Origin of the sequence: Limimonas halophila (assembly GCF_900100655.1) — a bacterium.
Taxonomy (GTDB): domain Bacteria; phylum Pseudomonadota; class Alphaproteobacteria; order Kiloniellales; family Rhodovibrionaceae; genus Limimonas; species Limimonas halophila.
Genome location: NZ_FNCE01000001.1, coordinates 503,356 through 617,277, shown reverse-complemented (window position 1 = coordinate 617,277; position 113,922 = coordinate 503,356). Strand labels below are relative to the sequence as shown.

Genomic DNA, 113,922 nt, shown 5'->3' with positions numbered 1-113,922 from the left:
CTCTACGATCTCTTCCTGGACAGCGACCGGCAGTATTCCTGCGCCTATTTCACGCACCCCGACAACACCCTGGAACAGGCGCAGCACGACAAGAAGCGCCACATCGCGGCGAAGCTGCGGCTCGACCGGCCGGGTCTCTCGGTGCTCGACATCGGCTCCGGCTGGGGCGGTCTGGGCCTTTACCTGGCAAACACGGCGGATGCGCAGGTCACGGGGCTCACGCTGTCGGATGAGCAGATCAAGCTCTCGCGCGAGCGCGCGCGCAAGGCGGGCCTGGACGGCAGGGTCGATTTCAAGCTGGAGGACTACCGCAACCTCTCGGGGCGCTTCGACCGCATCGTCTCGGTGGGGATGTTCGAGCACGTGGGCACGGCCCACTACCCCGAGTTCTTCCGCACGGTGCGCGACCGCTTGGCCGACGACGGGGTGGCCCTGCTGCATTCCATCGGGCGCATGGACCCGCCGGGCGGCACCAACCCGTGGCTGCGCAAATACATCTTCCCCGGCGGCTACACCCCGGCGCTGTCGGAGGTGCTGGCCGTCGTCGAGCGCACCGGCCTGTGGGTGACGGATATCGAGATCCTGCGCCTGCACTACGCGGAGACGCTGCGCGCTTGGCGCGAGCGCTTCATGGCGAACCGGGACCGCGTCAAGGACCTCTACGACGAACGGTTCTGCCGCATGTGGGAGTTCTATCTCGCCGGCTGCGAGGTGTCCTTCCGCCACATGGGCCAGATGGTGTTCCAGATGCAGCTTGCCCGGCGGCAGGACGCCGTGCCGCTGACGCGTGACTACATCACCGACTGGGAGCGCGCCCAGGCCGCCCCGCAGGAGGCCGTGGCCGCGGAATGACCGCGGGCGGCTCCTTGAACGCGTCGAGTTGTCCCCGTTGTCCACATTTTCCACAGGATGGGTAGGCGGCCGCTGTCTGCTAGGATCGGGGGCCGTCCGGAAAGCAGGAAGGTGTCATGGCGAGCGCGGCGCTGGATCAATCGCAGACGGCCGAGCGCACCCCGCCCGTTAACTATGAGGCCGAGCAAGCCCTGCTCGCCGCCATCCTGGCCAACAACCAGGCCTACGAGCGCGTCGCCGACTTCCTGCGCGCCGATCACTTCGCCGACGCCGTGCACGGGCGCATCTACGCCGCCTGCGCCAAGCTGATCGACCGCGGCCAGATCGCCAACGCGGTGACGCTCAAGAACGTCTTCGAGCGCGACAACGCCCTGCAGGACGTGGGCGGCAGCCAGTACCTCACCGACCTGCAGAACGCGCACGTCACCGCGATCAACGCGGAACACTACGGCCGCACGATCCACGACCTGCATCTGCGCCGGCAGCTGATCGCGCTCGGCGAGGACATCGTCAACGAGGCCTTCGACTACAACCTGGACAGCCGCGCCACCGAGCAAATCGAGGCGACGGAGCAAAAGCTCTTCCAGCTCGCCGAGACGGGGCAGAGCGAGGGCGACTTCAAGGCCTTCTCCACGGCCCTGACCCAGGCCGTGACCCAGGCGGAGTCGGCCCACCGGCGGCAAGGTCAGATCGCCGGCGTCACCACCGGGCTGGAGGATCTCGATCAGCTTCTGGGCGGGCTGCACAACACCGACCTGATCGTGCTCGCCGGCCGGCCCGGGATGGGCAAGACGGCGCTGGCCACGAACATCAGCTTCAACGCCGCGCGCCGGCGGGTGGACCGCGGCGAGAACGAGGGCGCGGTGGTCGGCTTCTTCTCCCTGGAAATGGCGGCGGAACAGCTCGCCACGCGCATCCTCTCCGAGCAGAGCGGCATCGATTCCGAGAACATCCGGCGCGGCAAGATCTCGTCGGAGGACTTCGAATCCGTCGTCCAGGCCAGCCACGAGCTGAGCACCCTGCCCTTCTACATCGACGACACCCCGGCGATCTCCGTGGGCCAGGTGCGCCAGCGCGCCCGGCGGCTGAAGCGCCAGCACAACCTGGGGATGATCGTCGTCGACTACCTCCAGCTCATGCAGCCCACGGCGGGCAGCAAGCCCGAAAGCCGCGTGCAGGAGATCTCGGAGATCACGCGCGGGCTGAAGGTGATCGCCAAGGAGCTTGACGTGCCCGTGCTGGCGCTGTCGCAGCTCTCCCGCGCGGTGGAGCAACGCGAGGACAAGCGCCCGCAGTTGGCCGATCTGCGCGAATCCGGAACGATCGAACAGGATGCCGACGTGGTGATGTTCGTCTACCGCGAGGAGTACTACCTGGCCAAGCAGGAACCCGCTCAACGCGCCGACGAGTCGGACGAGAAGCTGCAGGAACGCATCGACAAGTGGAAACAGAAGATGGAGCGCGCCTACGGCGTCGCCGAGGCCATCGTCGCCAAGCAGCGCCACGGCCCCACAGGGCAGGTGAAGCTGGCCTTCGACGGCGGCACGACGCGCTTCGGCAACCTTGCCGCCGAGGATCAGTTCCCCGATGAGGGCTGAGGCCGGTCCCCTGGCCGCGCGCGCCGGCGGCATCCTGCACATCGATCTCGACGCCATCGCGGCCAACTACCGGCGTCTCGCGCGGGAAGCGGGCGCGGCGGCGTGTGGCGCCGCCATCAAGGCCGACGCCTACGGACTCGGCATGGACCGCGTCGCGCCCGTGCTGGCGCGGGAAGGCGCCGATCCCTTCTTCGTCGCCACGATCGACGAGGGGCTGGCGCTGCGCCACGTGCTCACCGAAGCCGGCTTCCCGCATGCCGGCATCCAGGTGCTCAACGGCCTGCCGCCGGACACTGGGGAGACGCTGCTGGCGCACGGGCTGACACCTGTGCTCAACAGCCTCGCGGACATCGACGCGTGGCGCGCCCGCGCCCGCGAACGGGACGAAAAGCTGCCCGCCGCGCTGCACGTGGACACGGGCATGAGCCGCCTGGGCCTGCCCGACGACGAGACGGCGCGCCTGATCCGCGAGCCGGAGCGGCTCAAGGGTATCGGCCTGACGGCGGTGATGAGCCACCTCGCCTGCGCCGACGAACCGGACCACGCGGAAAACAGCGCTCAGCTGGCGCGCTTCCGCACGGCCGCGCAGCGCCTGCCGGCCGGGCCGCGCTCGCTGGCCAATTCCTCGGGGGTCTTCCTGGGCCGCGCCTACCACTTCGATCTGGTGCGCCCGGGCGCGGCGCTCTACGGGATCAACCCAACGCCGGGCCGGCCGTCGCCGGTCCGCCCGGTGGTGCGCCTGCGCGGCCGCGTGCTTCAGGTACGCCAGATTGACCGGTACCGGGGGGTCGGCTACGGTTCGACCTACCGCGCCAGCCGCCCGACCCGGGTGGCGACGGTGGGCGTCGGCTACGGGGACGGCTATCCCATCGCCGTGTCCAACCGGGGCGTGGCCGTCGCCGCGGGTCGGCGCGTGCCGGTGGCCGGACGCGTCTCGATGGACTCGCTCACCCTGGACATCACCGATATCCCGCACGACAGCCTCGCGCCGGGCGATTTCGTGGACCTGCTGGACGACACGCACGACGTCGACGCGCTCGCCGCGGAAGCGGGCACGATCGGCTACGAGATCCTCACCGGGCTCGGCGCGCGCCTGCACCGCAGCTACCACGGCGGAGACGGCTGACCGCGCATGGCGTTCCTGCAACTGATCGGCCGCACCCTCCTGAGTTTCCTGGCGGCGACCGGGCGGCTGGCGATGTTCGCGCTGACGGCGCTGTCGCACTGCGTGCGACCGCCGTTCTACTTTCGCAATCTGGGCGCGCAGCTCGTGGAGATCGGGTACTACTCCCTGCCCGTGGTGGGGCTGACGGCGATCTTCACCGGCATGGTGCTGGCGCTGCAGAGCTACACCGGCTTCGCGCGCTTCAACGCGGAAAGCACCATTCCCCAGGTGGTGGTGGTCTCGATCACGCGCGAACTGGGGCCGGTGCTCGCCGGGCTCATGGTGGCGGGCCGCGTCAGCTCGGCCAACGCGGCGGAAGTGGGCACGATGCGTGTGACCGAGCAGATCGACGCGCTGATTACGCTGGCGACCGATCCCTTTAAGTACTTGATCGCGCCGCGCATCGTGGCCGGCATCATCGCGCTGCCGGTGTTGGTGCTGGTGGCCGACACGATCGGGATCTTCGGCGGCTACCTGGTGGGGATCTACAAGCTGGACTTCACGGCCGCGACCTACCTCAACAACACCATTTCCTTCATGCAGCCGATGGACGTGGTGTCGGGTCTGGTGAAAGCGGCCGTGTTCGGCTTCCTCATCACGCTGATGGGCTGTTACCACGGCTACCATTCCAGCGGCGGCGCGCAGGGCGTGGGCGCGGCCACGACGAACGCGGTCGTTTCCGCCTCCATCCTGATCCTGTCGTCCAACTACCTGATCACGGAGCTGTTCTTCGCACGATGAGCGCCGCCCCCAAGATCCGCTGCCGCGATCTCCACAAGGCGTTCGGCGCAAACCAGGTGCTGCGCGGCCTCGACCTGGACGTCATGCCCGGCGAGTCCGTGGTGGTCATCGGCGGTTCGGGCACCGGCAAGTCCGTGCTGCTGAAGTGCATCCTCAACATCATCCGCCCGGACAGCGGCAGCATTCAGCTGGACGGCCAGGAGGCGACGAAGGTGCGCGGGCGCGAGCGCGATGCCATGCTGCGGCGCTTCGGCATGCTGTTCCAGAACGCCGCGCTGTTCGACTCCCTGCCCGTGTGGAAAAATGTTGCTTTCGCGCTGATCGAAAGCGAGCGCATGGACCGCGACGCCGCGCGCGAGGCGGCGGAGGAAAAGCTCGCCGCGGTGGGCCTGCGCAACGAAGTGGCCGACCTCTACCCGGCGGAGCTCTCGGGCGGCATGAAGAAGCGCGTGGGCCTGGCGCGCGCCATCGCCACCGCGCCCGAGATCATCTTCTTCGACGAGCCCACGACCGGCCTGGACCCGATCATGGGCGACGTCATCAACGAGCTGATCCTGGGCTGCGTGCGCGAGCAGAACGTCACCACGCTCTCCATCACCCACGACATCGCCAGCGCCCGCAAGATCGGGCACCGCATCGCCATGCTGCACCAGGGCGAGATCATCTGGACCGGCTCCGTGGCGGAGATGGACGCCACCGACAACCCCTACGTCCAGCAGTTCATCCACGGCCGCGCCGAAGGCCCCATCCAGATGCCGGTGCGACGGCTGTAACGCCCCGGGAGCACCGTTTGGCAAAGGCGAAGAGCCAATACGTCTGCCAGGAGTGCGGCACGGTCCACCCCAAGTGGCTGGGCCGGTGCGAGGGCTGCGGCGCGTGGAACACCCTCGTCGAGGAGGCCGTGAGCGAGCCCGCGCGCGGCGGCAAGCGCAAGAGCGGACGCGGCGTCACCTTCACCGGCCTCAAGGGCACGGGCGAGCAGCCGCCCCGCCGCGTTTCCGGGCTCGCCGAGTTCGACCGCACCTGCGGCGGCGGGCTCGTGCCCGGCTCCTCGGTGCTGATCGGCGGCGATCCCGGCATCGGCAAGTCCACCCTGGCGCTTCAGGTGGCGGCGCGGCTGGCCGCGCGCGAGGGCATCTCCTGCGCCTACGTCTCCGGCGAGGAAGCCACGGATCAGGTGCGCCTGCGCGCGCAGCGCCTGGATCTGGCCGACGCGCCCGTGGCGCTGGCCGCGGCGACCAACGTCGAGGACATCCTGCCGGCACTGGAGGCCCCGGACGCACCCGAGGTGCTTGTCGTGGACTCCATCCAGACGATGCACACGGCTGAGCTGGATTCCGCCCCCGGCACGGTCAGCCAGGTGCGCGCCAGCGCCCAGTACCTGATCCGGGCCGCCAAGGCCTACGGCATCGCGGTCGTGCTGGTGGGCCACGTCACCAAGGAGGGCACACTCGCCGGCCCCAAGGTGCTGGAGCACATGGTCGACGCCGTGCTCACCTTCGAGGGCGAGCGCGGGCACCAGTTCCGCATCCTGCGCGCCATCAAGAACCGCTACGGCGCCACCGACGAGATCGGGGTGTTCGAGATGACCGAGGCGGGCCTCGCCGAGGTCGCCAACCCCTCCGCCCTCTTCCTGGCCGAGCGCCGGGGGCGCGTGGCCGGCTCGGCCGTGTTCGCCGGCATGGAGGGCACCCGCCCGGTGCTGGTGGAGATTCAGGCGCTGGTTGCGTCCTCCGCCCTGGCGACACCGCGGCGCGCGGTGGTCGGCTGGGACCCGAACCGCTTGTCCATGATCCTGGCGGTGCTGGAAGCGCGCTGCGGGGTTTTGCTCGCGGGTCAGGACGTCTATCTCAATGTTGCCGGCGGGCTGCGCGTCGCGGAACCGGCGGCCGACCTGGCCGTGGCGGCGGCCCTGCTCTCGGCGGCCAGCGACGAGCCGGTGGCCGAGGACGCGGTGCTCTTCGGCGAGATCGGGCTGTCCGGCGAGGTGCGCCCCGTGGGTCAGGCGGAACAACGCTTGAAGGAAGCCGCCAAGCTGGGCTTTGCTTCGGCCTGGATGCCGCCGCGCCGCGGCAGCCGCGCGCCCGCGCCACCGGCGGGAATCGCGGCGGACGAACTGGGGCACCTGGACGATCTGGTCGGCCGCTTCTCGGACCTGCCCACACGCCGGCGCCGGCGCGACAGCGACGGAGACGGGGACCACCCGGCACACGAGCCATGAGCGATCTTCCCATCAACGCGGTCGACGTCGTCGTGCTGGCGGTGCTGCTGGTGTCCGCGGTGCTGGCGTTCCTGCGCGGCTTCGTGCATGAAGTGCTGGGCATCGGCGCCTGGGTGGGCGCGGCGCTGGCGACGCTGTACGGCTTCCCGCACGCGCAGCCCTACGCCCGCGACCTGATCGCCATCGACCTCGTGGCCGACATCGTGGCCGGCGTGGCGATCTTCCTGGTCGTGCTCATCGTGCTGGCGGTGATTTCGCGCATGCTGGGCGCGCGGGTGCAGCAGTCGTCGCTGGGCGCGCTGGACCGCTCGCTCGGGCTGGCGTTCGGGCTGGTGCGCGGCGCCGTGATCCTGGCCGCCGCGTGGCTGGTGATGGAATGGGCGGTGCCCGACCCGGCCGACCGGCCGAGCTGGGTGCAGGACGCCGAAAGCCGCAAGCTCGTGGAATTTGGCGCGCACACCATGGCCGGCCTGCTGCCGCCTTCGTGGACCGCGAGCGGCGCCGCGGCGGTGGACTCCGCGCGCGACACTGCCGACCGGGCGCGCCAGGCCAAGGACGCCTACGACGCCCTGGCGCAGCCCGACGTCAAGCCCGACACCTCGGGCGAGACGGGCGGCCAGGGCTATAAGGACGAGACGCGCGAGCAGCTCGAAAGCATCATCCAGCAACAGACCGGCACCGGCGGGAGTGAGCAGCAATGACGGCGGACACCACGGCCGACACGCTGCGCGAAAAGTGCGGCGTGTTCGGTATTTACGGCCACCCCGACGCGGCCAAGCACACCGCGCTGGGCCTGCACGCGCTTCAGCACCGGGGCCAGGAAGCGGCCGGGCTGGTCACTTACAACGGCCGGCAGTTCAGCGCCCATCGCGACACCGGCCACGTCGGCGACATCTTCGACAAGCCCGACCTCATGGAACGCCTGACCGGCCACATCGCCGTCGGCCACAACCGCTATTCCACCAGCGGCGCCACGGCGATGCGCAACATCCAACCCTTGTTCGCGGAGCTGGCGTTCGGCGGCTTCGCGCTCAGCCACAACGGCAACCTGACCAACTTCGAAAAGCTGCGGCGCGAGCTGGTGCAGCGCGGGGCGCTCTTCCAGTCCACGACGGACACCGAGGTGCTCATCCACCTCATGGCCGCCGCGCCCGCCGAGGTCGAGGGCGCCGTGGACCGCATGACGTATGCGCTTCAGCACATCGAGGGCGCCTACGCCTTCGTCGCCATGACGGACAGTCAGCTCATCGGCGTGCGCGATCCCTTCGGCGTGCGGCCGCTGGTGCTGGGCCGCGTCGGCGACTCCTACGTCCTCGCCTCGGAAACCTGCGCGCTCGACATCATCGACGCCGAGGTCATCCGCGACATCGAGCCGGGCGAGATGGTGGTGATCGACACCGAGGGGCTCCGCTCGCTGCGGCCCTTCCCGCCGCGCAATCGCCAGCGCTTCTGCATCTTCGAGTACATCTACTTCGCCCGCCCCGATTCCGTGGTCGAGGGCTCCAGCGTTTACGAAGCGCGCCGCCGAATCGGCCAGGAGCTGGCGCGGGAGAGCCACTCGCCCTCGGACGTCGTCATTCCGGTGCCGGACTCCGGCGTGCCCGCCGCCATCGGTTACGCCGACGAAGCGCAGATCCCCTTCGAGTTCGGCATCATCCGCAACCACTACGTCGGCCGCACCTTCATTGAGCCCACGCAGTCGATCCGCAACCTGGGCGTGAAGCTGAAGCACAACGCCAACCGCGCCATGATTGAGGGCAAGCGCGTCGTGCTCGTGGACGATTCCATCGTGCGCGGCACCACCTCGGCCAAGATCGTGAAGATGGTGCGCGACGCCGGGGCGAAAGAGGTGCACATGCGCATCGCCGCGCCGCCAACCCGGCATTCCTGCTACTACGGCATCGACACGCCCAACGCCGGCGAGCTGCTGGCCTCGCGCTACACCGTGCCGGACATGGCGAGCGTGATCGGCTGCGACAGCCTGGCCTTCATCTCCTTCGACGGCATGTACCGCGCCATGGGCCATGCCGGGCGCAACCCCGACCAGCCGCAGTTCTGCGACGCCTGCTTCACGGGCGATTATCCCATCCCGTTGGTGGACCAGGAAGAGGACACCCCGGACACGGACCTCTTCTCCGTCATCTCCGAAGAGGCCTGACGCCGCGGCACACGCCCACCCATTCCGGCAAGCGCCCGACCCACGCGGTCGGGCGCTTGTTTCCGGCGACATATTTTGATAGTTGTCCAACTCTCGAAATATCTTGGGTGTTGGAGCCATGGAAACACAGGACGCCGTCCCCGCCCTCGCCGCGCTGGCGCAATCCACGCGGCTGAACGCTTTCCGCGCCCTGGTGCAGGCCGGGCCGGACGGCATGGCGCAAGGCGAGCTGGCGCGGTGCCTGGACGTGCAGCCGGCAACGCTGTCGTTCCACCTGCAGCAGCTGGAACAGGCCGGGCTGGTGCACGGCCGCCGGCAGAGCCGGCACATCTACTACGCGGCGGATTACGAGGGCATGCGCCGCCTGCTCGCCTTCCTCACCGAGGACTGCTGCGGCGGGCGGCCCGAGATCTGCGGCGATCTGGCGAACCACGCGGCCGAATGCGCGGCCGATGACGGAGACGGGAGCTCATGACGGACCGCCCCTACCGCGTGCTCTTCCTGTGCACGCACAACTCGGCCCGCTCGGTGATGGCCGAGGCGATCCTCAACGCCATCGGGCCGCCGAGCTTCAAAGGGTACAGCGCCGGCAGCCACCCGCGCGGCAGCATCAACCGGTACGTGCTCGATCTGCTGGAGCGCAGCGGGCATCCGACCGGCAAGCTCGCCAGCAAATCCTGGGACGCGTTCACGGGGAGGGATGCGCCGGCGCTGGATTTCGTCTTCACGCTCTGCGACCAGGCCGCGGGTGAGATCTGTCCGGTGTTTCCGGGCCATCCGCTCACGGCGCACTGGCCTTTCCCCGATCCCTCGAAGGCCGATGGCACCGAGGCGGAGATCCGCGCCTTCGTCAGCGACGTCTACCGCCAGATCCACACCCGGCTGAGCCTCTTCACCAGCCTGCCCCTCGTCTCGCTGGACCGCATGAGCCTGCAGCGGCGTGTGCGTGAGCTGGGCAGCGCCGAGGGCTCGGGCGAGACGGCCTGACCGCCCTCGCACACGTCCCCACCGCACCCGACACCGAAGGAAGACCCCGATGGCGAACGGGCGTCCCCGCATGGCGTTTTTCGACCGCTACCTGACCGTCTGGATCCTGGCCGCGATGGTGCTCGGCGTCGGCCTCGGCGCCAGCGTCGACGGCCTGCCCGGGCTGCTGGAAAGCCTCAGCATCGGCTCCACGAACATTCCCATCGCCATCGGGCTGATCCTGATGATGTACCCGCCCCTGGCGAAGGTGAAGTACGAGGAGCTGCCGACCGTCTTCCGCGACTGGCGCGTGCTCACGCTCTCGCTGGTGCAGAACTGGGTGATCGGCCCGGTGCTGATGTTCGCGCTGGCCGTGACCTTCCTGCCCGATCATCCCGGCTACATGACGGGCCTGATCGTGATCGGCCTGGCGCGCTGTATCGCCATGGTGGTGGTGTGGAACCATCTGGCCGGCGGCTCGCGCGAGTACGTGGCCGGGCTCGTGGCCTTCAACAGCCTGTTCCAGCTCGCCTTCTTCAGCGCCTACGCGTGGTTCTTCCTGGCCGTGCTGCCGCCGCTGGTGGGCCTGGAGGGCCGCATCGTCGACGTCAGCTTCTGGACCGTGGCGCAGGCCGTGGCCATCTATCTGGGCATCCCCTTCCTGGCCGGCGTGCTGTCGTGGGGCGTGCTCCGCCGCGGCCTGGGCGAGGACTGGTACACGACGCGCTTCGCGCCGAAGATCTCCTGGCTGACCCCAGCGGCGCTGCTGTTCACGATCGTGGCGATGTTCGCGCTCAAGGGCGACGCCGTGGTCGAGCTGCCGTTCGACGTGCTGCGCATCGCCGCCCCACTGGCGATCTACTTCGTCGTCATGTTCGTCATCAGCTTCGCCATGGGCAAGCTGATCGAGGCGGACTACCCGCGCACGACCTCGATCGCCTTCACGGCCGCCAGCAACAACTTCGAGCTCGCCATCGCGGTGGCCATCGCCGCCTTCGGGCTGGCCTCGGACGTCGCCTTCGCCACCGTCATCGGCCCGCTGATCGAGGTGCCCGTGCTCATCGCCCTGGTGAACGTGGCGATTTGGCTCGGCCGGCGCTGGTTCCAGGGCGGCGGCGCGGCGTCCGGCACGAACCCAGCGGCGGGCAGCGGATAAGGCGTTTGCCGCGGAATCCCTGCGGGCCCATCGTGAAGCCAAGACAACCACACAACACACGCGAAGTTTTCGGCATCTCTGGCTTGCAGGGTGCGACAGAACCGCCCAATACGCGATTGATACACAACCAAATCGGCTCCGTATTCCCGTACTCGCGGTCGGGGTGATCCAACCGACGTGGGACACGCGATTTGCTGAATGCCCCGGCCGCTTCTACACTCTCGGTATGAGGGTGTGGCAGCGCCTCGCGGTCACCGGCTCCGGCCGGCCCTGAGCCACGGGGCGCCCAGGGGGAGCCGCGATGCCCCTCTCCGCGCGCGAACAGGCTGGCCGCCGTCGCTGGCGCTTCGGCATCGTCCCGAAGATCCTGGCCCTTGTGCTCGTGCCCATCGTCATCCTGGCCGCGCTCAACGCCTACACGCTCTGGTCCGCCTCCACCCGGCTGGACGCGGCCCTGACGGACGTGGCCGAGCGCCAGCGCGTGACCACGCGGCTCGACGCCGCGGTTGCCCGCGTGAAGGACGACATCATCGGGCTTCAGCAGACGCTGGCCGCGCTCATTGCGGTCCACCAGCGCAGCCTCCTTCAGGGCGACCCGAGCCTGACGGAACGAACCCGCGCCCGCCGGGCGGAACTCACGCGCGCGCTCGACCGCTACACCGCGAACGTGACCACGCTGGCGCGGCGGATCGAAGATGCCGGGCTCATGCAGGCGGCCGCCACGCCCCCGGCCATGCAGGACGAGGCGGCGCGGCGGCTGGGCTATCTGCAGCGCTCGCGGACGACGCTGGCGCAGCTGCTGTCCCTGTTCCAAGCGGCCAACACGCGCACGCTCACCGCGTTGGAGCGCAACCGCATGAAGCGGGCGTCCAACAACTTCATCTTTGAGGAACGCACCCGCCTGAAGGCGGTGCGCGATCGGTTGAGCCGCAGCGCCGACATGGCGGTGAAGCTCGGCGAACAGCTGCGCGCGATCCAGGCCAAGCGCACCCACGTCGCGCAGACGGCGGCGCGCGAGCGCACCGAGCACGCCACCGCGGTGCTCGCCGGAATGTTGGCGGTGGCCATCGGGCTCGTGATGGTCCTGGCGGCGGTGGCCGCGACCTACGGCTTCGCGCGCCCGCTCAAACGCATGGTTGGCGTCATGCTGGCCTTTGCGAACGGGCGAACCGACCGCCCCATCCCGTCGGCGAGCAACGACGAGATCGGGGACATGGCCCGTGCGCTCGCGGTTTTTCGCGAGCGCACCCGCGAAGCCGCCGAGATGCGGGCGGCCCTGCACGACGCCAAGGAGAAAGCGGAAGCCGCCAACAAGGCGAAGACGCGCTTCCTCTCCACGATGAGCCACGAGTTGCGCACGCCGCTGAACGCCGTCATCGGCTTCGCCGACGTCATCCGCAGCCGCATGTTCGGGGACGTGGGCGATACCTACGCCGGCTATGCGGACCACATCTACCACAGCGGCCGGCACTTGCTGGATCTGGTCAACGATCTGCTCGACCTGTCCCGTCTTGAGGCCGGCCGCTACGAGCTTTCCCCGGAATGGATCGATGTCACCGGGATCGCGCAGACGTGTCTCGGCATGCTGGAGCCGCGCGCAGCCGCCAAGGACGTCCGGCTGCACACGGAATTGCCCGACAGCCTGCCCATTCGCGGCGACGAACGCGCCGTGCGGCAGGTGTTGCTCAATCTCCTGACCAATGCGGTGAAGTTCACCCCGGCCGGCGGGAGCGTCACGATTGCCGCCCGGGCGGACGGCGACGACCGGCTGCGGCTGGCCGTGACGGACACCGGGGCCGGGATCGCAGCGGCGGACATTGAGCGGGTGCTCCAACCGCTCCACCAAAGCGACGCCCGCACCTCGCGCGATCAGGAGGAAGGCTCGGGCCTGGGACTTGCCATCAGCCGCGAACTGGTGGAACTTCACGGAGGCGCGCTGCATCTGGACAGCACGCCCGGCCACGGCACCACGGCAACGGTCGAGCTGCCCGTCGACTGCACGCCTCAAGCCGAAACGGCGGCCGAGGTGCCCGTTCCGGCCACGGGCTGAACCGCGCGCCCGGTCCACACGATGCCGACGGTGACGCACCGTGCTCAGCCGGCTGATCCATGCACTGACGGCCCTCGCGGGCGGCGCTGCCGGCGCGCAGGTGCCGGCGCTGTACGCGCGCTACACGCACGAGGTCGGCGCGCGCATCCGGCAAGCCAGTGAGGGACTGGACGCCATCACGGGCTACGCCGAGCGTCAGGGGATCGCCGTGCACGAAGCCCTGAACCGGCTCCGCGCCAAGGGCGGCGTGGCGGAAGCGGCGTACAGGGACCTGCACGAGACGTACACCACGCTCGAACGCTTGGAGCCGGCGTACACCGCCCTGACGAACGCCGGGCCGCTGGTCCGGCCGGTCGTGTTTGTCCGGCATTTCGACCCCACCATCGCGGAGGCCGCGCTCGCGGATTTCTCCCCGGCTCTGCCGCTGTCCGCCACGGGGGCGGCGTATGCGGCTGTCGGCGCCGTTGCGGTGTTGCTGGCGACGCGTGGCGGCCACATGCTGTGCACCCGCGCGGCCCGGGGGCTCCGCCGCGCGCGCACGAAGATCACCAGCACGCACGGAACGGATCACGCATGACGGACACGCACGCGAACGGACGCCTCGCCGGCCGGCTGGCCGTGATCACCGGCGCCTCGCGCGGCATCGGCGCCGCCGTGGCGGAGCGCTTCGCACAGGAAGGCGCGCACCTCGTCCTGATCGCGCGCACCCAGGGCGGGCTGGAGGAGATGGACGACCGCGTCCAGGCCGCCGGCGCACCGCCCGCGACCCTCGTGCCGCTCGACCTGACGGACTTCGACGCCCTGGACCGGCTGGGCGCCAGCCTCTACGAGCGCCACGGCAAGCTGGACATCCTGGTGGGCAACGCCGGCACGCTGGGCCAGCTCGGTCCGCTCAGTCACGTGCCGCCGGACGTCTGGCAGGCGTGCATGGACGTGAACGTGACCGCCAACTACCGCCTGATCCGCAGCCTGGAGCCGCTGCTGCGCCAGTCGGACGCGGGGCGCGCCATCTTCGTCACCAGCGGCGCGGCCCGCTCGGCCTTTCCCTTCTTCGGCCCCTACGCGGCCTCCAAGGCGGCGCTGGAGCGCGTGGTGCAGATCTGGGCGCAGGAGATGCGCAAGACGCCCATTCGCGCCAACCTGCTCGATCCCGGTGTGGTCCGCACGCGCATGCGCGCCTTCGCCTTCCCGGAGGAAGACCCGGAGCAGCACCCGGAGCCCATGGCCGTGGCGGAAACCTTTGTGAAGCTGGCGGACCCCGCGTGCCAGCGCCACGGCGAGATCGTGCACGCGCTGTAACCCCGCGCTCAGGCGTAGGGGTTCTTGGGCCGCTTGTAGATGAAGCGGATGGGTGTGCCCGGCAGATCGAAGTCGTGGCGCAGTTCGTTTTCCAAGTAGCGGGTGTAAGACCCAGGCACCTCTGTGGGCTGCGAGCAGAACAGTGTGAAGGTCGGCGGGCGCGCCTTCGGCTGCGTGATGTACTTGAAGCGGATGCGCTTGCCGTAGCGCCCGCGCGGCGGCGGGTGCGACGCCGTCACCTCGCTCAGCCACTGGTTCAGGTCCGGCGTCGCGACCTTCGTCGTCCAAATTTTGTAGGCGCGCAGCACCGCGTCCAACAGCGTCTCGACGTTGCGCCCCGTCAGACCGGAGAGGGAGACGACGGGCACCCCGCGCACCTGCGGCAGCGAGGTCTTGAGGCGATCGCGCACGGCGCGGAGCGCGGCGTCGGCATCGGCGACCGCGTCGATCTTGTTGACCACGACGACGAGCGCCCGGCCCTCCTCGATCACGCTCTGCGCGATGTGCAGGTCCTGGCGGTCCAGCCCCTCTGTGGCGTCGGCGACCAACGCCACGACGTGGGCGAAGTTGATGGCGTGGAGCGCGTCCTGAACGGCGAGCTGTTCCAGCTTGTCCTGCACCCGCGCGCGCCGGCGCTGCCCGGCCGTGTCGACCAGGCGCATGGGCTGGCCCTTGTGGTGCCAGTCCACGCGGATGGCATCGCGCGTGAGCCCGGCTTCCGGCCCGGTGAGCAGGCGGTCCTCCCCGAGCAGCCGGTTGATCAGCGTGGACTTGCCAACGTTGGGCCGTCCGACGACCGCGAGCTGGACGACATCCTGCCCCGCTTCCTCGGAGTCCGCCTCCACATCTTCGGCGTCGTGCGCTTCGCGCCAGGCTTCATGGATCGCGTGGAGGCGGTCGTACAGCTCGTCTATGCCGTGGCCGTGCTCGCCGGAAAAGGCGACCGGCTCGCCGAGACCCAGCTCGTAAGCCTCGTAGAACCCGGCCTCCCCGGCCGAGCCCTCGCACTTGTTCGTCAGCACGATCACCGGCCGGTCGCTCTTGCGCAACTCGTCGGCGAAGAGTTCGTCCGACGGCGTGATGCCGGCCCTGGCGTCGAGCATGAAGAGGACGACGTCCGCTTCCTCGACGGCGCGCTGGCTCTGCTCGCGCATGCGCGAGGCCAGGCTGGCGTGGTCGGCTTCCTCCAGGCCGGCGGTATCGACGAGACGGAAGGTGAGATCGAAGAGCTTGCCGTCCGCCTCCCGCCGGTCGCGGGTCACACCGGGGGTGTCGTCCACGAGCGCCAGCCGCTTGCCGGCCAGGCGGTTGAACAGCGTCGATTTGCCCACATTCGGCCGCCCGACGACGGCCACGGTAAACGTCATGGTGTCTGCTTCGGCCTGCGCGCGGCGTTATTGCAGGGCGATGAGCTGCGCGTCGCGCGTGATGATGTAGAGCGTGTTCCGCGCCACCACCGGCGGGACGGCGGGCTTCCCGGCCAACTCGGTCGTGCCATCGAGGTCGCCACTCGCCGGATCGAGCGCCAGGAGCGTCTCGTTGCTGCCCGCCATGAGCAGCTGCCCGCGCGCGAGCACCGGACCGTACCAGATGATGCGGCCTTCCTGGTCGTCCGGGTCGGTGTAGCGGGGGATCTTCGTCAGCCAGCGCATCTTGCCCGAATCCCGGAACAGCGCGGCAACGCGGGCGCGCGGCGAGAGCACGTAGACGGCGTTGCCCGCCACCCAGGGCATGTTGATGCTGCCGATGTCGCGGGACCAGGCACGGTCGCCGCGGCGCAGGTTGATCGCCACGGTGCGGTTGGCGTTGCTGCTGGCATACACGCGGTCCTCGCCGATCACCGGCATGCCGCGGATGTCCGCCATGTCGGCCACGGGGTCAGTGGTTCCCGCGAGGCTCGCCAGGGTGTCGCTCCACAGGCTCCGGCCGTTGCTGGTCAGCAGCGCGAAGAGCTGGCCCGAGGAATAGCCGACGATGCTGGTGGAATCCCGCGCGGCCGGGCTGGCGGAGCCCACGAACCCGGCGCGTTCCTGAATGCCCTGGTGCGACCACTGCTGCGTGCCGTCGCCCGCCGCGAGCGCGATCGTGCGATTGGCTTCGGTGTTCACCAGCACCGCGTCACGGTGAATCGTGGGCGCGGCGTGGATGGGGGCGCCCACACCCTGCTGCCAGACGGTTTCGCCGTTTTCGGCGTCCAGGGCCGTCACGCGCCCGTCGCCCGTCGTGACATAGAGCCGCCCCTGCGCGTAGGCGACACCGCCGCCGAAGTAGCTGCCGCTCGCTTCGCCGTCATCCCGCGTCAGCTTGCGCCGCCAGACGCGCTCGCCGGAGCCGGCGGCATAGGCGGAAACCGTGGCCCGGGCGTCGAGCGCGAACACCCGCCCGGCGGCAACCACGGGCTGGCCGAGGATGCGCCGGTCGTAACCGTTGCCCGTGCCCAGATCCGCCGTCCAGGCCGGCTCCAGGCCGCTTGATAGCTCCAAGTGGCCCATGCGGTGATCGGGCCGGCCGCCCGGCTGCGGCCACGCGCTGTTGGCGCGCGCACCGGGAACCTCGATCTCGCGGTCGGCGATGGCCGGGTCCGGGGTCGCCGCGCCGTCCTCGGTAAGCACCGGAACGCGCTCACCCGGCAGGCGCGATTCGTCTTCGCCCCCGCCGAAAATGCCGTCCGTAATCCCGCAGCCGCCAAGCATGACTGCGGCCAGCGCGAGGCCGCCCCAACGGCTCCACATCACAATCGTTGCCCCGTCATTCCTTGAGAAGGGCGAGCATGTGCTCGGCGCGCCGGCGCTGAGCCGGGGGCACGTTGGCGCCCTCGGTGATGCGCGTGTAGTGCTCGACGGCCTGCTCCCGCTCGCCGCGCTTCGCCGCGAGCAGCCCCTGCGCTTCCAGCGCCGTCGGGCGGAAGCCGCTGTCGCCGCCGGCGATGGCACTGAGGCGCTGGGTCAGCAGTTCCGGCACATCCGCGCCGGCGTCCAGGGCGTGCATGACGGCCTGGATGGTGGCCAACCGCTGATAGGACGCGGCAACGCCGTCCGCTTCCGCGATGCGCTGCCAGGTTTTCAGCGCCGCGCCGCTGTTGCCGAGCTGCACCTGGGCATCGGCCAGCCGGAAGCTGGCAAGCAGGCTGAACCCGCCCTCGGCCGGCGCCGCCATGTCCTTGAAGGCGTCGCGCGCGGCTTGCGTCTCGTCGGCGTTGAGCTGTTCGACGGCGGCCGCGTAGGTCTGCGCCGCCTCCACGGCCTGGTCGTGGCGGTAGGCTTCCCAGCCCTTGTAGCCCGCCACGGCGACGACCAGCAGAACGGCCGCCGCGATCACCCACGGGCCGTACCGCTTCCAAAGCGCCAGGTAGTCCTCCTGGCGGATCTCCTCGTCGATTTCGCGGAAGATGTCGGACAAAGCGATGACTCGCGCCTCACCTTGTGGCTGAACCGTTCGCCGGCGGGAGCGCGATCCTAGGGCATAAGAGACCCGGGCCGCAACGGCCCGGGCGATCCAAGATGCTCGCACGCCAATGAGATACCACCGCCCATGCGGGCGATGCCCCGGCGACCCGGCGTCAGGCGGCGGCCTTCCACTTGATCGAACAGCCCATCGACGGGATCTGCTCGGCCGGACCCTGCCCCGTTTCGGCCACCCGCTTCATGGCGTTGAAGAGCTCACGCTCGGCATTGGGCGCCGCCTCCTTCTTCGAGGCATCCAGGCGGCCCCGGTACTGCAGCCTCAGATCGGCATTGAACCCGAAGAAGTCGGGCGTGCACACGGCGCCGTACGCCTTCGCCACCGCCTGGGTCTCGTCCAGCAAATAGGGGAAGGTAAAGCCGTGTTCGCGCGCGAAGGCCTGCATGTTCTCGAAGGAATCGGCGGGATAGGATTCGGTGTCGTTGGACATGATGGCCGCGGCGCCGATGCCGAGCGCCTGGAGCGCCGTCACGTCGGCGACCAGCCGGTCGACGATCGCCCGCACGTAGGGGCAGTGGTTGCAGATGAACATGATCAGCGTGCCGCGCTCGCCACGCACGTCGGCGAGCGTGTAACGCTTGCCGTCCACGCCTGGCAGGTCGAAATCCGCAGCCTGCCAGCCGAAGTCGCACACCGGCGTTTCCAGAGCCGCCATGGCGCCATCTCCCCTGTCCGCATTCCGGCCGCCGCGGGCCGTACGGTGCTACTCTCACAGGTGCGTCGCCGCCGGACCACGGTCAAGCGGGCATCGCAGCGCCCGCGTCTGGACGTGACGCCGCTGATCGCCGAAACTGATTCGCCACATGGTCTGGCTTCGACGTTGGAGGCGCAGGGTAGCGTGCACCGCCAGAACTGGGCCAACCCGGGCCGCGACCGGCCGTTTTTCAGCCGGGGCGAGCTTCAGCAACTGCTCGCGCTGTATTCGCAGCGTGTCTCGGAAGGCGTCTGGCGGGACTACGCCATCGACCAGCAAAAAGGCGCCGTCTTCTTCTGCGTCTTCCGGCACAGCGGCGAAACACCGTTGTACACCGTCGGCAAGAAGGCTGACCGCGGGATCTATGAGGTCTTCGACGGCGTCCGCCGCGTCAAGCGCACCAGTTCCCTGGACGAGGCCGTGCACACGCTCAAGCGGCGCTCGGCCGTGCGCGCGGTGACGTAAGGCCCCTCGCCCCGCACGGCCCCGTCGGCATCGGTCGAGCCCCCTTCAGGCCACGTTCGCGGCGCGGCCGGAGTTCACCGGGTCGAGCCCGGGAAACGGCATCACCGGGCGCACGTCGCCCGCGGTCATCAACCCTGACGGATCGTCGAGCTTGGCGGTGCCCCGCTCCACGCGGGCGAGCCCGTCCTCGCGCAGCTGCGTCAGCGTGCGACTGACGTGCACCACGCTGAGGCCAAGGTAATCCGCCAGATGCTCCTGCTTGATGGGCAGGCGGTAGTGCGTGCCGTTGACCATGCCGATGGTCGCCAGCCGGTCCCAGGTCCGCACCAGGAAGTGGGCGATGCGCTCGTAGGCGTTGCGCCGGCCCAGGCTGACGACGTGCTCGGCGTCCGTCGTCTCGTCGCCGAGCGTCCACGCCAGCCGGCGCGCGAGCGCCGGGTTCGGCTCGGCGATCCGGGGCCAGATCTCCGGGCCCAGGCTGACGACCGACACCGGGGTCAGCGTGCGCACCGCGAAGGCGCTGGCGTCCTCGAACAGGCCGTGCGGGTTGGCGATGTCGCCCGGCACGAGGAAACGGACGATCTGCCGCCGGCCGTCGCGCATCACCTTGAAGGTGTAGGCCCAGCCGTCCATCAGCAGGAAGGCGGCGGCGTTTTCCCGGGCATCCACCAGGCGGTCGTTCGGCGGCCGCGTTTCCGCGCCCTGTTGAATGCTGTCGAGAACCCGCGCGTCCTCCTCGCTGAGCTGCGATCGGACCTGCATCCGCTGGGTAAAGGGTTTGTTCGCGCCCTGGGTCATCGTTACCGCCCGCTTAAGTTCGATTACCATTGCGGGCGCGGCATATAACACAGAAGAACAACCGTGCAGTGCGTTATCCCATCACAGGTAGGCCAAATTTTTGTGAGAAATCTGTGAAACGAAATGTCGCGGTACACTTACTCCCATTCAATCGTTCCCGGCGGCTTGGACGTCACGTCGTAGACCACCCGGTTGATCCCGCGCACCTCGTTGATGATGCGCGTCGCGGTGCGGCTGAGGAAGTCGTGGGAGAACGCGTAGGTGTCCGCCGTCATGCCGTCCGTGGAGGTCACGGCGCGGAGCGCGCAGACGAACTCGTAGGAGCGCGCGTCGCCCATGACGCCCACGCTCTTCACCGGCAGCAGCACGGCGAAAGCCTGCCAGATCTCGTCGTACAGCCCGGCGCGGTCGATTTCGTCGAGGTAAATCCGGTCCGCCGCGCGCAGGATCTCGCACTGATCGCGGCTCACGCTGCCGGGAATGCGGATCGCCAGGCCCGGTCCGGGGAAGGGATGCCGGCCGACCATGGCCTCGGGCAGGCCCAGCTCGCGGCCGAGCGCGCGCACCTCGTCCTTGAACAGCTCGCGCAGCGGCTCGACGAGGTCCAGGTCCATGCGCTCCGGCAGGCCGCCGACGTTGTGGTGCGACTTGATCGTCGCCTGCGGCCCGCCCTTGGGCGAGACGGATTCCACCACGTCCGGGTAGAGCGTGCCCTGCACCAGGAAGTCCGCGCCGCCGAGCGCGCGCGCCTCTTCCTCAAAGACGTCGATGAAGGTGGTGCCGACGATGCGGCGCTTTTCCTCGGGGTCCGTGACGCCGTCGAGCTTATCCAGAAAGAGGTCGCTGGCGTCCCGGTTGACCAGCGGGATGTTGTAGTGGTGGCGGAACAGCTCGGTCACGCGCTCGCGTTCCCCGGCACGCAGCAGCCCGTGATCGACGAAGATGCAGGTGAGCTGCTCGCCCACGGCCTCGTGCACGAGCACCGCCGCCACGGCCGAGTCCACGCCGCCCGAAAGGCCGCAGATCACGCGGCGGTCGCCCACCTGTTCGCGGATGCGCGCGATCGCCTCCTCGCGGAAGGCGGCCATCGTCCAGTCGCCGTGGCACCCGGCCACCGAGCGGGTGAAGGCGCGCAGCAGATCCGCGCCGTCGGGGGTGTGGGCGACCTCCGGGTGGAACTGGAAGCCGTAGTAGCCGCGCGCGTCGTCGGCGATGGCGGCGCACGGCGCACCCTCGCTCTGCGCCACGACGCGGAAGCCGGACGGCGCCGCCACCACGCGGTCGCCGTGGCTCATCCAGACGCGCGGGGTGTCGCCGGGCGACCAGACGCCGTCGAAGAGGCGGCAGCCGTCCGTCACCGTCAGGTCGGCGCGGCCGAACTCCTGGTGATCGGCGCCTTCGACGTGACCGCCGAGCTGGTGAACCATCGCCTGCTGGCCGTAGCAGATGCCGAGCAGCGGCACGCCCAGCTCGAACACCACCTCGGGAATACGCGGCGCGTCGGCTTCCGCGACCGACGCCGGGCCGCCGGAGAGGATGATGCCGCGCGGTGCCCAGGCGCGGATGGCCTCGGGGTCGGCGGTGTAGGGCCAGATTTCGCAGTAGGTGCCGCTCTCGCGCACGCGGCGCGCGATCAGCTGCGTCACCTGGGAGCCGAAGTCGAGAATGAGGATGCGGTCGTGCGTCGCCATGCCGGGATTCCGCTGCCTGATGGTGCGCGGAAGCTAGAGGCATGGGCCGCCGGGAACAAGGCGGCGTGCCGAGCGTTGGGTCAGCCGCGCATCTGTGCCAGCCAGCCCGCGAGGTCGGGCCAGGCGTAGGCGGTTTCGCGCAGGGGCTCGCCGGCGAAGGGGGTGCGGCGGTGGGCGACGGCCTGCCCGCCCATGTGCTCGTAGAAGAAGCGCGCCGGGTTCTCGGCCAGCACCCAGACCACGGCGGTCTTTCCGCCCTCCTTGTGCACCCGCGCCAGGAGGTCGGCGAACAGCTGCCCGCCGGTCCCCTCCCCCTGCCAGTCCGGGCTGACGTAGAGGGTGTAGACCTCGCCGCCGTAGCCCAGCCGCGAGGTGCGCTCGGGCCCGCAGGAGCCGAAGGCGACGATGCGGCGGCGTTCGCCGCGCGGGTGCGCCTCGGCGACGAGCACGGTCTCGATGTTGTTGGGGTCGTCCAGAATCGCGCGCCAGTGCTGAAGCACGCGCGGCACGGTCATGTTCACCAGGTAACTGTCGGGCACGATGCCCGCGTAGGCGGCCTGCCACGTCTCCACGTGAATGCCCGCGATGGCGCGTGCGTCCGCCGGCGTCGCGGTTCGCACGCGCACGGCCGTCTTCATGCCGCCTCCCGGCGTTCCAGCACCGCGATGTAGAAGCCGTCGGTCCCCGTCCGCGCCGGAGTCAGCGTGAGGTCGGGGCCGCTGCCGGGGCAAGCCCCACCGATGGTCTCAGCCCAAACGTGCTCGACGGGAAGCGGCACGAAGCCGGGATGGCGCTCGCGGAAGGCGGCGACGCGGTCGCCGTTCTCCTCCGGCAGCAGGGAGCAGGTGGCGTAGACCAGCCGCCCGCCCGGCCGCACCAGCGGCGCCGCCTGATCGAGGATGAGATCCTGCAGGTCGGTGTGGTTGGCGAGCGCCTTCTGCGTCAGCTTCCAGCGCGCATCGGGCTGGCGGCGCCAGGCGCCCACGCCGGAACACGGCGCGTCCACCAGCACGCGGTCGAAGGCTTCGGCGTTCGCGTCCAACCAGGGATCGCGCTCGTCCGCGAGCACGCGGCGCTCGACGGTGTGGGCCCCGGCCCGGGCCAGCCGGGGCCCGGCGCGGCCCAGGCGCTCGGCGTCGATGTCGAGCGCGACGAGGCGGCCACGGTCGTCCATGTCGCCGGCGAGCGCCAGCGTCTTGCCGCCCGCCCCGGCGCAGATGTCGCACACCGCCATGTCGGGCGCGGCGCCGACGAGCGCGGCGGCGATCTGCGAGGCCTCGTCCTGGACCTCCACCTGGCCGTCGCGGAAGGGCGCGCTGTTGGTCACGGCGCGGCGGCCGGCAAGGCGCACACCGTTCGGGGCGTAGGGCGTGGGCGCGGCGTCCATGCCGTGCTCGGCTAGCGCGGCCGTGACGGCCTCGCGGCTGGGTTCGATCAGCGGGTTCACGCGCAGATCGACCGGGGCTTCCTGGTTGAGCGCGGCGAGTTCGCGTTCGAGGTGGTCGCCGAAGACGCGCTCGAACGACGGAATCAGCCACGCCGGCACCTCCACGCGCACCCATAGCGGCTGCTCAGCGTGGGTGAGCGGCTGCCCCGCCAGCGCGTCCACGAGCGCGCGCTCGTCGGGTTCCAGGGAACCGGGGTGATACTGCCCGCCGTCGCACAGCCCGGCGACATCCTCGGGGGCCATGCCGTCGATCAGCACCAGCGCCGCCAGCACCAGATGGCGCGGCCCGGCCGCCGCCGTCTCGGCGCGGCGCTCGGCCTCGTCGCGGGATTCACCGCCCGCGCGGGCGACCCACCAGTTCAGCCGCGCCCGCGCCCGCAGCGCGGCGAACACGCGGTCCATCACCGCCCGCCGGTCCTTGGAGCCCATGAAGCGGCGGGCGCGCGTGTACTCCTGAACGACCGTGTCGGCGGGCCGCTGAAGCGCCTCGATCTGGCCGAGCAGCTCGATGACGGCGGCGATGCGGGCGGCGGGGGTCATTTAGGTGCGCTCAATCTCTCCGATATGGAATACGAGATGAATATACACCTACATTTTTTAAATTCATTTCATTAAGTAAGTATGCCACGCCAAGAAATGCAAGATTGGCATTATTGCTCGGACCAACGATTATATGTTGAATCGCTTTCTCAACATCACTCATGTAATGCTCATAGAATGGAATTAATATATCATTTGATATTCTTGTCTGTATGTTGTCATAACCAGGTATCGTAAGTTTAGCGGCCCGCCACTCTTGCTCAATTTCAAAGTTTGGATCTTTAAATGCCAGCGCAAGACAGTAAAATGCCATAAATAATTTTCGGTATATAAAAAGATTCTCATTTATATCCTCCAGAGATATTTTTGATCTCTGAAATTCTTGCATAGCTCGATGAATGACCTTTTCCAATATACTCTTTTGCTGTTCTGCATTATAAAGAACTTTAAATATCATCACATTGTCTTCATTTATCAGGAAGTTTGTATCAAACCCAATTGAATATCCAATTTTACCCTTTCCATAACCATGCCATTGACTCAACAAATCAGGATCTTCGCAAAACGACACTGTCATTGGTGTGAAAACGCGAATATGCCGTGATAAATTATCTCTTAGAAAAGCAGCGAATTCTCGTGCACTTTTGTCTAATGTATTATCATTTTCTTTTTCTGAAAGAATTTCTTTCGCAATGTCCAATCCATGAAATATTTCATTGCTATCATTTAAAAACAAATTATCTGTTAGCCACAGCGACTGCGATTTTAATATACCTTTCAGCCCATTTGCATCGGTGTAATGAAATAGTTTTGGTCGAAACTCCCTCTCAGAGTAATTCAGTATATCTAACAACGACGTTCGGAAAGTTTCATTAAAAAAATCCTTTTCGTCTTCTTTTTCTTCTGCGTCAAGACGCGTGCCAGAACTCATCTTGCCAAAAACCTTCATCCCACCCGATAGTTCGGCGCCTCGCGTGTAATCGAGACGTCGTGCGCGTGGCTCTCGCGGATGCCGGCGTTGGTGATCTGCTGGAAGCGCACGTTCGCGTGCATTTCCGGGATCGTGGGGTTGCCGGTGTAGCCCATTGCCGCGCGGATGCCGCCGGTGAGCTGGTGGATCACCGTGCCGGCCGGACCCTTGTAGGGCACCTGCCCCTCGATCCCCTCGGGCACGTACTTGAGCGTGTCCGCGACCTCCGCCTGGAAGTAGCGGTCGGCGGAGCCGCGCGCCATCGCGCCCACCGAGCCCATGCCGCGGTACGCCTTGTAGGAGCGCCCCTGGTAGAGGAAGACCTCGCCCGGGCTCTCGTCCGTGCCCGCCAGCAGCGAGCCGATCATGCAGGAATCCGCGCCGATGGCGATGGCCTTCGCGGCGTCGCCGGAATAGCGGATGCCGCCGTCGGAGATCACCGGCGTGCCGGCGTCGTGGCAGACCTGCACGGTGTTGGTCAGCGCGGTGAGCTGGGGCACGCCCACGCCCGCGACGATGCGCGTGGTGCAGATCGAGCCCGGCCCGATGCCGACCTTCACCGCGTCCGCGCCCGCGTCGATCAAGGCCCTGGCGCCGTCGCCCGTGGCGACGTTGCCGCCCACGACCTGCACCCGGTTGGACAGGCGCTTGATCTCGCGCACCGCCTCGATGACGCCCCTGGAGTGGCCGTGCGCCGTGTCCACCACGACCACGTCGGCCTCGGCGTCCACCAGCGCCTCGGCGCGCTTGAGCCCGTCGGTGCCGACGCCGGTGGCGGCGGCGACGCGCAGGCGGCCCTTCTCGTCCTTGCAGGCGTTGGGGTGCGCGCTGGCCTTTTCGATGTCCTTCACCGTGATCAGGCCGGTGCAGCGCCCGCCGTCGTCCACCACCAGCAGCTTCTCGATGCGGTTCTGATGCAGCAGCGCCTTGGCGTCCTCGCGCGAGACGGTGTCCTTCACCGTTACCAGGCCGTCGCTGGTCATCAGCTCGCTGACGGGCTGGCGGCGGTCCTTGGCGAAGCGCACGTCTCGGTTGGTGAGGATGCCCACGAGGCGGCCGCCGTTCTCCGTCACCGGAATGCCGGAGATGCCGTGGCGGTCCATCAGCTCCAGCGCGCGGGCCAGCGGATCGGTGGGCTGGATGGTGACGGGGTTCACCACCATCCCGCTCTCGTACTTCTTGACCGCGCGCACCTCGTCGGCCTGCGCCGCCGGGTCGAGGTTCTTGTGAACCACCCCGATGCCGCCGGCCTGGGCCATGGCGATGGCAAGCCCGCGTTCGGTGACGGTGTCCATCGCCGCGGAGACGAGCGGGATGCCGAGTTCGATCTCGCGCGTGAAACGCGTGCGCGTGTCGGCGTCGTTGGGTGCGACGGCGGACTCCGCCGGCTCGATCAGGACGTCGTCGAAGGTCAGCGCGGTGCGCAGATCCATGGAAGAACCACCCGTGGCGCAATCAGGAAGCCCCGGCCCATCGCAAGACCGGGTGCGGTATCATACATCCCGAGGTGGGCCAGCCAAGGGCGCTCGGCCCGCCAGTCCGGCCACGACCTCGCTGGGACCGATATGTGAGTCAGCGGCCTGGATAACGCAACAACCGGAGGGACGCTCATGAAGCCCGTGCATACCTGGATCGTCGTAGCCGACGGCGCCCGCGCCCGCTTCCTGCTGCACAAGGGCATCGGCAAGGGCCTTGGGCGTGCGATGGACCACGACATGGCGAACGAACTGCTGCCCAATCGCGAGATCGTCAGCGACGACAGCGGGCGCAACGCCGACCCCGGGGGCGGGTCCAGCCGCGTCGAGCCGACGGTGGACTACCACGAATTCGAGAAGGAGCGTTTCTCCAACCAGGTCGCGCGCGTCATCAACAAGGCGCGGGCGCAGAACCAGTTCGACCGGTTGGTGCTGGTCGCCCCGCCCAAGACGCTGGGCTACTTGCGGGAAGAACTGGACAAGCACAGCCGTGAGCTCGTCTACGGCGAGCTGCACAAGGATCTGACCAACATCCGCACGGACGAGCTGGAACAGCACCTAGGCGAGGTGATGGCCGTTTGATCCCGCCAAGCAATTGAGGTGACTCTGGTTTGGTGACGCTCGCACACCCCTCTGACGTGCGCGCAAAAGCCATCTCCCCCTTCTCCTTCAGGAGAAGGGGGAGATTATAGAGGGGGTTGAGGCTGACACGTTCATCCAGTTTACGGCAGAATTGACCAGGAGCATGGCTCCGGCATTTCAGCGTACAGTGTCGGGATCCGGCGTTTCGTCTTCGCTCGCCGCCGGCCGGAAGCCTGTGGCGACGACGTAGACCTCCGGCGATTCGCCGCGCGAGGCCGGCGGCTTCATGTGGCGCACGCGGTCGAAGCCGTGCTTTAGGCGGTCCGTGACCGCGTCGCTGCCGCCCGTCTGGTAGAGCTTGGCGACGAACGCCCCGCCCGGCGCCAGCACGGATTCCGCCAGGTCCAGCGCCGCCTCCGCCACGGCTTCGACGCGCAGGCGGTCGGTGCGCTTGTGGCCCGTCGTGTTGGGCGCCATGTCCGAGAGCACGACATCGGCGGCACCGCCAAGCGCCTCGCGCAGCCGCTGGGGCATCTCGGGGTCGTAGACGTCGCCCTGAATCAGCGTGGCGCCCGCCAGCGGCTCCACCTCCAAGAGGTCGAGGCCGATCACGACGCCCTTGCCGCCCACGCGCTCGCGGGCGACCTGGCACCAGCTGCCGGGGGCCGCGCCCAGGTCGAGCACACGCCCGCCCCGGCGCAGAAAGCCGAACTTGTCGTCCAGTTCCAGCAGCTTGAACGCTGCGCGGGCGCGGTAGCCCTCGCGCTGGGCGGCGGCCACGTAGGGGTCGTTCAGGTGGCGCTCCAGCCACTGGCGCGAACCGCTGGTGCGCCCGCCCTTGGCCCGGATGCGCTCTCCGCCGCCGTGCGGCTGGCGGGTGCGGCGGCGCTGGCGCCGGATGCGATCGTTTCCGCTCATCGTGGCCGTGCCCCGGATTCGTGTGGCGTTCGCGCGGCGACCCGCGGTGCGATTCGTCGGTTTGGCGCACCCGCGTCGCCCCGTCCGGCACCGATGAACACCACCGCGCGGCCCGCGATTCAAGCCGATTCCCGCCCGCGCGGGGCCGCGCTACCCCCTCTGCGCGGGACGATCAGCGCCCGTGTGCGGGCCGATCGGCATCGATGCGGCAGACAGGGCTTGCATCCCACCCCCGACCTGCCCTACATCCGGGGCCACGCGGCGACGGGCCGCGGCGCACAATCGAAGACGCGCCTGCTGGGGGATAGTTTAGCGGTAGAACGCCTGGCTCTGGACCAGGTAGCCCAGGTTCGAATCCTGGTCCCCCAGCCATTTTGTGTCCAAGTTTCCCAGACACTTAGCTTTTTCCGCTTTCCCAACTGATCGAACGCCGCCGGATCGCAGTTCCGGTCCACACAGGCGGTCCACACGCGCGCTTCCGGGCCGTCCGGCCCAAGGCGGTGCTTGATGGCGCGCGCCCGCTACCTGCGCCTGGATCAGGGCCGGTGGATTTGGCGCCGGCGGGTTCCAAAAAACCTCGTTGCAGTTCTCGGAAAAACAGAGATAATTCGTTCGATTGGCAGCGTGCCCAAAGCTGATGCCCGCAAACAGGCACGCCAACTCACTGTCGCGAGTGATCATCTGTTCGCCATGCTGCAGCGTCGCACTGATTTGGACGAATATGAAATCCAAGATTTGGCAGAATACTGGTTCAATCAATACCTTGGTGAACTTGAAAAGAGACGGCGTGCATATAAACCAGATGACTATGAGGAACACCAAAAATTATTAGAAAAAATAGACAAATCTGCCGATGGTGCAATGGAAATGATCGTCTTGAATGACATCGAATGCACCCGGGAAACAGTTCAGTGGCTGCTGGAACAAAACGGGCTCGACCTGCCGGCCGACAGCCAATCGTTCCGTGAGCTGCAGCATGCGGTTCTTAGGGCGTTCGCCGAAGCCCATCGCATCAATGCGGCGCGTTATCGCGGCAACTACGCGGTTCGGCCCCAAGATCCGCTGCTTGCTCGTGCGTTTTCGTCTGAACCCCGCGCCCGCCGTCAGCCGAAACCTGCTGCAGCACAGTTCTCGGACCTGTGGCAGCGCTACGTTGATGGGAAGATCAAGGCTGGCGACTGGGGACACGACATGCAGCGCGAAAACCGGATGTCCCAGTCCCTCTTTACCGAAATCGCCGGCGACCGCCCCATCGACGCGTACGAGCGCAGCCAAATCTCCGATTTCGTCAACGTGCTACAACACCTGCCGGCGATGCGCGGCAAAGATCCGCGCTTCAAGGGGAAGACGTCGGCGGACTTGGTGCAAATGACCAAGGCTGACCCGACAATCAAGACGATGCAATCGAAGACGGTCAAAAAGCATTTCTCCAACATCAGCTCTTTCTTCGGCTGGTGCGTCCGCCAAGGCCAGCTTCCCAGTAACCCGGCGGAGGGCGTATATCAACTCAAGCGCACCAAGCGCCGCCAGGACGAGCGCGCGGCTTGGACGAATGCTGACCTGAAGACATGGTTCACGTGCCCCATCTACCAGGGATCGCAGCCGCAACACCGGCTGAAACGCGGACAAGAGGTGCGACGCGACGCCTTGTATTGGCTGCCCATCCTGGCCGTGTTTCATGCGCTGCGGCTGGAAGAGGGTGCCTAGCTTCGCGTCGAGGACGTTCAGTCGGCTGAGGGGATCTGGTTCATGCACATTCATGCAACGCCGGACGAAGATCCCGGCCCGGCGCGGAAGGTGAAGAGTGCAGCCGGCTGGCGACGCATTCCCATCCACGAAACGGTGCTCGCCCTCGGATTTCTCGACCACGTCGAGCAACAACGCCTGAAGGGCGAGAGACGGGTGTTTCCGGAGTTGAAGCCGGGCGGCACAGCACAACGCTATGGGTACAAAGTCAGCAAGGACTTCAGCCGCTACGCGCACCAACTCGATCTTGCCGGCGCCACGTTCCACGGCCTGCGCCATACCGCGATCACGGCGCTTGCCAGGGCGGAGGTCTATCCGGACACCATCAATCGGCTCAACGGCCATGAAATCTCCGGTGAGCGTGGGCGCTACGTCAAAGACATCCCGCTTCCCCAGCTCCAGGCAGCCATCAACGCGATCGCGTACGACGGAATCGACGCGGACCTGATCGCGGGCGCGCGCGGGGCGTCAAAACGGCGCCCGACGCCCTCCTAGAGTTCGCCCCGCACCGACCCGGGGACGAGCCGCCGGCAAGCAGGGCCGAGCCGCCTACGCGGCGGCTCACGCCGTGGCGTTTCCCTGGACGCTCACCAGCTACTTCTCAGCCACCTACGCGGCGGCTCACGCGGTGTGTTACCTGCCGATCGGGATGATGAACTTCTCAGCCGCCTACGCGGCGGCTCACGGATATGGGAAATCTTGGGACGTGTGGGAGTGCTTCTCAGCCGCCTACGCGGCGGCTCACGCCATAGTCGCTCGTGCCAGCGCTCTTCCGTCCTTCTCAGCCGCCTACGCGGCGGCTCACCCGCGCACCAGCCGGCGACGGCGAGCGACACGCTTCTCAGCCGCCTACGCGGCGGCTCACGAAGGACGATGTTCGGTGCGCCCTGCTCTCCGTGCTTCTCAGCCGCCTACGCGGCGGCTCACGCGCTGGACCATGCTCAGGCTCTTGTGGCCGACTTCTCAGCCGCCTACGCGGCGGCTCACTGCGGCTCTCGGGCATGCTTATCCGGCGCGGACTTCTCAGCCGCCTACGCGGCGGCTCACACCAACGTCCATAGTGGTTACCACCCGAGCTTCTTCTCAGCCGCCTACGCGGCGGCTCACTCCGTGCCGTAGCGCTCGCGCAGGATGCGGATCTTCTCAGCCGCCTACGCGGCGGCTCACGCGCACCCGCATCGCCGACCGCGCGGACGCCCGCTTCTCAGCCGCCTACGCGGCGGCTCACTTGCGCTGCCGGGCCGTCTTGGCCGGCGCGTTCTTCTCAGCCGCCTACGCGGCGGCTCACGTGTGCCGACCGACACGGTGTGCCGCATCGAACTTCTCAGCCGCCTACGCGGCGGCTCACGCTCGCGCGGCCGGTTCAAATGGTCGGGTTGTCTTCTCAGCCGCCTACGCGGCGGCTCACACACGCTGCGGAAGTGGCGACAGTCCGGTGAGCTTCTCAGCCGCCTACGCGGCGGCTCACGCAAAATCATGCCCGTATGCCGGGGACATGGGCCGCATAGCCAGGGCAACCTTTCGATTCCGGCGGGGCTAGCCCATCCCCCTGATCGATCCGAATTTTCCAAGAGCGCTCGCGCGACGAAGGTACACGATCCCAACCCCGAAGCCCACCGGCGGTGGCAGAAACGAACCTCTACGCGCCTCGAACGCGATCCGCGCCAAAAAGAACCTCGTGTTCGATCCGCGCCGAAGCCGGGCGCTGACCGACCAGATCGCCTGGGGCCGTGAACGCGAGCAGCTTCCGGCAGACGGTGGTGCGCGCCTCCCCCGGAAAGGTGCGCTGCATGGCCGAGAAGGCACGATCCAGGTCCAGATCGAGGAGCGGCCACACGGCCTCGGCGAATGGCGTTTCGGCGTCCTCGACCACATTCGTGTGCGGTGGCGCTTTGGCGTCGTCGTCCGACACCACGCGCCACGCTCGCTCCGCGCCCGGTTCCAGATCGAGGAAGAAGGCGGTTTCGACGTCAGAAAGCCGGAAGGGCTGATGGCGCGGCATCCAGGCGCTGAACGGCAGGTCCGGGTCGGTGGCGAAGCGCGCCGCCCTGAACGAACCGGTTTCCAGAAAGCTTCGCAGGAGCCGATGTTCGGCTTGCGGAAGCTCGCCGACGCCGTCCCAGGGATCGAGCAGCCAGAACCGCCCGTCGATGCGCGTGCGAAGCGCTTGGACGTCGATCAGCTCGTCGATCTTCGCGCTGCTCAGTTTCGCAGGCGTCGCGCCCTTCACGCCCTCGCGGAACGGCGTTTCGACACCCGGCCGTTGGTAATGAGGCGACTGGTCGCCACGGGCGTACGACATCGGCGTCTGCAGGATCGCGATGTTCGGCGCGTCCGGCACCACGTCGCGGTGGCGTCCCACGCGCCCGGCGAGCTGGATGATCGAGCGCGTGGACGAGGGTTCGAGCACGGCATAATCGAAGTCGTGGTCGCGGCCCGTTTCCTCGACCGGCGTGGCGACCACCAGGACCATCACCTCGCCCACGCCACGCGCCTTCGCAGTGTCGATCAGCGCCTGCACGCGGGGATGCCGGGCCGGGGCTGTCGCGCCGTTCGGGCCCTTCCGAACCAGCATTTCGTCAAGCATGCGCTCTGTGTGGAAGCGCACGAGGCCGAGCAGCCGGGCGTGATAGCACGCCACGCCCACAATGGTGTCGGGCACCCCTGAGCGCGCGAGGTGACGCGCCAGATCGCGGCAGGTGCGCACGTTCGCCACACGCACGACGCCGACGGAAACGCGCACCCCATCGTCGATCACCTGCGCGTGCCGGTGGTGCATGCGCCGGGCGGCAGCGATCATGGCGTCGAACGCCGCAGTTTCACCGGGCTCGTCCGGCGTGACGATCTCGGCGAAGCGCCTCGCCGGCGCTTGCTGATGCTGCTGCACGAAGCGCTCGGTAATCGCGCGGTGGCGCTCGCCAAACCGCTCCGGCTCCACCGCCTCGACGGTCGTGAGGGCCGGATCGTCGGTGAGCCAGGCCGTCAGCACATGATCGGCCCCGCCCGTCAACGCGGCATGCGCGCTGTAGCCGGCGGCATAGGCGCGGTGGAAGGCGCGGGCGATCTCCGGCGGCGTGGTCGCCGAGGCCAGCACCACCGCGCGGCCGAACACCCCGGCCAGATACACCAGCCGCAGGATCGCGGCATCGTCGACGGCATCGTAAGCGTCGATCTCATCCAGGATCAGGTCGCTGGTGGCGAGGCGCAGCATGGCGTGGAGGTACCGGCTGCTGCGCGCATCGGCGGCGGCCATGAGCTGGTCCACGGTGGCGGCCACGACCGGCGTGCGCAGCAGGCGATCCGCGCGCTCCCGGCCCCACGCACCCTGGAGCGCCGTTTCCACGGTGCGCGGCAGCGCGCGGTCCGGATCACCTCCCGGATCGCCGCCGAGTTCGGCCAGTTCGGCGTCGTCGAGCTCGCGGTCGTCGGCATCGTCCAGCGCAGCCGCGCGCCCTGCCCCACCGGCCACGACCAGATCGTCAACGGCTGGCGCCTCGGCGTTGGTGCCGGCGCGATCGCCGCCACCCGTCCGGTCGAGGTCATGCAGCCGACGCGCCGTTTCATCGCCGATGATGGTGGCAACGTCGGCGGACGCGAAGCCGACTTCGCCCGTATAGGCCGTGCCGGACTGAAGCGTCAGGGAGCGCAGCCCCAACCCGAGCACGAACCGGCAGCGCCCCGTGGCCGCGTGCAAGGCAGCGGGGGCGCCACGGGTCTTGCCGCCTCCGGTCGGCACGATCGCCACGCCGAAAAAGCCGGCCCCACGGGCCTCGTGGCCGCGCAAGCGCTCCACGGCATCTCCCTGCCAGGCGAAGCGGCCGGCGCACGGCGGTTCCGTGAGCGCCTCTGGCAGCGCGTCCGGCGTCACACGGGGAAAGGCGTGCTGCGAGCGCTGGAGCATGAGCGCATGGGCGCGCGTGCGATGGGCAACGGCCTTGAGGTGGTCGATCAACGGCTCGGCGAGCGCGCCCGGCCGCTCGGGCGCCGAGGAGGTGTTGGCGAAGAGCCCGCCGTCGTCGTCGCTCACCCGCTGCTGGCCGCGCGCCGAGGCGTCCTGGTCGCCCAGCATCAGACACAGCCGGCCGTACGCGTAGGCCGTGTCGGGCGTGAGCGCTGTCGGCGCTGCGAAGGCATCGCGCAGCTCGGTCGCGGCGCGCTGGAGACGACGCTGGAAGCGGTCGTCGCGAAAAACGCTGGACGCATTGGCATGGGCGGCTTCACGGGCGCGGTGAGGCCCCGGGGAAGCATCGCTGCGAACATGCGCTCGCGTGTGGAAAGAGACAGCGTTGCTTGTCAGCTCGGCTTCGAGCAGGCGGTGGTGAACGGCGATCAGCAGCACCACCGCCGAGACCGCCGGCCGGCTGCCATCCCAATGCAGCTCGGGAAGGGGGTCGCCGGGCGAAAGCCGCGCCGCCCGAGCGGCAGCGCGATCGTACGCCGCCTCCAGCGTGGCCGCGTCCGGCCCGCCGGCCAGTCCGCGCCAGAGGGCGTCGCCGTCATCGAACGCGCGGCTCATCTCGATCAGGAAGAGCGTCGAGATCAGCTCGTGACGCACGGCCCCGGTGTTTTCGCCAGTTTTGCGCAAGGCGCGCTGAAACTGATGCGCCGATTTGCCGACGTCGTGCAGCAGCGCGGCCATCTCCAGGCACGCCTTGAGCTGGCGGAATCCGGGCATGGCGGTACGGCTGGGCTTGCGGCGCTGGCGCACGTTGATGGCGTACTGCCCGCGCCGGCCGAAGCGATGGCGCGAGCCGATGTGGAAGACCGGTGCGCCGTTGTTGCGGCCCGACACGAAGCAGGCCACGGCCGTGTTCCGGCTGGCGCGGGCTCGCAACGCGCCGGCCACGGTGCGCAGGGCCTCGTTGGAGAGAAAGCCGGTCCAGGTCGCCTGGGCGACGCGCGGGAGGTAGCGGTCGAGGACGCGTTCAACGCGCCGGCGCGCGTCGCGAACGGACTCGTCCACGAAGGTCACGCGCATTCGCCGGCCTCGATCATGCGGTCGATGTTGGTGAAGACGTGCTTCATGGCGCGCTGCTCGTCGAAGGCGTCAATGAGGCGGGCGCGGAACTCCTGTTCCCGTCCGTCTTTCGGCCCTTTGCGCGCCACCTCGCCCGCGACGGGCAGGACGAACGCATCCTTGAAGGTATCGGCCACATCGAAGACCAGCCCGCCTGCGCGCGACTGCCCGTGTAGCGCCGACAGGCCGGCCGGAATGCCGTGGGCCCAGAGGCCCACTGCGGCGAGCCCGTAGGCGAGGTAGTTGCCCTGGTCGATGAATTCGTTCAGCAAGCGCGCGCGTTCGTCGGGCTGCCGCTCGCCGGCGCGTCCGCCCGGATCGCGCTTGAAGCGGGGAATGCCGAAGATCTCGCCGGCGACGTGCTTATAGAGATCCTTGCAGAAGCGCCCCTCCTGCCCCATGAGCGTGTCGACATCGCCCGCGTTGCCCACGTTGCGGCGATACTTCGCCAGCACGTCGGCGATTGCTTCGGTTTCGAAGACCCTGGAGACGCGTTCCGGGATGTTTTCCAGGCTGGCAACGCGCCGGTCCTGGATTTCACGCGCGGCAGCCAAGCGGGCGTCTTCCCTGGGCTGAACGGCGATCCAACGGTGCAGGCGGTCGGTCGGGCGGTAGATCGCGTAGGACGCCATCAACAACGGCGCCCCGCCCGTGCCCGTGAAGCCCACGACCACGCCCTCGTCGGCGAGTTGCCGCGCGGCTGGCTGGGTGAGCGAGGTGCCCTGCCCCAGCAGCAGGAACGCCAGGTTGGCGTGGGGAACGTTGAACGTGCGCTCGACCGTTTCGTCTACTGTGTCGCACACGACGCGCTCGTCATCCACGCGAACGTGTGCCCGCTCCAGCAGGAGCGCGCTCTGCCGATCCGTATGGAGCAAGCGGGTCATCGCCATGATGCGGTCGAGGCAACCGGAGACAGGGCGGCGATGCAACCCGGACATGCGCCAACGCTTCCGCCTGCACGGCGGGTTACCGCACGTCATTGATCCCAAGAATGGTCTGAAACGCCCCGCTGTTTTCCCAGCCGCCTACTCGGCGGCTCACTCCGTCAGCGCGACGACGAGGCGCTCGATGTACTTCTCAGCCGCCTACGCGGCGGCTCACAAAACGCGGTTCGATCTGGACCTTGGCAAAAACTTCTCAGCCGCCTACGCGGCGGCTCACGGCGCTGCCCCGGCCTGCACCACGCGCTCGCTCTTCTCAGCCGCCTACGCGGCGGCTCACGATCATCCGCCAGCAGCACGAGGCCTTTCCCACTTCTCAGCCGCCTACGCGGCGGCTCACCGCGTCGTCCGCTCAGCGACGCATCGCGAGATCTTCTCAGCCGCCTACGCGGCGGCTCAGGCGGCCAATCCCGACGTGGATGCGATGATCGACTTCTCAGCCGCCTACGCGGCGGCTCACGACGAGGCGGCCCGGCTGGCAGGCAAGAGCAACTTCTCAGCCGCCTACGCGGCGGCTCACTCACTATATAACCATCGCGGGTACGCGCCAGGCTTCTCAGCCGCCTACGCGGCGGCTCACAGCATGCGCCCGGACGACGTGGCGCGGGTGCTCTTCTCAGCCGCCTACGCGGCGGCTCACGGACAGTCTAGGACATTATTTGCACTGTCGTACTTCTCAGCCGCCTACGCGGCGGCTCACGCCGAGCGGCTGTTCACGATGCTCGCGCTGGACTTCTCAGCCGCCTACGCGGCGGCTCACGGGTTCCGTTGTGTTCTCGCGGACCCGCCGTGCTTCTCAGCCGCCTACGCGGCGGCTCACACGCTGGCACGCGTGCGCAATCAGGCGGCCGAACTTCTCAGCCGCCTACGCGGCGGCTCACGGGCGACGTGATCCCGCTTGCGGCGGCGGAATCTTCTCAGCCGCCTACGCGGCGGCTCACTTGGCCGCTTCGCTGCGAGCTTGTGTAGAGAGCTTCTCAGCCGCCTACGCGGCGGCTCACACGTTCTCGTTGACAGCGTCACCACCGGAGAACTTCTCAGCCGCCTACGCGGCGGCTCACAGCCAGCAGCGGCCGGTCCACGGCGCGGGCGACTTCTCAGCCGCCTACGCGGCGGCTCACGAGGTGGCGGCCGCGGATCGCTTCGACGTGGTCTTCTCAGCCGCCTACGCGGCGGCTCACGTGCGCGCTCTACGACGAGCTGTACGGCGATTCTTCTCAGCCGCCTACGCGGCGGCTCACGCCAGGACCGAGCTGATGCGTCACGGCGCATACTTCTCAGCCGCCTACGCGGCGGCTCACGCCGCCGTGTCGGCGCAGACCGGCGTTCCGCACTTCTCAGCCGCCTACGCGGCGGCTCACGGTACGGCGGGTCGACGAAGTGAAGCGTCTCGCTTCTCAGCCGCCTACGCGGCGGCTCACATGCTCAGCCGCGGTAGTGACGCTGCCAGGAAGCTTCTCAGCCGCCTACGCGGCGGCTCACGGCAAAATCATGCCCGCATGCCGGGGACATGGGCCGCACGGCCGGGGTTACCCTTCGTCCCCGGCCGACCCAGCCCATCCTCCTGATCAGCCCCACTTTTCCAAGAGCACCGCAGCCACGAAGGTTCACCGAACCCCGGGGCCGCGCGGATCGAACTCCGGCACGACGACGGGCGAACGTGCGCCATTGGTCCCATCGCCCACGCGGGCAAGGCCATAGACGTCCGGCACAGCCGAAGCGTCGTCCGGCGCCGTGACCTCCCGCCGCGCGATGGACAGCGAAAACCGCTGCCCCGTGGAGCCGGACTGCATCGCCAGATAGACCGGGGGCGCTTCCCGGCGTTTGCCGCGGGCCAACGCCCCGGCGTCGCGCCGGCGCTTGCGGATCATGGCGATGCTGTCGCGCGTCTCCCCACGCGCTTCGGCCCGGCGCTGGTAGCGTGCTTCCGTGCGCAGGATCGCCGCGTCGGTCGTCGCCTCGTGCCGGCGTTCGCGCCGGTAGACAGCGTAGCCGAGCACGGCCTCCGGCTCGACCTCGCGCACGCGTGGCGTGCGGATCATGCCCGCCTGAACCAGCCGATCGACTTCCGCGCGCTCGGTGAACGCGGCAAGCGCGTCCGGACTGCCGAAGACGCGAACGTGCCCGAGACACGCGGCGAGGTCCGCCGGCCGGCCATCCTTGCGCCACGTGACGTGCGCCAGCCCCGGCAGCGCCACGGCCAGCCGCTCCGCACCCGACGCCACGCCGAGGTTGTGGCAGTGCACGGCATGCACGACGTTGCGGGCCAACAGAGGATTGTTGGGCTCGACGAGGGTGGTGGCGTCGCGGCTGTAGCGGAACTCCAGATAATGCTCCATCGCGCCCCTACTCCTTGCCGCCGAACACGCCGCCGCGCGACAAGCACGCGAAAACGAAGTGCACGTTGCCGCAATCGGGATCGGCCGGGTCCTCCTTGTCCAGCGCTGCGTAAAGTTCCTTGCGCCGGTTCTGCCGGGTGATGAAGTCGTAGAACGAGCCGCCGTTGGGCGGGCGCAGCGCGACGGCGCGCGTGGTCAGCGCGGCGTAGGGGTCCGCCGGCATGGCACACTCAATCTCCGTTGAGCCGTGCCATTCGTCTACGCAGCGGATGGCGTTGCCGATCTTTTGCGGGTGGAAGGTGGCTTGGCGAACCGTGCGGTTGCCGTGCTGGACGGGGATGGCGGACAGCACCTTGCCAGCATTCTTGTTGCCACGCCGGCGGCGCACCCGCTCTTCTGCTTCGCCGCCCAGGTATTCCTGACTCGGGAAGATCTCGGAGCCCTCGGGCAGCGCGCCCTCGCCCACCAGTTCCAGGGAAAGGACGGCCTCTGGGTCGTACAAGGCGCGGCCCATGCGTTCGGCCAAGGCGCCGGCCCCCGGAGCCGCCTCTTCCAGCGTATCGTCGCCGGGATAGTGGTCACGCTCCAGCTGCGCTGGATCGGCCGTCAGCACCCGGACGCCGTCTTCCAGAACGTGCACCTTCTTGTCGGTCATAATCAGGAAGTTGCGCCACAGCCACCGCGCGTTCAGCACGTTCCACAGGTAGCGCTTGGCGAGGAAGGTGTAGCCGCCCACATCGCGGTATTTGCGCGCCAGCTCCTGCAGATTGTCGGCGACGGTCTTGTTGTCGCAGGCGTGGGGCGCAGTGCTGTTGGGCAGGAACTGGACGCTGGTCTTGACCACCAATCGGTCAGCACTGGCCGGAAGCTTGGCTTGGTCGATCGTCTGCAGGTTCGGCTCGCTGATGTTGAACTCGGTGTTGTCGGGATCGCTGACGTAGTTGCTGATCTGTCCGCGCACCGAGACTTCTTCGACCTCGGCGGGGATGAGGGCGCTGCGGTTGAGTTGTTCTTCCTCGGTCAGCAGCGGTTCGCCCGCGGTGACGCCGAAGAACAGCCCTTCGCCCGGCTGAACCGAACGCGCATAGGACAAGAGGTTTGCGTGCAGCGTGGGAACGGTGGTCACAGTTGCTCCTCCAGTTCGGCTTCAACAGCGGCCGGCGTGCGACCGCGGACAACGAAAAGACCGGTCGGACGGTCGATGTGCCACGACCACAAGACGGCGTGGCTGATGCTTGGCGCCCGGGCGAGCGCACGGGCGGAAACGAACTCCGCGACCGTTGCGACGCCCTCGGCGAAGACGTGCGGGGTTTCGGGCTCACGCGTGCCTTCCCGGCCGCTCGCGTTCTCGATCGGCTCCAGGGCCTGGAAGCCAACCGAGAGCGGTGTCAGCCGGTGGCGCACTCCGGGCTCGGGCTCGCTGTAGGGGTTGGTCCAACGGCCGTCCTCGTCGCGGTGTAGCGTGGCCACGTCCAGCAACGCATCGAGCGGATCGGCCGCATGGGTGGTGGCATCTTCCAGAATGTCGGTCCGGTCGGCCAAAAGATGGCCGGGCGGCACGCTTCTCAGCGCTTCGCCGAGATCGTCACATGCTCGAACCGGCGGGACGGGTGCATCGTCGCCTTCCATCCGCGCGCCCGCGAACCGCGCCCGCTGGACTGCGCGGCGCACGGTGTCGGAGAACAGCGTGTCCGCTGGATCGGCGAGGCAAATCGTTGCGCGCACCTGACCGAACAGGCGCCCAGGCGCCTCCGCGGGCTCGCCGCTCGGCTGGGGCGTGGGGCGGAACATGCCGCTGTGGGGCGTCACGCGGTGCAGGAGCAGCGCGACGGGCAAGTTGGCGGCTGGTTGCCCACCCGCCCGCGCGATGACGTCGGCCACGCCGGCAAGCGCGGTGATGCTCGGAAGTCCGGCCACAACGGGGCTGCTGTCCAGGGCCGCATCTGCGGCCGTGAACGGGCCGATGGCGAAGATGCTCATGGGAGTTCGGGCTCCAGCGCGGCTTTCAGGCGGCGGGTCAAGCGATCGCGCACACGCTCGTCGTGGGCGCGCGTTCGGAAGAGCGCGGGATCGACGCGCATGAGGGCGCGCAAGACGGCTTGGAGGGCTTCTTGTATGAGGGCCTCACGGTCGTCGTCCGTGGCCGCGCGGTCCTGGAAGAGCACGAGGTCGCGAACGGCCGGGCTACACGCGTACTCCGCCTTGTCGCCCAGACTGCCCGGATCAGCAGCGCATTCATCGCGGACATCGCGCAGGTACTTGGCCAGCGTGAGCGCCATGTCCCCGGCGTAGCGATCAAGCGCGGACCGGATCTCATGTGTCGAATACCCGTGGCCGGGCGCGCTCGGGTCCGGATCGCGTTCAAGCCGCGCAAAACGCTGGACGGCGTGACTTCCGCGCAGCAAGCCGGCGTAGAAGAGCGGGGCGCCGTTCTTCCAAGTCGTGATGCGCCGCTGTATGCCAGCGTGCTCGATTGGATAATAGCTCGCTCGAATGCGAGTCAGCTGGCCGCCTTGGTACTGAACGTGAAGCCCAACGTTTTGCGGCTTTGCTGAGGTGACAACGGCCGTGCGCGGCACGAACGCCGTCGCGGAGCCGTCGGAACCGCGCTGCTGACGCTCGCGCATGCGCTGCGGCAATTCTGTATAGATCGCCGCCGACGGGACGGGCGTGACCTGAACGTACCCGCCCGCGCCGTCCGGCACGAACATCGCCTTCATGTGATCGCCGTCGATCGCGGAGACGTCGGACAGCCCGTGGTCGCGCTTGCGGCGGTACATCTCGCCCGCGGTCGCGAGTGCATCAGCCGGAACCCCGAGTTCCGCCAGCGCATTCGCAAACACGTCGCCGTTCGCGATGCGCTCGATCAGCATCGCAGTCTCGCCTCGCTCATCCGTGACGCGGGTGCACAACAGCTTGGCGAGCGGGAGATACGCCGCGCTGCCGGCATAGGAGAGCGGAACGCGGGCGTGGGTCGTCGCAGCCGTCGCGTAAATCGGACTGACGCCGGATTTTGCGTGTCCGCCGAGGGCCACCGGCATCTTGCTGCCGACCTTCGGGGGCACCTTGGCGACGCTCGGGTCCAGCACGCTGGGAAGGTAGCTGCCGATTTCGGCGATAATGCCCGAGAGACGATCCGCCGTGACCCGCTCGGCGCGCGCTTTGGCTTCGTTACGGCTTTGCAGGCTCTCAAAGCTGTCGATTTTGCGCTGCTGGCGCTCTCCTGTCCGTGCCTTCGTGTCATGGGCATTCAGAAGAATGGTCATGAACGCCCCTGCATGACCGTCGGAAACAGTGAACGGTTCTTCCGCCACACGAACGGCAAAAACCGTGTCCAGCGCTCGCTTCAACGCAGTTCCCTCAGCGGCCGGACGATCGGGATTCCCACTCGCCATTTTGGCGACATCACTCGGGAAGGATTCAGGATCAAAACGCATGTGTGCTTCGCGACCCGTCATGAAGGAGGAAAGGTTGCAGACCCGGTGTTCACAGGCCGGCTCCGGGTGTATTTTTCAGCTTGCACTCGAAAGCGCGACAACCCTCCGTGGTTGCTGCTGTGCTGCTGCAGTTTTTTAGCTATGACCATGCCGGCCGCCACCTGTTCGGTGCGCTGCACGGTTGCTGACCGTGATCTGGTTCAAGGATGCCAATGCATCGGGCTGAGTCAAGTATTCATAAAACCCTTACTATGGGCGTTGCAACGCGCCTTGGCTGGCCCCGCCAGCCAAGGCGCCGCCTATCCGGCGGCTCATCTACAGGAAACCCTGACTATCTTCTCAGCCACTTATGCAGTGGAATCTTTATAATGATGATTCTGACAAGCAAATCACCAATCTTCAAGACAAATCTTTCCCCTAACTTAAACGAAAATATCGCCCACTTCGGAGGAGAAAGGGGGGGCTGAGCACCAACCTGCGTCCCATACCAATTTTTGCCGCCGCCCCTGAGACGCCTACGATCCCAGGCTGGCGGGCAAGTCGAAGGAGATCCACGACGAGATCGACCGGGCCGTGCTGCGCGCCTACGGCTGGAGCGACCTGATCGACGCGCTGATGGGCAAGCCCGGCGCCGCCGCGCCCAGCCCGCACGTCACGCCCGAGCAGGAGGCGGCGGAACAGGACCCCCCTAGCACAGGAAAGAATACCGGACTTCCACCCTCTCAGGGAACGATTCAGCGTGAACTGCCGACCTCACATTCGGCCCTAGCGGGGTGCATGCGAACTTATCGACGCTGACTTGCTCCTGCTCGTCTGTGCATGTTGCCCAACGATCGATGTTCGGCGTTCGTTCACGCTGCTGCGGTCCCGGATCTGATCGCAGTCCTTCATATACGGACACGGGCTCTCTCAGGCATCGCGCACCGGCAAAGCCACCTTGGCGATCCCGCTCTTTCCGCAGCTGTCCCTCAGCGTGTGCAGCCAAGCTGCATCTGTGTCGACGCCGATGTGCGGCGCCGCCCGCCCAAACGGGCCTTACTTTCATCAGGCTGGTTCCCGTGCAGCGGTGCAGTCTTGCCTGCCTTGCGCCCTGTAAATGCAGGCGCGCGGTAACGTAAAAGCAAGCATTTACCCGATATTGGCTTCTTCTTACCCCCGTCAACAAGTCATGGGAAATTCTTAACGCTGCAGCGATTACAGGGAAATGGGAAAGGTCTAGCGCAGGGCGATCTCTTTACGGGTCTCGCTTCTTCTTGCAATTATGCGATCATCGAAAAAACAAAAAATCTGCTTCCCATATCGCCGAAATTTGACTCGATCCAGTCAGTGCTTAATTATATTCTCACGTCATCCGGAAAACAGGTCTGTCAGAAACCAGTGGACCGCGAAAGGCGACGGGCACTGTTGCTCCAGTGTGTGCCGTTCTCCCTTCCGGCTCCGGTCGCTTCCCCACGACAGCCCACAGAGGATAAGACCGCTGATCACGCGCCACTCGACACCCGCCGCGAAGGCACCTCAGCCCGTCTCCCCAGGATATATTTTTTCTGCAGCCGCGCTTCAGCAGACCACGAAAAACCATAGCAAGCGCGAGAGCTTACAAGCGTCGCACCGAGACAGCCCGAGTTCGCGCCCCGCTCTCACCTTCCTCCCACTCTCTCGCTCTCTCGCAGGAAGGACTCTCCGAGGAAGAGCAGAGGAAGGGAGGAAGGGAGGAAGGGAGGAAGGGAGGAGAGGGACTTCGATCCGCCCTCCCCTACGGGGACTGCTTCAGCTCTCTGCCAAGGGATGGGCACTGAAGCTCTGCCGAAGGGATGGGGGCTGAAGCTCTGCCGACCGACTGAGTGACCGAACGAACGAACCAAGCAACGCGCACTGACCCGGACCGAGCATGACAACGCACACCGCACCGACCCGCGCCCGCTACCCTGCCGACCACGCCCTTGTGCGCTCGTCCATGACCCCTCCCATGCGCTTTCTCCCGGAGAAGGCCGCAAAGCCCATGCGTGCTGCCCGGGCGAACCACGGCAAGATCCCGTCGAGCGGCCGCAACCTGACCATCAATCAGGAGCTCGCTCTCCTCCTCGAATTCCTGCTCGCGCAGCCCATCGACCAGTTTGTCTTCTCGACCTACGACATCTCCGAGCGCGAAGCCGAAAATCCGCGCAACGTGATCTCCGGCATCCGGCGCGCGCTAGCGCGCCTTGGCTTCGATATCACCGACTACGTCGCCATCGTCGTCGACCAAAGCCAGCATGTGCAAAGCCCACACATCCACATCGTCTGGGGCATCGAAGCCACCCCGGCCGCGCTCACCGCCTTCAACAAAGTCGGCCAGCGCCGGCACGTCACCCGCTCCTCAAGCAAGTCGCACAACCAGCCCACCGACAACAACCGCGGCGGCCTGCCCGGCCTTCTCTGGGGCTACTTCCGCGCCGCCCGCAATCTCGGCAAGACCCCCGCCGAACAGGCCAGGAAGGGCGCTGTGATGATCTCCCAGGGCTGGCGCCGCGCCATCCAAGCCGTCGCCCGCACCGGCTTCCGCGCCGATCTCCACGACGCCTCCACCGGCCTGCCCCTCGGCGCCGAAGCGCCCGCCACCACCCCGGCCAAACCACGCGTGGGCCTTCCCCCCGCGACCGGGCACAAGCCAGCGCCGGCCCCGTCTGCCGCGCACCCCGCCGCCGATGCCGGCACGGCCGATCACCCACCCGCCGCAACGCCCGCAGATGCCCCGGCCGGGGAAATCGCCGTGGGGGCCGATTTTTCGCCCGCTGAGACCCGTTGCGTGCCGGGCGCTGGGATGACAGCCCCCAAGCCCCGGATCAGCCCCAGCGGCCACGCACGGGCCAGGAAACGCTATCCGGCAGCATGGCCTTCACCCGAAGCCCCATCGCCGCGCCCCTTGCCCGATCCGCGGTGGACCATCCGCCGTGCCCGCATACCGGTCGGCGCTGGGGGCAGCTTCCCGCCCATCGCCAAAAGTGGGCGCTCACCGCCCGCATAGGCCGGGGGACCGCTTCGGCTTCTACGCATGCAAGCGATCTTGGGTCCGACGATCCACTTCGGGTGCTATACACGACGCTGAACTGTACCGGCTTCCTTGGAGGCTGTGGGGTTTGGACAATCAGGCGGCCATGGCCGCCTGATTGTCTCGCTCGAAAAAGTCGGCCTCGGCTTCTGCGGGTGGGATGTGGCCGAGCGGTTCGAGGAGACGCTGCTGGTTGAACCAATCGACCCATTCGAGGGTCATCAGCTCCAGGGCTTCCAGGCTCCGCCACGGACCACGGCGTCGGATCACCTCGGTCTTGTAGAGCCCGATCACGGTTTCCGCGAGGGCGTTGTCGTAGCTGTCGCCGACGCTGCCCACCGACGGCTGGATATCTGCCTCCGCGAGGCGTTCGGTGTACTTCAGCGACAGATATTGAACGCCGCGATCGCTATGGTGAACGAGGGTCTGCTAACCCGAGACCGGTTGGCGGGCATGGAGCGCCTGCTCCAGCGCGTCGAGCACGAAGCCCTCGCGCAGCAGCTGCCGCCAGACCTTGCGCACGCCGCAGACTTGGAAGTTCTCCTCCCAGACCCGCCGGATCTCCGCGCGTAGCCATGTGTCCCGCCGCACCCGCGCCGGCGCCGTGGACGGATCGGCCCGCCGGGCCGCGTGGGCATGATAGGTCGACGGAGCGATCGCCAGCTGCCAGCAGATCGGTGTGAGCCCGTAGACCGCGCGGTGATCGTCGATGAACGCGATCATGACTTGGATCGGCGGTCGAGCTCCGCCTGGGCAAAATACGCCGACGCCTTGCGCAGTATCTCGTTCGCCCCGCGGAGCTCCTTATTCTCCCGCTCCAGCTCCCGCATGCGGTCCCGCTGTGCCGTCGTCACGCCGGTCGCGACGCCATCGTCGCGGTCAGCTTGGCGCAGCCAGCCACGTAGCGTCTCCGGATTGCACCCGAACTTCCCGGCGATCGAGGTGAGCGCCGCCCATCGCGAGGCGTACTCTCCCTCCTGCTCGCGTACCATGCGGACCGCCCGCTCGCGCAGCTCCGCCGGGTACGGCTTTCTCGTCGTGTTCGCTCCCATAGGCTCCAGTCTCCCAAATCCTGAAGCCTTCGGGAAGCTCGGGGCGGTTCACCTCCCCGCTGGGCTGATCGGGTGGGGCTATTAGGTTCCCCTGCGGATGGGGCTGAAAGCCTGCTGTGACCGCAAACACCTCAGAACGGTGCGGTACCCGCTAAGCCTCATCCGAAACGCTGACGGAACCCACGCTCTCAGCTGGGCGGAAGAACCGAATTCCTCCGATGCGGCCCCGGCCGCTCGCCGGTATCGCGTGACGAGCCACGTGCCGCTGCTGCGCGCCGGGGCTGTCGGACACGCTGAGATCGGTCCGGCGGGTGGGAGGATGTTGCTCGTCTTTGAGGATGGTCATCGCGAGTGGTTCCTTCCCCACCACGTGACGCGCTTGGATGCCGATAGCTGAACGCCGGCATGGACGCCGATGGTGTCTGCGACCCAGGATGGCTGTGCCTGGCCAGCGAGGAAACGCTGGCGCGTCCCTATACAGCATTGGTTCTGCAGCCATGGCCGAGCCCGAGCACTTCAGCCGCGATGTCCCGCGGCGCTGCCTGCACCTGATCAACCGTCTTTGGCATCAGCTCGACACGATCCACGACCCACGAGACCCAGATGGCGGTACACTCACCGCGACCTTCGTGCTTGCGATGTCCACCCCGATCGTGCTGCTGCCCATCGAGCTGATTGACCGCACAGGCCGAAGGGGGAACCCAACATCCATCGATGACCGTGGCCTGGACCAATCCCTCACTGACGCGATCAATAGGGGCTTAGGCGGAGGCCAGCTCCAAAACGCTCCGTTCTTCGAAAAAAACAGTTGGGCGTCGGCAAAACGCAGCTCTGATAAGAGTCCCAGTCTCCGTCACGGCCTTGATTTCAAATTGATTCAAGAGTTGGGCACAGAACAAGCTGAGAAAGCCGCGAATGAAATGCCATGCAATCAGTGGTCAAGTATCATTCGCAACGCGCTGGCTCATGGTGGCGTCGTATACTTGGACAAGGAGGGAAGGCATGCCAGAGAAAACGAAGTCGCGATGCTCGCTTTCGTTAGCAGGCGAATCGACCGCGATACGAATTCGCCTACTGATAGTCTGGTGTTGCGGGTGTCGCTCCAGAATTACCTGATCTTTCTGGACAAATGGGTTGGCTGGCTTGACAAATCCGGGATTGCAGGATTGCTGAACGCAGCAGCGTGAGTGCGCCCTGGCGCCAAGTGTTCGGAGCCTGCTGCACACTGGTGACATCCACGTCCAGCGGCCGCTACTCGCGCCATTTTTCGGCACGGGGCTAAACCGGTGCCCGGTTGCGATCTCTAAGAGCTGATGCGGCGACAGGCGATCTGAGGGTTCGCACCAGCCGATAGCAGGTAATGCAGGGGGCTGCGCCTTCACTGTGCGTCATAGAGGTTGGCGATGCAGGCTCGAAGACGGTCATCCGTCCAGGCGTCGAGGCCGGAAGCGTGGAACTGCCGGATTTCCGAGACGGGATAACCCTGCACCCACTGGTGCTGGACGGTGAGATCAAGCTGGCTTGCCGGCGCTCCCTTGCGGTCGGGCGGCCGCAGGGGACGACCGGCGTCCGGATCTGTCGGTGCGGGCGGTGCCGGCCGGGGCGCAATGCAGGCCGGTGACATCGGGATAATGATGGGGTCCGGCTCGATGGCCAGTGCCTTTTGTTCGTCTGGCCAGGCGACCGCCGCGGGATCGAGTTCGCGGCCCGCTTCACCATCGTAGGCATAGACGCCTTCGTAAGTGCAGCCGAGTGCAGCGATCTCCTCCAGCGCATGAAGCGACAGCGACTGGCCAACGGCGCGAAAGCTTTGCAGCACCTCGCGGTATGGCGCGTACACGCGCTCGGACCAGGAGCGCGCGGAAAAGCGGTCTTTGGCTTCGCGCATCAGCGAGCGTCCTGGCGGATTTGGCTTAGGGGTAATGGAAACAGCGACATCAAGATCGCCGAGCTCGTCCGCATCACGCTGAAGATAACTGCCAAACACGGCTAGACGCTCAACCAGGTAGGCATGGCGGTCATCTGCGTTGATCGCCCTGGCCGCCCCGACAGCACCTTCCAGCAGCCTGTCAGCTTGCGCGCGTGTGATCGGGTTCCCGATCCGGGCAGAGGCGAGGCGGAGACCGCCCTGCCCTACAGTCCACCAATCCTGCCCCTGGCTGTGCACGGAGTAGACAAGGAACCGTTGCCGCGCCAGGTCCAGGAGCGTCCGGCTCAGCTTGGGCTCTGTGAGCCCGAGGCGACTTCCCAGTTCGGGGGTGCTCGCGGCCCGCTGCTCGCCGATGCTCTGTATTGTCTTCTTCACACGAGAAGCGGTGACACCGGCGATCACACTGTTCCGGGGGATGCGCATGTAAGTTCTGCTTTACGAATGCTGTCTCGATTGTCGAACACCCATTATACGAGAGTTAAGGTGCGTTTCACGCTTTCCAAGAAGCACGGGAGTCGGTTGATTTTGGCATCAGCGAGTGACCGGACGTGGTAGAACATGCCGGGCCACGCCCCTGTCGGCTCGGCCCGGCAGTTTTACGACACGGCCTGCAGAGCGCACACGATCCTCGTCGTCAGGATCAGGCGCGGATATGGTCGTTTGGAACGCGTACCCAGACTTGAACCCATACAGCGTCGTCGGCTTCGCTGCGCTGCGCGTTGTTGTCCACGTTCACCTCGAAGTCGCCGTCCTCTCCATAGAGATCGTGGGCCGCTTCGATTTCGGCCTTGGACGCTTGGTTCGAGCTGACGATCTGCGAGAAGCCAGGAGCCTCGTAGTCTTCGGGAACTTTGACGGGCTGAAGCTGCATACAGCCATCCTCGTACTGCCAGTCGAGCAACAGGCTCTTTTCGGCCCCAACGTACTTACTCATCTCTTCGATGAGCATTCCAGTGTTGTTGTCGGCGATTGCACCCTCGGCATTGTCGCCGATTACATCGACTTCAGCGTGGAAAAGCGAATAGACATTTGCGGAATAAACGGTTGTCATTGCTATAAAATTTCGATCTGAGTCATGGTATTTTGGAATCATGGTGCAGAACCTGTTTTGTGATCTATTAACAGTTTGCTTTAAAATCCGTACTGACGATGCGGGTTAGGCGTGATTCCCTAGGGTCAGCAGGGGTCATAGGGGGACACGTCATGCGCGGAGACGACAGCCGGTCCGGGGCGTTGTTCAGCTACGTGGATCTGGAACAACGGGTGCCGTTGGATCATCCGCTGCGGGTGATCCGGGGCGTGGTGGATGACGCGCTCAAGGAACTGTCGCCGACGTTCGAAGCGATCTATAGCGATCGCAGACGGCCGAGCATTCCCCCGGAGTGGCTGATGCGTGCGCTGGTGCTCCAGCTGCACCACGGCATCTGTTAGCTGGCCTTCGGCCAGCGACTTTGTGTCCGAGCGCCAGATGATGGAGCGCCTCGACTTTGATCTTCTGCTCCGCTGGTTCGTGGGCCTGGGGATCGAGGATGCGGTCTGGCATTCCAGCGTCTACGCCAAGAACCGTGAGCGGCTGGTCGCCACGGAGGTGGAGCAACGGTTTCTCACCGCGATCCTGGAGCACGAGCGGGGCAAGCCGTTGTTGAGCCGGGAGCATTTCTCGGTCGACGGCACGCTGATCCAAGCGTGGGCGTCGATGGCGAGCTTCCAGCTCCTCGGCGAGCACAGCGGAGACGATACCGACGGTGGCAACGTCGATGGTCACGTCGGTGGCGGCCGGAATGCCGGCCGAGATTTTCCTCCCCGGCCGACGCGATCGGGGTTACACTAACCCCGCGCGTTCGCGCGCGTGGGCGCGCTCGCACACACACGCGTGCGCACATTCTAGATACTATATAATAAAGATACTCTTATATTATATAATAAATATACTATTAGAGATTCTTATAGAAGAAAGAAAGTAAGAGAGAGTTAAGAAGACTAGCAAGAAAGATAGATCCTGACGGATCTATCTTTCTTGTGCGCGGCGCTGCGCGCCGCAAGGTTGGAAGCCCTCACCGACAGGAGAATGATGGATGGACAGCTTACCCCGGCACCGATCACGCTCTCGGCATGCCCTCGCCCTCGGCTTGGCCTTCACCCTGCCCTTCGGCCCGGCCCTCGCCGACACGCCCTGGCCGGAGACGTCGAAGACCGACCCGGCGTTCTCGCACCCGGCCCTGGCGGAGACCTTCGCGGCTAGGCCCTGGGTCGACGATTCCCTGTGCCGGCTCCGGTTCGAGAGCATGGACGGCTCGTACGCCGGCTGTCAGGGGATCTGGGACGCGCCGAGCAGCAATACGAGCGTCAGCTACAGCTTCGGCCGGAACGGATCGCTCTACCTGGAGGTCTCGGCCAGGGACGGCATTCATCAGGCCGAGGTGCCGGAGATGACGCCGGCCCGGCCCCGGAAGACGCCGCCCACGCCGACCGTCGACATCGAGTGCTTCCCGACCGGCTATGGCAGCGTTCGCTGCGTCGGCTACTAGAGCCGGGGTTTGATCGCGCGCAGAGATGCCCGCCAGGGCCGATTTTTTCGCCGCTGAGGGGCCTTTGGGGGTTGGGGGCTACGTGGGGCCCGCCCCTGAAAGCCAGAGGCGCCCCAGTAAGCGCTTACGTGGCTGTTTCGCATCAGCGCGAGATGCAGCGATTGGATGGTGGCAGGCACGCGCTAGACCCGGCCCTGATCGCCTCGTTCGCTAGGCGGCTCAGACGGCTTCGAGCGCAGCTTTATCTTGTCAACACAGTGCATCAGTGATGCAGAAACAACGCGTCTACCTGAATTAATAAAGAGGTCGCTCGATTCGTTGATGAATCTGCAAAATGCAGCCTATCAAAATCATAGCTCATAAATAATTGATCTATATTATGTTTTCAATTTCCGTCAACCCTAATCCACGAGAGCCGCTGAATCACCACACGCGTTGATTCATTCATCAAGCAAAAAGTCGAATTATTCAGGGAAAGCAGAAACATAGCCATGATCTTGGGTCACGTCGTCACACTGCATCTGGAAAACCCCATGCAGCCTGATGAACACCGTTCGAACTCTGCATACCCACCCTCTCAAAGCCCTACGTGTCCCACGAGCGTCTCCGAAGGGAGCTCCCCAAGATGTCATAGCGAAACGCCAGGAACGTTCTGGCACAAGCCCTTGGCCGGTGAGTGAAGCGAATACACTTTCATCTCCCAGCGGTGGGAAGCGCATAGGAAAATGCGCGTGCACAAAGGTTCTTCATCGTGGTGGCGAAGGGGGCGACACGGATCGCCAACCCCGTTCTCCTTGTTGCCCTTCCCCACTTTCTCGAAGCTGCGCGACAGGCGCACCTTGCTGTCCCCGAATACAAAAGCCGCCCCGCTGCCCGCGATCTTGGACGCGCCGCAGGACGGCGCAGTGCGGTCAGCTGACACCCGCGCGGCGCGGCCGGACTGGGTCGATCGCGCTTACACCTTGGCGAGCATCGGCTCCGCCACGACCACGCTGGCCTTGCCAGCCGCGTTTTCCACCGGTGCCGGTGACAGCGCTGCAGCGAGCCACCTGAAAGCAACGCGCACCATGCCCGCCGGCGAGCCGCGGCCGACAGCCTGAACGTGCCGAGAGCAAGCAGTGCCCGGCGCTCGCCACCACCTCGCGAACAGGATCACATGGGCCGGGTCTAGCGAAGGGTCCTCCCCCGCCCTGGCGCTCGTTCGCAGTTGCTGTTCGCGCTCTGCTGATGCTTGCTGTGCCTGCTGCCGACCGCGCAGATGCCTGCCGCCCGTTTGCGCTGCGGAAGAAAAAACGCGGGGGAGGTGTGTGCTGGGTATCGGCCAATATTCCGCCGGGCGGAATTGCCGGGCGCCTTGTTGTCGTATGTAACCGCGAGAGCCTCCGCGTGAAGCACAAAGAAGCGCCTGCGTGTCGATCGGCGTCAGCGTCTAACCCCTGGAAAGTCATGTGCATCACTAACTTACGGGGCCAATCGGCACCCTCCCTCAATGCCGACCCACAACCCGGAGGCGGCCTTGCGCGCACTGCAGCATGCGGCGGCCGTAAAGGCGCGGCATGCGTACACGGAGATCACATGACCGCGCGCACCGACCACGCGCCCGCCCACCTGGAACTCTACGACGCCCAAGGCCCGCGAAAGCACCTAACGGCTGAAGAGCGCCGGTCTGCCGTGTATCGGGCCGTGCCCGTGCCAACCAGTGTGCTCGACGCGCTGGAGTTGGTGCACGACGTCCGCCAACTGCAGCGGCGCAGTCGCGCGCGGCGTGTGCTTATGGTCGTGGAGCCGGCCGACCGCTTGGCGGCACGTCGCGGCCGTCATGCACGAGGCCCGCCTGGACGGCCCGCAGGCCACGCCCAAGGGCCTGCGCCACGGCTTCGGCGTGGCGGCGATGCAGGCCGGTATTCCGCTCAACATGGTGCAGAAGTGGCTCGGCCACGCGCAGCTCAGCACCACGGCCATCTACGCGGACGCCGTGGGTGCCGAGGGCGCCCAGGAGCACAACATCCCCAGCCGCGATATGTGACTTATTCTGAGTCAAAATAACGAATAACTTCTTACGGTGGTACTGGAGAATGAGCGCGCGAAGGCGCTGTTGAGTTTGGACCATCGCTCGGTCGGCGGCGCGCTGATCCAAGCTTAGGTGTTGGTTGGGAACTTCTATCCAGTCGATCGTGAGAGTGGGAACGACAACTGCGGTTACGGACCTGGGATTGCGGGGCGACCGACCCGTGCAACATGGGCGGAGTTTTTCCGCGGCGAACGCCGTTCTAACGCCACCAGCCGCTCGAGCGCCGATCCGGGTTTACATCTGTTCCACAAAGCCGCGGGCCAAACATCGGGACTCGCTTACATGGATCGTGTGTTCACCAAGAACAGGCACGGTCGCGTCGTGGACGTGCGCACCCCGCCTACGAAGAGAATGGCCGCGCTGCACATGCCCGACACGCAAGGCGAACGCTCGGCGCCGACAAAGGCTACGACACCAAGGACTTTGTGGCGGAGCTGCGCGAACAGGGCGTCACCCCGCACGTCGCCCGCAACGTTATCGAGACCCCGAACGAGCTATTCTAACTTTGCGCCATCAATTACCGTGTACTCTGGGTAGTCCTAGCCATGGGCTTCGCATCACGAATAAGCCACCCAGTGAGGGGACGTGGCAATGACACAGCGGGAGTCCACAGCGCTTGTCCACACAAGGATGGACCAACTCGCTAAGAAATTGAAAAACAAAGAATTTATCGGTGGAGGGAGCGCTTCCTGGTCCCCCAGCCATTTTTATGGCCTGCGTCAGTGATGCCAGCGCGGTTGTCGGCGCGGCATTCGTCAACTTGTAATCCCGATCAGGTACGTCGATCCGAGCGGTGTGCGCGGCTCGCCCATCCGAGTGCATGGGGTCGCGGCGGCGTCCAACTGCAAGCTATGGGCGCAGGCTCGCCGTCACGTCGTCGAGCGCAATGAGGAATCCCTCGATCTCGCGGCGGCCGATGGCGCCGATGCAGCCGACGCGGAAAGTTTCGGCCGCGGTCAGCTTGCGCGGATAGATGAGGAATCCGCGCGCGGCGAGACCGTCGTAGAGCGCATCGAACGCCAGCTCGGGCGGCCGGTGCACCGTAACGATCGTGGGCGCCTGGTGCGCGTCGGGCAGCAGCGGCACGAACCCGCGCGCGCGCAGGCCGGCGCGCAGCGTGGCGCAATTGTCGCGGTAGCGGGCGATGCGGGCCGGCACGCCGCCCTCGCCGTCCAGCTCGTCCAGGGCGCGATCCAGGGCCGCGACCGCGTGCGTCGGCGGCGTGAAGCGCCATTGCCCATCGCGCTGGAACCGCCGCCACTGCGCGGCCAGATCGAGCGTGAGGCTGGGCGCGCGACCGTCCGCCGCGTCCAGCGCATCGCGCCGGGCGACACAGAAGGCCAGCCCCGGCACGCCCTGCAGCCCCTTGTTCGCCGTGCCCGCCAGGGCGTGGACGGGCGTTTCCTGCAAATCCAACGGTGTGGCCGCGACGCTCGCGACCGCATCCACGAGCAGCGCCCGCCCCCGCGCCTGGACCGTGCGCGCGATCGCATGCAGGGGGTTTTCCAGCCCCGTGGTGGTTTCGACGTGGACCACGGCCACGTGCCCGATGGCCGGATCGGCGGCCAGCGCCGCGTCCACCGCCCCGGGATCGACCGGGCTGTCTTCCGGCCAGGTCAGCGTCGTCACGTCGCGACCGGCCGCGCGGGCGATCTGCGCCATGCGCTCGCCGTAGGCGCCGTTGACCAGCATCAGCAGCCGCCCGTCGGGCGGCACGAGGGATAGCACCATGGCCTCCACGGCCGTGGTGCCGCTGCCCGCGAGCGGCACGGCTGCGTGCGTTGCCGGATCGCCGCCGACGACACGCAGCAGGCGTTCGCGCACGCGCTGCGTCAGCGCCAGGAATCCCGGATCGCGCGAGCCGTGGTCGCGGTCCATCGCCGCCTTGACGCCGGCGGAGGTCGTAAGCGGCCCCGGCGTCAGCAGAATGGGCGCGTCGTCGTCGGCCATGCTGAGCCCGTCACGCCGCCGCAAAGCGGCCGAAGGTTTCTACCGCCCCGGCGTGATCCACGACGAGCGCGCCCAGCCCCGGCCGGTCCGCGACCACGGCGGCGATGCGGCCCGTGGGCATGGCCGAAAAGGCGGTCGACAGCGCGTCCGCGGTGGCAGCGTCGGGCGCGGTGACGCTGACGCTGGCGTGGCGCGTGGTGCTGCCGCCGGTCGCGGGATCGAAGAGGTGGTGGTGCCGGCCTTCGGCGTCGAAGGGTGTGCCGTAGCCTGCCGAGGTGGCGAGCGCACCCGACGTCAGCGGGACAGTGCGCACCAGCGTCAGCCGCCCGCCCGCCGGCGCGGCCACGCCCACACGCCACGGCTCGCCGTCGTTTCCGGCGCGGGCGCTGAATTCGCCCAGATCCACAAGGTGCCGGTGCAGGCCATGACGGCGCAGCGTTTCGGTGACGAGGTCCGTGGCGCGGCCCTGCGCCAGGCCGTTGAGCGTCACCGCCATGCCGGGCCGGTCGAACGCCACGCCATCGCTGTCCACGCGCACGCGCCGATGATCGACCAGCCCGGCCGCGCGCTCGCGCAGCAGCTGCGGCGGGGGCGCGGGGGCGTTCGCATCGCGGAAGAAACGCGCGTGCAGTTCCCACAGCGGCTGCACCGTGGGATCGAAGGCGCCGTCCGTGGCCCGCGCGACCGCCAACGCCCGGTCCAGCACCGCGCGCAGCGCCGGCGAGGCCCCGGCCAGCCGGCCGTCGCGGTTGAGGCGCGAGAGTTCGCTGTTTGGATCGTAGAGGCTCACGGCCGCTTCCAGGCGCCGCAGCTCGCGGCGCACCTGCGCCAGCGCGGCCTCGACGCGGCCGTCACCGGGGTCCGCCAGGGTCACGCGGCCCGACACCCCCATGAACGTCAGCGGTTCGCGGCGTGCGCGCTCACCCGCCGCCAGCGGCCAGGGCAACACGGCCGCGCCGGCGAGGCCGCCGAGCGTGCCGAGAAGCGTCCGCCGTGTGGTCATGGCGCGGCAACCTCCGAGATGAAGTCGAAGAACTTGCCGCCGGCCGTCAGCGGCAGCTCGTCGCGATAGGCGATGGTGACGGCGAAGGGATGCTGCAGCTTGTGGCGCAGCCAGCCGCGCACCTGCTCTTCCTCGTCGGTCGTGAGCGCGCGGTCGGCGACCAGCCGCGCCTCGACATGGTCCGTGGTTGTCTGCACGAACTGATAGCCCCGGATGGGGCCGATCGCCAGCAGCTCGCGGATCTCGCCGCTGGACAGCAGCGTCCACCGCCGGCTGCCGTCGGGCAGCACGAAGGTGGTCTGCGCGCGCCCGAGAACGCGCCGCAGCACCGGGAGCCCCCGGCCGCACGGGCATTGCTCGCCCACTTCCGCGTAGTCGCCGATGTCGTAGCGGATCAGCGGCATGGCGTAGTTGTGCAGCGGCGTCACCACGACGCGCCCGATCTCGCCGGGGGTGCAGGGCGTGCCGTCGTCCTTCAGCACCTCGACGATGACGCCCTCGCTCTGCACGTGCAGGTGCTCGTGCTCGGGGCACTGGAGCGCCAGATACCCGGCCTCGCGCGAGCTGTAGGTGTCCACCACCTCGGCGCCCCAGGCCGCCCGCACCAGCTCGCGCAGCTCGGGGCGCACCACCTCGGCGATGAGCTGCACCTGCCGCAGCGTCGGGATGCGCGCGCCGGTCTCCAGGCAGTGCCGGGCCAGGCGCTCGACGTTCGAGGGGAAGGTGAGCAGATAGGCGGGCTGCTGGCGCTGCAGCCACTCCACCTGCTGATCCAACGGCGTGTTGAGGTTGAGCGCCACGCACGGCCCCGTGTCGTAGACGGCCGTGGGCTCCTTGCCCCAGTTGCGGGCGCGCGTGCCCTCGGGATAGGGGTCGTCCCCCTCGCCCGCGTGGCGCATAACGGCGACCGTCTGGTTGCGGTCGCGGCCGTGCCAGTCGTGGTCGCGGTGCGTGAAGGCTTCCCAGAACAGCACCGAGAGCTGCGTGCGCAGCGCCTTGATGGGCCGGCCGGTCGAGCCCGAGGAATGCACGGCGGACACGCGCCCGTGGCCTTCGGGGATCGCCTGGCTGCACAGGGCCTCGTACTGATTCTGCATGTCCTCGCGCCGCAGCCACGGGATGCGGCGCCACGCCCCTTCCGGCACGGTGCCGTCGCGCAAGATGGGCACCCGCTTCAGGCGCTTGCGGTAGAAGGGCACGTGCTTCTGGGCGTGCAGGATCAGCCGCGCGGCCTGGGCGCGCTGCCAGTGCCACAGGTCGTCCGGCGACCACCACTGCGCCTGGTTGAACTGGTGCAGCAGCCCCAGGACCACCGCCTGGCGCCAGTCCGGCACGGCCGGCCAGACCACGCCGGGCGCGTGCGAGCGCGGCACGTTCACGGCGGGCCAGCCGCCCGGTTCGGCCGCGGCCGAGGCGTCGGGCGCGGGTTCGCGGGCGGATGCGGCGTCAGGCATCGGGGGAGTCCTCCGTGGCGGTCAGGTGCGCGCGCATGCGCGCGGCCAGCTCCGGCAGCGTTTCCTGTGGGCGGCCCAGCTTCGGCAGCGCCCCGGTTGCCACGTGCGCATGGACCAGCGCCGGGCCGTCCGGTGCGCGCAGCGCCTCGGCAAGGCCGTCGCGGGTGTCGCAGGCGGCCGTGGCGGCGTAGCCGCAGGCGCGCGCGACGGCGGCGAAGTCGACGCCGGGGTTGGCGGTGCGCTGCCCGCCCGTGGAATCGTGCGCGCCGTTGTCCAGCAGCACGTGGGTCAGCCGCGCCGGGGCCTGTGCCCCCACGGTCGCCAGTGTTCCCAGGCGCATGAGCGCCGCGCCGTCGCCGTCCAGCACCACGACCGGCCGCGCCGGCTGCGCGCGGGCGATGCCCAGCCCAATGGCGGCGGCGCTGCCCATGCCGCCGGTGACGTAGAAATTCCGCGGCCGGTCGGCGAGCGCGTAGCATTCGCGTGCGATCTTGCCCGTGGTGGCGACGACGGCGGCCTCCGGCGGCAAGGTTTCGGCGACGGCCCTGAGGGTCTCGGCACGAGCGGGCGGCGCTCCGCCGGCCCGAAAATCCCGGTGCGGGGCCGGCTCCCGGCGTGCGGGGTCCGCGTCCGCGACCGCGCTCACCCGTGATGCCGTGCCCGCGTCGTGCTCGGCGATCCGGCCGGGCGGCACGATCAGGGCGGCGCTGCGCCGTTCGGTGTCCATCCACGCCGTCAGGCGGGCGAGCTGCGCCGCCACGCCGTCCGGGGTTTCCGCCAGCTCTTCGTGCGCGATGCCCAGATCGCTCAGCACCGCGTGGGTCGCCGCGCCCATGACGGCGTGCTGCGGCGCGTCGCCCGTGCCCGGCTGCCCGCGCCAGGACACCAACAGCAGCACTGGAATCCCGAAGGGCTGCGTGAGCGCCGCCAGGGGGTTCACGGTGTTGCCCAGGCCCGAGTTCTGCAGGAGCACCGCCGGCCGCCGCCCGGCAAGCCAGGCGCCGGCGGCAATGCCGACCGCCTCCCCTTCGCCGCTGGCAGCCACATAGGGGATATCCGCGCGCCCCTGCTCCAGCGCGGCGAACACCCCGCCCTGGAGCGAGCACGGCACTCCGGCGGCGAAATCCACGCCGTGGGCGGCGAGCGTGTCGAGCAGCGCACCGGGTTCGTGCATCGCCTGCCCCCTCAGGACCCGGCTGCACGCAGGCGCGCGGGCGCTGGACCGTCCTCGGCGGCGGGCATGTAGTGCTGCTCGGCCGCGCGCAGCTCCTGCTCGTCGGTCAGCTCGAAGACGCGTTTCAGCGGCGCGTAGCGCGCGTCGCCGGGCTCGGGCGCGCCGCCGTTCGCCTGCTGGGCGGCGCAGGCGTTCTCGATCCCCTGGATGGCTGCGCGCAGCGTGAAGTTGGCCCAGATGACCAGCGACACGCCCATGCGCTGGAAGGTGTCAGCCGGCGTATCCGCGTAGGTCGTGGGCACGACGACGAGCGGCGCGCGGCCGCCCCAGCGGGCGGCGAAGGCGGCCACTTCCTCCGCGGTCGTGGCCTTGGAATGGACGAGAATGGCGTCCGCCCCGGCGTGGCGGTACGCCTCCGCCCGTGCCAGCGCCGCGTCCAGCCCGTGCCCGGCGATCAGCGCCTCGGTGCGCGCGACCACGACGAAGTCGTCGTCAGGCTGGCTGTCCTTGGCCGCGCGGATCTTGCCGCAGAACTCGCCAGCCGGGCACAGCTCGTGCGTGCGCTCGGCGAAGGAGTTGGCCTTCGGGAAAGCCTTGTCCTCGATACACACGCCCGCCAGGCCGCGCTGGCCGATCTTCTTCACGAAGCGGCGGACGTTGTTGAAGTTGCCGAAGCCGCTGTCGCCGTCGACCAGGATGGGAACGCTCGTGGCCTCCGCCATCAGCTCCAGCGAGTCGAGGATCTGCGTCCACGACGCCTCGTTGTTGTCGCGCAGCCCAAAGGACGCCGAGATACCCAGGCCCGAGGCCCAGATCGCCCGGTAGCCCGCCGATTCGACGATGCGCGCCGAGAGCGCGTCGTAGGCGTCGATCACCGGAATGGGCGCGCCGGCGTGCAGCAACGCGCGCAGGCGACTCGTCGCGGGCGCGCTTTCCTGGTCGATGTGCAGCGTCATGGGCTCCCCCTTCCCCGCGCCGGCCGGCCATCCGGCCACCCGGCGTTCGGGACGCTATTGCAAATGCTTTGCATTCTCAAGATGGTCGCGGCACGCTCCGGCGCCCCGCGTCAAAGCGGGACATGCCCCGGTGCGCGGCGCGTCCGCCGCAAGCCACAGCCGGGTTGTAACCGGACAGAAGGCGTGTTGCAAATGCGTCGCATTCGCATTACGGAGGCGCGCGCCGGCCATCACGGTCGGCGGGCGCTACAACCAAGGGGGTATCCCATGCGACGCAGCAGCTTGCTGATGACCTCGGCCCTGGTCGCCGCCGCCATGACGGCGGGCCAGGCCCGGGCGCAGACCGACGACCTGCCCTCCCGCGAGCGGATGTGGGAGATCATCCAGCAGCAGCAGGAGCGGATCGACCAGCTGGAAGGCGAGCAGAAGGAGACCGAGGCCAAGGTCGAAGCCACCGGCGACATGGTTCAGAACGTCGCCAAGGAGGCCCGCCAGGGGCCGTCCGGCTGGTTCGAGAACACCCAGATCGGCGGCTACGGCGAGGTCCACTACATCGGGGACAACGCCCTGGAAGGCGGCGAAGGCGGCGAGGTCGGCAACGGCGACGCCGAAGCCACCGCCAAGCGCTTTGTCCTCGAGGTCGGCCACCAGTTCAACGAGGACCTGCGCTTCTTCTCCGAACTGGAAGTGGAGAACGCGCTCGTCTTCGGCGGCGAGGACAGCGAGGGCGAGGTTGAGCTGGAGCAGCTCTGGGCCGCCTACGACATCGCCCAGAACCACGAGGTGCGCGGCGGTGTCGAGCTGATCCCCGTGGGCGTTATCAACGAAACCCACGAGCCCAACACCTTCTACGGCACGCAGCGGCCCATCGTGGAGCGCCGCATCCTGCCCACCACCTGGTGGGAGGCCTCGGCCAGCGTGCGCGGTCAGCTCGGCGGCGGCTTCAGCTACGACGCCATGATCCACACCGGGCTCGACGCCTCGCTGACCGGCGCGGAAGGCGCCGAGGGCGGCGAAGCCGGCAACGCCTTCAACGCCGCCGCGTCCACGCAGTCCGCTTCCAACGCCACGGCCGAATCCGGCGCCGGGACGCTGCGCCTGCAGTGGACCGGGATGCCGGGCGTGACGCTGTCCGCGACCGGACAGTACCAGGAGGACGTGACCCAGGACCGCGAGGACGTCGAGGCGACGCTGTTCGAGACCCACGCCGACATCGAACGCGGGCCGTGGGGCTTCCGCGCCATGTACGCGCGCTGGGACTTCCACGACGACGTGCAGCAGCAGATCGACTTCGACGAGGACGGCACGGCGTCCACGGTGTCGCTGGAAGGCTTCGGGCGCGACGAGCAGTGGGGCTGGTACCTGCAGCCCAGCTACACCTTCCAGAACGTCGGCCCCGGCGAGCTGGGCGTCTTCGGCCGCGTCTCCATGATCGACGATCAGGCGGGCCGCGACGCCATCGACAGCCGTTTCACCGAGTTCAACGTCGGCGCCAACTACTGGCTCGATCCCAACATGGTCCTGAAGGCCAACTACGCCCACCAGACCTACGAAGACAGCCGCGACGACGAGGGCAGCTTCAACCTGGCCCTCGGCTTGCAGTTCTGACCACGCATGCGGGCCGGGCGGCCGCGCCGTCCGGCCCCGAACCCCCGAAGGAGGGCCGTCATGCGTTCCGTCCCGACCGGCCCGGTTCTGATCGGGCTTGCGCTGCTCGCACTCGCCCTGCCCGCGTGGGCGGCGGACGTGTACCAGGAGCCGGACGCCTTCATCGCCGGCGCCTTCGACGGCGAGCCGCCGAGCGACGAGGTGCTCTGGATCACCGGCGAGGTGAAAGCCGGGCTCAAGCGCGTGCTGGGCGACGAGCCCAACAGCCTGCGCATGCGCTACTGGCAGCGGGGCGACCGCACGGCCTGGATCCTCGAACGCATCGGCAAGCACGAACCCATCACCACCGGCGTCGTCGTCGAGGACGGCGCGGTGCAGCGCATCAAGGTCCTGATTTACCGGGAAAGCCGCGGCTGGGAGGTGCGCGAGGACTTCTTCACCCAGCAGTTCGACGGCGCCACGCTCAACGCCGCGCGCGACGGGCTGGACCGCTACATCGACGGCATCTCCGGCGCCACGCTGAGCGTGCGCGCGCTCACCAACATCGCCGAGATGGCGCTCGTCCTACACGGCGCCGTGACCGGCGCGGACGGCGGCGATGGCGAGAGCTGACCGGCGGCGCAAGCGCCTGCGCGCCTGGAACCTGAAGCTGCACCGCTGGGTGGGGCTGGCGGCCGGCGCGGTGCTGGTGCTGCTGGCCGTGACGGGCGTTTTGATCAACCACAGCCCAACCCTGGGCCTGGATGACGCCGAGCTGCACCGGGGTTGGCTGCTGCGCCTGTATCACGACGACGCAGCGGCGCGGACACGCGCCTACCGCGTGGACGGGCGCTGGCTCGGCTGGGCCGGCGGCACGCTGGTTCTGGACGGCGAGCGCGTGACCGACATCGCCGGGCCACCCGTCGGCGCGGTGGCAAGCGCGCGCGTGCTGGTCGCCGCCGGTTCGACGTCCCTGGTGCTGCTGACCCCGGACGGCCGGCTGGTGGAAAGTCTGGGCGCGGCGGCGCTGCCCGGCGAACCGACGGCGCTGGCGCGGGCTAAGGACGGCGGCGTGGTGCTGCGCACCGCCAACGGCTGCCACCGCGCCGGGCCGGGCGTCGTCTCCTGGTCCGAGACGTCCTGCCCCGACACCTGGTCGCAGCCCGGCGAGCCGCCAGCCGAGGTGCGCGCCCGCCTCGCTGAGTTGGCGGGGCGCCCACACATTCCGTGGTCGCGCCTGCTGCTGGACCTGCACAGCGGCCGGCTCTTCGGCACCGCCGGGGTGCTCGTCGTGGACCTCGTCGGCCTGGCCGCGGTGGCCCTGGCGATCACCGGCCTGACCAACTGGCTGGGCGGCCGGGCACCGCGGCGCAAGCGCCGATCGTGATGGGCGGCCGGTGCGTCCCTGCCCGATCCTCACGCCCCGGGGACGCCGAAGGCCGCACCGCTCTGATGCGTCACGGGCCTCCGTCGCCGGATGCGCGCCGTGGCGATCGCGGCCGGACGGCACACCCGCGGCTGGCTGGTCAGTCGCCGCCGCCTTCGGCATCCGCGTCCGCCGGCGCTGTCGTCGCGCCCTCGGTCGCCCCCACGCCCTTGCGCGGCAGGTCGGCAATCGACCGGCTCATGCGCTGGGCGTGGAACTCGGGCAGGCGGAACTGCCAGCGGCTGAGGCGCGTGTTCAGGTCTTCGGCCGTGACGGGCGGCCCGTTTTCGCCGTCTTCTGCCGCGCCCTGCTCGGCGTCGGCGGTGGTCTTGGCGACGGATTCCACGGCGAAGCGCGCCCACTGCCCGCCGTCGCGCGATTCGAGGGTATACCAGATCTTCACGCCGTCGAAGGTGGTAACGTAACCCTGCTCGTCACCCCCGGGCTGGAGCGGTTCGTCAGCGCGCCGCACGTCCGAGAACTGCACGGACTGGAAGGGCACGACAAGCTCGCCGAGCACCCAGTCACCTTCCAACTCGATGTCCGACGGCAGGCCGACCCCGGCGAAGGTGGCGTCTTCCGGCCCGTCGCGGCGGATGTGCACGGGCTGGCCGCTGGCCGGCGCCGTCTTGACGGCACGGATGCGCGCGCGGGGAACGGCGAAGGCCTCGGTATCGAGCCAGGCCATCGGATCGGCGGGGAACGCCAAATCCGCGTCCGCCAGCCAGACCGTCTGGCTGTCGCTCGCCCGTACGTAATATGCCTCAAGGTCCTCGGCGCCCGGCGCCGCCTTCTCCATGCCGATCAGGATGGTGCGCAGACGCTCGCCCTCGCCGGTCGACAGCGTGACGCGCGTGCCCTCTTCGCTGTCCGCGGCCACGCCCAGGCCGTCGAATTGCGCTTCCCCGGTATCCAACCGCTGCAGCGCCGGCATGCCGGTGATCGCGTTCAGCATCGCGGTGATCTGCTCGGCCTGCGCGGGGTAGCCATTCTTCTGCACGACGGACCAGCCATCCCCGTCGCGAGTCAGCGTGACCTCGCCTTTCGGGCCAGCGACTTCCACGCGCTCGACGCGCTCCAGCTGGCCTTTCAGATCCGGGAAGACGATCGATCGCACCGGGTCGGCCATGCCGAAGAAGCCGGCGTCGCGCACGACCCCGAACCCGATGACCAGGATCAGCACCACCAGGGCCGCCAGGCCGATAATGGCCAGACGGACCGGATCGCGGCTTGCACCTCCGCGCTGCGGGGCCATGCGCATCTCCTTCGCCGCTTGTGACAATCCGAACGCCGCGCGAGCGGGGCGTCAGGCGCCCCGCGGCTGGGGCGGCCGATCGCGGAACCGGCCGCGGCCGCGCCCGTTCCGGCAGGATGCCGAGGTGGGCGCGCCAAGGCCACAACAGACCGCGGGCCGGCATGGCAGCACCGTGCCGGCCCGCGGCGGGGGTCGGGGGACGAGGCAGTTGGACGCGGGCGCGGCGGCGGTTTCGGCCACCGCGACCCGGTCAGCGCCGCCGCTTTACTGCTGGCCCTGGCCCTGACCCTGGCCCTGCTGCTTGCGGATGATCTTCATCACGCGGTCGCGCAGGCCCTTGTCCGCCTGGATCGCCTGATTGATGCGATTGTATTCCTGAACGCTCAGGCCGGAGCTCTTGACCGCCTTGGCGGCATCGTCGCTGGCCTGCTTCTGCATCTTGTTCGCCTGATCGGCGTTCTCGGCGTTCTTGATCTTCGGGCGGTACTCCTCGAAGACCTCCTTCACGTCGGTCGCGGCGGTGGCGAACTGCTCCAGCTTCTTCTCGCTCCAGTCCGTCTTGACGTCTTGCTTGCTCTGTCCGCCGGAATTGCCGCTGTTGTCGCTCTGCGCCAGGGCCGGCTGACCGGCGGCCGCAGCGAAGGCGAGCGTGAGCGCGGCGGCCAGGGAACGGGTCGCAACTCGGGTCATTCAGAAACTCCTTTGCAGTGGTTATCGGCCACCGTCGCAGGCCGACGGCGGCCTGCACCGTTGGGTGCTATCCATCGTGAGGACAGGCCGGCGCGGCGAAAGTTCCATCACGGTTGGACATTTTCCCCGATCGCCGCCGGCTGCGGCGACAGGCTGGGCGAAAGAACCATGGTGTCCGGATCGTTGGCGGCCTGAACCTCCTGTTTGCGTTGCAGTGAAGGTTCGTCCGGCCGCAGCTGCGAGGGCGCACCACTGCCCGAAGCGCGAAGGGATCGCCGCAGCGCTTGCGCCAGATCGCGCAACTCGCGCTCGTCGCGGGGACCGGCAACCGCCACCTCCAGCGGCCCCTCGCGCCAGTGCGCGAGGCCCACGTCGCCGCGGGTGGTGGTTTCCACGCGCGCCGGCGTTTCGTCCCAGCGCGGGCGCAGCACCACGTCCACGCGCTGCTCCCCGCGACCGTCGTAGTGCAGCACCACGCCGCGCGTGCCCTGCATCTCGACGCGCTCGACCTTCATCAGGCGGTAGCCGTGCCGGCGCAACTCCGGCGCCCGGGCCGGCAGCGCGGCACGCTCGCGAAGCGAGTCCAGCACAGCCGTACCTTCGGGCGTGCCCGCCGAAACCGGCTCGGTCGCCGGCTCTCCCTCGTGCAGGCTTGCGGTGCGCGCGACCAGATCGCGCGACCCGTCGGGCTGAAGCATGCCGCCGGCGCCCGCGTACCAGCCGCCCACCCCGGCCGCGAGCATGAGAACCACCGCGGCCGCGGCGCGCATCGCCGCCGACGGCCAGCGCGGACGCTCCGTGCGCGCACCGTTCAGCACCGCCCGCATGCGCTCGGGAATCTCGGCTTCCGCGTAGCGGTCGAAGCAGGCGTGCAGGTCGGCGTTCTGCCGGGCGAAATCGGCGATCTGGTCGCGCAGCGCGGGCCGCTCGGCCAGGTAGGCCTCGACGCGCGCCGCGCGTCCGGCGTCCAACCGGCCATCGGCGTAGGCCAGCAGGTCCAGATCGGTGATCGAATCGTCGGTCGTCATGAGCGCACCTTCGTCTGCGTCGCCGCGACGTCGCCCCGGCGGATCGCCCACAGGGCCTCGCGCCCCCTGTAGAGGCGCGACTTCAGGGTTCCCACGCGGACGCCGAGCACATCCGCGGCTTCGTCGTAGGCCATGCCCTCCAGGCCCACCAGCAGAACGGCGTCGCGCTGCTCCGCCGGCAGCGCGCGCAGGGCCACGGAGACATTGAGCACCTCGACGTGGCTGTCCTGGTTGGCCGGCATGCTGCCGGTGTCCCGGTATTCCACGGCCGTGAGGGCCGATGCCTCGGTGCGCGCGCGGCTCCGCTGGTTGAGGTGCACGCGGTAGAGCAGCTTGAACAGCCAACTCCGCATGCTGCCCGTCCCGGCCCACAGCCGGCGCTTGCGCAGCGCCCGTTCCAGCGTGTCCTGCACGAGATCGTCCGCGCGCTCCGCGTCACCCGTCAGCGCCGTGGCGAAGCGGCGCAGGCGCGGCGTCTCGCATGTGAGCATCCAGCGGAAAGTGTCGTCGGGCATCGGCCCCCCGGGCTCGCGCATCCTGCGCGTCTATGTGGTCCGACAGGCCGGCGCCGCAAAAGTTCCACGGAGATGCGGCGCGCGTGCGAAAAAACCCGCGCGAAAACTGCGGTGACGCGTGGGAAAACCAGCATGGACGCGGGCGCGGGCTTGAATTAGCGTCCGGTTCGCGCCGGGTTCCCGGCCCGGCCCATCCCCGCGAGCCACGTGCGTGAGAATTGAGACCGCCCCGCCGAACCGGGGCGCGCCCGAGAGGACCGACCCGATGCCCGAGCCCAGCTTCGACACCCTCGCCGAGACGGCGATCGCCGGCGACGCGCTGACGCGCGAGCAGGCGCTGTCCGTCCTGGAATCGTCGGACGACGACCTGCTGGCCCTGTTGCACGCCGCCTACCGCGTGCGCCGCCAGCGGCGCGGGTCGAAGGTGCACGTGCACCGGCTGAGCAACGTCAAGAGCGGGCTGTGCCCCGAGGACTGCCACTACTGCGCGCAGTCGAAGATCTCCACGGCGGCGATCGAGAAATACCGCATGTGGAACGACGAGCAGTTCCTCAAGGAGGCCCGGCACGCCAAGGATCTGGACGCGCGGCGCTACTGCATGGCGCTCTCGGGGCGCGGGCCGACCAACCGCGAGATCGACAACCTCTGCCGCGTCATCTCGCGCATCAAGGACGAGGTCGGCATCGACACCTGCCTGTCCATCGGGCTGCTCAAGAGCGATCAGGCCGAGCGCCTGAAGGCGGCGGGGCTGGACCGCCTCAACCACAACCTCAACACCTCCGAGCGGCACTACCCCAACATCTGCACCACGCACACCTACGCCGACCGCGTGGCGACCCTGGCGAACGCCCAGGACGCGGGGCTGGAGCTGTGCTCGGGCGGCATCGTCGGCCAAGGGGAGAGCAACGAAGACATCGTCGACATGCTCTTCCACCTGCGCGAGATCGAGCCGCACTCCGTGCCGCTCAACTTCCTGATCCCGATCGAGGGCACGCCCTTCGAAAACATCGACAGCGGCCTGACCCCGCGCTACTGCCTCAAGGTGCTGGCGCTGGCGCGCTTCCTGCTGCCGGCGGCGGACGTGCGCGTGGCCGGCGGGCGCGAGGTCAACCTGCGCAGCCTGCAGCCGCTGGCGCTCTACCCGGCCAACTCGGTGTTCGTGGAGGGCTACCTCACCACCGACGGCCAGCTCGCCTCGGAGACGGCGGCGATGATCCAGGACCTCGGCTTCGAGGTGGAGATCGAGCCGGAGGACGCGGGCACGAGCGAGGAAGCGGGCGCGGACGAGACCGCCGCGCAGCCGGCCTGAGCCCGGAGGTGGCGTGAGCGCCAGCGACAGCGCAAACCGGACCTGGGTGGATCAGGCGCTTCGCGAGCGCGCCGAGCAGGGGCTGTTGCGCAGCCTAACGACCCGGCCGGCAGCGGAGGGGGACGCCGGCATCAACTTCGCGGGCAACGATTACCTCGACCTTGCCCGCGACTCTGTCGTGTGTGACGCGGCGGCGGAAGCCGCGCGGGCCTGGGGCGCCGGGGCGACCGCCTCGCGCCTCGTCACCGGCACGCTGCCCGTCCACGAGGCCCTGGAGGCCGAGCTGGCCGCCGTCATGGGCGGCGAGAGCGCGCTCGTCTTCGGCAGCGGCTACCTCGCCAACCTGGGGGTGCTCAGCGCGCTCGCCGGGCGGGGGACGCCGGTGTTCTGCGACCGCCTGAACCACGCCAGCCTTCTGGACGGCGTGCGTCTGGCCGGGGCGCGCTGGCAGCGCTACCGCCACAACGATCCCGAGCACCTGGACGCCCTGCTGGGCAAAAACCCTGGCTGCGAGAGCGCGCCCGCGCTCGTTGTCACCGACAGCGTGTTCAGCATGGACGGCGACGTGGCGCCGCTCGCCGAAATCGCCGCCGTGGCGCGGCGGCACGGGGCGCTGCTGATCGTCGACGAAGCGCACGCGCTGGGCGTGCTCGGCCCCGGCGGCGCGGGAGCGTGCGCGGCGGCGGGCGTGCGGGCCGACGTGCTCACCGGCGGCTTCGGCAAGGCGGTCGGCGGCTACGGCGGCTTCGCGGTCTGCGACGCGCGGCTGCGCGCCTACCTCATCAACCACGCGCGCGCCTTCATCTACACGACGGGCCTGCCGCCCGCGAGCGCGGCGGCGGCGCAGACGGCCCTGCGGCGCATTCGCGAAGACGGCGGCCGGATGGGCGCGCGGCTGCTGGCGGTGGCGCGCGGGCTGGCGGCGCGGCTGACGGCGCGCGGCTTCCGGGTTCCGGCGGCGCAGTCGCCCATCCTGCCCGTCCACATCGGCGACAACGAGCAGGCGCGGGCGATGGCGGACGCGCTCAGTGAGCGCGGCGTCATCTGCGGCGCCATGCGCCCACCCACGGTGCCGCCGGGCACCGCGCGCCTGCGTGTGTCGGTCACGCTGGCGCACGACGACGCGGGCCTGCTCGACCGCGCGGCGGACGCCTTCGCCGAGGCCGCGGACGTCTGCGGGGTGGCGCGCGAGAGATGACGTGGCCGCTCTACATCCCCGGCTGGGGCAGCGACGCCTGCGCCTTCAACGCCGTGTGCCGGCAATGGCAGGGGGTCATGTGCGCGTGGTGGGACGCGCTCGGCGAGCCGCCGACGGCGCTGGACGCCATGCTCGACCAGGCCGCCACGCCGCCCGTGCTCGTGGGGTGGTCGCTCGGTGGACAGCTCGCGCTCGCGGCGGCGGCGAGGAAGCCCCACGCGGTCGCGGGCCTCGTGCTGGTGGGCACGCCCGCGCGCTTCCTGGCGGATGAAGACCATCCAGGCGCGGACGCGCGCGGTCTGCGCAGCATGCGCCTGGGCGTAACGCGCGATCCCGAGCGCGTGCTGGCGGACTTCTGGCGGCGGGCGGCGGCCCCCGAGGCGGGCGAAACCGCCGACGCTTGGCGCGAGCGGGCCACCACCGGTGTGCCGCGCGCGCGGCTGGCGGACGGGCTGGACCACCTCGCCGAAACGGACCTGCGCGCGACGGCGGCGGCGGTCACGGTGCCAGCGGCCGTGATCCACGGCCGCGCGGACGCCATCGTTCCGGTCGCGGCGGGCGAACGGCTGGCGCACGCGATGCCGGCGGCGCGCTTCATCCCGCTCGACGGCGGCCACGCGCTGCCCTTCAGCCACCCGGAGACGATCGCCGCCGCCTTGACGGAGGTTGCCCGTGACGCTGGCGCCTGACCCGAGCGCGGTCGCCGAGCGCTTCTCGGCGGCGGCCGAGACCTACGACGCGGCGGCGGCCGTGCAGCGCCACGCGGCGGACGCGCTGACGGCGCGCCTGCCCGCCGGGCGTGACGTGCGCGAGATGGTCGATCTGGGCTGCGGCACCGGCCTGCTCACGGCGGCGCTGCTGCGGCGTTATCCGGGCGCGCGCGTGACGGGCCTGGACATGGCCGAGGGCATGGTTGCGCGCTGCCGCGAGCGCTGGCCCGAGCACAGCTTCGCCGTCGCCGATGCCGTCACGGCCCCGGCGCGGCCCGCCGACCTCGTCGCCAGCAGCTTCGCCCTGCACTGGATGCCCGACGGCCCCGGCGTGCTGGGGCGCTGGGCCGCCGCGCTGCCGCCGGGCGGGCTGGTGGCCGCGTGCGTGCCCCTGCCCGGCAGCCTGGACGCGCTGGCGGGCGCGTACCGCCGGCAGACGGGCCGCCCCTGGCCGGGGATTGCCTACCCGGCCGCCGCGACGTACCGCAACGCCGTCCGCGGCGCGGGCGCCACCCCGATCGCGGACGCGGAAACGGCGCTGACGCAGCAGTGCCCGGACGCGCTGGCGGCCCTGCGCACCCTGCGCGCGCTCGGCGCCACGGCGCGGCGGCCGGACGCTGGGCGGCCGGCGAGCGTTGGCGCGCTGCGGCGTGCGCTGGCAGCCTACGCGGACGCCGACGGCAGTGCCACCCTGACCTTCCGCGTGCTCATCCTGGTGGCGGAGAAAGGCGCATGAGCGGCTGTTTCGTCGTCGGCACCGACACCGACGCCGGCAAGACGATCGTCACCGCCGGCCTGCTGCGCTGGCTGCGCGGGCACGGCGTCGATGCCGCACCCATGAAGCCGGTCCAAACGGGCGCGACCCGGACCGAAACCGGCTGGCGGGCGCCCGACCTGGACACCCTGCTGGCGGGGACGGACCTCGCGCCCGACGCGGAAACCTACGCGCGCATGGCGCCGTGCTGCTACGAACCCGCGTGCAGCCCGCACCTCGCCGCGCGCGAGGCGGAGCGGCCAGTCGACCTCGCCGTCATCACGCGGGCGCTCACCGCGCTGCGCGGCCAGTACGGCACGATGGTGTGCGAGGCCGCGGGCGGCGTGCTCGTGCCGCTCGACGGCGAGCGCTTCATGACCGACCTCGTCGCCGCGACTGGCCTGCCGGCGCTCCTGGTCGCCCGCGCCGGGCTGGGGACGCTCAACCACACCCTGCTGACGCTGGAAGCCCTGCGCGCCCGCCGCATTCCCGTGGCCGCGACCATCCTGACGGAAACCGTGCCGGCGGATGCGGACGCCGCGGCGATCCAGCGCGACAACGCCGCGACCCTCAACGCCCTTGCGCCCACGCCGGTCTTCGGGCCCATTCCCCACATGGAAACGCCAGACGCCGCGGCCGTGGCGGCGGCGCTGGACACCCAGCCGGGCCTGATGGACCGCCTCGCCGCCACCGGCGTGATCGACAGCGGAGCCCCGCGATGACCACGACTGAAGAGCTGCTCGCCAGCGACCGGCGCTACATCTGGCACCCCTTCACCCAGGCCGGCACCGCGCCCGACCCCATCCCGGTGGCGCGCGCGTACGGCGCGGTGCTGGAGGACACCGAGGGCCACCAGCACCTGGACATGATCTCGTCCTGGTGGACGACGCTGCACGGCCACGCCCAGCCGGAGATCGTCGAGGCCATCCACCGCCAGGCGCAGACGGTCGAGCAGGTCATCTTCGCCGGCAACACCCACGCCCCGGCGGCGGAGCTCAGCCGGCGGCTGGCGCACATCCTGCCGGGCGGGCTGAACCGCACCTTCTTCTCCGACAACGGCTCCACGGCCGTCGAAGTGGCGCTCAAGATGGCACTGCAGTACTGCCAGAACGTCGGCGACAGCGGGCGCACCCGCTTCCTGGCGTTCGACGGTGGCTACCACGGCGACACCGTGGGCGCGATGTCGGCGGGCGTGTCCTCGCAGTTCTTCGACCCCTTCAACGACCTGCTCTTCCCGGTGGACGTCGCGCCCGTGCCGCCCACCTTCGACGGCGACACCGAGATCGAGAAGCGCGAGCAGGAGGCCCTGGCGCGTCTGGACACCCACCTGGAGCAGTACGGCCACAGCACCGCCGCCGCCATTATCGAGCCCCTGGTCCAGGGCGCCGGCGGCATGCGCATGCACCGCCCCGAGTTTCTGCGCGCGGTCGCCCACCGCCTGCACCACCACGGCGTGCTGGTGATCTTCGACGAGGTCATGACCGGCTTCGGGCGCCTGGGCGAGCAGTTCGCCTGCCTCAAGGCGGAGGTGACGCCGGACCTGATCTGCCTGTCCAAGGGGCTGACGGGCGGCTTCCTGCCCATGGCCCTGACCGTCACACAGGATTACATCCACGACGCCTTCCTGGGCGAGAGCATCGACCGCGCCTTCCTGCACGGCCATTCCTTCACGGCGAACCCGCTGGCCTGCGCCGCCGCGCTGGCCTCGCTCGACCTGTTGGAGGGCGAGCGCTGCACGCGCCAGCGCGCCCACATCGAGCAACAGCACCGCGACGCCCTGGCGGAGTTGATGAAGGAAGACGTGGTGACGCGCCCGCGCGTTTACGGCACGCTGATGGCATTCGACGTGGAGCTGGGCGACGATTCCGGCGGGTACCGCTCGGCGGCGGGGCCGTGGCTGAAGCGGTTCTTCCGCGAGAAGGGGCTTTTGATCCGGCCGCTGGGCAACGTCGTCTACCTGATGCCGCCGTTCGGGATCACGGACGACCAGCTCGCGACGGCGTACGACGGGCTCCGGGAAGCGGTTCGCCGGCTTCCCCACGAATTGACCTGATCTCGCCCGCGCCCGACCGGGCATCCCGGCCGGGCAGCCCGCTTGGAGGCGGACGCGTGCGGCCATCGACGGACAAGATCGGGGCGCGGCCCGACCAGGCCGGGGAGACCGCGCGAACCACCGCCACCTCGGGTGAGCCGCCGCGCATCTGGGTCCTCATGGGCGCGCGCACGGGCGATAACGTCCAGGCCCGGCAGCTCGCGGAGGCCCTGGGCTGGCCCTACCGCGAAATTCCCCTGGCCCACAACCCGTGGCACCATGTGCCCAAAGGGCTGCAGGGCGCTTCGCCGCGGTCGCTGCGCAGCGGCGGCGAGCACTTGCGGCCGCCCTGGCCCGACGTCGTGATCGGCACCGGGCAGCGCAGCGTGCCGGTGGCGCGCTGGATCAAGCGTCAGGCGAACGGAAGCCCCCGGCTGGTGCAGATCGGCCGGCCGCGCGCACCGCTGGCGTGGTTCGACCTCGTGATCACCACGCCGCAGTACGGCCTGCCCCAAGCCCCCAACGTGCTGCACAACCTCTTGCCGTTGAACGGCGTCACCACCCAGGCCCTGGCGGCCGCGGCGGCGGAATGGCAACCCCGCCTGGCGCATCTGCCGCGCCCGCGCATCGGCTGCATCCTGGGCGGCCCCTCGTCCTCGCACCGGCTGGACACCGCGACGGCCCGGCGCATCGCGGCGACCGCCGACGCCCTGGCGGCCCGCGCCGGCGGCTCGGTACTGATGACGACCGGGCCACGCACCCCGGCGAACGCCGCGGCGGCGGCCGAGCAGGCGCTGAGCGTGCCGGCGAACGTCTATCGCTGGGACCGCGATCGCAGCCAGCCCAACCCGTTCACGGCGTATCTGGCGCTGGCCGACCGCTTCGTCGTCAGCGGCGACAGCGTCTCGGCGCTGTCGGACACCTGCGCCACGGGCAAGCCGGTGCACGTCGTGCCGCTGCCCATGCGGCTGGGCGCGCGGGTCCTGGCGGGTGCGGCCGCGCTGGCCCGCCCGGCGCTGCCTGCCCTGACGCGGCGCGGCATCGTCACCCCGCCGCGCGAGATCGCCGCCGTGCACCGCGCGCTCGTGGCGGGTGGCCTGGCGTCGTGGACGTCGGACGGGCAGCTCCTGGTGGAGCAGCCGCCGGCGCGCGAACTTGACGCCCTGATCCGCTCGGTGGCTGCCGTGCGCCGGATGCTCGGCGTGGCACCCGCCGTGCCCCCGAGTCTCGCCTATGCTGGCGCGGAGTCCGCTTCGGCGCCGCGCGCGTAGCGCTGCAGGAAGGGAATGTCGCGGCAGGCCGCGTCCAATTCCGCCACCGCTTCGGCGGACCAGGTCACGCGCTCGCGCGTGCGGCTCGGCTTCGTGAACAGCAGGGCCGCGCAGGCATCCAGGTAGGCCCGCTCGGGCGCGCTCGCGCCCAGGAAAGCGATCAATTGCCGCAGCACCGGCGCCGGCTCGGCGATCAGCTGGTCCAGGTGGAGCGTGCTCACCCGCTCGGGCGCGCGCTCGGTCAACTCGGCGATCGTGCGCGCGTTGGCGGTGAAGATGCGCGCGGCTTCCGTCACCGGCCGGCCCGTGCGCAGCGCCTTGGTCGCCACGTTGTCCCAGGGATCGCGCACGACATTAACGTAGCACACCGGCACGGGCAGCCGCGCTTCGGCCGCCGCCACCGCGTCCGGCCGGCGCTGAAGCACGCGCGTGCTGCCGTTGCCCTTCTTGTCGCCCGCCGCGACGAGGAGCGTCCAGGTGCCCTGATGCTGGCCGGCGACCGCGTAGTCGTAGCCGGTGTAGCTGCGGCCCAGGCGCTGAAAGATCTGGGCGTTCAGCGCCGCCGCCGCGAGCACGTCGTCGAAGGCCGCGCCCGCCGCGAGGTGCTTGAGCGCGTGCATCTCGTGCGCGATGGCGATTTCGGGATGCGCGTCCAGCAGCGAGCCCACGAGCGAATGGCCGCTGCGGCTCTGCCCGATGAAGACGACGAAGCGCTCGGGCCGCGGCGGATCGGGCGCGAGGTCCAGGCCCGCGTCGCCGTGCCGGGCGATCAGCCGGCGCAGGCGCGCGTACGCGGTCGTGGACTCGCGGAAGGCCGCCACGTGCCGGATCAGCTGGGCCTGCGCGCGCACCAACTCTCCGCCGCCGCAAAACGGCGTTCGCACCAACCCGGGCACGGCGTGGCGCAGCGTCGTCGCCGTTTCGTGGAGCACGCGCCCGCCAAGGTGCGCGCCGTGGCGCAGGGAAAGGGTCACGCCGCCGCGGCCTCCCCGCCCGGCGCCGCGGCCGCGACCAGCGCGCGGTACTTCTCGCGCAGGCCCGGCGTGTCGTCGAACACCGGGTGGTCGAAACGGGCCTCGCCGCGGTTGCCGGCCTTGTCCGGATCGATGCCGGTGAGGCGGTAGTGCGGCGTCTCCCCGCCGATCACGGCGGGATCGTAGGCGACGTCCAGCCAGGAACACAGCCCGCGCATCGTGCTTTCCGGCTCGCGAACCAGCCGGTCGAAATCGACCACGCGGACGCGTTCGGGCGTCTCCTGCATGACCTGGTGCATGACCTCAACGGCGCGCGTCCAGCGGTGCCGCGCCTCGCCCTCGCCGTGGCCGCCGCGTTCGCGGATCGACGCGACGGCCTCGTGCGGATCGCGCAGGATGCCGAGGATCTGCGTGTCCGGCCAGCGCTGGAAGTCGCGGACGGAATAGATGCTCTTCACCTTCATGCGCGGGCCGGGGATGCCGAGGTTGTGGCGGTTGTACATCGCGATCCGCCGCAGCCGCCGCCGGATCGCGGTGCGCCAGCTGCTATCCAGCTCAATGTCATTGGGCACGCAGAGCTTCACGCCCACCACCGGCTTGCCGACGACGTTGTGCCAGGCGCGGGTTTTGTCCTCGTTGGTGACGGCAAGCGCCGGGTGACGGCCCAACATCGCCGTCAGCAGCGTGGTTCCGGATCGCGGCGAGCCGACGATCAAGAGATAGCGCTGGTCCATCGCTCACGCCCACGCGGCCAGGAAACGACTGACCGGGTGGTACCCGCTTCCTGGCCGGGCTTCAATCCGCTGCCTTGCCGCCGAGACAGCGGCGCAGCGAGGTGGCGAGGCCGCGCATGAGCTTGGGATAGAGATCCGGCCCCGGCGCGATGGCCGCGCCCAGGGGGTCGAGCACGCCCACGCGCACGTCGGTCCCCTCGGCCACGGTGCGCACCAGCTGCGGCGCGAACTGGGGCTCGCGGAAGATGCAGGCGGCCCCGCGCTCACCCACCGTCTCGCGGATGGCCTGGAGCCGCCGCGCGCTCGGCCGGCGTTCGGGGCTGAGCGTGATGCTGCCCACCGCGTTCAGCCTGTAGCGGCGCTCGAAGTAGTGATAGGCGTCGTGGAAGACGGCATAGGGCACGTCGCGAACCGGCGCGATGCGCTCGCGCACCTCGGCGTCGACCGCATCGATTCGCTTGCGCGTCGCGGCGGCGTTCGCGGCGTAGGCGTCCGCGTTCGCGGGTTCGAGCGCTTGCAGCCGCTGCGCCACTGCGCGCACGACCGCCTTGGCGTTGGCGGGGTCCAGCCAGATGTGCGGGTCCGTGCGGTCAGCCGGCGGGCGCTTGCCCTCGCCGTGCGCGTGACCGCCGCCGTCGCCGCTGTGGTCGTGCCCGTGACCGCCGTCCCAGACGCCGCTGGTCCGCGTTTCCAAGAGACGTACGCCGTCGGCTTCCGATAGCCGCAGCCGCGCGTCGGCGTCCACGAGGTTCGCCATCGGCCGCGTCAGGAAGGCTTCCAGCGCCGGCCCCACCCAGACGACGAGATCGGCCCGCGACAGCGCCGCCGCGTCCGAGGGCGCCAACGAATGGGTGTGCGGCGACTGCCCGCCGGACACCAGCAGCTCCGGGGTCGCCACACCGTCCATGACGCTGGCAACGAGGCTGTGGACCGGCTTGACGCTCGCCACCACCTTTGGCGCAGCCGCCGCCGGGCCCGCGACAACCCCGGCAAGCACCGCCAAGCATGCAACCAAGCTGGCCCGAAAACCGCGACGCATCGCCCCCATCCCGTCTCCGTCGACGCCTTGCGAGCCAGATACGTTATATTATAGCTTCCCGCTGTCAACGGTCTGAACAAGCCGTCAACGGCCACGCCGACCGGCGAGCACACCACGGGGGACCCCACAATGGCCCACGCGGCACCGACGCCCCGGGCGTTCCCGGCAGCCGACCACGACCACGCGCAGTGCGTGCGCGCGGCGCTCGACGCCGTCGAGCGCGTGTGCGACGCGCGCGGCGTGCGCCTGACGGCGCTGCGCCGGCGCGTGCTGGAGCTGGTGTGGCAGGGCCACCGGCCCGTGGGCGCCTATGACGTGCTGGACGCGCTCTCGCAGGAGCGCGGGCGCGTGGCGCCGCCGACCGTCTACCGGGCGCTCGACTTCCTCTTGCATCACGGTTTCATCCATCGCATCGAGCGCCTGAACGCCTACATTGGCTGCCCCCACCCCGGAACCGAGCACGTCGGGCATTTCCTGATCTGCCGGCACTGCGGCACGGCCGCGGAGGTCGCGGACGCACGCACGGATCGCGCCATCGCGCGCGAGGCGGCAGCCGTCGGCTTCGCGGTCGAGCGCGAGACCGTCGAGATCAGCGGAACCTGCCCAGGCTGCCGCCCTGAAGAACCCGCCCCGTCGGAGCCCGCAAATGGCCGCCACGGATAACGCCGAGCCGCTGGTGCGCGTGCGCGGCGTGCGCGTCGGCTTCTCGGGAACGCGCGTGCTGGACGACGTGGACCTCGACCTCGCCCCCGGCCGCACGGTGACCATCATCGGGCCCAACGGTGCGGGCAAGACGACCCTGGCGCGCGTGGTGCTCGGGCTGCAGCGCCCGCACGCCGGCAAGGTGCACCGGCGCAAGGGGCTGAGCGTGGGCTACGTGCCGCAGCGCTTCGCGCTGGACTGGACGCTGCCGATCACCGTGGCGCACTTCCTGGGGCTGCCCAAGCGCTACGCGCGCCACACCATCGGCGCGGCGCTGAGCGAGGTCGGGGTCGGCTACACCCAGGACAAGCCGGTGCAGAGCCTGTCCGGCGGGGAGTTCCAGCGCGTCATGCTGGCGCGCGCACTCCTGCGGCGGCCGAACCTGCTGGTGCTGGACGAACCCATGCAGGGCGTGGACCTGGGCGGGCAGCTCGACCTCTTCGACCTGATCGGCCGGCTGCGCACGCAGCACGGCTTCGCGGTGCTGATGGTCAGCCACGACCTCCACCTCGTGATGCGGGGAACCGAGGAGGTGGTGTGCCTCAACCATCACGTCTGCTGCCGCGGCCAGCCGGAGTCCGTCAGCCAGCACCCCGAATACCTGCACCTCTTCGGCACGGCGGCGGCGCGCGCGGCGGCGGTTTACGCGCACACCCACCACCACAAGCACACCCCCAGCGGCGAGGTCGTGCCCGCCGAGGCGGGCGCGGACGCGTGCCCGGAGACCGAGCCGCAATGATCCCAACAGGCGAGGTGCCCAGTACCGGCCTTCCCGAGAGCTGATACGTATGCGCAATGAGCGGAACTCATGGCCTCATTCTGTCTTTCTCCTGAAAGGAGAAAGGACCCTGGCGAGACTCCGCTGGTACATCCTCGACTTGTCGTAGGTTCCGCTCAATGAGCGTCCGTATGAACCAGCAGGAGGCCGACCCAGTATGATTTGGGAAGCCGCGTTCGTCTGGCGGGCGATCATGGCCGGCGTGGGCGTGGCGCTCGTCGCCGGGCCGCTGGGGTGCTTCGTGGTGTGGCGGCGCATGGCCTATTTCGGCACGGCGCTGGCCCACAACGCCTTCCTGGGGATCGCGCTGGGCGTGGTGCTGGGCATCGACCCGATGTTCGGCATCGCGGCGGCGGCGATCGTGGTGGCGCTGCTGCTGGTGCTGCTCCAGCGCCAGCACGTGCTGGCCGACGATACCCTCATGGGCATCCTGGCCCACGGCGGCATGGCGACCGGGCTGGTGGTCCTGAGCTTCCTCACCGGCCTGCGCGTGGATCTGCTCACCTACCTCTTCGGTGACGTGCTGGCGGTGAGCTGGACGGACCTGCTGTGGATCTACGGCGCCGGGGCGGTGACGCTGGGCGCGCTGGTGGCGCTGTGGCGCTGGCTGCTGATGGTGTCCGTGCACGCCGAGCTGGCGGCCGCCGAGGGCATCCCTGTGCTGCTGGTGCGCCTGGCCTTCATGCTGATGCTGGCCGTGCTGGTCGCCATCGCCATGAAGATCGTGGGCATCCTGCTGATCACCTCGATGCTCATCATCCCCGCGGCGGCGGCGCGGCGGCTGGCCGACACCCCGGAGACGATGGCCGTCTACGCCGCGGGCGCGGGCGTGCTCGCCGTGCTCGGCGGCATGGCGGGGTCGATGACCTGGGACATTCCCTCCGGCCCCGCGATCGTGGTCGTCGCCGCGATTCTGTTCGCGCTGGCGCAGACCGTCGGCGGCCTTCGCGGCCTCGTGCGCCGCAGCGCCGGCTGAGCGCTGCGACAGGCCGCCCCATCGTGGTCCCACGCCGGGCTGCCTAGGTTCGCGGCATGATGACCCGCGGGACGACGAGCCGCCCCGCGGCCGCGCTTGGCGCCGTGGCGAGCGCGGCCGCGATCCTGGCAGCCCCGATGGCGACGCCGCAGCCGGCCGCCGCCGGTTCAAGCGGCGACACGCAGGGCGCCAAAGTCACGATCCATCGCATCAGCACCGAGGGAACCGGCAAGGCCGTCGGCACGATCACGCTGCGCGACAGCCCGCACGGCCTGCTGGTGATCCCGAACCTGAAGGGGATGGGCAAGGCCCGGCCCCACGCGGCGCACGTGCACGAAAACGGTACCTGCGCCCCGGCCGAGCGCGACGGCGAGATGGTCGCGGGCGCGGCGGCCGGCGGTCATTACGACCCCGAAGGCACGGGCGCGTACACCGGCCCCTACCTGCCCGGGGCGCTCGGCGACCTGCCCAACCTCTACGTCGAGCCGGGCGGGCGCTCGACCATCCCGGTGCTGGCGCCCCGGCTCTCGGTGTCGGACGTGCGCGGCCACGCGCTGATGATCCACGCCATGCCCGACCGCTACGGCCCGCGCACGGCCGACGACGGCGGCCACGGCGACCACGCCCACAGCCACGGCGGCACGCGCGCCTACTGCGGCGTGATTCCCGAGGGCTGAGGTTAGGCGGTCACTTCGCGCTCGGCGGCAGAGGGCGCCATCACGCGGCCGGGCGGGAACCGGAGGGTCACGGTCGTCCCCGCGCCCGGCGTGCTGTCCAGGTGCAGTTCGCCGTCGTGCAGCCGCATCAGCTTGTGGCAGATCGCCAAGCCGAGCCCGGTGCCGCCGGCCCGGTCGGCGGAGACGCGCTCGCGCCCCTGCTCGAACGGTTCCAGGATGCGCGCCTGATCCTCGGGCGGAATGCCGACGCCGTCGTCGGCGACCGTGATCGCCAGCCAGCCGGCGGCATCAGTGGCCGCGCGCACGCGCACGCGGCCCCCCGCCTCGGTGAACTTGACCGCGTTCGTCAACAGGTTGGCGACCATCTGGCGCAGCGCGCGCTCGTCGGCGAGGAGCGGCGGCGCCTCGGCGGCCACGTCGAGGTGGACGCCGGCGCGGTCGGCCTGGGCCTGCACCATGCTGCCCGCGTGGCGCAGCACTTCCGCCGTGTCGACGCGGCGCGGGTCGAGTTCGTAGCGGTCGCTGTCCAGGCGCGACATGTCGAGCAGGTCGTTGATAAGCGCCAGGAGGTGTTCGCTGCTGGTGTGAATGTCGGCCGCGTAGGTGCTGTAGCGGTCCAGATCGTCGCCCATGACGCGGTCGCGGATAACCTCGGCCATGCCCAGGATGGCGTTCAGGGGCGTGCGCAGCTCGTGGCTCATGCGGGCCAGAAAGCTGGTCTTCGCCGCGTTGGCCCGCTCGGCGCGCACCCGCTCGTCCTCCAGGTGCGCTTCGCGGCGGTGCTGCTCCCACATCTGGCGCGAGACGTCCCGCGCCACGCCGACAAACCGGGTGGGGCCGCGGCGTCCGGGCACCGGCACGATCCGGACGTGCCAGTAGGAGCCCGCCTCCGGCACATCGAGCTGTACGACCCGTTCCGCCGCCGCGTCGGCGTGGACCTCCCCGACCACCGGTTCGATGGCGGCGGCGACGCCGGCGGCCACCATCTGAGCAAGCGGCACCCCGGTTCCGGGATCGTCGCCGCGCAGGAACGCGGCCCGGAAGGCGGGATTGGTGCGTTCCACCACCAGCCCGTCGCCGGCGGCGCGCAGCACGAAAATGGCGTCCTGCACAGTCTGGAAGATCGTTTCCGCCTGCTCGCGCTCGCGCAGTTGGCGCTGCAGCGCCATGCGCGAACGCACGAGGTGGAGCGCGATCGCCGCCCCCAGCAGGTTCACCGTGGTTTCCGGGATTTCGCCTTTGATCGGGTTGGGAAACACGCCGGTTTCCAGCCACGCGGCCAGTTCGAACGCCTGATGAACCGCCATCAGCCCGACGAAGACGGCGACCACGGCGAACCAGGCGGTGCGCGTGCGGACGCTCGCGACGACGCAGTACACCCCGATCCCGATCAGGAACACCCCGGGCAGCAGTGTGAAAACGGCGACGCTCATGCGGACCCACGACGCACGACACCCCCGGCGCGTCATCCCGCGCCGGTGAACGGGTTAAACCACCATACCGGAAATCAAGGTTCGGTTAAAATTCCCGGTGTGGTTTCGTGCAGCGGGTGCAAAACCGGTCAGGCCGCCGTTCGCGTGCGCAAAGCCGGCTGCAGGCCAGCCAACAAGGCCGCCGCGCCCATGGCGTACGCGGCGAAGATGAGCGCCACGCCGGGGAACCCGAGCCCGGCGTCCAGCAGCCAGCCGACCAGGACCGGGGCCACGGCGCTGCCCAGCACGACGAGGGTCTGCACCAGCCCGCGGATCGCGCCCAGGTGCGCGGTGCCGTAGACCTCCGCCCAGAGCGCGCCCAGCACGGTAAAGCTCGCGCCCGCGGTCACGCCCGCGAGCGCCAGGTACAGCGGCAGCACCCAGCGCGCCTCGCCCACCGCCACGATGGCGAGCCCCGCCGCCAGCGGCAGCAGATAGCCCGGCAGCACGCGCCGGGTGCCCAGGCGGTCGACGAGCGAGCCCGCCATCAGGCCGCTCAGCGTCGTGGTCGCGGCGAAGGCCACGTAGCAGGTCGCCAGCCAGGACAGGCTCCAGCCCTTCGCGTCCATCAGCGCGACCTGGTGGAAGAACATGCCCGTGATCACCACCGGGGTCACCAACACGCACAGCGCCAGCGCCGTGAACAGCGGGTCGCGCGCCACGCCCCCAAGGGAGCGGTCGCGCTCGCGCGCGGTCGCGCTGGCTTCGCGCGCCGCGCGCTTCTCGCCCTCGGGGCGCCCGCGCCGAAGCAGCCACAGCATCAGCGCCGGCAGGCCCACCAGCAGCACCGTGCCCATCGCCAGCCAGCTGCCGCGCCAGCCGAGCGCGCCGATCATCACCACCGCCAGCGCCGGCAGCACGGCCTCGCCCGCCGGATGCCCCAGCGCGGCGAGGCTCACGGCCTTGCCGCGGGCGGTGGTGAAGCCGCGCCCCATCGCGGTACTGGACAGGTGCGACAGCAGCCCCTGCCCCGTCAGCCGCAGCGTGAAGAACGCCACCACCAGCCACACGGCCGAGGGCGTCAGCCCCATGAGCACGCACGCTGCCGCAGCCGCCACGCACACCGCGAGCGTGTAGCGCTCCAGCGACATGCGGTCCATCAGCCGTCCAAAGGCCGTCAGCGTCAGCCCGCTCGCCAGGGTCGCACCCGAGTAGAGCGCGCCGTAGGCGGTGTGGGAGAGGTCGAAGGCCGCCCGCAGCTCGCCCCCGAACATCGCGATGAAGAAGGTCTGGCCGAAGCTGGAGAAGAAGGCGGCCAGGAAGCCGAAGGCCAGGAACCACGGGTTGGCGGCGATGAAGGAGAGGTAGCTGCGCACGAAAAACTCCGGAACCGGGCGTCCGCCGGGTAGCCGGTGCGCGGTCGGGCGTCAACGCCGCCCAGTCACCCCAGGGTCGATCCCGGAAGCATGATGTGCTTGCCTCCCGTGTCATGAGCCAATCCACCGTTTCCCGGGAACCGATCGCCGCCGCCTATGCGGGCGTGGCGCTCGCCGTCGCGGCGGTGTCGACCAGCGCCGTCCTTGTGCGGCTCGCCACCGCGCCCGCGCCCGTGATCGCCACCTACCGGCTTGCCTTCGCCGTGGCGCTCATGGCGCCCGTCGTGCTCGGCTGGCACCGCCAGGCCCTGCGCCGCGTGAGCCCGCGCGACCTGGGGCTGTGCCTGATCGCGGGCGTGTTTCTGGCGTTCCACTTCGTCGCCTGGTTCGAATCCCTGGCGCTGACGACCGTGGCCAGCTCGACCGTGCTGGTGACCCTGCAGCCGCTCTTCGCCTTCGTGGGCACCTGGCTGCTGTTCGGCGAGCGGCTGCCGCTGCCGGCGCTGCTGGGCGGCGTGCTGGCGATCATGGGCAGCGGGATCATCGGCTGGGGCGACCTGCGTATCGCCGGGGAGGCCTTCACGGGCGACGCGCTGGCGCTCTTCGCCGCGATGCTGATTTCCGCCTATTTCATGGTCGGGCAGTCGGTGCGCCAACGCCTGGACCTCATGCCCTACACCTTCCTGGTCTACGGCATGGCGACGGCGGTGCTGCTGGTCTACGACCTCGCCCAGGGCCACGCGCTCGGCGGCTACCCCACGGCCGACTGGGTCATCTTCCTGGCGATGGCGGTCGGGCCGACGCTGCTCGGCCACTCCATTCTGAACTGGAGCGTGAAGTGGGTGGGCGCGTCGGTAATCGCGGTCGCCATCCTCTTCGAGCCCGTGGGCGCCTCGGCGCTGGCCTACGCCGTTCTCGGAGAGGTGCCGGTGGCGACGCAGTACGCGGGCGGCGCCGTGATCCTGCTGGGCATCGGCATCTTCATGCATTTCCGCGTGGGCCGGGGGCGCACCCGGTGATTGCACCGCCGGGCTGAATCGCGCATCCATCCGCACGTTCGCAGACAGCGCGAAGGACCCCGCCCGCATGCACATCCCGCACGCGCCCCGGATGCGCCGCTGGCTGATGCGCCTGACGTCCAAGCGCGCGGCGCGGCACGAGCGCGTGCTGCTGCTGGTGCTGGCGGTTGTCGTCGGGGCCGCGGCCGGGGCGGCGGCCGTGCTCTTCCGCCTGGGCATCGAAGGCGCGCAGAGCGTGGCCCTGGGCTTTCCCGACGCCGCCATCGCGGCGCTGGTTGTGGGCCAGCCGTGGTGGCGCATCCTGCTGGCGCCCGTCGTCGGCGGGCTGATCGTGGGCATCTTCGTCCACCGCTTCATGCCCGACCGCCGGCCCCAGGCCGTGCCCGAGGTCATCGACGCAGCATCCGATCCCAACCGCGACCTGGGCTTCGTCACGGGGCTCAAGGCGGCGGCGGTGAACGTGGTCTCCATCGGCTTCGGCGGCTCGGTCGGGCGCGAGGGACCGATGGTCCACCTGGGCGCGATGCTGGGCAACCAGATCGCGCGCTGGCAGGCGCTGGGCCGCGCGTCCACGCGCACGCTGCTCGGCTGCGGCGTGGCGGCGGGCGTCGCGGCCTCCTTCAACGCACCCATCGCCGGGGTCTTCTTCGCGCTGGAGGTGGTGCTGGGCCACTACGCCATGCGCGCCTTCATCCCCATCGTGATCGCTTCGGTCACGGGGACGATGATCTCGCGCGCCTACTTCGGCGGCCACGCCACCTTCCAGCTGATCGAGCAGTACAGCATCGCGTCCTCGTGGGAGTTCCTGGCCTACCCGCTGCTGGGGGTGGCGAGCGGGCTGACCGCCATCGCGCTGATCTTCGCGGTGATGAACGTGCGCCCGGTGCTGCACCGCCTGCGGCTGCCGGTGTGGCTGCATCCGGCGGCCGGGGGCGTCGGCCTGGGCGTGATCGCGGTGCTCGGCCTGCCGCACGTGCTGGGCGTCGGCTACCACGCCACCAACCAGGCGCTGGCGGAAGCCTACGCCTGGGAAATGCTGCTGCTGCTTGCCGGAGTAAAGGTGTTCGCCACCGGCATCTCGCTGGGCACCGGCTGGGGCGGCGGGGTGTTCTCCCCGGCGCTGTTCATCGGCGCCATGCTGGGCGGCGCGTTCGGCATCGGGGTGGCGGAAGTCACCCCCGGCGTGGCGGCGAGCCACGGTGGCTACGCGGTGGTCGGCATGGGCGCGGTCGCCGGCAGCGTCCTGGGCGCGCCCATCTCCACCATCCTGATGATCTTCGAGCTGACGGGGAACTACGAGCTGACCGTGGCGGTGATGTTCGCCACCGTTATCGCCAACGAGCTCGCCACCGATCTCTACGCACGCTCACTGTTCCAGAAGCAGCTTTCCCACCGGGGCGTGACGCTGCGCGGGGGCGAGGAGGACGCCGTGCTGCACGGCGTGCTCGTGCGCCGGCTGGTGACGCTCGACTGCGCCACGGCCAAGCGCACCACGCCGGTCGAGGAGCTGCGCGCCGGGCTGCATCATTCGCGCGTGCCGGTGGTCTTCGTGCTGGACGACCGCCAGCGCCTACAGGGTGTGGTCACGGTGCGCGATCTGGCGAACGTGGACGAGCACGAGCCCGGCGGGGCCGCGCTGACCGCCGGCGACATCATGGAGCGCCCGCCCCCGCTGCTGACGCTGCACGACGACCTGGCGCAGGCGCTCGACCTCTTCGGGCTGACCAAGATGGGCAGCCTGCCCGTCGTGGAGGACCGCCGCGGCGGCCGCTTCATCGGCGCCCTGCGCGGCGAGGAGCTGATGCGCGCCTACCACGACGCCCTGCGCCAAGTGCGCGAGGAAGAACACGGCTGAGCCGCTTTCCTTGAATGCCGCTTGCGTGCACTCTATCGGGGTAGAATACACAAAATCACGTGACAGCGGTGGGCGTCGCGGGCCGCTCGTGGAACCGCCACGCGCCACGCCAGGAAGGAGAGCCCGAACGCCATGAGTTCGAGCAGCCAGGTTCCCCTGGAAGAGGCATTCCAACTTGCTCGCAAACACCGCAATGCGGGCAACCTGATCGTCGCCGAGCGCGCGTATCGCGACATTCTGGAGAGCACGCCCGACGAGCCCGACGCCCAGTTCGAACTGGCGCTGGTGTGCTGGTCGCGGGGCAAACGCCAGGAGACGCGCGACCTGCTGGACAAGGCCCTCGCCGCCAAGGGTGACGATGCGGGTGTGCTCAACGCTCACGCCGTTGTCTCCCATGAGATGGGCCGGCCAGAGGATGCTGTCGCCGACTGGCGCCGGGCGCTCGAATTGGCTCCGGACAACGCCGGGATGCTCGGGAACCTGGGCCTGGCGCTGGTGACCATCGGGGAAGTCGACGAAGCCATCGAGCGCTGCCGCGCGGCGCTGGCCCTCGACCCCGAGCACACGAGCGCGGCGCTGAACCTGGGCCGGGCGTTGCAAACGAGCGGCCGTCTGCATGAAGCCGTCGAGGTCTGGGAGGATCTGGCCGCGCGCCAGCCGGAGGCGGTCAAGGCGCACGCCAACCTGGGCAACGCCTACCGCGACCTCGGCCGCCCGGTCGACGCCGAAGCGGCGTGCCGTCGCGCCCTGGCCCTCGACAGCGAGTCGGCGCTCGCGCACAACAACCTCGGCAACGCCCTGCTCGATCAGGCCAAGCTGGCGGAAGCGGAAAGCGCCTTCGAACGTGCCACGGAGTTGGCCGCGGACTACAGCGATGCCATCAACAACCTCGGCGTCGCTCGCCAGCTCCAGGGCCGGTTCGAGGACGCGGCCAAGGCGCACCGCTTCGCGCTTGCGCTCGATGCGGACGACGCCAAAGCGCACGCGCATTTAAGCAACGCCCTGCGCGAACAGGGCGAGTTCGCCAAGGCCGAAAACGCCATCCAGCAGGCCGTATACCTCGCGCCCGACGAGGTGGACTATCACCTCCTGCACGCGGAACTGCTGATCGCGGCCGACCGGGCGGACGAGGCGGAAGCCGTCGTCAATCACGCGGTTTCGCTGTCGCCCGACTCAGCACAGGCCCGCACCAAGCTAGCACGCGCGCTCAGCCTCGCCGGCCGGTACCAGGAGGCCATCGACGAAGCGCGTCAAGCGGTCGAGCTGCAGCCCGATCTGGCGTGGACGCACCACGCCCTCGCCGCCGCCCACTTCTGGGCCGGCAACAACGCCGAGGCTGAAGCGGCCGCGCACAAGGCCATCGAGATCGCCCCCCGCTTCGCCCAGGCCTACGTCTGGTTGGGCGATTTCTACCAGATCCTCGGCCGGACGGAGGAAGCCGACCGCTACGCGCGCCAGGCGCTCGAAATCGATCCCAACACGCCGGGCGCCTACATCGCCCTCGCGAACAGCAAGCGCTTCACACCGGACGACCCGGATCTCCGGGCCATGGAGGCGCTCTACAACAGCGCGCGCTCGCCCATCATGCGCGGGCGGCTGTGTTTCGCGCTGGGCAAGGCCTACGAGCAGATCGGCGAGGACGACAAGGCCTTCGACGCCTATCAGGAGGCCAACGATGTCCGCCGCCGCGGGCTGGTGTTCAACCAGGTGGCGCAGCGCGAGCGCGTCAAGCGGATCAAGACCGTTTTCACCCGCGAGTGGCTGGACGAGATGGCCGGCGCCGGCGACCCCTCGCCCGTTCCCGTGTTCATCGTGGGCATGCCGCGCTCGGGCACCACGCTGGTGGAGCAGATCATTTCCTCGCACCCCGAGGTCCACGGCGCGGGCGAATTGCCACTGATGAACACCATCATGCAGGAGACGGGCACGTTCGACCGGGACACGATCGCGCGAATCGGGCCGCGCTACGTTGAAACCGTGCGCCAGGATGCCCCGCATGCCGCGCGCATTACCGACAAGATGCCGGGCAATTTCGCCAACCTGGGCGCCATCGTGGCGGCCATGCCGAAGGCGGCGATCATCCACTGCCGCCGCGACCCCGTGGACACCTGTTTCTCCTGCTTCAAGCAGAACTTCGCGCGCGGGCAGCACTGGTCCTTCGACTTGACCGAGCTGGGCGAGCAGTACCGGCTTTACGCCGATCTCATGGACCACTGGCGCGAGGTCATGCCGGGTCGCTTCCTGGAGGTGGATTACGAGGACGTGGTGGCCGACACGGAAACCATGGCGCGCCGGCTCATCGCTCACGTGGGCCTGGAATGGGACGACGCCTGCCTCGCCTTCCACGAAACCGAGCGCCCCGTCAAAACCGCCAGCAAGATGCAGGTGCGCCAGCCCATCTACGGCTCGTCGGTCGCCAAGTGGCGGCGCTTCGAGCAACGGCTGGAGCCCCTCCTGACCGCGCTCGGCGACCACGCGCCACCGCGAAGCGAAACAACCTGAGGTAGCACCCCATCAATGGTTTACCTTTTCTTAACCGGGGAAGGGGTACAAATATCTCGAAATTGAGCGGTCCGGTGGATCGGCCCGTAGGGGACATGCGCTCTCGGATCGCTCGGTGTGACGGCGCCTTGTGCAACCAATGTGTCGAAGGCACCCTGGCGCATACGTCACGAACGCGAGGAGCCGGGTTTCACCCGGCCGCCCAATTGGCAGGAAGGAGCCAAACCATGAACGTGCGCAAGCTTGCACTGACCAGTACGGCCATCGTCGCGCTGAGCGCCCTGACCGCGGGCCACGCCGTGGCCGCCACGTCCACCGTTTCGGGCACGGCCACGGTCGTCGCCGCCGCCACGGTGACCAACGCCCAGAACCTCGGCTTCGGCAGCTTCACCGCCCCGGCGACGGGCACGGATAACGTGACCGTCGCGCCGGACGGCACGACGGGCGGCTCGCTGAGCACGAGCGGCGCCTCCGCCGGCGCCTTCGACTACACGGCCGGCACCTCGACGGCGCAGCTCAACATGACGCTGAACGCGCTGATCACCACGACGAACAGCACCAACACGCTGAATGTCTCGGCGCTGTCGATCTCCAGCGCCGCCGCCACCGGGACCGGCGGGACCACCACCGCCACGCCCGGCACGGTGTCGCTCAGCACGGTGCTCACCGGCAGCAGCCAGACCGGCATCGGCATCGGCGGCGGCATCGAGGTCACCTCGGGTCTGGCCGACGGCAACTACAGCGGCGATCTCGTGATCCAGGTCACGAACATCTAAGCCGGAACTGCGCGCGTTTCGGACCCGCGGGCGGTATCGGCCGCCCGCGGGTTCGATTCGTTTCGGCCGCTCGTTTACCGAAAAGATGGTGAAACACGTGACCAGGCGTCGCGATTCGGGGAGATCCGGGATGCGCATGCGGGTTCAGGCGGGTCTGCTCGCGGGCTTGGCAGCGGTCATGCTGACGACGCCCGTGCTCGCGCTCAAATTCGCGCCGACCCGGCTCGTGCTGTCCGAGCGCAACCGCACGGCCGTTCTGCGCATCTTCAATTCCGGCGAGGAGCCGGACAGGGTGCGCTTCGAGTGGCAGTTGATGCGCATGGAGCCGAAGACGGGCCTCCTCAAGGAGGTTCCCGACGGCGAGGACCTGCCCGAGGGCATCGAGCCGTCCCACGATTTCACGATCTACGCGCCGCGTCAGGCCGTCGTGCCACCGGGCGGCCGGCAGATCATCCGCTTCATGGTGCGCCCGCCCAAGGATCTGCCGCCGGGCGAATACCGCTCCCACCTCGTCGTCACCGAGGAACCGCAGCAACGAAACGTCGATACCGGAAACGACGACATCTCCGTGACCTTGCGGACGGTTCGTCAAACGACGCTGCCCGTGATCTACCGCCAAGGCGAGCTGTCGGCCGCGGTCTCGATCAGCGACGCCAAGCTCGTCGATCGGAACGGGACGCCCACGCTTCGCGTGACCGTCAATCGGGAAGGCAAGCGCAGCATCTACGCCGACGGCGAGGTGGTCTGGACCGGCCCGCAGGGCGAAGAACGCGTTCTCAGGGATCTGCGCGGGCTGGGCGTCTACCCCGAGGTTTCGGTTCGGGTTTTCAACCACAAGCTGAACCCGCCCGAGGACATCGACCTGTCCGGCGGCACGATCCATTACCGGCTGTTCGAGCACACGGACAACAACCGGCAGGGCCCGTTGCTGGCCGAGACCGAGGTCCGTGTTCCGTGATCCGACAGCGGTAAGGGGTTTTGGCCTGGTCATTTTCATCGTCGCGGTCGTCCTGACCGCGACATCCGTTCGCGCGCAATCGAACGCGCGCCCCTTGCCCGTCCAGGTCGTCGCGGGCGATTTGATCCTACGCCAGTCCGTCTTTGCACGGCAGAGCGAGGGGCGCGTTTATTTTCCATTGCGGGCAATGGCCGACGCGCTCGATTTCGTCATCGAGGTGGAACCGGACAACGCCTTCGCCGAGGGCTGGTTCCTCGCCAAGGACCGCACGGTCTCCTTCGACGCCAAGGCCGGCGAAATCGTCCGCGAGGGCAAACGCTTCGAGGTCGGCCGCGACGCGTTCCTGACCGATCAGCTCGCCACGCGCGGCGAACTCTACGTCGCGCGGCAGGCACTGAACAAAGCCTGGCCCGTGGACCTCCAGGTGGACATGGCCCAGCTACGGGTCTCGGTGAACCCGGCGGAGCCCTTGCCGGTGCAGAAACAGCGCGAGCGCGAGGAACGCCGCGAACGCCTCCTCAGCCGCCGCGGACCACCGGAAAAAGACCTGGAACCGGTCTCTGTTCCCTACGAAACCTGGAGCGACCCGGCCGTCGACCTCAACAGCGAGGTCAGCGTGGACCAGGGCCGAACGGTAGCCAACCACGAGATCGACTGGTCGCAGGATCTCCTCGGGATGTCGTCCAGCGGCCGCGTGCGCCTTCGCACCGACAGCACGCGGGAAGTCACCGACGCCCGCCTGACCTTCCGCCGGTCGGACATCGTCGAACCGCTGCCGTTCGGCGTCGAGGACGTCCAGTTCGGCGACGTCAGCCGGCGCGCCCTGACGCGCGTGGGGGGCCTGGGCCGCGGCCGCGGCATCACGATCTCCGGTTTCCCGCTGGAACGCGCGGAGCAGTTCGACACCACGACGGTCGAGGGCAACGCCCCCACCGGCTTCGAAGCGGAACTCTACCGCAACGGCCAATTGCTGGAATTCCAGCGCATCGGCGACGACGGCCGCTACGAATTCGAGAACGTGCCGCTGCTGTTCGGCAACAACCGGCTTCGGGTGGTGCTCTACGGTCCACAGGGTCAAAAACGCGAGCGCGTGCGCAGCATCAACACCTCGCGCGCGCTGGCACGCCCCGGCCAGACCATCGCCCGCGCCTCCTTGGTGGACGTGGGCAGCGACTTCATCCCGGTGGGGGAGGAAACCCGCGAGGACCGCGCCGGCCTTTCCGCCACGGGCATCGTCGCCCACGGGTTTTCCAAGCGCCTGTCGGGCTTCGGCGCCTTCACCTCCGTGCCCACGCGCGAGGGCACCCGCCAATACGCCGTGGGCGGCGTCAACGCGGCGCTCGGCGGCGCCACGGCGCAGGTGCGGGCGCTCGCCAGCCCGCAGGGCGGTTTCGGCGCGGACGTGCAGGCGCTGCGGCGCATCGGGCCCGTGCGCACCAACATGCAGCTCGGCTATTTCAGCGGTCTGGAGAGCCCCGATCTGGGCTTCGACGACAACGCGACCGAGCTGGACGCCGAATTGACCACGAACACCCCGATCGACTTCGGGTTCACGCGCATGAATCTGGGCGTCTCCTCGCGCTTCAACCGCGACCGCGGCGGCAGCACGCGCTTGAGCGTGCAAAGCACGCAGCGCCTGCGGATCGACCGGCTCCGGATCAGCAACAGCCTCGACCGCAACCTCGGCGACAACGACACCGGGCAAGTCGATGGGAACCTGAGCCTCAGCCGCCGTTTTCGCCCGATCGGCGTTCGCGCCGGTGTCGACTACGCTCTTCCGCTGGCCGCGAACAATGCGCGGCTGAACCTGCGCTACGATCACGGACGCAATTTCAGCCTGGGTGTCGACGTGCGCCAGAGCTTTCAAAACGACGAATTCACGGGGCAAGCCGACATCACCCGGCGCTTTGGGCCGGTGCTTCTCAGCGGCACGGCGGGCTGGAACGAAGACGATGGCATATCCGTCGGGCTGCGGCTCAACGTGGGCTTCGGCCCGACCGGCCACGGCGGCTACGAGGTGGCGGAAGAGGGCGTCAGCAACGACGGGGCCGTGGCCGCGGAGGTGTTCCTGGACGACGACAACGACGGCGAGCCGGATGCGGATGAACGCCGGCTCAAGGGCGTGCGCTTCAGCGGCGATCCGTCGGCGACCGAGCCCACGGACGCCGATGGCACCGCGACGCTGCGGGGCTTCAACACCCTTGACGACCAGGCCATCACGATCCGAACACGCTCCTTGCGCAACCCCTTCTGGCTTCCCAAGCACGAGGGCTACCGCGTCGTTCCGCGCGCCGGCCGGACGCCCAAGCTGACGATCCCGGTGAACCGAACGGGCGCCGTGGACGGCACGGTTCGCATCGCGGAGTCCGAAGAGCCGATTCCCGGTATTCCATTGAAGCTGGTGGATCCGAACGGCGACACGGTGGCGACGACCACGAGTTCGTACGGGGGCTTCTTCGCGTTCGATCGTCTGCGCTACGGGGATTACGAACTCAGACTTGGCGACACGGATGCCTGGACGCTGGTCCAGCCCGTGGAGTTGAGCGTCGATCACGGGTCCCCGGTCGCGTCGCGGCAAACAGTTCTGGTGAACCGTGCGTCCGGAGACGGTGGTTGACGCGGGGAAGACGGTGTTCCGAGCGTTGGTCCGCTTCGGGTAGGCTGTCGGCGGTGAAATCGCCGTGGACGGAGGCCGCCATGGCCGCTGCCGCACCCCGCATCGCCCGCCACGCCTGGGGCCGCGTCGAGATGGCCGACGGGCGGACGTTCCGGGACGCCAAGCTGTATCCCGGCGGCGCGCGGGAATGGGACTGGAGGGAGACGGGCACGCGCCACGAGCCCGGCATCCAGCCGGCCGACGTGCAGGAGCTGCTGGATCACGGCGCGAGCGTGGTGGTGCTGTCGAAGGGTGTGTACGAGCGTCTGCGGACCTGCGGGGAAACGCTCGACCTGCTGCGCCAGCGCGGTATCCCGGTCCACGTGCTGCAGACCGACGACGCCGTGGCCGAATACAACCGGTTGCGGGAAACGCACGCGGCGGGCGCGCTCATCCACTCAACCTGCTGATCCCTCGCCCGCGTTCCGGGCCGCCTCGTCCAACGCCGCCACCACCTCGCGGTCGCCGACCTGGTGGAAGTCGGCGTAGCCCATGCTGATGGCGGCGAACCACTCGGGCTGGTCCAGGCACACCACGCGGTCCGCTTCCCCGTCCATCGCCGCGATCGTGTCCGGCGGACCCAACGGCACCGCCAGCACCACCTCGGCCGGGTTGCGGCGGCGCACCGCCCGGATGGCCGCGCGGGCTGTGGCGCCCGTGGCGATGCCGTCGTCGACGACGATGGCGCTGCGCCCCTCGATGGGCGGGCGCGTGCGGCCCGAGAGGTAGGTGCGCTCGCGCTCGGCGATCACCGCCATCTCGCGCGCGACGGCTTCGTCGATGGCGTCCTGCCCCAGCCCGAAGGCGCGGATGACCTCGCGGTTGGTGACGACCTCCCGTTCCGCCCCGGCGCGGGCCACGGCGCCCATCGCCAGCTCCGGCTGCGCCGGCGCGCCCAGCTTGCGCACCATCACCAGATCGAGCGGCGCACCCAGCTCGCGCGCGATCTTCAGCCCGACGGGCACACCGCCGCGCGGCATCGCGATCACCACGGGATCGGTCAGGGACTGCCGGGCCAGCTCGGCGGCCAGGCGCTTCCCGGCATCGGCGCGGTCGCGGAACATCGTCGCCCCTTCCGGCGGGGTGTGGTTTCCTGCTCCAAGCTGGGTCCGTACCCTACCGAAGCTGCAAGAGCCCCACTTTAATCCGCGTCAAGGCTCGCCGCATGGCGGACGACACAACCACCACAGGCCCCGGCCTCGCCGAGAAGGTCGCGTTCCTGAGCCAGCCGGAGATCTATGCGGACGCGCCGGAAAGCGTGGAAACGCGCGAAACCCACATGGCCTGGGTCTTCCTGACGCGCGAGCACGCCTACAAGCTCAAGAAGCCGGTGCGCTTCGACTTTCTGGACTACACCACGCTGGACGCGCGCCGCCGCGTCTGCCGCGCGGAGATCGAGCTGAACCGCCGCCTCGCGCCGACGACCTACCTGGGCGTGGTGACGCTGCGCCAGCGGCCCGACGGCGCGTTGACGCTCGACAGCCACGGCGAGGTCGTGGACTGGCTGGTGAAGATGCGCCGCCTGCCCGCGGACGGTTTTTTGGAGAATGCGATCCTGACCGGCGAGGTGCCGCGCGAAGCGTTGGCGGATGCCGCCGACCTGTTGGCGCGCTTCTACCGGGACCGGCAGCCCATGCCGCAGGACCCGGACGCTTACCTGGATGGCCTGCGCAGCACGCTCGCCGCCAACCGCGACGACCTGCTGAACGGCCCGGAACACCCCGTGGACCCGGCGCGCATCCGCGCCCTCGCCGACACCCTGGACGCCGCGATCGGCGACCGGCGCGAGCTGCTCGCTGGCCGCGCGGCCCGGCTTGTCGACGGCCACGGCGATCTGCGGCCAGAGCACGTTCACCTGGGCCCGCCGCCCGCCGTCATCGACTGCATCGAGTTCAACAGCGCCTTCCGCCACAACGATCCCGTGGAAGAGATCGCCTTCCTGGGCATGGAATGCGAACGCCTGGGCGCGACCTGGGTCGGCCCCGTCATCCTGAACGCCTACACCGCGCGCACGGACGACGCCCCGCCGGCCGAGCTGGTCGCCCTCTACCGCGCAAAGCGGGCGCTGCTGCGGGCGAAGCTGTCGCTCTGGCACCTGGACGAAGCCGTGCCCAACCCGGACAAGTGGCGCGACCGGACCGCGACCTACCTCGCCATCGCCGAGCGCCACGCGGAAACGCTTGCCTGAGCGTCAGGTTTCCGTGCCCAGCAGCTCCGCCAGCGAGCCGCCCGTCTGCACGCGCGCGATGGCCGCGCCCACCAGCGGCGTAACGTCCAGAACCGTGAGCTTGCCGCGCGCGGCTTCGGCGGTGAGGCGGAAGGCGGGCACGCTGTTGGTCACGATCACCGCGTCGAAGGCGTCGTCGGCCAGGGTGGCGTCCGCGTCCTCGACGAAGAGGCCGTGCGTCGCCGCCGCGATCACGCCGGTCGCGCCCTGCTCGCGCGCGGTGCGCGCCGCGCGCTGGAGCGTGCCGCCCGAGGCAATGAGGTCGTCCACGATCACGGCCGTCGTGCCCGCGACCTCGCCCGCCAGCACGTCGCCCGTGACCACGCCGCGGCTGCGGTGCTTCTCCATGAAGCCGCGCCCGACCTCGCGGCCCAGCGCCTCGGTCAGGTGCCGGCGTACGGATTCCGCGCGCTTCATCCCGCCGGCGTCCGGGGAGATGACGGTGACGTCCCCACGCACCCGCGCCGCCAAGTGGTTCGCCAGCACGCGGTGGGCGTCCAGGTGGTCGGCGGGGATGCGGTGGGCGTTGTCGAAGGCGGCCGGGTTGTGGGCTTCCAGCGCCATGACGCGGCTGATGCCGACCGCCTCCATCATCGCGGCGACGTAGCGCGTCGTGACCGGGTCGTGCGCCTTGGTGCGCCGGTCCTTGCGCGCGTAACAGAGATAGGGCGTCACGGCCGTCACCGAGGCCGCGCCGGCATCACGGCAGGCGCCGCAGAAGAAGAGCAGCCGGCACAACTTGTCGTTGGCCGTGGCCGTGCCGTCGCCGTAGAGGGAATGGAGGACGTAGACGTCGCGCCCGCGCACCGTCTCCAGCGGGCGGGCCTTGTGCTCGCCGTCCTCGAAGTGGCGCTCCTCGTGGTGGCCCAGGGTGGTCCCCAGGTGGCTCGCCACCCCGCGGCCGAAGGGCGCGTCGTCGCCGAGCGCGAAGAGCATCGGCTGATCGGCCATCGCATCCGCTCCGCGTGCTGAACCGCATGAGCATCCTACGTCACGGCGCCACGGCACGGAACGCCCGCGCCTTGCACCACCGCCTGCCACCCCTACATGCCGCACCGGACGGCAGGAGCCAACGCCGAGCATGAGCGATCTCAGGGCCTTCGTCGCGCCGGCCGGGTTCGAGCCAGTGCTGCACACCGAGCTGACGCGGGCGGGCGTGCCGGTGCGGGCGACGCACGGCCGGCTGATCGTCACCGACGCCACCGGCTACCGCGCGGCCTGGGCGCAGGACACCTGGCACGACCCGCGCGAGTTGCCCGCGCCCTCGATCAAGAAGGCGGCGGCAAACCTGCGCGCGCTGCAACGCTCGTGGTGGCTGCTGCCCACCGAGCTGCACCGCCGCGCGCACCTGATCGCCGAGCACCTGCCCCACGTCTCCGCCAAGCCGCTGACCTTCGGGGACGCGCCGCCCACCGCACCGCTGGGCGGCTGGACGCTGCTCGCACCGGATCGGATGCTCGCCGCGCCCACGACCGGCAGCCCCTTCCCCAACGGCGAGCCGCGGTTCGTCGAGGACCGCGACGGGCCGCCCAACCGTGCCTACCTGAAGCTGTGGGAAGCCTTCACCGTGCTGGGCACGCAGCCGGCGCTCATTGTGGGCGCCCAACCCGCCCCCGGTGAGACCTGCCTGGACCTGGGCGCGGCGCCCGGCGGCTGGACCTGGGTGCTCGCCAAGCTGGGCGCGCGGGTGACGGCGGTGGACAAGGCGCCCCTGGCCGACACCGTGGCGGCCATGCCCGGCGTCGCGGCGCGCCGCGACAGCGCCTTTGGGCTGCGCCCGCAGCATGTCGGTCACGTGGATTGGTTGTTCTCCGACATCGCCTGCGAGCCGGCGAAGCTGCTGGAGCTGGTGCACCGCTGGCTGGACGCCGGGCGCGTGCGCAACTTCGTGTGCACGCTCAAGTTCCAGGGCGAGACGGACTTCGACGCCCAGGCCGCCTTCGCCGCCATTCCCGGCAGCCGCCTCATGCACCTGCACCACAACAAGCACGAGCTGACCTGGGTGAACCTGGAAGCCGACCGCCTCGCGGCCACAGGATAACTCACCACGCGATGGGTTCGCCGTGCTGGTCGAAGAAACCGCCGCTCTCGGCGGGCGTCAGGCCGTCCAGCACGGCCAACAGCTCGCCCGCCGCGACCTCGGGCGAACGCACCGTGAGGCCCCGCTTGCTGAAGGGCTGCGTCATCGCCGTGTCGGTCGTGCCGGGATGCAGCGCCACGCACACGGCCTCGCCGCGCCGGCGCGCCAGCTCGATCGCCGCCGTGTGGGTAAGCTGGTTCAGCGCCGCCTTGGCCGCGCGGTAGGCGTACCAGCCGCCCGCGCGGTTGTCGCCGATGCTACCCACCCGCGCCGAGAGCGTGGCGAAGACGCTCTTGCCCTCGCGCGGCAGCAGCGGCAGCAGGTGCTTCATCAACAGCGCCGGCCCCGTGGCGTTTACGGCGAAGGCGCGCTGCATCGCCGCCGGGTCGATGTGCCGCCAACTCTTCTCCGGCTGCATCGTCGCGTCGTGCAGCACGCCCGTGGCGTCGAAGATCAGCCGCGGCGCCGCGCCCGCGTTCGCCACCGCCTCGGCCACGCGCTGCACGCTGGCCTCGTCCGTCACGTCGAGCGCCGGATCGCTCGACCGCGAAAAGCCCCGCACGGCCGTGAAGCGGCCACTCGCGCCCAGCGCCTCGACCATCGCCGCGCCCAGGCCGCCCGTGGCGCCCAGCACGACCGCCACGCCACCCTCGGGGATCGACGGCAATGCACCCTGTTCCATGACCGCTCCCGTGTCCGTCCGCCCGCGATGTGGCGCGAGCGGCGGCGGCGAAAAGACCGGACCGTCCTGGCGGACGGCCCGGCCGGGGAAACGGTTGTGGTGCCGACCTTATTGCAGGCCGTGACGCGCCTGAATTTCGGTGTAGGTGCCGTCCGCGCGGATCGCCTTCAACGCCGCGTTGAAATCACTGACGAGCTGCTCGGTGTTCTCCGCCTTCCGGCTGACGGTCACGTACAGCTTCTTGGAGGAAAGCGCCTTGTCACTGTACGCGAGTTCGCCCTTCAGGCTGCTCAATTTGTTGCTGACCAGATACTTGCCGATCAGCCGGTCGCCCACGGCGGCGTCGATGCGGCCGGCGGCGAGCTTCTTCAGGTTGGTCTTGAAGCTCTCGGCCGCTTCCCGCTGGAAATGATCGGTGTCCAGAAAAGCATCCTGATAGTCGTACCCGCGCACGGTGCCGACCGTCATGCCCTTCAGGCTGTCCAGGCCCGTGTAGGTGAAGCCCGAGCCCTTGCGTGAGATGAAAACGAGTTCGTTGCGGGCAATCGCGTCCGTGAAGGCGAGTGTCTTCGCGCGCTTCTCGTTGTGCCAGACGCTCGTGAGCACCTCGAACTTGCCGCGCTCCGTCATCTTCTTGGCACGGCTCCATGGCATCAGCTTGACCGTGACGTCGTAGCCCGCGCGCTCCAGCACGGTTTTGGCCACGTCGTTGCTGAAGCCCTTGTTCGGCAGCTCCTTGCCCGAGAACGGCGGCCACGACGTGAGCGAGGCGACCGTGATCTCTTCGTTCGCTGCGGCCACCGACGGCATTGCAAGCGCGGCCGCAGTCACCCCGATAACCAGACGGGCTCGTCCAAACATTTGACCTCCCCAGTTTTTCCTTTCACCGGTCTGCCGGCGAGACCACGGTGTGCCCACGGAAAAATTGAGAGAGTCTTAATTTCGGTTAAAAATGATCACCGACGAACACACGTGCCGCGCTTAGCCGGCCGTCCCCGGCGCCAGTGTCTCCTGGAAGCGGGCGGGCCGACCGTGCGGACTTCCCAGGACTTCGCCGTCGCGCGCAATGACTTGCCCGCGCAGCACGGTGGCCACGGGCCAGCCCGTCACGCGCATGCCCTCGAAGGGGGACCAGCCTGCCTTGGACGCGAGCCAGTCGGCGTCGATCGTGCGGTCGGCACGCGTATCCACGAGGGTCAGGTCGGCGTCGTAGCCCTCGGCGACGCGGCCCTTGCCGGCCAGGTTGTAGACCCGCGCCGGCCCGGCGGCCGTCATGTCCACCAGCCGCTCCAGGCTCAGCCGCCCCTCGGCCACGTGGTTGAGCATCACCGGGAGCAGGGTCTGCACCCCCGGCATGCCGGAGGGGGAGTCCGGATAGGCGGCGTCCTTTTCGTCGGCCGTGTGGGGCGCGTGGTCGGAGCCGATCACGTCCACCAGCCCGGAGCGAACGGCGTTCCACAGCGCCGCGCGGTGGCGGGAATCGCGCACCGGCGGGTTCATCTGCGCCTTGGGGCCGAGCTGGCGGTAGCAGTCGGGCGCTTCCAGGGTGAGGTGCTGCGGCGTCACCTCGACGGTCGCATGGTCGCGCGCCCGCGCCAGCTCCGGCAACTCGTCGGCCGTGGAGATGTGCAGCACCTGCACACGCGCGCCGTGCCGGCGGGCCAGCGCCAGGATACGGCGGGTGGCCCGCAGCGCCGCCTCGGGGTCGCGCCAAACCGGATGCGCGCTGGGATCGGCCGGCGAGGCCTGGGCGTGGGGCTTCCGCTCGTCCAGGCGCGCGGCGTCCTCGGCGTGGACGGCGAAACGGCGGCGAACGCGGCCGACCACAGTGTCGAGCGTGGCCTCGTCGGCGACCAGCAGCGGCCCGGTCGAGGCGCCCATGAAGATCTTGATGCCGGCGCAGCCCGGCAGCCGCTCCAGCTCGTCGACATGATGCGCGTTCTCCGCGCTGGCGCCGACGAAGAAGGCGTGGTCCACCCAGGCGCGCCCGGCCGCGCGGTCGAACTTGTCCTGAAGTGCCTCCACCGAGGTTGTCGGCGGCTTGGTGTTGGGCATCTCGAAGATCGTGGTCACGCCGCCGAGCGCGGCCGAGCGCGTGCCGGTCGCCAGATCCTCCTTGTGCTCGCCGCCGGGCTCGCGGAAGTGGACCTGGCTGTCGATTACGCCCGGCAGGACGTGCAGGCCGACCGCGTCGATGGTCTGCGCCGCCGCGGCGTTGGGAAGATCGCCCAGGGCGGCGATCCGGCCATCGCGCACGCCGACATCGCAGGCGGCCGCGCCCCAGGGCGTCATGACGGTGCCGCCGGTGATCACGAGATCGTAGGACTCGCTCATTGCGCGTGCCTCGCCGGCTGCTGGTGTGGTGGACTGTGGCCCGCTGGATTCCCCGCCGAGCCTGACGCGGCGCGGGCGCGGCGTCGAGCCTTGCGGCGCGGCGAACCGGCAACCACCTCGCCGGATCGGGCGGTTCAACAAACGCACTGGAGCCGGACATGGCACAGCCACCCGTGGCCGTTCCGCTGCCCCATCGCGGGGTCATGGACATCAGCGGCGAGGATGCCGTCAGCTTCCTCAACGGCATCACCAGCAACGATGTCCAGCGCGTGAACGCGGAAACCGCGATCTGGTCCGCGTTTCTCACGCCCCAAGGCAAATTCCTGCACGAGTTCATGGTGGCGCAGGCGCCGGACGGCGCCCTGTGGCTGGACTGTGAGGCCGAGCGCCTGGAGCATCTGCGCAAGCGGCTGTCCCTCTACAAGCTGCGCTCGCGGGCGACGATGACGGACCGCAGCGAAGAGTTGGCGGTGGTCGCGCTTCTGGGCGAGCGCGCCCTGGGCCTGCTCGACCTGCCGGCGCTGGAGGGCTTCACGCGCCCCTTCGGCGAGGGCGTCGCCTTCACCGATCCGCGCCTGGGCCAACTGGGCGCGCGCGCCGTGCTTCCCCGGGCCACGATGGAACAAACCCTTCGCGAAGCCGGGTTCGCCGTCAGCGACGACGTCAGCGCTTACGACAAGCTGCGCCTCGGCCTGGGCGTGCCCGACGGCAGTCGCGACCTGGAGGTTGAGCGCGCTACCCTCATCGAATCCGGCTTTGACGAGCTGCACGGCATCGACTGGGACAAGGGCTGCTTTCTGGGCCAGGAACTGACGGCGCGCATGAAGTATCGCGGCCTGGCCAAGAAGCGCCTGGTGCCGGTGACGATCGAGGGGCCCATGCCCGAGCCCGGCACGGCCATCCGGCGCGGCGGCAAATCGGCGGGCACGCTGCGCTCGGCCGTCGACGGCGTCGGCCTCGCCCTGATGCGCCTGGACCAGCTGGACGAGGGCCAGACGCCGGACCTTGAGGCCGGCGAGGCGCAGCTGACCGCGCACAAGCCCGCATGGGGCAACTTCTGACATGGCGCAGCAGGCCCTCACCCCGGTTCAACGGCGACTGGTGGCCTATCTAACCGGCGTCGTGATCGAGGGCTACAGCGTCGAGGGCATCTTCGACTTCGACGTGGGCAGCCGTTTTCCCGTCGCCGGCAGCATCGAGGACGACCGGGTCGACATCACCGACGAGACCGACGGCCTGCGACTCACGGGCACCCTGCCCCGCCTGGAAGACGCGCACGGGACCGCGATCGCGCTGCATCTGGTCGACGACGACGAATTCACCGGAAAGACGCCGTCCGGCGCCTTTCATGGGCGCGTGGCCGGGCGCAACATCGACCTCTTCGACGACGCGGCCGGCAGCCAGCATACGCTCTGTCTGTAGTCGGCTCCAGTAACGCCCATGAGGCCCGTGCCACGCCGCGAATGAATGGCTCGAACGGGCCCCATCGACACGAGGCGGTTCGGCGTCCATTTTCCATTTTCGTGGTACATTCATCGATCAAGTCCCGCGTAGCTTCGAACCGGATCGCCGCAGGACGCGCATGACCAACCAGCTTCCCAAGATCTCCACGGGCTTGGAGAGTCTGGACCGCCTGACCGAAGGCGGCCTGCCGAAGCACCGCGCCACGCTCGTCGTCGGTGCGCCCGGGGCGGGCAAAACGGTGTTCGCGCTTCAGATCCTGGCGAACGCGGCCCAGCGCGGAACGCCGTGCGCGTTCGTCACCTTCGAGGAGGGCGAGGACGAGATCCTCGCCAACGCCCGAAGCTTTACGTGGGATCCGAGCGCCCTCGTCGGCAACGGCCTCACCTTCTTCGACGGGCGCCCGACGCTGGAAGCCCTCGTTACGGGAGAGTTCGAGCTGGACGGCCTGACCGCCGGTCTCGGGGCGATGGCCGACCAGGGTGCGCTGGACTTCGTGGTGCTCGACGGGCTGGATCAGGTTCTGTCGGGGTTGAGCGACGTGGCGCGCCGCCGCGCCGAATTGTATCGGGTGCTCAACACGCTGACGTCCAAGGGCGTGACCGTGCTCATCACGGCCAAGGGCGACGACGAGGGCGTGGTCGCCTCCGCCGATGACACCTTCATGCAGTTCGCCGCGCAGTGCGTGATCGCCCTGCGCCGGCGCACGGCCACGGGCGCCATGGTGCGCACGCTGCAAGTGGTCAAGTACCGCGGCTCGGCTTTCGGCGGCAGCGAAGTGCCCTACGTCATCGACGAAGAGGGCATCGTGCCGGCCCTCGTGGGGCGCAGCGCGCTTCAGCACCACCTGTCGCGCGAACGCGTGCCGACCGGCGTGCCGGACCTGGACGACGTGCTCTCCGGCGGCTATCTGCGCGGCTCGGTGACGATGATTTCGGGCGCGCCGGGCACGGCCAAGACAACCCTCGCGGCCTCGTTTGTTGAGCGCGCGGCCGACAACGGAGAGCGCGCGCTCTACGTGGCGTTCGACGAGAGCTTCCAGCAGATCGTGCTGGACGTGCAATCGCTCAACCGGCACCTGGACCGCCACCAGGAAACCGGCGCGATCTCCGGCTTGTCGCTCAGCGGCCTCGGCGTGACGGCGGAGGAGAACTACATCGCCATCCGCCGCGCCATCAACCGCGTGCAGCCCAGCGTGGTCGTCATCGATCCCGTTTCGGCATTCATGAAGGGCTACGATTCCCCGCGCGCCCGCGGCGTCGCCGAGCGCATGGTGGACATGCTGAAGTCCAAGGGGATCACGGCCGTCATCACCTCGCTGGTGGAGCCCGACAGCGACTTCACGGCGAGCGCCATCTCCACGCTCGCGGACAGCTGGATTTCGCTGTCCTACACCCTGACCGGGGTGTCACGAGGGCGCGCGCTTTCGGTCATCAAGGCACGCGGCACGCAACACTCGCACGACATTCTGCATCTGGTTCTGGGCGACGACGGGGTCCGGATCAGCGAGACGCAGACGGGCCAAGCGCCCGTGACGCGGCGCCCCATATGAGCGAAGCAGAGCACATGGCGTCCACATCAGCACAGGGAACGCCGGACGACCGCGGCGGCGAGGCGCCGTGCACGCTCTTCCTGAGCGCGGGCACGCCCGGCTCGGAGCGCGCGCGCCGCGCCGTGCTGGAAGCGCTGGAGCAGGCTGGGTATTCGCAGGCTTACCTGGACGTGGTTGACGTGCGCGAAGAACCGCAGCGCGCCCTCAAGGCCGGCGCGATCGCCGTGCCCATGCTGACCGTGCGCACGCCGCACGGGCAGCGCTGGTACGCCGGCACCTTCGAGACCACGAAAGACGTGGCCGCATTCTTCAACGGCCTGGACGACAGACCGAGCTGACCCGGTCCTCCGATCAGTCCTCCCGCAACGCCTCCAGCGACGCCAGGGTATCCGCCTCGCTTGCGGGCTTGTCCCAGCGGATGCGCGCGACGCGGGGAAAGCGCATCGCCACGCCGGATTTGTGGCGCGTGGAGCGGTGGACGGCGTCGAAGGCCACCTCCAGCACCAGCTCGGGCGCGACCGCGCGCACGGGCCCGTACCGTTCCACGGTGTTGTCGCGCACGAACTTGTCGAGCTGGCGCAGCTCCTGGTCCGTGAAGCCGAAGTAGGCCTTGCCCACGGGCACCAGCTCCCAGCCGTCGCCATCCGGCTCGGGGCGCCACGCGCCGAAGGTGTAGTCCGAGTAGAAGGACGAGCGCTTGCCGTGACCCCGCTGGGCGTACATCAGCACGGCGTCCACAGCCAGCGGATCGCGCTTCCACTTGTACCACGAGCCCTTGGGGCGGCCGGCGACGTAGGGACTGTCGCCGCGCTTGAGCATCAGCCCCTCGATGCCGCGTTGCCGGGCCTCCTCGCGCAGGTGGCGCAGATCCTCCAGGCTGCGGACGTCCAGCAGCGGCGAGATGTCCATGCGCGGCGGCCGCACGCGTTCGTGCCATGCCGCCAGCCGCGCCCGGCGGTCGTCGAAGGCCAGCCCGCGCAGGTCTTCGCCGTCCTCGATCAGCAGGTCGTAGAGGCGGACGTGCGCCGGATAGTCCTTGAGCAGCTTGGCGCTCACGCGCTTGCGGTTGAGGCGCTGTTGCAGGTCGTTGAAGGGCGCGACCTCGCCCTCGCGCGCGACCAGCAATTCCCCGTCCAGCACCGCGCGGAAGGTCATGGCGTCGGCGATTTCGGGGAAGGTGCCGGTGATCTCCTCCCCCGTGCGGGAGAAGATGCGCGCCGTGCCCTCACCCGCCACGAGCTGGACGCGGATGCCGTCCCACTTCCATTCCGCGCGGTAGGTTTCGATGTCCAGGCTTTCGACACCCGTGTCCTCCAGCGGCTGTGCCAGCATCAGCGGCCGGAAGACGGCGGTGGAATCCACGGCAGGCCGCGCCGCGCGGCCTTCCAGCCAGGCGAAGAGGTCGCGGTAGGGCGGCTCCAGGCCGTGCCAGACCTCCTCGATGGCCTGAAGGTCGGCGGCGAAGGTCTCCGCCAGGGCGGTCTTCGCCAGCCGCTCGGACACACCCACACGCAGCCCGCCGGTGATGAGCTTGAGCAGCGCCCAGCGGCCCGTGGCGTCCAGGGCATCCAGCCAGCGCGCCATGTGGCCCGGCACGTCCTGCCGGCCCGCCGCCTGAAGCGTCTCCACCACCTCGTGCAGGTCCGGTTCGCGGTTGGCACCGGGCTGCTGCGGCCAGATCAACGCCACCGTCTCCGCCAGATCGCCGACATAGTCGTGCGACCAGCCGAGCAGCACGGGATCCACGCGCTCCCCGGCTAGGTCGCGGATCTGCGCCGGCTTGGCGGTGCGGAAATCCAGCATGCCGGAGAGCGCGGCGAGCGCGTAACCGCGGTCCGGGTCCGGTTGCTCCGTGAAATACCGCCCCATCAGGCGCAGCTTGGCGTTGCGCGAGCCCGTGAAAACGAGGCGGTCGAGCAGATCGGCGAAGCCCCTCACCCGGCCACCTCCGCACGGTCTTCGGGGTCGGTTTCTTCCTCGCCCCAGCCGACGACGGCGAGCGCCTTGGCGTCGAAGCCGCGCTGGCGCGCCCAGTGGCACAGCGGCTCCTCGCTGCCGTGCGTGACCCAGACGCGCGGCGCGTTCACCTCTTCGAGCGTTTCGGTCAGCTCGTCCCAGTCGGCGTGGTCGGAAATCACCAGGGCCAGCTCGGCGCCACGCTGGCGGGCCCGCTGGCGCACGCGCATCCACCCCGAAGCCATGGCGGGCAGCGGCTCCGGCAGCCGGCGCGCCCAGCGGTCCTGAATGGCCGGCGGCGGCGCCAGCACGATCTCGCCCGCCAGGGTTTTCTTGTTCTGACCGGTCGCGGGCTCCAGCGGCCCGAGATCGATGCCGAGCTCTTCGTAGACCCGGCACAGCCCCATGAGCGCGCCGTGGACGTAGATGGGCCGCTCGTAGCCGGCGTGGCGCAACAGCTTGATGAGGCGCTGCGCCTTGCCCAGCGCGTAGCACCCCACCACCAAGGCGCGTTCGGGGAACAGGCGCTGGGTGGTGAGCAGGCGCTGGATTTCCGTGTCGGGGTCGGGATGGCGGAAGACCGGCAAGCCGAAGGTGGCCTCGGTGATGAAGGCGTCGCAGGCCACCGGCTCGAACGGCGGACATGTGGGATCGGGGCGGCGCTTGTAGTCGCCCGCCGCGACCACGCGGCTGCCGGAGTGGTCAAGCACCACCTGCGCGCTGCCGAGCACGTGGCCGGCCGGGCGCAGCGTCACGGTGACGTCGCCGATCCGGACGGGCTCGCCGTAGCCGAGGGCCTGGAGGCGCGCGCCCGCGCGGTCGGTGTAGCGGTGGCGCATCACGGCCAGGGTTTCCGGCGTGGCCAGCACGTCGCCGTGATCCGGGCGCGCGTGGTCGCCGTGGCCGTGCGTGATCACGGCGCGGTGCACCGGGCGCGTCGGGTCGACGTAGAAATCCCCCGGCGCGACGTAGAGGCCGCGGTCGGTGACGGTGATCCAGGTTTCGGGATCGGGCGCGGGCATACCGTGTAGATGGCGCCGGGGGATCGGGGCGGTCAACGCCCGCCCGGCAGGTCGTGCCCTGCCCCGGCAGCAAGATTTGCCAGACCGGCGGCGAGGGGCCGGGCGCGCGTCCCCCGCAATCTTGGCACGGCGGTTGCATCATCTCGCCTGCCGTCCCGCGTGGACGGCTCAGGGCAACACCCGCCGTCGCGCCATGCGCGGTGCACGACGGGCGCAGGGGAGCGAGCGACCGCCATGTCCAGTCCCATCGCCGACGCGTTCGACCCTGCCGAGCGCTTCATCCAGCAGCAGCGGCGCGCGCCCGCGCCGCCGCAAAACGGCGACTTCGCGGCCGAGCTGGCCCGGCAAGAGGACTACGAGCCGGAACCCGAGCCGCGCCGCGACCCCGAGCCGCCGCGCGAGACGGAGCCGTCGGACCGCCGCGCCGACCGGGACCGCGCGGCCGAGGACGACCGGCGCGCCGACGACGAGCAGCGCCCGGACGACAGCCAGCAAGCCGACGACAGCGAGCAGCCGGACGACGGCAAGCAGAAGGCCGAGGACGGCGAGCGCAAGAGCGATCAAGCCACCGATGGCGCGGCCACCGGCTCCGGCGACGGCAGCGAAGACAGCGGCGAAACCGCCACGGCGCAAGCCGACGCGGCCGGCAAGAACGGCGAGAACAGCAGCGAGACGGCGAGCGCGGACGGCGACGCGGCGGCGCAGGCCCAGGCCGCGACAGCGGCCACCGCGAACGGCGCAACCGCACGCGGTACGTCCGGCGACGGCAACAACAACAGCACCACGCAGGCCGCATCCCGCGCGGGCACGGCCGGCACCGCGCAGAGCCAGACCAACGGCAGCGCCCAGGCGCTCAACGGGAGCGGTCAGGCCGGCACGCCCGCGGGCGGCAGCCAGGGCGACACCCTCGCCGCCCGAGCCCAGCAGGGTCAGGCAGCCGGTCAGACCGGCAGCGCCCAGGGCACCGGCGGCCGGGCCAATCAGCAAGTCTCACAGCAGGTGTTGGCGAGCCTCGCCCAGGCCACGCAAACGGGCAACGGCGGCGACGCCAGCGCTTCGGTCAGGGTCAGCAAGCAGGCGAGCAGCACGCAGACGAGCGGCACGCGCGTCAGCGGGTCCACCTCCTTCTTCGCCCTCGCCCTGGCGCAAGCCAACGGCGGCGAGAGCGAGAGCCAATTCACCAGCCGTTTCGCCACGGCTGGCGAAGGCAGCCGCTTCGCCTCGCTGCGCGGCGGCACGCTCCAGGGCAGCTCGGCCATGGGCGGCACGCTGCGCGCGGCACTCGCTCAGGCCACCGGCGGCACAACGGGCAACCAGAACGGCGGCTCCAGCCAGAGCCAGGTGTCGGGCGGCGCTCAGCAGCTCCTGCAACTCGTCCAGGCCAGCGCGGCCCAGAACACGCCGAGCGGCGGCGCCGGCGGCGACACCCTCCAGGGTCAGACCGGCCAGGCGCAGGCCCAGCCCCAGGCCGCCGACACCAGCACCGCCAGCCAGCCGCAGCGCGGCGCCTCCTTCACCGCCGACGTCCAGGTGCAAACGACGAGCACCAGCAGCACGAGCGGCGGCCAGAGCCTGGACCTCGGGTCCAGCAACGGCGCCAACGGGCAGGCGAACAGCAGCAACCAGGCCGGGCAGAGCAACAACGCCAACCAGACCACCCAGGCCCAGGCCAACGCCCGCGCCGCCAGCACCCAGGCCCGCGTGAACACGGCGCAGTCGGTGCAGAACCAGGTGGCCATGCAGATCCAGCAGGCCACCAGCGCCGGGCAGGACCGCGTGAACGTGCGCCTGAGCCCCCCGGAGCTGGGCCGCGTGGACGTCAAGATGGACATCGGCTCGGACGGCTCGGTGCGCGCCGTGCTGACGGCCGACAAGGCGGAAACGCTCGACATGATGCAGCGCGACGTGAAGGCGCTGGAGAAGGCGCTGCGCGACGCCGGGCTGCAGGCGAGCAGCGACGACCTGGAATTCAACCTGAACCAACAGGGCCAGAACGGCGGTGAGGCCAACCCGGACGGCGACGGCGGCGGGCATGACCGCGGCGGCCACGGGACCGCCACCGCCAACGAGCGGGCTGACGGCGACACCGGCGCCGCGGACGGCCCCGCGGTCGCCGGCGACGGCAGCCTCGACATCCGCGTATAACGGAGGATCGCGGCCATGGATGCCAGCGGCATCATCTCCGGTCAGCAGGGCAACGCCCTGAACCTCGGCGGGCAGAACGCCTCCGACGGGTCCCGCGAGCTGGTCGACAACTTTCAGACCTTCGTGGACCTGCTGACCACGCAGCTTCAGAACCAGAACCCCACGGATCCCAGCGACCCGTCCAAGTTCACGCGCCAGCTCGTCAACTTCTCGCAGGTCGAGCAGGCGCTCGCCACCAACGAGAAGCTGGACCAGGTGATCCAGGGGCAGGAAAACAACGCGGCCGCGTCCGCCGCCAACTTCATCGGCCAGCGGGCCGAGGCCAGCAGCGACAAGGTCCAGCTGAGCGACGGCGAAGCCACGATCGGCTACGAGCTGTCCAGCGAGGCCGCCGCCGCGCAGATCGAGATCACCAACAGCGACGGCGACGTGGTGCGCACGCTCGACGCCGAGACGGCCGCGGGCAGCCACGAGGTGACCTGGAACGGCGAGAACGCCGCCGGCGAAGCCCTGCCCGAGGGCGCCTACAATGTGAACGTCGTCGCCGAGGACGTGGCCGGCAATTCGGTCGAGACGAGCACGCGCGCCATCGGCGAGATCACCGGCTTCGAGCGCACGGGCGACGGTGTGGTGCTCAAGATGGGCAGCGTCGAGGTCGGCTTCGACGAGCTGCAGTCGGTCGGCTAACGGGAATCACGGACACGATCGCGGCGAGAGCGCGAGGGAGCGAGAGCCATGAGCATTTTCGGGGCGCTGAACGCGAGCGTTTCGGGCATTCAGGCCCAGTCCGACGCGCTGGGCGTCATTTCCGACAACATTTCCAACTCCAACACCGTGGGCTTCAAGGAGCGGCAGGCGACCTTTGAAAGCCTCGTCGTCAACTCGGGCGCCTCGGCCGGCTTCTCCCCCGGCGGCGTGCTCGGCGATGCCGTGAGCAACGTCGGCGAGCAGGGCCAGCTGCGCGCCACCAACAACAACACCGACCTGGCGATCCAGGGCGACGGCTTCTTCGCCGTGAAGAACGAGACGGCGATCAACCAGGATCAGGACACGCCCTTGAAGTTCACGCGCAACGGCCAGTTCCGGGTGAACAACGAGGGGCTGCTCACCAACACCTCCGGTCACGTCCTGCAGGGCTGGCAGATCGGCCCGGACGGCACCCTGCCCGCCGACCAGCAGAACCCGGCCAGCCTGACCTCCGTCGAGGTCGACGGCCTCTCCGGTCAGGCCCGCCCGACCAGCCAGATTTCCGCCGGCGCGACGCTGCCCGCGCAGAGGGATCCGCAGACGGCCGTGCAGACGGGGGCCGGGAATGGCAATCCCGGCGATACGCTCAACACCCAGTTCGCCGAGCAGATCGGCGGGACGGGCATCAACGGCAACAGCAGCTTCGACCTGACGATCGGCGACGGCGGCACCAACACGATCACCTTGACCGGTATCGACCCGACCGCAGCCTCCCTCGACGACATCGAGAATGCAGTGAACAACCTGGACGTGAGCGGAATCAGCAGCATCGGAGGCATTTCGGACTCCGGCGGCGACGCGTTTTCCGCCAACATTCAGAATGGGAAATTGAGCATCGACAGCGAGGACGGAACCGTCGAAATCACCGATACCGGCGGCAACGGGACCTTCGGCGACGCCGACCCGGCGTTCGTCGAAGCGGCCGGTTTGGTGACGGACACGAGCTCGCCTCAAACCGGCGACGCTCAGCTTGCCCAGGAAGAGTTCACCACCCAGATCTTCGATTCCCAGGGCAACGCGCACAACTTGAACGTGGAATTCTCCAAGACATCCAACGCCAACGAGTGGCAGGTGCAGCTCGAAGCGCCGCGGCTGTCGAATGATGCCCAAGGTGCGCCGAGCGGGCTGTTCTCGGACTCGGCCGGCAACACCACAAGCGTCGCCACAGGTACGGTCCAGTTCAACCCCGACGGCAGCCTGGACAGCTTCGACGGCTTCGGCGGTTTCCCCGGCGTCGACAACCCCAGCAACGACGGCAATCTCTCGCTGAACATCGACTTCAACAGCGGCCGCAACGCCACCAACGCCAACGGCCAGGAAATCACGCTGAACCTCGGCACACCCAAGGGCGGCGGCCCGAACAACAACGCCCAGGGCCGCGACGGACTTCAGCAGGCCGATACCGCCTTCACCGTCGACGACATTCAGCAGGACGGCACGCGCTTCGGCAACTTCACCGGCGTGAGCGTGGACGACGAGGGCATCGTCACCGCGCAGTTCGACAACGGCGAGCAACAGGACATCTTCAAGCTGCCCGTTGCCCAGTTCAACAGCCAGACCGAGCTGGGCCGCGAGTCCGGCAACATCTTCGCCCAGACCCAGGCGTCCGGCGAACCCATCCTGACCGAGGCGGGTGTCGGCGGCGCCGGGGACATCCAGTCCTCCGCGCTGGAGCGCTCCACGGTCGACCTCTCCGAGCAGTTCTCGGACATGATCGAGACGCAGCAGTCCTACACGGCCAACACCCGCGTCCTGACCACCTCCGACGAAATGCTCCAAACCCTCAACCAGGCGGTGCGCTGATCCAGCGGCCCCACCTCCCCCATCGCGCTCCCTTGCCCGCGCCCGGAGGTTCGTCCTCCGGGCGCGTCTTTGCCGACACACGCGGCGGTGCGGCGTTAACATCACCACCGTGGTGTTATTAACCATCTCGTTTAGCCGTTTGTTAAAATGCGGACGGCATCCTTCCGGATAACCGAAAACGGGAACAGCACCGGCCGGACACACCCATCCGGCGGCGTGCCGCCGGCCCGGCGGTCACCCATCGGGCGCGGCCGGCGCCCGGCTGGTTCGGCCGCCACAGGCTCCGCGGCCGGTGCGTTGTGTGGCCAGCGACGGGGGGATCGAAGCCGCGATGGATGGCGAGCGTGCAGGCAAGCCAGCGACCGTGGGTCCGTCCGGCGAGACCATGACCATCGACGACCTCCCGCCCCCGGACACCAAGCGGTGGGTCGCCCGCCGCAAGGCGGAGGTCGTGGCCGGCGTGCGCGCCGGCCTCATCAGCCTGGAAGAGGCGTGCGAGCGCTACCGCCTGTCCATGGAAGAATTCCTGCAGTGGCAGCGCATGATCGACGACCACGGCATGCGCGGGCTGCGCACGACGCGGTTGCAGCAATACCGGCGACCGCATTCCAACGACGACATCGAGGCAGAGGCGGCGCAATAGCCTCGCCAAGCCCCCTCGTGCGCCGTCTCCCGGCCGGGTCCCGCACGCGGGGCCCGGCCGTCGCCGTTGGCACCCCTCGTCCGAACCGGCTGCAGGGCCGCCGAAGCGCGCGATCGGGCAGCCGCATGTCCCGTCCGTGGTACCCTTCCCCGTCGGGATGGGAAAAAATTGCCCGCGTTAACGGCACTTTTACAGTGACCCGGCTAACCTTATCGCGTTAGGCGAGGCAGCGGGCCACACCAGTGGCGCGCACGATGGGCTGTTCATCAACCGGCGGGGACACGCGTGAACACCTTTCTGGACACGCTGAAAAGTCTCGGCGCGACGCGGCTGGCCATCATGGGCGCCGTCGCCGCGGGCATCCTCGCGTTCTTCATCTATCTGACGAGCCAGTTGGCGTCGCAGAATTACGGGCTGCTGTTTGCGGGCTTGAACAACGACGAACGCAGCCAGATCGTCAGCGAGCTGGAGAAGCGCGGCGTCGACTACCAGGTCACCGGCGGCGGCAAGCGGATCGAGGTGCCGACCGGCAAGGTCGATCAGCTTCGCGTGGCGATGGCCGAGAAGGGCCTGCCGAGTTCGGGCTCCGTCGGCTACGAGATCTTCGACGAGTCGGGCGGGCTGGGCACGACGAACTTCGTCCAGAACGTCAACCGCGTGCGCGCGATTCAGGGCGAGTTGGAACAGACCATTCGCGCCATGAACAACGTGCAGCAGGCGCGCGTGCACGTTGTCATGCCGCAGCGCGAGCTCTTCAACCAGGAGCGCAAGAAGTCCAGCGCCTCGATCGTGCTGCGCATGTCCGGCAACAGCCGCCTGGACGATTCCCAGGTTCAATCGGTTCAGCACCTCGTGGCCTCAGCCGTGCCGAACCTCGAGCCCAACATGGTCTCCATCGTGGACCAGCAGGGTACCCTGCTGGCGCGCGGCGACGGCGAGGAAGGCCTCGCCGGGATGGCCATGAACGCGCAGGAAATCCGCGCTGAGCGCGAGCGCCGGATCGCCAGGGCCGTGGAGCAGTTGATCGGCCGGCACGTCGGGCCGGGCAACGTGCGCGCCGAAGTTTCGGCCGACATGAATTTCTCGCAGGTGACCGAACGCACCGAAGACTACGATCCGGCCGAACAGGTCGCGCGCTCTGAGCAGACCACCGAGACACAGGAAAGCGAACGGGACACGCGCAACCAGGAAGGCGTTACCGTTGGCAACCAGCTGCCGGAAAACCAGGACGGCGGTGGCGGCGAAGGCAACGTCCTCCAGCAAAGCAATCAGAGTTCCGAAGAAGAGACGATCAACTACGAGATTTCCAACACCCAGACCACGCGCGTGAAGCAGGGGCCGCGGTTGGAGCGCCTCTCGGTCGCCGTGCTGGTGGACGGCAAGTACGTCACCAACGACAACGGCGAGCAGGTGTATGAACAGCGCTCCCAGGAAGAACTGCAGAAGATCGCCTCCCTAGCGCGATCCGCCGTCGGCTTTTCCCAGGAGCGCGGCGACCAGCTCGAAGTCATCAACATGAAGTTCAACAACCCAGCGCAGCAGCTTGAACCCGCCGACGATGGCGGCCTGCTCGGCCTGCCCGAGGGGCAGCTGATGCGCGCGGCCGAGTTGCTGGTGCTGGGCGTCGTCGCCGTGCTGATCCTGCTGCTGGTGGTGCGACCGCTGGTCAGCCGTCTGCTGGAATCCGCCGCCACACAGCCCGCACCGCAGCCCGCCGGGGCCGGTTACGGCGGCGATCAGATGCTGCCCGAGGGCGGCGCGGCCGCGGGGCAGCTTCCCGCCGGCGGCGGCGCGGTGGCCGAGTTCGGCGCCGACGAGGAAGAGGAAGAGGCCGAACAGCTGGTGGACCTGAACAAGGTCGAGGGCCGCGTGCGCGCCTCCTCGATGCGCAAGATCAGCGAGATCGTCGAGCGCCATCCCGAGGAGGCGGTCACGATCCTGCGGAACTGGCTGTACCAGCAGTAAGGGTGTCCGGGAGGTCGCCATGGCCGAACCGCCGCGCACACCCCAGCCGCGTCAGCGCCGCGAGGGAGATGAATACGGCGACGGCGCGGAGGGCGTGGAGATGAAGAAGGTGGCGGGGCGCGTGCGCGCCGACGCCCTCGACACAATCGGCCAGCTGGTCGACCGCCATCCCCAGGAGGTCGCCAACGTGCTGCGCCGCTGGATGAACAACGGCTGAGCCGGGGAGCCTGCCTGCCATGAACATGCGCCTGCGCGAGGATTACCGCTCGCTTGCCGGGCCGGACAAAGCCGCGCTGCTGATGATGGCCATCGGCGAGGAGAACGCGGCCAAGCTGTTTCAGCTCATGGACGACGAGGAGATCAAGGAAGTGTCCCAGGCCATGGCGAACCTGGGAACGGTGAGCTCCAACGTCGTCGAGCGGCTGTTCAGCGAGTTCGCCGAGCAGATCTCCTCCACGGGCACGCTCATCGGCAACTACGAGAACGCCGAGCGCATGCTCAAGAAGGTGCTCGACCCGGAACGCGCGGACTCCATCATGGAGGAGATCCGCGGTCCCGCCGGGCGCACGATGTGGGACAAGCTCGGCAACGTGAACGAGCAGGTGCTCGCCAACTATCTCAAGAACGAATACCCGCAGACGGTCGCGGTCGTCCTGTCCAAGATCAAGCCGGACCATTCGGCGCGCGTGCTCGCCCTTCTGCCCGAGGGCTTCGCCATGGAGGTCGTCATGCGGATGCTCCGCATGGAGGCCGTGCAGAAAGAGGTGCTGGACGACGTCGAGCGCACGCTGCGCAACGAGTTCATGACCAACCTGGCGCGCACCTCGCGCCGGGACTCGCACGAACTCATGGCGGAGATCTTCAACAACCTGGACCGCCAGACGGAAACGCGCTTCCTCAACGCGCTTGAGGAGCGCAACCGCGAGTCCGCCGAGCGCATCAAGCAGCTCATGTTCACCTTCGAGGATCTCAACAAGCTCGATCCCAACGGGGTGCAGACGCTGCTGCGCCAGATCGACAAGGACCGCCTGGCGGTGGCGCTCAAGGGCGCCTCGGAGCAGGTCAAGAACCTCTTCTTCTCCAACATGTCCGAACGCGCCGCGAAGATCATGCGCGAGGACATGGAGGCCATGGGCCCGGTTCGCCTGCGCGACGTCGACGAAGCCCAGACGGAGATCGTCAACACGGCCAAGGAACTCTCGAACCAGGGCGAAATCGTGCTCGCCGACAACAAGGGCGAGGACGAGCTCGTCTACTGACGCCGCGCCGAGGCCGGCGGGAAAGGAGCAGGCGCCATGGCGCAGCTCGAACGCTTCTTCTTCGACACCGACTTCGACGCCCAGGAGCCGGAACCGGAGTCCGCGGACACCGGCGGCGATGCCGGCGACGGGGCCGAGGAAGCCGAGCCCGAGGGCCCTGCCCCGGAATACTTCGAAGAAGACATCCAGCAGGCCCGCGACGAGGGCTACAGCGCGGGCCACGCGGCCGGGCACGCCGAAGGGCTCGAAGCCGGCCGGCAGGATGCCCAGGCGCAGGCCGACCAGGCGCTGGCGAATGCGCTCGACCGCGTCGCGAGCGGGCTGGACAGCGTGGCCGGAAACCTCGGCGCGGCCGAGGAGCGCCGCGACCGCGAGGCGCTGCAGGTGGCGGTGAAGCTCGTGGAAAAGCTCTTCCCCGCGCTGGACCGCCGCTACGGCCTGAAGGAGATCGAGGCGCTGATCTCGGACTCCCTCAACCGCCTGCGCGAACAGCCGCGCGTGGTCGTGCGCGTCGCGCCCAACCGGCTGGAGGCGCTGCAGGAGCGCATCGACGCCCTTGCCGCCAAGGCGGGCTACGAGGGCAAGGTCATGGTGATCAGCGACGCCGAGCTGCCGGACGGGGATGTGCGCGTGGAATGGGCCGAGGGCGGCGCCGAGCGCGACACCGAACGGCTGTGGCGGGAGATCGACGCCGCCATCACCCGCACCATCGAGCCGGGGGACGAAGCGTCGACCGCCGGCACCGCGGATGCCGGCGCCAGCGGTCAGGCCGAGGGCGCCGGCGGAACCGACGCGACGAGCCACGACGGCATGCGTCGCGCCGGCTGATGCAGCACGGAGGATCCGATGGCTGACGAGGAAAAGAGCAACCTGGACCTCGACGAGTTGGAGAACGAGCAGGCCAACCAGCCTGCCCCGGCCGAGGACCAGGACGACGACGAGTCCCCCGACGCGGACAAGCCGCCCACCAACGCCAAGGAACTGGAGGCGATCTACGACATCCCCGTCCAGATCTCGGCGGTGCTCGGCAAGTCCAACATGCAGGTCAGCCAGCTGCTCAAGCTGGGGCGCGGGGCCGTGGTGGAGCTCGACCGCAAGGTGGGCGAAGCCATCGACATTTACGTCAACAACCGGCTCGTCGCCCGCGGCGAGGTGGTGGTCGTGGAAGACCGCCTCGGCGTGACGATGACCGAGATCATCAAGATGGACCGGAGCTGACGGCGCCCACCCGGCATGGGCGTCTCCGGGACAGCGGGGTGAGGACCAGATGGCCAACGCCACGACGGCGCAGGGTCGATCCAACGCCAGGAAAGACAGCTCGGGCCGCGGCAAGGCGGGGCGGACACAGCTGGATTACGCCACGATCCTGGGCGTGATCGGCGGGTTCGCGCTCATCGTGGCGGCCATGGTGATCGGCGGCACGCCCGGGGCCTTCGTGGACCTGCGGGGCTTCCTGATCGTCGTTGCCGGCACGCTGATGGTGACGACCATCTCCTACTCCTTCCGCGAGATGGTCCGCGCCCTCGGGATCATGGGCAAGGCGATGGTCTACCAGCAGCGCCGGCCGGCGGATGCGGCCATGCACATCCTCTACCTGGCCGACGTGGCGCGCAAACAGGGGGCGCTGGCGCTGCAGAACCACGAGCGCAGCTTCCGCCGCGAACGCTTCCTGGCCCGCGCTATGCGGCTGGTGATCGACGGCTCGCCCGGCGAGGAGGTGGAGCGTGTGATGATGCGCGAGGCGCAGACCACGCTCTCGCGCCACGACCGCTCGGCCGGAATCCTTCGCCGCGCCGGCGAAGTCGCGCCCGCGATGGGGCTGATCGGCACGCTGATCGGCCTGATCCAGATGCTGGGCCGGCTGGAGAACCCCTCGACCATCGGGCCGGCGATGGCGGTGGCGCTGCTGACGACCTTCTACGGCGCGGTGCTGGCGCACATGCTCTTCCTGCCCATCGCCAAC

General features: G+C 69.1%; 100 protein-coding genes, 1 tRNA gene, 2 pseudogenes, 2 CRISPR repeat arrays and 1 other annotated feature (2 of these 106 cut by a window edge). Of the genes and pseudogenes, 62 read left to right on the top strand and 41 right to left on the bottom strand.

The features are described from left to right. The 14 genes from BLQ43_RS02840 to BLQ43_RS02775 all read left to right on the top strand — a co-directional run. Positions 1-852 carry the 3' portion of a cyclopropane fatty acid synthase gene (locus BLQ43_RS02840; protein ID WP_090018587.1) on the top strand. Its footprint begins 381 nt before the window's first position, so only the last 852 of its 1,233 coding nucleotides appear in the window; its start codon lies off the left edge, out of view; it ends in the stop codon at positions 850-852. Positions 853-968: 116 nt separating this feature from the next. Then, positions 969-2,450, top strand: coding sequence for a replicative DNA helicase (locus tag BLQ43_RS02835; protein WP_090018586.1), 1,482 nt, complete (start codon positions 969-971; stop codon positions 2,448-2,450). Then, positions 2,440-3,576 (top strand): alanine racemase, encoded by a 1,137-nt coding sequence (gene alr / locus BLQ43_RS02830; protein WP_090018585.1) that lies wholly within the window; start codon positions 2,440-2,442, stop codon positions 3,574-3,576. The genes BLQ43_RS02835 and alr overlap by 11 nt, the downstream gene beginning before the upstream one ends. Positions 3,577-3,582: 6 nt before the next feature. After that, positions 3,583-4,356, top strand: coding sequence for an MlaE family ABC transporter permease (locus tag BLQ43_RS02825; protein WP_090018584.1), 774 nt, complete (start codon positions 3,583-3,585; stop codon positions 4,354-4,356). Next, a complete protein-coding gene (locus tag BLQ43_RS02820) occupies positions 4,353-5,129 on the top strand; it encodes an ABC transporter ATP-binding protein (protein WP_090018583.1) in 777 nt (258 codons plus the stop codon). Before BLQ43_RS02825 ends, BLQ43_RS02820 begins: the two co-directional genes overlap by 4 nt. Positions 5,130-5,146: 17 nt before the next feature. Further along, positions 5,147-6,577 carry a DNA repair protein RadA gene (gene radA / locus BLQ43_RS02815; protein ID WP_090018582.1) on the top strand — a complete coding sequence of 477 codons (1,431 nt, stop codon included), beginning with the start codon at positions 5,147-5,149 and terminating at the stop codon, positions 6,575-6,577. Continuing rightward, positions 6,574-7,278 carry a CvpA family protein gene (locus BLQ43_RS02810; RefSeq protein ID WP_090018581.1) on the top strand — a complete coding sequence of 235 codons (705 nt, stop codon included), beginning with the start codon at positions 6,574-6,576 and terminating at the stop codon, positions 7,276-7,278. Before radA ends, BLQ43_RS02810 begins: the two co-directional genes overlap by 4 nt. Then, positions 7,275-8,735, top strand: a complete 1,461-nt coding sequence (purF, locus tag BLQ43_RS02805) for an amidophosphoribosyltransferase (protein WP_090018580.1) — start codon at positions 7,275-7,277, stop codon at positions 8,733-8,735. Before BLQ43_RS02810 ends, purF begins: the two co-directional genes overlap by 4 nt. 118 nt (positions 8,736-8,853) lie before the next feature. Further along, complete coding sequence (locus tag BLQ43_RS02800; protein ID WP_090018579.1) at positions 8,854-9,210, top strand: ArsR/SmtB family transcription factor; 357 nt, start codon at positions 8,854-8,856, stop codon at positions 9,208-9,210. Then, positions 9,207-9,722: an arsenate reductase ArsC gene (locus tag BLQ43_RS02795; protein WP_090018578.1), complete on the top strand. Its 516-nt coding sequence runs from the start codon at positions 9,207-9,209 to the stop codon at positions 9,720-9,722. Before BLQ43_RS02800 ends, BLQ43_RS02795 begins: the two co-directional genes overlap by 4 nt. Before the next feature lie 49 nt (positions 9,723-9,771). Next, on the top strand, positions 9,772-10,857 hold the full coding sequence (gene arsB / locus BLQ43_RS02790; protein ID WP_090018577.1) for an ACR3 family arsenite efflux transporter: 1,086 nt from the start codon (positions 9,772-9,774) through the stop codon (positions 10,855-10,857). 301 nt (positions 10,858-11,158) lie between these two features. Next, a complete protein-coding gene (locus BLQ43_RS02785) occupies positions 11,159-12,907 on the top strand; it encodes a sensor histidine kinase (protein WP_090018576.1) in 1,749 nt (582 codons plus the stop codon). A 40-nt stretch (positions 12,908-12,947) separates the two neighbouring features. After that, positions 12,948-13,484 (top strand): DUF2937 family protein, encoded by a 537-nt coding sequence (locus BLQ43_RS02780; RefSeq protein ID WP_090018575.1) that lies wholly within the window; start codon positions 12,948-12,950, stop codon positions 13,482-13,484. Beyond that, on the top strand, positions 13,481-14,206 hold the full coding sequence (locus BLQ43_RS02775) for an SDR family NAD(P)-dependent oxidoreductase (RefSeq protein WP_090018574.1): 726 nt from the start codon (positions 13,481-13,483) through the stop codon (positions 14,204-14,206). Before BLQ43_RS02780 ends, BLQ43_RS02775 begins: the two co-directional genes overlap by 4 nt. Positions 14,207-14,214: 8 nt before the next feature. On the opposite strand, the gene der is transcribed toward BLQ43_RS02775, so the two are convergent. The 4 genes from der to BLQ43_RS02755 all read right to left on the bottom strand — a co-directional run bounded on the left by der (position 14,215) and on the right by BLQ43_RS02755 (position 18,323). Next, positions 14,215-15,573: a ribosome biogenesis GTPase Der gene (gene der / locus BLQ43_RS02770; protein WP_090018573.1), complete on the bottom strand. Its 1,359-nt coding sequence runs from the start codon at positions 15,571-15,573 to the stop codon at positions 14,215-14,217. A gap of 27 nt (positions 15,574-15,600) precedes the next feature. Continuing rightward, complete coding sequence (locus BLQ43_RS02765) at positions 15,601-16,938, bottom strand: outer membrane protein assembly factor BamB family protein (RefSeq protein ID WP_090018572.1); 1,338 nt, start codon at positions 16,936-16,938, stop codon at positions 15,601-15,603. A gap of 16 nt (positions 16,939-16,954) precedes the next feature. Next, positions 16,955-17,605, bottom strand: a complete 651-nt coding sequence (locus BLQ43_RS02760) for a tetratricopeptide repeat protein (RefSeq protein ID WP_176758485.1) — start codon at positions 17,603-17,605, stop codon at positions 16,955-16,957. A gap of 160 nt (positions 17,606-17,765) precedes the next feature. Continuing rightward, positions 17,766-18,323 carry a thioredoxin family protein gene (locus BLQ43_RS02755; protein WP_090018570.1) on the bottom strand — a complete coding sequence of 186 codons (558 nt, stop codon included), beginning with the start codon at positions 18,321-18,323 and terminating at the stop codon, positions 17,766-17,768. A gap of 114 nt (positions 18,324-18,437) precedes the next feature. Here BLQ43_RS02755 and BLQ43_RS02750 point away from each other — a divergent pair, with 114 nt between their 5' ends. Next, positions 18,438-18,827 (top strand): DUF2794 domain-containing protein, encoded by a 390-nt coding sequence (locus BLQ43_RS02750; protein WP_218119093.1) that lies wholly within the window; start codon positions 18,438-18,440, stop codon positions 18,825-18,827. Positions 18,828-18,872: 45 nt separating this feature from the next. Here BLQ43_RS02750 and BLQ43_RS02745 read toward each other — a convergent pair whose 3' ends face one another. The 6 genes from BLQ43_RS02745 to guaB all read right to left on the bottom strand — a co-directional run bounded on the left by BLQ43_RS02745 (position 18,873) and on the right by guaB (position 25,706). Continuing rightward, entirely contained in the window at positions 18,873-19,625 is a 753-nt protein-coding gene (locus BLQ43_RS02745) for a Crp/Fnr family transcriptional regulator (RefSeq protein ID WP_176758484.1), read from the bottom strand. Positions 19,626-19,762: 137 nt separating this feature from the next. Next, positions 19,763-21,316: a glutamine-hydrolyzing GMP synthase gene (guaA, locus tag BLQ43_RS02740; protein ID WP_090018567.1), complete on the bottom strand. Its 1,554-nt coding sequence runs from the start codon at positions 21,314-21,316 to the stop codon at positions 19,763-19,765. An 80-nt stretch (positions 21,317-21,396) separates the two neighbouring features. After that, positions 21,397-21,954 carry a GNAT family N-acetyltransferase gene (locus tag BLQ43_RS02735; RefSeq protein WP_090018566.1) on the bottom strand — a complete coding sequence of 186 codons (558 nt, stop codon included), beginning with the start codon at positions 21,952-21,954 and terminating at the stop codon, positions 21,397-21,399. Continuing rightward, entirely contained in the window at positions 21,951-23,303 is a 1,353-nt protein-coding gene (locus tag BLQ43_RS02730) for an RsmB/NOP family class I SAM-dependent RNA methyltransferase (RefSeq protein ID WP_090018565.1), read from the bottom strand. Before BLQ43_RS02730 ends, BLQ43_RS02735 begins: the two co-directional genes overlap by 4 nt. Before the next feature lie 10 nt (positions 23,304-23,313). Then, positions 23,314-24,234 (bottom strand): DUF2971 domain-containing protein, encoded by a 921-nt coding sequence (locus tag BLQ43_RS02725; protein WP_176758483.1) that lies wholly within the window; start codon positions 24,232-24,234, stop codon positions 23,314-23,316. A gap of 14 nt (positions 24,235-24,248) precedes the next feature. Then, positions 24,249-25,706: an IMP dehydrogenase gene (gene guaB, locus BLQ43_RS02720; protein ID WP_090018563.1), complete on the bottom strand. Its 1,458-nt coding sequence runs from the start codon at positions 25,704-25,706 to the stop codon at positions 24,249-24,251. Positions 25,707-25,883: 177 nt separating this feature from the next. Here guaB and BLQ43_RS02715 point away from each other — a divergent pair, with 177 nt between their 5' ends. Next, positions 25,884-26,330, top strand: a complete 447-nt coding sequence (locus BLQ43_RS02715; protein WP_090018562.1) for a host attachment protein — start codon at positions 25,884-25,886, stop codon at positions 26,328-26,330. Positions 26,331-26,507: 177 nt separating this feature from the next. On the opposite strand, the gene BLQ43_RS02710 is transcribed toward BLQ43_RS02715, so the two are convergent. Beyond that, entirely contained in the window at positions 26,508-27,248 is a 741-nt protein-coding gene (locus tag BLQ43_RS02710) for an RlmE family RNA methyltransferase (RefSeq protein ID WP_090018561.1), read from the bottom strand. Positions 27,249-27,546: 298 nt separating this feature from the next. Between BLQ43_RS02710 and BLQ43_RS02705 the strand changes: the two genes are divergently transcribed. The 3 genes from BLQ43_RS02705 (at position 27,547) to BLQ43_RS02690 (ending at position 29,489) form a co-directional block, all read left to right on the top strand. Continuing rightward, positions 27,547-27,620, top strand: a tRNA-Gln gene (locus BLQ43_RS02705). A gap of 135 nt (positions 27,621-27,755) precedes the next feature. Beyond that, entirely contained in the window at positions 27,756-28,955 is a 1,200-nt protein-coding gene (locus BLQ43_RS14245) for a DUF6538 domain-containing protein (protein WP_143006137.1), read from the top strand. A gap of 42 nt (positions 28,956-28,997) precedes the next feature. Continuing rightward, positions 28,998-29,489: a tyrosine-type recombinase/integrase gene (locus tag BLQ43_RS02690; protein WP_090018558.1), complete on the top strand. Its 492-nt coding sequence runs from the start codon at positions 28,998-29,000 to the stop codon at positions 29,487-29,489. Between the two features lie 42 nt (positions 29,490-29,531). Then, a CRISPR array of direct repeats spans positions 29,532-30,462; the repeat unit is 28 nt; unit sequence CTTCTCAGCCGCCTACGCGGCGGCTCAC. 171 nt (positions 30,463-30,633) lie between these two features. On the opposite strand, the gene BLQ43_RS02685 is transcribed toward BLQ43_RS02690, so the two are convergent. The 6 genes from BLQ43_RS02685 to BLQ43_RS02660 all read right to left on the bottom strand — a co-directional run bounded on the left by BLQ43_RS02685 (position 30,634) and on the right by BLQ43_RS02660 (position 40,557). After that, positions 30,634-33,972: a hypothetical protein gene (locus tag BLQ43_RS02685; RefSeq protein ID WP_090018557.1), complete on the bottom strand. Its 3,339-nt coding sequence runs from the start codon at positions 33,970-33,972 to the stop codon at positions 30,634-30,636. After that, positions 33,963-34,895, bottom strand: a complete 933-nt coding sequence (cas1f, locus tag BLQ43_RS02680) for a type I-F CRISPR-associated endonuclease Cas1f (protein ID WP_176758482.1) — start codon at positions 34,893-34,895, stop codon at positions 33,963-33,965. The genes BLQ43_RS02685 and cas1f overlap by 10 nt, the downstream gene beginning before the upstream one ends. Before the next feature lie 129 nt (positions 34,896-35,024). After that, a CRISPR array of direct repeats spans positions 35,025-36,434; the repeat unit is 28 nt; unit sequence CTTCTCAGCCGCCTACGCGGCGGCTCAC. A gap of 125 nt (positions 36,435-36,559) precedes the next feature. Further along, positions 36,560-37,291, bottom strand: coding sequence for a type I-F CRISPR-associated endoribonuclease Cas6/Csy4 (locus BLQ43_RS02675; protein ID WP_090018555.1), 732 nt, complete (start codon positions 37,289-37,291; stop codon positions 36,560-36,562). Positions 37,292-37,298: 7 nt separating this feature from the next. Further along, positions 37,299-38,417, bottom strand: a complete 1,119-nt coding sequence (csy3, locus tag BLQ43_RS02670) for a type I-F CRISPR-associated protein Csy3 (RefSeq protein ID WP_090018554.1) — start codon at positions 38,415-38,417, stop codon at positions 37,299-37,301. Beyond that, positions 38,414-39,271 (bottom strand): type I-F CRISPR-associated protein Csy2, encoded by an 858-nt coding sequence (locus BLQ43_RS02665; RefSeq protein WP_090018553.1) that lies wholly within the window; start codon positions 39,269-39,271, stop codon positions 38,414-38,416. Before BLQ43_RS02665 ends, csy3 begins: the two co-directional genes overlap by 4 nt. Further along, positions 39,268-40,557, bottom strand: coding sequence for a hypothetical protein (locus BLQ43_RS02660; RefSeq protein WP_090018552.1), 1,290 nt, complete (start codon positions 40,555-40,557; stop codon positions 39,268-39,270). The genes BLQ43_RS02665 and BLQ43_RS02660 overlap by 4 nt, the downstream gene beginning before the upstream one ends. Positions 40,558-40,569: 12 nt before the next feature. Here BLQ43_RS02660 and BLQ43_RS14240 point away from each other — a divergent pair, with 12 nt between their 5' ends. Together BLQ43_RS14240 and BLQ43_RS02655 are read left to right on the top strand one after the other, a co-directional pair. Next, a complete protein-coding gene (locus BLQ43_RS14240; protein WP_143006135.1) occupies positions 40,570-41,097 on the top strand; it encodes a hypothetical protein in 528 nt (175 codons plus the stop codon). A 1,519-nt stretch (positions 41,098-42,616) separates the two neighbouring features. Then, positions 42,617-43,732, top strand: a complete 1,116-nt coding sequence (locus tag BLQ43_RS02655; RefSeq protein ID WP_143006134.1) for a hypothetical protein — start codon at positions 42,617-42,619, stop codon at positions 43,730-43,732. 120 nt (positions 43,733-43,852) lie between these two features. On the opposite strand, the pseudogene BLQ43_RS02650 reads toward BLQ43_RS02655, so the two are convergent. Next, positions 43,853-44,748 (bottom strand): annotated as a pseudogene (locus BLQ43_RS02650) (transposase). After that, positions 44,405-44,521, bottom strand: a sequence feature (AL1L pseudoknot). It overlaps the preceding pseudogene by 117 nt. 557 nt (positions 44,749-45,305) lie before the next feature. Between BLQ43_RS02650 and BLQ43_RS14235 the strand changes: the two are divergent. Beyond that, positions 45,306-45,995, top strand: a complete 690-nt coding sequence (locus BLQ43_RS14235) for a hypothetical protein (RefSeq protein ID WP_143006133.1) — start codon at positions 45,306-45,308, stop codon at positions 45,993-45,995. A gap of 191 nt (positions 45,996-46,186) precedes the next feature. On the opposite strand, the gene BLQ43_RS02645 is transcribed toward BLQ43_RS14235, so the two are convergent. Continuing rightward, complete coding sequence (locus BLQ43_RS02645; RefSeq protein ID WP_143006132.1) at positions 46,187-47,161, bottom strand: hypothetical protein; 975 nt, start codon at positions 47,159-47,161, stop codon at positions 46,187-46,189. A 217-nt stretch (positions 47,162-47,378) separates the two neighbouring features. Continuing rightward, a complete protein-coding gene (locus tag BLQ43_RS02640; protein WP_143006131.1) occupies positions 47,379-47,831 on the bottom strand; it encodes a hypothetical protein in 453 nt (150 codons plus the stop codon). 110 nt (positions 47,832-47,941) lie between these two features. Here BLQ43_RS02640 and BLQ43_RS14795 point away from each other — a divergent pair. The 3 genes and pseudogenes from BLQ43_RS14795 to BLQ43_RS14715 form a co-directional block, all read left to right on the top strand. After that, positions 47,942-48,449, top strand: a pseudogene (locus BLQ43_RS14795) (transposase); the annotation flags it as partial. A 364-nt stretch (positions 48,450-48,813) separates the two neighbouring features. After that, a complete protein-coding gene (locus BLQ43_RS02625; RefSeq protein WP_143006129.1) occupies positions 48,814-49,266 on the top strand; it encodes a hypothetical protein in 453 nt (150 codons plus the stop codon). Between the two features lie 1,699 nt (positions 49,267-50,965). Further along, positions 50,966-51,292, top strand: coding sequence for a tyrosine-type recombinase/integrase (locus BLQ43_RS14715; RefSeq protein WP_342670358.1), 327 nt, complete (start codon positions 50,966-50,968; stop codon positions 51,290-51,292). An 894-nt stretch (positions 51,293-52,186) separates the two neighbouring features. On the opposite strand, the gene BLQ43_RS02610 is transcribed toward BLQ43_RS14715, so the two are convergent. From BLQ43_RS02610 to BLQ43_RS02595, 5 genes are read right to left on the bottom strand one after another with little or no spacing between them, the layout of a single operon-like run. Continuing rightward, positions 52,187-53,287, bottom strand: coding sequence for a 2-aminoethylphosphonate--pyruvate transaminase (locus tag BLQ43_RS02610; RefSeq protein ID WP_090018544.1), 1,101 nt, complete (start codon positions 53,285-53,287; stop codon positions 52,187-52,189). 10 nt (positions 53,288-53,297) lie between these two features. After that, complete coding sequence (locus BLQ43_RS02605) at positions 53,298-54,290, bottom strand: FAD:protein FMN transferase (RefSeq protein WP_176758481.1); 993 nt, start codon at positions 54,288-54,290, stop codon at positions 53,298-53,300. Next, positions 54,287-55,744 carry a phenylacetate--CoA ligase family protein gene (locus BLQ43_RS14230; protein WP_143006128.1) on the bottom strand — a complete coding sequence of 486 codons (1,458 nt, stop codon included), beginning with the start codon at positions 55,742-55,744 and terminating at the stop codon, positions 54,287-54,289. Before BLQ43_RS14230 ends, BLQ43_RS02605 begins: the two co-directional genes overlap by 4 nt. Beyond that, positions 55,737-56,918, bottom strand: coding sequence for a phosphonopyruvate decarboxylase (aepY, locus tag BLQ43_RS02600; RefSeq protein WP_090018542.1), 1,182 nt, complete (start codon positions 56,916-56,918; stop codon positions 55,737-55,739). The genes BLQ43_RS14230 and aepY overlap by 8 nt, the downstream gene beginning before the upstream one ends. Before the next feature lie 11 nt (positions 56,919-56,929). Continuing rightward, a complete protein-coding gene (locus BLQ43_RS02595) occupies positions 56,930-57,874 on the bottom strand; it encodes an isocitrate lyase/phosphoenolpyruvate mutase family protein (protein ID WP_090018541.1) in 945 nt (314 codons plus the stop codon). A 267-nt stretch (positions 57,875-58,141) separates the two neighbouring features. Here BLQ43_RS02595 and BLQ43_RS02590 point away from each other — a divergent pair, with 267 nt between their 5' ends. From BLQ43_RS02590 to BLQ43_RS02580, 3 genes are read left to right on the top strand one after another with little or no spacing between them, the layout of a single operon-like run. Continuing rightward, the gene (locus BLQ43_RS02590) at positions 58,142-59,482 is read left to right on the top strand and encodes a putative porin (protein WP_090018540.1); all 1,341 of its coding nucleotides are present in this window, start codon (positions 58,142-58,144) and stop codon (positions 59,480-59,482) included. A 60-nt stretch (positions 59,483-59,542) separates the two neighbouring features. Then, positions 59,543-60,094: an FMN-binding protein gene (locus BLQ43_RS02585; protein ID WP_176758480.1), complete on the top strand. Its 552-nt coding sequence runs from the start codon at positions 59,543-59,545 to the stop codon at positions 60,092-60,094. Further along, positions 60,081-60,848, top strand: coding sequence for a PepSY domain-containing protein (locus tag BLQ43_RS02580; RefSeq protein WP_090018538.1), 768 nt, complete (start codon positions 60,081-60,083; stop codon positions 60,846-60,848). The genes BLQ43_RS02585 and BLQ43_RS02580 overlap by 14 nt, the downstream gene beginning before the upstream one ends. A gap of 139 nt (positions 60,849-60,987) precedes the next feature. Here the strand turns inward: BLQ43_RS02580 and BLQ43_RS02575 are convergent, their stop codons facing one another. The 4 genes from BLQ43_RS02575 to BLQ43_RS02560 form a co-directional block, all read right to left on the bottom strand. After that, on the bottom strand, positions 60,988-62,142 hold the full coding sequence (locus BLQ43_RS02575; RefSeq protein WP_176758479.1) for a DUF4340 domain-containing protein: 1,155 nt from the start codon (positions 62,140-62,142) through the stop codon (positions 60,988-60,990). A gap of 264 nt (positions 62,143-62,406) precedes the next feature. Beyond that, positions 62,407-62,832, bottom strand: coding sequence for a DUF4168 domain-containing protein (locus BLQ43_RS02570; protein WP_090018536.1), 426 nt, complete (start codon positions 62,830-62,832; stop codon positions 62,407-62,409). 107 nt (positions 62,833-62,939) lie between these two features. Beyond that, complete coding sequence (locus BLQ43_RS02565; protein ID WP_090018535.1) at positions 62,940-63,860, bottom strand: anti-sigma factor family protein; 921 nt, start codon at positions 63,858-63,860, stop codon at positions 62,940-62,942. Next, on the bottom strand, positions 63,857-64,375 hold the full coding sequence (locus tag BLQ43_RS02560) for a sigma-70 family RNA polymerase sigma factor (protein ID WP_218119091.1): 519 nt from the start codon (positions 64,373-64,375) through the stop codon (positions 63,857-63,859). Before BLQ43_RS02560 ends, BLQ43_RS02565 begins: the two co-directional genes overlap by 4 nt. A gap of 265 nt (positions 64,376-64,640) precedes the next feature. Here BLQ43_RS02560 and bioB point away from each other — a divergent pair, with 265 nt between their 5' ends. The 7 genes from bioB to BLQ43_RS02525 are packed head-to-tail and all read left to right on the top strand — an operon-like array spanning position 64,641 to position 71,649. Continuing rightward, the gene (bioB, locus tag BLQ43_RS02555; protein ID WP_090018534.1) at positions 64,641-65,684 is read left to right on the top strand and encodes a biotin synthase BioB; all 1,044 of its coding nucleotides are present in this window, start codon (positions 64,641-64,643) and stop codon (positions 65,682-65,684) included. Between the two features lie 13 nt (positions 65,685-65,697). After that, a complete protein-coding gene (locus BLQ43_RS02550; protein ID WP_218119090.1) occupies positions 65,698-66,882 on the top strand; it encodes an aminotransferase class I/II-fold pyridoxal phosphate-dependent enzyme in 1,185 nt (394 codons plus the stop codon). After that, positions 66,879-67,571, top strand: coding sequence for an alpha/beta fold hydrolase (locus BLQ43_RS02545; RefSeq protein WP_090018533.1), 693 nt, complete (start codon positions 66,879-66,881; stop codon positions 67,569-67,571). Before BLQ43_RS02550 ends, BLQ43_RS02545 begins: the two co-directional genes overlap by 4 nt. Further along, positions 67,555-68,328 (top strand): class I SAM-dependent methyltransferase, encoded by a 774-nt coding sequence (locus BLQ43_RS02540; protein ID WP_176758478.1) that lies wholly within the window; start codon positions 67,555-67,557, stop codon positions 68,326-68,328. The genes BLQ43_RS02545 and BLQ43_RS02540 overlap by 17 nt, the downstream gene beginning before the upstream one ends. Continuing rightward, positions 68,325-69,068 (top strand): dethiobiotin synthase, encoded by a 744-nt coding sequence (bioD, locus tag BLQ43_RS02535; protein WP_090018531.1) that lies wholly within the window; start codon positions 68,325-68,327, stop codon positions 69,066-69,068. Before BLQ43_RS02540 ends, bioD begins: the two co-directional genes overlap by 4 nt. After that, complete coding sequence (gene bioA / locus BLQ43_RS02530) at positions 69,065-70,399, top strand: adenosylmethionine--8-amino-7-oxononanoate transaminase (protein ID WP_090018530.1); 1,335 nt, start codon at positions 69,065-69,067, stop codon at positions 70,397-70,399. Before bioD ends, bioA begins: the two co-directional genes overlap by 4 nt. 56 nt (positions 70,400-70,455) lie before the next feature. After that, positions 70,456-71,649, top strand: a complete 1,194-nt coding sequence (locus BLQ43_RS02525; RefSeq protein ID WP_090018529.1) for a mitochondrial fission ELM1 family protein — start codon at positions 70,456-70,458, stop codon at positions 71,647-71,649. Here BLQ43_RS02525 and BLQ43_RS02520 read toward each other — a convergent pair. From BLQ43_RS02520 to BLQ43_RS02510, 3 genes are all read right to left on the bottom strand, one after another. Continuing rightward, positions 71,610-72,623 carry a sulfotransferase gene (locus BLQ43_RS02520; RefSeq protein ID WP_176758477.1) on the bottom strand — a complete coding sequence of 338 codons (1,014 nt, stop codon included), beginning with the start codon at positions 72,621-72,623 and terminating at the stop codon, positions 71,610-71,612. The two genes, BLQ43_RS02525 and BLQ43_RS02520, sit on opposite strands and share 40 nt — an antisense overlap. Further along, positions 72,620-73,357 carry a sulfotransferase family protein gene (locus BLQ43_RS02515; RefSeq protein WP_090018528.1) on the bottom strand — a complete coding sequence of 246 codons (738 nt, stop codon included), beginning with the start codon at positions 73,355-73,357 and terminating at the stop codon, positions 72,620-72,622. Before BLQ43_RS02515 ends, BLQ43_RS02520 begins: the two co-directional genes overlap by 4 nt. Positions 73,358-73,418: 61 nt before the next feature. After that, positions 73,419-74,306 carry a zinc ABC transporter substrate-binding protein gene (locus tag BLQ43_RS02510; RefSeq protein ID WP_245659416.1) on the bottom strand — a complete coding sequence of 296 codons (888 nt, stop codon included), beginning with the start codon at positions 74,304-74,306 and terminating at the stop codon, positions 73,419-73,421. Positions 74,307-74,525: 219 nt separating this feature from the next. On the opposite strand from BLQ43_RS02510, the gene BLQ43_RS02505 reads away from it, so the two are divergent. The 4 genes from BLQ43_RS02505 to BLQ43_RS02490 all read left to right on the top strand — a co-directional run bounded on the left by BLQ43_RS02505 (position 74,526) and on the right by BLQ43_RS02490 (position 77,529). Then, positions 74,526-75,059 carry a Fur family transcriptional regulator gene (locus tag BLQ43_RS02505; protein ID WP_090018526.1) on the top strand — a complete coding sequence of 178 codons (534 nt, stop codon included), beginning with the start codon at positions 74,526-74,528 and terminating at the stop codon, positions 75,057-75,059. Beyond that, positions 75,043-75,837, top strand: coding sequence for a zinc ABC transporter ATP-binding protein ZnuC (znuC, locus tag BLQ43_RS02500; protein WP_090018525.1), 795 nt, complete (start codon positions 75,043-75,045; stop codon positions 75,835-75,837). Before BLQ43_RS02505 ends, znuC begins: the two co-directional genes overlap by 17 nt. Before the next feature lie 196 nt (positions 75,838-76,033). Continuing rightward, positions 76,034-76,852, top strand: a complete 819-nt coding sequence (locus BLQ43_RS02495; RefSeq protein ID WP_090018524.1) for a metal ABC transporter permease — start codon at positions 76,034-76,036, stop codon at positions 76,850-76,852. Positions 76,853-76,989: 137 nt separating this feature from the next. Further along, entirely contained in the window at positions 76,990-77,529 is a 540-nt protein-coding gene (locus BLQ43_RS02490) for a superoxide dismutase family protein (RefSeq protein ID WP_176758476.1), read from the top strand. 2 nt (positions 77,530-77,531) lie between these two features. On the opposite strand, the gene BLQ43_RS02485 is transcribed toward BLQ43_RS02490, so the two are convergent. Both BLQ43_RS02485 and BLQ43_RS02480 read right to left on the bottom strand, forming a co-directional pair. Next, complete coding sequence (locus tag BLQ43_RS02485) at positions 77,532-78,962, bottom strand: PAS domain-containing sensor histidine kinase (RefSeq protein ID WP_176758475.1); 1,431 nt, start codon at positions 78,960-78,962, stop codon at positions 77,532-77,534. Between the two features lie 128 nt (positions 78,963-79,090). After that, on the bottom strand, positions 79,091-80,317 hold the full coding sequence (locus tag BLQ43_RS02480) for an MFS transporter (RefSeq protein WP_090018521.1): 1,227 nt from the start codon (positions 80,315-80,317) through the stop codon (positions 79,091-79,093). 113 nt (positions 80,318-80,430) lie between these two features. Here BLQ43_RS02480 and BLQ43_RS02475 point away from each other — a divergent pair, with 113 nt between their 5' ends. From BLQ43_RS02475 to BLQ43_RS02445, 7 genes are all read left to right on the top strand, one after another. Beyond that, complete coding sequence (locus BLQ43_RS02475) at positions 80,431-81,336, top strand: DMT family transporter (protein ID WP_090018520.1); 906 nt, start codon at positions 80,431-80,433, stop codon at positions 81,334-81,336. A 67-nt stretch (positions 81,337-81,403) separates the two neighbouring features. Next, positions 81,404-83,191, top strand: coding sequence for a chloride channel protein (locus BLQ43_RS02470; RefSeq protein ID WP_090018519.1), 1,788 nt, complete (start codon positions 81,404-81,406; stop codon positions 83,189-83,191). A 132-nt stretch (positions 83,192-83,323) separates the two neighbouring features. Next, complete coding sequence (locus BLQ43_RS02465; RefSeq protein ID WP_090018518.1) at positions 83,324-85,693, top strand: tetratricopeptide repeat-containing sulfotransferase family protein; 2,370 nt, start codon at positions 83,324-83,326, stop codon at positions 85,691-85,693. A gap of 227 nt (positions 85,694-85,920) precedes the next feature. Continuing rightward, complete coding sequence (locus BLQ43_RS02460; protein WP_176758474.1) at positions 85,921-86,469, top strand: DUF4402 domain-containing protein; 549 nt, start codon at positions 85,921-85,923, stop codon at positions 86,467-86,469. Between the two features lie 130 nt (positions 86,470-86,599). Further along, positions 86,600-87,427, top strand: coding sequence for a fimbrial biogenesis chaperone (locus BLQ43_RS02455; RefSeq protein WP_090018516.1), 828 nt, complete (start codon positions 86,600-86,602; stop codon positions 87,425-87,427). A gap of 187 nt (positions 87,428-87,614) precedes the next feature. After that, positions 87,615-90,044, top strand: coding sequence for an MSCRAMM family protein (locus tag BLQ43_RS02450; protein WP_090018515.1), 2,430 nt, complete (start codon positions 87,615-87,617; stop codon positions 90,042-90,044). Positions 90,045-90,124: 80 nt separating this feature from the next. Beyond that, positions 90,125-90,493 (top strand): Mth938-like domain-containing protein, encoded by a 369-nt coding sequence (locus BLQ43_RS02445; RefSeq protein WP_090018654.1) that lies wholly within the window; start codon positions 90,125-90,127, stop codon positions 90,491-90,493. Here the strand turns inward: BLQ43_RS02445 and BLQ43_RS02440 are convergent. Beyond that, entirely contained in the window at positions 90,482-91,147 is a 666-nt protein-coding gene (locus BLQ43_RS02440; RefSeq protein WP_090018514.1) for a phosphoribosyltransferase, read from the bottom strand. The two genes, BLQ43_RS02445 and BLQ43_RS02440, sit on opposite strands and share 12 nt — an antisense overlap. Positions 91,148-91,248: 101 nt before the next feature. Between BLQ43_RS02440 and BLQ43_RS02435 the strand changes: the two genes are divergently transcribed. Then, positions 91,249-92,271, top strand: a complete 1,023-nt coding sequence (locus BLQ43_RS02435; RefSeq protein ID WP_090018513.1) for a hypothetical protein — start codon at positions 91,249-91,251, stop codon at positions 92,269-92,271. A gap of 3 nt (positions 92,272-92,274) precedes the next feature. On the opposite strand, the gene BLQ43_RS02430 is transcribed toward BLQ43_RS02435, so the two are convergent. Next, a complete protein-coding gene (locus tag BLQ43_RS02430; protein WP_090018512.1) occupies positions 92,275-93,261 on the bottom strand; it encodes a ribose-phosphate diphosphokinase in 987 nt (328 codons plus the stop codon). A 130-nt stretch (positions 93,262-93,391) separates the two neighbouring features. On the opposite strand from BLQ43_RS02430, the gene BLQ43_RS02425 reads away from it, so the two are divergent. Further along, complete coding sequence (locus BLQ43_RS02425; protein WP_090018511.1) at positions 93,392-94,351, top strand: SAM-dependent methyltransferase; 960 nt, start codon at positions 93,392-93,394, stop codon at positions 94,349-94,351. A gap of 1 nt (position 94,352) precedes the next feature. Here the strand turns inward: BLQ43_RS02425 and BLQ43_RS02420 are convergent, their stop codons facing one another. From BLQ43_RS02420 to BLQ43_RS02410, 3 genes are all read right to left on the bottom strand, one after another. Continuing rightward, complete coding sequence (locus tag BLQ43_RS02420) at positions 94,353-95,072, bottom strand: SDR family NAD(P)-dependent oxidoreductase (RefSeq protein ID WP_090018510.1); 720 nt, start codon at positions 95,070-95,072, stop codon at positions 94,353-94,355. A gap of 108 nt (positions 95,073-95,180) precedes the next feature. Then, positions 95,181-95,933, bottom strand: a complete 753-nt coding sequence (locus tag BLQ43_RS02415) for a substrate-binding periplasmic protein (protein WP_090018509.1) — start codon at positions 95,931-95,933, stop codon at positions 95,181-95,183. A 120-nt stretch (positions 95,934-96,053) separates the two neighbouring features. After that, entirely contained in the window at positions 96,054-97,406 is a 1,353-nt protein-coding gene (locus BLQ43_RS02410; protein WP_090018508.1) for a dihydroorotase, read from the bottom strand. A gap of 158 nt (positions 97,407-97,564) precedes the next feature. Here BLQ43_RS02410 and ygfZ point away from each other — a divergent pair, with 158 nt between their 5' ends. The 4 genes from ygfZ to BLQ43_RS02390 all read left to right on the top strand — a co-directional run bounded on the left by ygfZ (position 97,565) and on the right by BLQ43_RS02390 (position 100,757). Then, positions 97,565-98,467 carry a CAF17-like 4Fe-4S cluster assembly/insertion protein YgfZ gene (gene ygfZ / locus BLQ43_RS02405; RefSeq protein ID WP_090018507.1) on the top strand — a complete coding sequence of 301 codons (903 nt, stop codon included), beginning with the start codon at positions 97,565-97,567 and terminating at the stop codon, positions 98,465-98,467. A 1-nt stretch (position 98,468) separates the two neighbouring features. Next, on the top strand, positions 98,469-98,828 hold the full coding sequence (locus tag BLQ43_RS02400) for a hypothetical protein (protein WP_090018506.1): 360 nt from the start codon (positions 98,469-98,471) through the stop codon (positions 98,826-98,828). 160 nt (positions 98,829-98,988) lie between these two features. Further along, positions 98,989-100,419 carry a DUF7125 family protein gene (locus tag BLQ43_RS02395; RefSeq protein ID WP_090018505.1) on the top strand — a complete coding sequence of 477 codons (1,431 nt, stop codon included), beginning with the start codon at positions 98,989-98,991 and terminating at the stop codon, positions 100,417-100,419. Then, positions 100,416-100,757, top strand: coding sequence for a circadian clock KaiB family protein (locus BLQ43_RS02390; protein ID WP_143006127.1), 342 nt, complete (start codon positions 100,416-100,418; stop codon positions 100,755-100,757). The genes BLQ43_RS02395 and BLQ43_RS02390 overlap by 4 nt, the downstream gene beginning before the upstream one ends. Positions 100,758-100,770: 13 nt before the next feature. Here BLQ43_RS02390 and BLQ43_RS02385 read toward each other — a convergent pair whose 3' ends face one another. Next, on the bottom strand, positions 100,771-102,357 hold the full coding sequence (locus BLQ43_RS02385) for a cisplatin damage response ATP-dependent DNA ligase (RefSeq protein ID WP_090018503.1): 1,587 nt from the start codon (positions 102,355-102,357) through the stop codon (positions 100,771-100,773). Next, positions 102,354-103,397: a ligase-associated DNA damage response exonuclease gene (locus BLQ43_RS02380; protein WP_090018502.1), complete on the bottom strand. Its 1,044-nt coding sequence runs from the start codon at positions 103,395-103,397 to the stop codon at positions 102,354-102,356. The genes BLQ43_RS02385 and BLQ43_RS02380 overlap by 4 nt, the downstream gene beginning before the upstream one ends. Positions 103,398-103,631: 234 nt before the next feature. On the opposite strand from BLQ43_RS02380, the gene BLQ43_RS02375 reads away from it, so the two are divergent. From BLQ43_RS02375 to BLQ43_RS02330, 10 genes are all read left to right on the top strand, one after another. Next, positions 103,632-105,542: a flagellar hook-length control protein FliK gene (locus BLQ43_RS02375; RefSeq protein WP_143006126.1), complete on the top strand. Its 1,911-nt coding sequence runs from the start codon at positions 103,632-103,634 to the stop codon at positions 105,540-105,542. 15 nt (positions 105,543-105,557) lie between these two features. Further along, on the top strand, positions 105,558-106,229 hold the full coding sequence (locus BLQ43_RS02370) for a flagellar hook assembly protein FlgD (RefSeq protein ID WP_090018500.1): 672 nt from the start codon (positions 105,558-105,560) through the stop codon (positions 106,227-106,229). A 48-nt stretch (positions 106,230-106,277) separates the two neighbouring features. After that, on the top strand, positions 106,278-108,092 hold the full coding sequence (locus tag BLQ43_RS02365; protein ID WP_090018499.1) for a flagellar hook protein FlgE: 1,815 nt from the start codon (positions 106,278-106,280) through the stop codon (positions 108,090-108,092). 331 nt (positions 108,093-108,423) lie between these two features. Further along, complete coding sequence (gene sciP / locus BLQ43_RS02360) at positions 108,424-108,735, top strand: CtrA inhibitor SciP (RefSeq protein ID WP_090018653.1); 312 nt, start codon at positions 108,424-108,426, stop codon at positions 108,733-108,735. 285 nt (positions 108,736-109,020) lie between these two features. Further along, a complete protein-coding gene (gene fliF, locus BLQ43_RS02355; protein WP_090018498.1) occupies positions 109,021-110,700 on the top strand; it encodes a flagellar basal-body MS-ring/collar protein FliF in 1,680 nt (559 codons plus the stop codon). Positions 110,701-110,719: 19 nt separating this feature from the next. Next, positions 110,720-110,917, top strand: coding sequence for a hypothetical protein (locus BLQ43_RS02350; RefSeq protein WP_090018497.1), 198 nt, complete (start codon positions 110,720-110,722; stop codon positions 110,915-110,917). A gap of 19 nt (positions 110,918-110,936) precedes the next feature. Continuing rightward, the gene (gene fliG / locus BLQ43_RS02345; protein WP_090018496.1) at positions 110,937-111,959 is read left to right on the top strand and encodes a flagellar motor switch protein FliG; all 1,023 of its coding nucleotides are present in this window, start codon (positions 110,937-110,939) and stop codon (positions 111,957-111,959) included. Between the two features lie 36 nt (positions 111,960-111,995). Beyond that, a complete protein-coding gene (locus tag BLQ43_RS02340; RefSeq protein ID WP_090018495.1) occupies positions 111,996-112,787 on the top strand; it encodes a FliH/SctL family protein in 792 nt (263 codons plus the stop codon). Positions 112,788-112,805: 18 nt separating this feature from the next. Continuing rightward, positions 112,806-113,177 carry a flagellar motor switch protein FliN gene (gene fliN / locus BLQ43_RS02335; RefSeq protein WP_090018494.1) on the top strand — a complete coding sequence of 124 codons (372 nt, stop codon included), beginning with the start codon at positions 112,806-112,808 and terminating at the stop codon, positions 113,175-113,177. Positions 113,178-113,226: 49 nt separating this feature from the next. After that, positions 113,227-113,922, top strand: partial view of a motility protein A gene (locus BLQ43_RS02330; RefSeq protein WP_090018493.1) — the 5' portion only. The gene runs 153 nt beyond the window's last position; only the first 696 of its 849 coding nucleotides appear in the window; the start codon lies at positions 113,227-113,229; the stop codon falls past the right edge of the window.

Bases quoted from the DNA above. Each gene is read 5' to 3' on its own strand.
- BLQ43_RS02835 (WP_090018586.1), top strand. From the start codon at position 969: ATGGCGAGCGCGGCGCTGGATCAATCGCAGACGGCCGAGCGCACCCCG.
- alr (WP_090018585.1), top strand. From the start codon at position 2,440: ATGAGGGCTGAGGCCGGTCCCCTGGCCGCGCGCGCCGGCGGCATCCTG.
- BLQ43_RS02825 (WP_090018584.1), top strand. From the start codon at position 3,583: ATGGCGTTCCTGCAACTGATCGGCCGCACCCTCCTGAGTTTCCTGGCG.
- BLQ43_RS02820 (WP_090018583.1), top strand. From the start codon at position 4,353: ATGAGCGCCGCCCCCAAGATCCGCTGCCGCGATCTCCACAAGGCGTTC.
- BLQ43_RS02810 (WP_090018581.1), top strand. From the start codon at position 6,574: ATGAGCGATCTTCCCATCAACGCGGTCGACGTCGTCGTGCTGGCGGTG.
- purF (WP_090018580.1), top strand. From the start codon at position 7,275: ATGACGGCGGACACCACGGCCGACACGCTGCGCGAAAAGTGCGGCGTG.
- BLQ43_RS02800 (WP_090018579.1), top strand. From the start codon at position 8,854: ATGGAAACACAGGACGCCGTCCCCGCCCTCGCCGCGCTGGCGCAATCC.
- BLQ43_RS02795 (WP_090018578.1), top strand. From the start codon at position 9,207: ATGACGGACCGCCCCTACCGCGTGCTCTTCCTGTGCACGCACAACTCG.
- arsB (WP_090018577.1), top strand. From the start codon at position 9,772: ATGGCGAACGGGCGTCCCCGCATGGCGTTTTTCGACCGCTACCTGACC.
- BLQ43_RS02785 (WP_090018576.1), top strand. From the start codon at position 11,159: ATGCCCCTCTCCGCGCGCGAACAGGCTGGCCGCCGTCGCTGGCGCTTC.
- BLQ43_RS02775 (WP_090018574.1), top strand. From the start codon at position 13,481: ATGACGGACACGCACGCGAACGGACGCCTCGCCGGCCGGCTGGCCGTG.
- der (WP_090018573.1), bottom strand. From the start codon at position 15,573: ATGACGTTTACCGTGGCCGTCGTCGGGCGGCCGAATGTGGGCAAATCG.
- BLQ43_RS02765 (WP_090018572.1), bottom strand. From the start codon at position 16,938: ATGTGGAGCCGTTGGGGCGGCCTCGCGCTGGCCGCAGTCATGCTTGGC.
- BLQ43_RS02755 (WP_090018570.1), bottom strand. From the start codon at position 18,323: ATGGCGGCTCTGGAAACGCCGGTGTGCGACTTCGGCTGGCAGGCTGCG.
- BLQ43_RS02745 (WP_176758484.1), bottom strand. From the start codon at position 19,625: ATGACCCAGGGCGCGAACAAACCCTTTACCCAGCGGATGCAGGTCCGA.
- guaA (WP_090018567.1), bottom strand. From the start codon at position 21,316: ATGGCGACGCACGACCGCATCCTCATTCTCGACTTCGGCTCCCAGGTG.
- BLQ43_RS02735 (WP_090018566.1), bottom strand. From the start codon at position 21,954: ATGAAGACGGCCGTGCGCGTGCGAACCGCGACGCCGGCGGACGCACGC.
- BLQ43_RS02730 (WP_090018565.1), bottom strand. From the start codon at position 23,303: ATGACCCCCGCCGCCCGCATCGCCGCCGTCATCGAGCTGCTCGGCCAG.
- BLQ43_RS02725 (WP_176758483.1), bottom strand. From the start codon at position 24,234: ATGAGTTCTGGCACGCGTCTTGACGCAGAAGAAAAAGAAGACGAAAAG.
- guaB (WP_090018563.1), bottom strand. From the start codon at position 25,706: ATGGATCTGCGCACCGCGCTGACCTTCGACGACGTCCTGATCGAGCCG.
- BLQ43_RS02715 (WP_090018562.1), top strand. From the start codon at position 25,884: ATGAAGCCCGTGCATACCTGGATCGTCGTAGCCGACGGCGCCCGCGCC.
- BLQ43_RS02710 (WP_090018561.1), bottom strand. From the start codon at position 27,248: ATGAGCGGAAACGATCGCATCCGGCGCCAGCGCCGCCGCACCCGCCAG.
- BLQ43_RS14245 (WP_143006137.1), top strand. From the start codon at position 27,756: ATGGCGCGCGCCCGCTACCTGCGCCTGGATCAGGGCCGGTGGATTTGG.
- BLQ43_RS02690 (WP_090018558.1), top strand. From the start codon at position 28,998: ATGCACATTCATGCAACGCCGGACGAAGATCCCGGCCCGGCGCGGAAG.
- BLQ43_RS02685 (WP_090018557.1), bottom strand. From the start codon at position 33,972: ATGCGCGTGACCTTCGTGGACGAGTCCGTTCGCGACGCGCGCCGGCGC.
- cas1f (WP_176758482.1), bottom strand. From the start codon at position 34,895: ATGACCCGCTTGCTCCATACGGATCGGCAGAGCGCGCTCCTGCTGGAG.
- BLQ43_RS02675 (WP_090018555.1), bottom strand. From the start codon at position 37,291: ATGGAGCATTATCTGGAGTTCCGCTACAGCCGCGACGCCACCACCCTC.
- BLQ43_RS02665 (WP_090018553.1), bottom strand. From the start codon at position 39,271: ATGAGCATCTTCGCCATCGGCCCGTTCACGGCCGCAGATGCGGCCCTG.
- BLQ43_RS02660 (WP_090018552.1), bottom strand. From the start codon at position 40,557: ATGACCATTCTTCTGAATGCCCATGACACGAAGGCACGGACAGGAGAG.
- BLQ43_RS14240 (WP_143006135.1), top strand. From the start codon at position 40,570: ATGACCGTCGGAAACAGTGAACGGTTCTTCCGCCACACGAACGGCAAA.
- BLQ43_RS02655 (WP_143006134.1), top strand. From the start codon at position 42,617: ATGACAACGCACACCGCACCGACCCGCGCCCGCTACCCTGCCGACCAC.
- BLQ43_RS14235 (WP_143006133.1), top strand. From the start codon at position 45,306: ATGGCCGAGCCCGAGCACTTCAGCCGCGATGTCCCGCGGCGCTGCCTG.
- BLQ43_RS02645 (WP_143006132.1), bottom strand. From the start codon at position 47,161: ATGCGCATCCCCCGGAACAGTGTGATCGCCGGTGTCACCGCTTCTCGT.
- BLQ43_RS02640 (WP_143006131.1), bottom strand. From the start codon at position 47,831: ATGATTCCAAAATACCATGACTCAGATCGAAATTTTATAGCAATGACA.
- BLQ43_RS02625 (WP_143006129.1), top strand. From the start codon at position 48,814: ATGGACAGCTTACCCCGGCACCGATCACGCTCTCGGCATGCCCTCGCC.
- BLQ43_RS02610 (WP_090018544.1), bottom strand. From the start codon at position 53,287: ATGGCCGACGACGACGCGCCCATTCTGCTGACGCCGGGGCCGCTTACG.
- BLQ43_RS02605 (WP_176758481.1), bottom strand. From the start codon at position 54,290: ATGACCACACGGCGGACGCTTCTCGGCACGCTCGGCGGCCTCGCCGGC.
- BLQ43_RS14230 (WP_143006128.1), bottom strand. From the start codon at position 55,744: ATGCCTGACGCCGCATCCGCCCGCGAACCCGCGCCCGACGCCTCGGCC.
- aepY (WP_090018542.1), bottom strand. From the start codon at position 56,918: ATGCACGAACCCGGTGCGCTGCTCGACACGCTCGCCGCCCACGGCGTG.
- BLQ43_RS02595 (WP_090018541.1), bottom strand. From the start codon at position 57,874: ATGACGCTGCACATCGACCAGGAAAGCGCGCCCGCGACGAGTCGCCTG.
- BLQ43_RS02590 (WP_090018540.1), top strand. From the start codon at position 58,142: ATGCGACGCAGCAGCTTGCTGATGACCTCGGCCCTGGTCGCCGCCGCC.
- BLQ43_RS02585 (WP_176758480.1), top strand. From the start codon at position 59,543: ATGCGTTCCGTCCCGACCGGCCCGGTTCTGATCGGGCTTGCGCTGCTC.
- BLQ43_RS02580 (WP_090018538.1), top strand. From the start codon at position 60,081: ATGGCGAGAGCTGACCGGCGGCGCAAGCGCCTGCGCGCCTGGAACCTG.
- BLQ43_RS02575 (WP_176758479.1), bottom strand. From the start codon at position 62,142: ATGGCCCCGCAGCGCGGAGGTGCAAGCCGCGATCCGGTCCGTCTGGCC.
- BLQ43_RS02570 (WP_090018536.1), bottom strand. From the start codon at position 62,832: ATGACCCGAGTTGCGACCCGTTCCCTGGCCGCCGCGCTCACGCTCGCC.
- BLQ43_RS02565 (WP_090018535.1), bottom strand. From the start codon at position 63,860: ATGACGACCGACGATTCGATCACCGATCTGGACCTGCTGGCCTACGCC.
- BLQ43_RS02560 (WP_218119091.1), bottom strand. From the start codon at position 64,375: ATGCCCGACGACACTTTCCGCTGGATGCTCACATGCGAGACGCCGCGC.
- bioB (WP_090018534.1), top strand. From the start codon at position 64,641: ATGCCCGAGCCCAGCTTCGACACCCTCGCCGAGACGGCGATCGCCGGC.
- BLQ43_RS02545 (WP_090018533.1), top strand. From the start codon at position 66,879: ATGACGTGGCCGCTCTACATCCCCGGCTGGGGCAGCGACGCCTGCGCC.
- bioD (WP_090018531.1), top strand. From the start codon at position 68,325: ATGAGCGGCTGTTTCGTCGTCGGCACCGACACCGACGCCGGCAAGACG.
- bioA (WP_090018530.1), top strand. From the start codon at position 69,065: ATGACCACGACTGAAGAGCTGCTCGCCAGCGACCGGCGCTACATCTGG.
- BLQ43_RS02515 (WP_090018528.1), bottom strand. From the start codon at position 73,357: ATGGACCAGCGCTATCTCTTGATCGTCGGCTCGCCGCGATCCGGAACC.
- BLQ43_RS02505 (WP_090018526.1), top strand. From the start codon at position 74,526: ATGGCCCACGCGGCACCGACGCCCCGGGCGTTCCCGGCAGCCGACCAC.
- znuC (WP_090018525.1), top strand. From the start codon at position 75,043: ATGGCCGCCACGGATAACGCCGAGCCGCTGGTGCGCGTGCGCGGCGTG.
- BLQ43_RS02495 (WP_090018524.1), top strand. From the start codon at position 76,034: ATGATTTGGGAAGCCGCGTTCGTCTGGCGGGCGATCATGGCCGGCGTG.
- BLQ43_RS02490 (WP_176758476.1), top strand. From the start codon at position 76,990: ATGGCGACGCCGCAGCCGGCCGCCGCCGGTTCAAGCGGCGACACGCAG.
- BLQ43_RS02485 (WP_176758475.1), bottom strand. From the start codon at position 78,962: ATGAGCGTCGCCGTTTTCACACTGCTGCCCGGGGTGTTCCTGATCGGG.
- BLQ43_RS02475 (WP_090018520.1), top strand. From the start codon at position 80,431: ATGAGCCAATCCACCGTTTCCCGGGAACCGATCGCCGCCGCCTATGCG.
- BLQ43_RS02470 (WP_090018519.1), top strand. From the start codon at position 81,404: ATGCACATCCCGCACGCGCCCCGGATGCGCCGCTGGCTGATGCGCCTG.
- BLQ43_RS02465 (WP_090018518.1), top strand. From the start codon at position 83,324: ATGAGTTCGAGCAGCCAGGTTCCCCTGGAAGAGGCATTCCAACTTGCT.
- BLQ43_RS02460 (WP_176758474.1), top strand. From the start codon at position 85,921: ATGAACGTGCGCAAGCTTGCACTGACCAGTACGGCCATCGTCGCGCTG.
- BLQ43_RS02455 (WP_090018516.1), top strand. From the start codon at position 86,600: ATGCGCATGCGGGTTCAGGCGGGTCTGCTCGCGGGCTTGGCAGCGGTC.
- BLQ43_RS02450 (WP_090018515.1), top strand. From the start codon at position 87,615: ATGGCCGACGCGCTCGATTTCGTCATCGAGGTGGAACCGGACAACGCC.
- BLQ43_RS02445 (WP_090018654.1), top strand. From the start codon at position 90,125: ATGGCCGCTGCCGCACCCCGCATCGCCCGCCACGCCTGGGGCCGCGTC.
- BLQ43_RS02440 (WP_090018514.1), bottom strand. From the start codon at position 91,147: ATGTTCCGCGACCGCGCCGATGCCGGGAAGCGCCTGGCCGCCGAGCTG.
- BLQ43_RS02435 (WP_090018513.1), top strand. From the start codon at position 91,249: ATGGCGGACGACACAACCACCACAGGCCCCGGCCTCGCCGAGAAGGTC.
- BLQ43_RS02430 (WP_090018512.1), bottom strand. From the start codon at position 93,261: ATGGCCGATCAGCCGATGCTCTTCGCGCTCGGCGACGACGCGCCCTTC.
- BLQ43_RS02425 (WP_090018511.1), top strand. From the start codon at position 93,392: ATGAGCGATCTCAGGGCCTTCGTCGCGCCGGCCGGGTTCGAGCCAGTG.
- BLQ43_RS02420 (WP_090018510.1), bottom strand. From the start codon at position 95,072: ATGGAACAGGGTGCATTGCCGTCGATCCCCGAGGGTGGCGTGGCGGTC.
- BLQ43_RS02415 (WP_090018509.1), bottom strand. From the start codon at position 95,933: ATGTTTGGACGAGCCCGTCTGGTTATCGGGGTGACTGCGGCCGCGCTT.
- BLQ43_RS02410 (WP_090018508.1), bottom strand. From the start codon at position 97,406: ATGAGCGAGTCCTACGATCTCGTGATCACCGGCGGCACCGTCATGACG.
- ygfZ (WP_090018507.1), top strand. From the start codon at position 97,565: ATGGCACAGCCACCCGTGGCCGTTCCGCTGCCCCATCGCGGGGTCATG.
- BLQ43_RS02400 (WP_090018506.1), top strand. From the start codon at position 98,469: ATGGCGCAGCAGGCCCTCACCCCGGTTCAACGGCGACTGGTGGCCTAT.
- BLQ43_RS02395 (WP_090018505.1), top strand. From the start codon at position 98,989: ATGACCAACCAGCTTCCCAAGATCTCCACGGGCTTGGAGAGTCTGGAC.
- BLQ43_RS02390 (WP_143006127.1), top strand. From the start codon at position 100,416: ATGAGCGAAGCAGAGCACATGGCGTCCACATCAGCACAGGGAACGCCG.
- BLQ43_RS02380 (WP_090018502.1), bottom strand. From the start codon at position 103,397: ATGCCCGCGCCCGATCCCGAAACCTGGATCACCGTCACCGACCGCGGC.
- BLQ43_RS02375 (WP_143006126.1), top strand. From the start codon at position 103,632: ATGTCCAGTCCCATCGCCGACGCGTTCGACCCTGCCGAGCGCTTCATC.
- BLQ43_RS02370 (WP_090018500.1), top strand. From the start codon at position 105,558: ATGGATGCCAGCGGCATCATCTCCGGTCAGCAGGGCAACGCCCTGAAC.
- BLQ43_RS02365 (WP_090018499.1), top strand. From the start codon at position 106,278: ATGAGCATTTTCGGGGCGCTGAACGCGAGCGTTTCGGGCATTCAGGCC.
- sciP (WP_090018653.1), top strand. From the start codon at position 108,424: ATGGATGGCGAGCGTGCAGGCAAGCCAGCGACCGTGGGTCCGTCCGGC.
- BLQ43_RS02350 (WP_090018497.1), top strand. From the start codon at position 110,720: ATGGCCGAACCGCCGCGCACACCCCAGCCGCGTCAGCGCCGCGAGGGA.
- fliG (WP_090018496.1), top strand. From the start codon at position 110,937: ATGAACATGCGCCTGCGCGAGGATTACCGCTCGCTTGCCGGGCCGGAC.
- BLQ43_RS02340 (WP_090018495.1), top strand. From the start codon at position 111,996: ATGGCGCAGCTCGAACGCTTCTTCTTCGACACCGACTTCGACGCCCAG.
- fliN (WP_090018494.1), top strand. From the start codon at position 112,806: ATGGCTGACGAGGAAAAGAGCAACCTGGACCTCGACGAGTTGGAGAAC.